Here is an 81,240-nt window from a genome sequence, read left to right on the forward strand (position 1 = left end):
CCACCGGGCACCGTCGCCCTCCAGGCACGGGGGCTGGTCAAGGACTTTCGGGGCTTCCGCGCCACGAACGACGTGAGCCTGGACATCCGCGAGGGCGAGATTCACGCGATCATCGGGCCGAACGGGGCGGGCAAGACGACGCTCTTCAACCTGCTCTCGGGCTTCCTGCGGCCCACGAGCGGCGAGGTCTCCCTCTTCGGCGAGCGGATCGACACCCTGCCCCCCCATACAATCGTGCGGCGGGGGCTCTCGCGTTCCTTCCAGATCAGCAGCGTCTTTCCCAGCCTGACGGTGCGGGAAAACGTGCTGGTCGCCTTGCAGTCACCGACCAACCTCCCGCGGCAGTTCTGGACGCCCCTCTCGCGGCTGGAGGCCCTCGGGCCGCGTGCCGACCAGATTCTCGCGGACGTGGGGTTAGAAAGTGCCCACGCCCGGCTCGCCGCCGACCTCGGCCACGGGGAGAAGCGGCAGCTCGAAATCGGCATCTCGCTGACGCAGGACCCGCGCGTCCTCCTCCTCGACGAGCCGACGAGCGGCATGGGCTCGGAGGGCATCAACCGCGTGATCGCCCTCGTGCGGCAGGTGGCGCGCGGGCGCACGGTCGTCCTCGTCGAGCACAACATGAGCGTGGTCGCGCAGCTCGCCGACCGCATCACCGTCTTGCAGTACGGGCAGGTGCTCGCCAGCGGCAGCTACGACGAGGTTCGGCAGGACCCGCGCGTGATCGAGGCGTACCTGGGAGAGGAGGCGCACGGATGACGGCCCCGGCCCTCCGCCCCTCCCCTTCCCAGACCGGCGCCGTGCCGCTGCTCGAAGTCCGCGACCTCAACGCCTTCTACGGCCAGAGCCACGTCCTGCACGGCGTGAACCTCCACGTCATGCCCGGCGAGGTCGTCAGCCTGATCGGGCGCAACGGCGCAGGCAAGACGACCACCCTCAAGTCGATCATGGGCGTGCTGCGCAGCCGCACGGGCCGGGTCACCTTCGACGGCCAGGACCTCACCCGGCTGCCCAGCAACCGCGTCGCCGCCCGGGGCCTGGCCTGGGTGCCCGAGGAACGCGCGATCCTGAGCAGCCTGACCGTCCGCGAGAACCTCGAACTGCCCCCCGCCCGGCCCGGCGGCTGGAGTGCCGAGCGCGCGTATCAGGTCTTTCCCGTCCTGCGCGAGCGCGGCCACCACCCCGGCTCCAAGCTCTCGGGCGGCGAACAGCAGATGCTCGCCATCGTGCGGGTGCTGCGCAGCGGCCCGAAACTCCTCCTCCTCGACGAGCCGAGTGAGGGACTCGCGCCCGTCATCGTCGGGCGGATCGGCGACATGCTCTCCGAACTGCGCCGGGAGGGTCTCGCCGTCATTCTCGTCGAGCAAAACCTCAAGTTCGCCACCCGCCTCGCCGACCGCCATTACGTCCTCGTGGACGGGCACGTCGTGGACGAGGTGCGCCGTGAAGAGGTGGAGGCCCGCCGTCAGGACCTCCTGCGTTACCTCAGCGTCTGAAGCCCCTTGCCCCAGTTCCGGAGGAACCCATGCACAAGAAGACCCTGACCGCCCTGCTCTGCGCCGCCCTCACCGCCGCGCCCGCCCTCGCCCAGAGCGTGCGGCTTTCGGACAACGCGGTGAAGGTGGGCGTGCTGACCGACCTCTCCGGCGTGTACTCGGAACTCTCCGGGCAGGGCAGCGTGAAGGCCGCGCAGATGGCCGCCGCCGACTTCATGGCCGCCAATCCCGCCTACCGGAGCCGGGTGCAGGTCGTCGGCGTGGACCACCAGAACAAGGCGGACGTGGCGAGCAACAAGGCCGCCGAGATGATCGACCGCCAGAACGTGGACATGCTGGTCGACATGCCGACCTCCAGCGCAGCGCTCGCGGCCAGCGAGGTCGCCAAGAACAAGAAGGTCGTGGCGATGGTCGTGACGGGCGGCACCACCGCGCTGACGAACGAGAAGTGCAACAAGTACACCTTCCACTACGCCTACGACAACTACATGCTCGCCAACGGCACGGGCACGGCGGTGACCCAGCGCGGCGGGAACTCCTGGTACATCATCTACCCCAACTACGCCTTCGGGCAGGACCTCAACCGCCAGATGCTCGCGGCGATCACCGAGAACAAGGGCAGGGCGGTCGCCCCCAGCGACGCGACGCCCTTCCCGAACACGGACTTCTCCAGCTACCTGCTCAAGGCCCAGAGCCTGAGGCCCAAGGTCTTCGGCACCATGCAGGCGGGGGCCGACCTCGTGAACGTGGTCAAGCAGTACAACGAGTTCGGGCTCAAGAACCAGGGGATCGGGCTCGGCATCGGCCTGCTCTTCGAAACGGACGTGGCGGCCCTCGGCCAGGACGCCTTCGGGGGGGCGCTCGCCACCGTGCCGTGGTTCTGGAACCTCGACGCGCGCAGCCGCCAGTGGTCGGCCAAGTTCGAAAAGGCCTTCGGCAAGAAGCCCACCTGGGCGCAGGCGGGCGTGTACTCCGCCACCATGACCTACCTCCAGGCCGTCGCCCGCGCGAAGACCGACGAGAGCGACGCGGTGGTCAAGGCCCTGGAGGGCTACTCCTTCAACGACTTTTTCGCCCGCAACGCCACCATCCGCCCGCAGGACCACCGGGTGCTCCTCGACGTGCACACCGTGCAGGTCAAGACGAAGGCCCAGGCGAAGGAAAACGGCGACATCTTCACGCGCCTGTCGACCATCCCGGCGGCCCGGGCGTTCATGCCCCTCGCCGAGAGCAAGTGCAAGTTCTGAAAAGGGGCGGGGGGCCGGGGGCCGGGGAGAGGCAGTGGCCCCCGGCGGCCCCGACCTCTGGACGTGATCCATGAACACACAATTGCTGCTCATCCAGGTGTTCAACGGCCTGGTCAACGGTGCGTTTTACGCGCTGCTCTCCCTCGGCCTCGCCGTCATCTTCGGGATGCTGCGGATCGTCAACTTCATGCACGGGGCGCTGTACATGCTGGGCGCCTTCACCGCCTTCGCGCTGGGGCAGGCGTTCGGGCTGGGCTTCTGGCCGTCGCTGATCCTCGCGCCGCTCATCGTGGGGCTGATCGGCGTGGTGCTGGAGTGGTCCTTGCTCTCGCGGCTGTACGGGCTGGAGCCGAGCTACAACCTGCTGCTGACCTTCGGGCTGACGCTGCTCACGCAAGACCTCGTGAAACAGGTCATGCTCTCGCAGTACGCGGTGTCGAGCGCGCCCTACACGCCGCCCGCCGCGCTTTCCGGGGTGGTCAACCTCGGCTTCGTCGTCTTTCCCAAGTACCGCCTCTTCGTGATCGGCCTCGCGCTGGTGGTCTGCCTCGTCACCTGGCTCGTGATCGAGAAGACGCGGGTGGGCGCGATCATCCGCGCGAGCACCGAGAACCCGAACGTCACCCGCGCCTTCGGCATCGACGTGGGCAAGTGGGTGACGGGCGTCTTCGGGGTCGGCGTGGGGCTGGCGGGCCTCGCCGGAGTCCTCGCCGCGCCGATCTATTCCGTTGAGCCGTACATGGGCGCCGAACTGATCATCACGACCTTCGCGGTGGTGGTGATCGGCGGGATGGGGAGCATCCTGGGAAGCGTGGTGACGGGCTTCGCGGTCGGCGTGCTCGCCGCCGTCGGCGCGGCGCTGTATCCCCCCATCGCCAACACGCTCGTCTTCATCCTGATGGCGCTTGTGCTGCTCGTGCGGCCCAGCGGGCTCTTCGGATTGCCGGAGGGGGCGCGATGACGGTCCTCCCCCGCACCGCCGCCCGGACGAGTCGGGAGCGCAACGTCCGCGCGGCGTGGCTGATCGGGCTCGGCATCATCCTCTTGGTCCTGCCCCGGTTGATCTATCCGGTGCTGGCGCTCGACATCCTGGCGTGGGGTCTGTTCGCCGTCGCCTTCGACCTGCTGTTCGGCTTCTCGGGCCTGCTGAGCTTCGGGCACGCGGCCTTCTGGGGCACGAGCGCGTACGTGACGGCCTTCCTGCTCTCGCACGGGCAGAGCGTCCCCGTCGCCATGCTGGGGGGGACGGGGGCCGCGCTCCTCGTCGCCGTGCCCGTCGCCTTTCTCAGCGTGCGCTCGGTGGGCATCTACTTCTCGATGATCACGCTCGCCTTCGCGCAGATGCTCTCCTTCCTCGCGCTGCAATGGACGGACGTGACGGGCGGCGAGAACGGCCTCCAGGGCTTCGCGCGCCCGGGCTTCCTGGGGCTGGACTTCAGCGACTCGGTGACCCGCTACTACTTCGCGCTGGCGGTGTTCGCCGTGGGCTTTTACGTCGCCTACCGCACGGTCCGCAGCCCCTTCGGGCAGGCCCTCCAGGCGGTGCGGGACAACGAGCAGCGGGCGCAGAGCATCGGCTACAACCCCACCCGCTTCAAGTTCACGGCGTTCCTGATCAGCGCGGGGCTCGCCGGGCTGGCCGGGAGCCTCTTCACCTTCGGCCACGGGGTCGTCAGCCTGGAGGTCGTCAACTGGCGCACCTCGGGCGAGGTCGTCATGATGACCCTGCTCGGCGGCACGACCACCCTCTTCGGCCCGGTGATCGGCGCGGGCCTGGTGCTGCTGCTGCGTGACGTGCTGACGACGGCGAACCTGCCGGTGGGGATCGTGACGGGCTTGGTCTTCGTCCTCGTCGTGCTGTTCTTCCGGCGCGGGGTGGTGGGGACGATTCAGGGCTGGCGCCGGAAGTAAAAGAAGCCGTCAGCTTTCAGCCGTCAGCAATCACAAGCTGGCGGCTGAACACGTTCGGGGGTCGCCTCCCGCTCCGCAGGACAGGTCAGGGTGTGGAGAAGAGACCTACCCCTCCCCCTCCCGGTCCTTGAGCCCCCGAATCTCCTCGATGAACCGCTCCAGGCTGTCGAAGTCGCGGTACACGCTGGCGAAGCGGATATAGGCCACGTCGTCGAGCGGGCGCAGGAAGCTCATCGCGCGCTTGCCGATCTCGCCGCTCGGAATCTCTGGCACCTGCACCTCGTCCTCGAAGCCGTAGGCGAAGGCGCGCAGCAGTTCGGCGGGCACCGGGCGCTTCTCGGTGGCGAGGGTCAGGCCGCGCAGCAGCTTGTCGGGGTTGAAGGCTTCCCGCTGGCCGCCGCGCTTGACGACCATCAGCGGTTCGAGCTGGGCCCGCTCGTAGGTGGTGAATCTCCGGGCGCAGCGCAGGCACTCGCGGCGGCGGCGGATGCTCGCCCCGTCGTCGCTGGGGCGCGAATTGACGACCTTGGAGTCGGGTGCCGAGCAGTAGGGGCACCTCACCGGGGCACGCTCACAGGAGCAGGGCGGGGTCGGGGGGACGCACCCTCGGCGCGGGGGGTAGGGGTACCTCCAGCACGGTGCCGCGCAGGTGCAGCAGGGCCGGGGTGGCGAGGGCGAGCACGGCGTCCGCCAGCGGGCGGTCGAGCGCCTCCTCCCCCGTGCTCGCCCGCCCCGGCAACACGAGGTTGATCCGCAATTCCTCGTCCTGAGCGTGTTCGACCAGACCCCGGATTGCGCCGCGCTGCGGGTGGACCTGCAATCCGCGCTCGTCGAGGTGCGGGCCGACGATGGTCAGCCACGTGCCGCCCAGGCGGCGGCGAACGATCTGCGCGATGCCGACGCTGCTCTTCACATTGCAGTTGAACAGCTCCATCCACTCGGCCTCGCTGAGCAGCGTGAAATTGGTGTGCGCCCGCTTGTCGGCGAGGTGCACGATGCCGTGCAGCGCCCCGAAAATCTCCAGGATGCGGGTCTGCGCGCTCAGCCAGTCGAGGGGCACGCCCACGTCCGCCTTGATGGGCACGGCGGTCCCGCCCGCGAGTTCCAGGGTGCTCGCCGCCGCCGCGAGCGTCTCGCTGTTGCCCCCGACGAGCACTACGCTGGCACCCGCCCGCGCCAGCGCCGCGCTGATCGACCGGCCGTAACCCTGGTCGGCGCTCGTCACGGCAATCACCTGGCCGTCCAGCACGGACCCGGCACCGGGGGCAAGAGGGGGAGCAGTCATCTCGCCCAGCATAGCGCCCCGACCCCGCCCCACAGATCGGTCAGCCCGCGTGCGGCAGGGGGCGCAGGGCCCCCAGGGGAAGCTCGCCCGCCCGGTGCCCTTTGCCGCAGGGCTCGCACCAGTACGCCTGGTCCCCATCGCGGGTGTCGTAGAGCAAGAGGGGTTGGCCGCACCACGGGCAGACGTGCATATAACCGCGTCCGCTGGCAGGTTGAAGGTCCTCTTTGAGACGTAACGGACGTTTCATATTCTGATCATAGCAGAAAAGGGAGAGCGGCAAATCTTCTGAGCCTGTCCAGGCCGACCATTTCGGGGGTTGTGTTGTCCCGGAAGGGGGGAGCGGCCGCCCCTCGTCCGCGGCCTACAGGTCGGGTTCCTCACCCACATCGTCGGGGACCTCGGACACGGCCGGACCCACCCCGACCCGGCGCCGTTTGCGCAGCATGGCGGGTTCCTTGTCGAGGTTGAAGACGAAGTGCCGGGGCCGCCGCTCGCGCAGCCACGTCTCCAGCGCGACGAGGCGGGGCCGGAAGCGGATGAACTCGCGCAACTGCCGGATGGGCACGAAGCGGGCCTCCTGCACGTCGCGGTCGGGGTCGCGGGGCTGAAGCGTGCCGCCGACTTCCCGGCCCGTGTAGAAGAACTGGAGGTGATGGCCCCAGGTCTGCGCCTGGAACTCGACGATGAAGGCGAGGTCGCGCAACTCCACGACGAGCCCGGTCTCCTCATAGGTTTCGCGCCGGGCGCCCTCCTGCACGAGTTCGCCCGCCTCCAGCCCGCCCTTGGGCAGCGACCAGCGCCCCCGCTCGCGCACGAGCAAAATCTCGTCTCCCCGCAGCACGATGCAGCCCACCCCGATGCGGGGGTCGGCGAGGGGCCGCTTCTGCCCACGCTTCTGGGGAGCGGCGGGAACGGGCACGGCCGTCGCGGAGGACACCTGCCCGGGGCCCGGCGCCGCCCCTGGCCGCGTGTTCCGCCTGCGCCTTCGTCGCCGCTGGCCCCCGGCGCCGTTCGCGGCGGCCTTCACGTCGTCCGTCATCAGACGCCCTCCGGCGCGAGGTCGTTGAAGCGCACGTGGGCCGAGTGGAACTGCAACTTCACCGTGCCGACGGGCCCGTTGCGCTGCTTCCCGATGATAATTTCCGCGATGCCCTGTTGATCGGTTTCCTTGTTGTAATACTCGTCCCTGTAAATAAACATGACGATATCCGCGTCCTGCTCAATCGCACCCGATTCACGCAAGTCGGAGAGCATCGGTCTATGATTCGGTCTCTGCTCCACCGCACGGCTCAACTGACTGAGGACGATGATCGGCACTTCAAGTTCACGCGCCAGCCCCTTGAGACCGCGTGAGATCGTGCTGATCTCCTGCTGCCGGTTGTCGCTGCCGCCGTTGTTCTTGCCGCCCGACATGAGTTGCAGGTAGTCGATCACGACGAGCCCGAGCTGCCCGTGCTGCGCGGCGATGCGGCGGAGCTTGCTGCGAAGGCCGTTGAGCGTGAGGTCCGGCTCGTCGTCGATGACCATCGGGGCCTCGGCGAGACGGCCCGCGGCGTGGGCCAGCCGCTCGAAGTCGCGCTCGTTGAGCTGGCCGCTGCGGATGCGGTTCATGTCCACCCGCGCCTCGGAGCACAGCATCCGCAGGGCGAGCTGCACGCTGGGCATCTCCAGGCTGAAGACCGCCACCGTCTTCTCGCCGCGCAGGGCGACGTTCTGGGCGATGGAGAGGGCGAACGCGGTCTTTCCCATCGAGGGCCTGGCCGCCAGCACGTTCAGGCTCCCCTTCTGAAGGCCGCTGATCTGCTCGTCGAGGTCGCGAAAGCCGCTGCTCACCCCGTCGGGAATGCCCTTGTTGGCGTGCAGGAGGGTGATGTACTCGAAGGTGTCGTGGACGACCTCACTCATCTCCTGAAAGCCCTCGGCCTTCTTCTGCTCGGCGACCTCAAAGATCAGTTTCTCGGCGCGGTCGAGGAGGTCTTCCAGGGGAAGCTGCGCCTCGTAGGCGAGCTGCATCGCCTTGCCCGACGCGCTGATGAGCTGCCGCAGCGTGTGCTTTTCCTGCACGATCCGCGCGTAGTGCTCGGCGTAGGCGGCGGTGGGCACCTGATCCGCCAGCCCGATCAGGTAGGTCAGTCCGCCTACCTCGTCGAGCTGCCCGCGCACCCGCAGGTCCTCGCTGAGGGTGACCAGATCGACCGGCTCGCCCCGTTCCTGAAGGACGCGCATCGCTGCGAAGATCTTGCGGTGACCCTCCCGGTAAAACATCTCGGGGCCAACCGTGTCGCCCAATTGCGCGAGGGTGTCGTTGTCGAGCAGGATGCTCCCCAGCACGCTGATCTCGGCGTCGTTGCTGTGCGGGGGAACGCGCGGCGTGAGTTCCAAGGGGGGACCTCTTTCAGGCACGTCACGCCGGGCGCGGCGCCCGAAAAAGGCGACGCGCGGCATGTGCCGGGAATGGAGTTGGTGGGGTCGGGGTTCGACCCATTCGCCCGGTCTGAACCCGGCTGAACTGCCGCGCATCATACCACCCCCGCCCGGGCCGCACCGCCTCCCCCCGCCGGGACCCCCGTCCTTAGGCAAGGGGCAGTAAGAGGCCTGTTAGGCCGCCTTTCCTACTCTCTTCTCAAGCAAGGACGGGAGACACCCGCACCTGCAACGCCATCCCCGACCCGAAGGACCATCTCCCAATTCCTTATCCCGACGGTCAACCAGGAGAAGACTATGAAGAACCAGACGCGCACCCAGGGCTTCACCCTCATCGAGCTGCTCATCGTGATCGCCATCATCGGCATCCTGGCGGCGGTGCTGATCCCCAACCTGCTCAGCTCCCGCAACCGCGCCAACGACAGCGCCGTCCAGAGCTTCGTCCGCAACACCGTGACCGCCGTCGAGGCCAACCGTAACACCGTGACCCAGGCGCTGCCCACCGAGACGAACTGCGCCACCCTCCAGGGCGTGACGGCTCCCAACGGCCTGACGAGCTGCGCCATCTCCTACACCCCGGCCAGCGACACCTACACCATCAGGGCTGTCAGCAAGACCGGCAAGATCTTCAACTACAACGGCAAGGAAGTCGTCGAAGGCAGCTAAGACTGAGCATGACGCGCCAACCCTCACCTGACCAGGTGGGGGTTGTTTTTCTATGGTGTCAAAACTATGAAACCGAGACGATCACAACGGAAGGATCGCGGCTTCACCCTGGTTGAACTTCTGACCACGATAGCTATTCTCAGCCTGCTCGCCAGTGCCCTGATTCCCAATCTCCTGTCCGCTCGCCGTCATTCCAACGATGGAGCGGCTATCGCCTACCTGCGGCACTGTGTCACATCGCTAGAATCTGCTCGCAATTCGGTGACTCAGCAACTTCCCGAGGCAAGAAGCTGTGAGGACCCGTCGCTGGGCGATGCACGCCTTCCACGCCCCAGTTCCATCATCAGTACTATCATCAACGTCAATCCGGACAGAGATGATTACACAGTTACAGTCAACAGCGTGACTGAAAAGGTCTTTTACCATAACGGGAGAACAGTTGTTGCTGGGAATTGAGGTTGGCGAGGATGACCCAGACGCACACCCAGGGAGCGACAAGCTCCACGAATAGGGCACCCGAACTCCTGCTGCTGGCACTCTGGACCCTTCCCCTGCTACTCAACCCCGTCCTCGCCATGTCCTTCGACGAGGTTTACCTCGCCCCGAAGGTGTTCTGGATTTACGCCGTCATCCTGCCCTCGGCGCTGCTCGTTCTCTGGCGTCACCGGAACGCGCTTCGTGAAGCCCGGGGTCTGCTCGTTCTCCTGGGAGTCTGGGGCGCCTGGCTTACCCTGTCCACGCTCCTGAACCGGGCGGGCTGGGCGGGCTGGTGGGGCACTCCCGACCGGGCGGACGGCGTGCTCATGCATCTGGTCTACGGCGTGTTGTTGCTGGCGGGCTTCGTCTGGACACGCTCGGAGACGCAGGCATCCCTTCTTTTCGGGCGGGTGGTCCTGCTCGGCGGCTCTCTTCTCGCCCTGACCAACGTCTTGCAACAGGTGGGGTGGCTGGGCGTGCCGGGGGACGGGGCTATTGCAGGGGTCATCGCAACGCCCTACGGCGGGACGATGGGCCACCGGGGATATATGGGAGGCATCCTCGCGCTGCTGCTGCCCGTGGGAGTGGCCGCACTCGGCCAGCGTCCCCGGTGGGCCCTGGGGTGGCTGGCCGTGGTCCTGATCTCCTGGGCGTGGGTGGGCTCGTTCACACGTGGGGCCTGGCTGGCGGGGGCCCTGGGGCTGGTGTGGCTTCTCGTCTGGGCCCGCCCCCGGCCCTCGCTCCGGGCCTGGGGAGCGGTCTTGCTCGGGGCGGTCCTGTGTGTCGCCACGGTGGCCGTGCGGGGGGAGGGGCGAGCCTTCAGTCTCTTCGGCGACCCGTCCGATCAGGCCCTCGCCGACAGCAGCGGGCGGGGTGTGCTGTGGCGATCCGCCCTCCTGGGCATTCCCCGGCAGCCCCTTTTCGGCTGGGGCACGCCGGCCCTGTGGCAGGCCATGAACGAGCGACCGGCGAAAGAACTCCTGGCCGACTTCGGTCACCACGACCTGACCGAAATCAGGCGCCTGAACCCCACCCCCACCGAGTCTCCCCGCTTCATGGTCACCCACGCGAGCGGCAGGCGTGAGGCCGCCGTCGTCGCCATCGGCAAGGTCCACAACGAATATATGGACTATGCCTTGACCTACGGCCTCCCCGCCGCACTTCTGTTCGCGGCCCTGCTGACGGTGGGTCTCTGGTCGGGGCGAACCCTGCTGCCGGGTGTTTCCGCCGCGCTCCTCGCCTACGCCGCCTACCTGATGACCTGGCCCGAGATCATCCGCTTCGCGCCCATCGCCTGGTTCATGCTGGGCATGGCATGGGCATCGTACAGGAGTCGGCAACACGGCGCCCAGGCCTGATCATCGCCGCTGCCCCTCCGGTCACCCCCAACCGCTCGTCCCCGTCCACCCGCTCCGGCACGACCGCCTTGAGCCGTGTCGAGGAAGGGCTGTGACCACGCGCAGGCCGCCGCCTCGCAAGGAAAAGACCACGGACAGGCCCCTCCTCTCCCCCGTTTTGCCGACGACGGCGCCGCGCTGCTCTCCGCCTGGGTCCCGGTCGGCAGGGGCGGGGGCGGTCATCCCGACCTCCCGTCACCCCCTACACTCTCCGCATGACCACCTTTGCCCTCAAGGAATGGGACACCCAGTGTCAGGCGCTCACCTCCGGTCAGTCGGCCCTGCTGATTCGCAAGGGCGGCATCATGGAGACGCACGAGGGCTTCGAGGTCGAGCACCGTTCCTTTCTCCTCTACCCCACCTTCTTGCACCAGAACCCCGCCGAGTTGCGCCCCGAGTTCACGGGTCTGCTGCGGGACGATCCCGAGCCAGGCAGGATCGTGCTGCCGGCCCTGGCCGAGGTGGTGGCCGTCCACAAGGTGGAATCGCTGGAGCAAGCCCTCGCCCTGGAGCCCTGGCAGGCGCTCACGGCGGGAGCCATCGAGCGGCGCTTTCACTACCGCAACCGGCCCTGGGTCCACGCGCTGCTGCTGCGGGTTCGCCCGCTCGCGGCGCCGCGGCGGCTTCCGGAGACCCCCGAGATGCTGGGCTGCGTGAGCTGGGTGCCGCTGGGCGACGTCACCTTCGAGGCGGGCCCCCCCGTACTGAACGAGACGGTGCTGGAGGAGCGGCAGGCGGCCTTGAAGGAGCGACTCACCGTGGGGGCCCGGGGCTGAGCGGCCAGGAGGGAGACCCGTCACGGCGCGGGCTCCTCCTCTCCAGAGCGAAAAAAGGGAAGGGCCCGTGAGCCCTCCCCTCCCTCCTGCCTTTCGGCTTACCGCGCGGCGATGGCGTCGAGGTCGTAATTGTTGAGCAGGGTGGTCTGGACGCTGCCGCTCGCGCTGGTGTAGAGGTTCCAGCCGCGGCGGGTGCCGTTGAAGAACTGATTGTCGCGCTGGGCGTACACGACGAGCTTGCCGTTGTCGCGGCTGAGCACGGTGTCTCCGGTGTTGAAGCGGTTGTCGTTGTTGGCGTCGCGGAAGACGATCACGCGGTAGGTGCCGTAGGGCAGGTTGGTGGGCAGGTCGAGCGCGAAGCCGCCCGTCAGGAACTTGTCGATCACCTGCGACTGGGTGCCGTCGGCGGTGTACTGGCCGTTGTTAAACCCCACGAGCGCGAGGCCGAGGTTCTGGTTGGCGCTGAAGCCGCGCAGTTGTCCGGTCACGTCCTTGCGGACCGGGTTCCCCGCGAGGGTGCAGGAGCTGAGGGCGACGGTACCGAGGACAGCGACAGCAAGCATGTTCTTCATGGCGAAAACCTCCTGGGATGTCGAAACCGAACGCCCCTACCGTAGCGGCCCGATTGAGGGAAGGGCTACAGGCGAACCCTTCCCGCTGGGCTCACGGCCTGTTCATGCTGGCGGCAAAAGGCCCGTGATACCTGACGCGGCGTTGAAAAGATGGGGGCGGTAGAGTACACCCCATGCAGAGTCAGCCGCCCTTCACCGCGCTCGCCGCCGTGTACGACGCGATCATGGCAGACGTGGAGTACGACCACTGGGCCGACTTCGTGCTGACGTACGCGCGCGACGGGGGACTGGAGGTCGGGACAGCCCTCGACCTCGCCTGCGGCACGGGGGGGTTTACCCGCGAACTCGGGGCGGCGGGCCTGCGGGTCCACGGCCTGGACGGCAGCGCCGAGATGCTGCGCGTGGCCCGCGAGCGGCTGGGGCCGGGGGTCCCGCTCTCCGTCGGCGACCTGCGCACGTTCGACCTGGGAGCGACTTTCGATCTCGTGACCTGCGTCTTCGACAGCCTGAATAACCTGCTGACGCCCGACGACCTGGGCGCGGCCCTCCGGCGGGCGCGGGCCCACCTGCGTCCGGGTGGCCTCCTCGCCTGTGACCTGAACACCCGGCTGGGCGTGCGGGAGCTGTGGGAGGGAGGCGCCGTCGAGGGCCTGGCCCGGACACCGGACGGGCGGGAGGTCCACTACCACTGGTCGCACCACCACGACGCGGAGGCGGACCTCGGCGTGGTGCAGGCCTTTTGCCGGGTGCAAGGCGCCGGGGGCGCCTGGGAGGAATTCATGGAGGTCCACCGCGAGCGCGGGTACGATCCCGCCGACCTCGAACCCCTGCTGCGGGAGGCGAATTTTGCGCGCCGGGAGATCGTGGAGTACCCGGACTACGCGCCGCCGTCGCCCGACACGCCGCGCGTCTGGGTTCTCGCGTGGGCGGGGGAGGCATGAGCCGTCCAGTTCCGGTGCTGGGAGCGGGCGGCTGGGGGACGGCGCTGGCGGTCGCGGTGACGCGGGCGGACCGGGAAGCCGTCCTGTGGGCCCGCCGCCCCGACTTCGCCTCCCGCCTCGCCGAGGTGCGCGAGAACCGCGAGTACCTGCCCGGTGTCGCGCTGCCGAACGGGGTGACGGTGACCTCGGACCTGGAGGCCGTCGTGTCGGGTGCCGACTTCGCCCTCGTCGTCGTCCCCAGCGTGGGTGTTCCCGATCTCCTGTCGGGCCTGCCGCGTGAACTCGGGGTGGTCTTGTGCGCCAAGGGCCTCGCGCCGGACGGGGGGCGGCTGACCGACCTCGCGCGGGAGCTGGGCTTCACCCGCGTCGCCGTTCTCAGTGGCCCCAACCACGCCGAGGAGGTGGGGCGCGGTCTGCCCGCCGCGACGGTGGTGGCGAGCGCCGACCCCTCCCTCGCCGGGGCCGTGCAGGCGGCCCTCGTCTCCCCCGCCCTGCGGGTGTACACGAGCACGGACGAGCTGGGGGTGGAACTCGGCGGGGTGCTGAAAAACGTCATCGCCCTCGCCGCCGGGATGGGGGACGGGCTGCGGCTGGGGGACAACGCGAAGGCCACCCTGATCACCCGGGGCCTGCGCGAGATGGGGCGCTACCTTCAGGCCCTCGGCGCCCACGAGGACACCGTGTACGGCCTGAGCGGGCTGGGTGACCTCGTGGCGACCGCGACGAGCCGCCACAGCCGCAACCGCGCCGCCGGGGAGGCCATCGCCCGCGGCGAGAGCCCGGCCCAGGGCGGCAAGGTGGTCGAGGGCCTGCGCACGGCGGGTCTCCTCGACGCCTGGGCCACCGCCCACGGCCACGACCTCCCCATCGTCCGCGCGGTGGCGAAGGTGACGGGCGGGGAGTGGACGCCCGCGAGGGGGCTCGCGCACCTGATGGAGCGGGACGCCAAGCCGGAACTGGAGGGGTAGGGTGGGCTGGGCAAGCCCGACCCTCACCTGACCTCTCCCCGGTATAAGAGTGTGAGTATGGAAACGTTTGAAGCCAGGGCCCTGCAACTCGCCTACCAGATGACCGAGCCCAACACCTACGAGGGCAAGGTGGGGCAGGGGTACGTGGAGGCCCGCGCCGCCGACATCCGCCGCACCTACAACATCCTGTGCGGTCTCGACCCCGACCACCAGCCCGCTGTCGCCGCCGTCCCCGCCCGCAAGGCACCGCCCAGACGCAAGACGCCGGACCTCGCGGACTCCACCGAGTTGTAAGTCCCGGAAACGCTATGGGGCAGCGTGAACTCCTGCTGGCCGCCGAGGCGTTCGCCCTGCCCTTTTACACCGAGCCCCACCGCGCCTATCACAACGCGGACCACGTGCGGGCCATGCTGGACGCCCTGGCCTCGCGCGGCCTCCTGACCCCCGTGCTCAGCCTTGCCGCCTGGGGTCACGACCTCGTGTACGACCCACGGGCGGAGGGCAACGAGGAACGGAGCGCGGAAGTGTTCGGCGGCTGGCTGCGGGAGCAGGGCGCCCCTCCTGAGTTGGAGGCGGACGTTCGGACGCTGATCCTCGCCACCCGACATGTGGCACCTCCGACCACGCGAAACGAGGCGCTGCTGGTCGATGCAGACCTGAGCATCCTGGGCGCGGATTCCCAGACCTTCGCCGCCTACGACGCCGCGATTCGCCAGGAGTACAGTTTCGTTCCCGAGGAGGCATACCGGTCCGGGCGAGCGCGGGTCCTCCGGAGCTTCCTCGACCGCGAGCGCATCTTCTCCACGTCCGAGTTCGCCGGGTTGGAGCTTCAAGCCCGAACGAATCTCACGGCGACGCTCGAACACCTGCAAGAGAAAAACCGCCCCACTTGAGGGCGGCTTCTCGCGTCTGCTCGGCGCTCAGTCGGCGGCGGTGCCGTGCTGACCGGCCTGGACGTTCTTCTCTTCCTTGTCGCGCTCCAGCTTCGCCTTGATCTTCTTGAGGCGGAAGCTCTCCTCGCGCTCGCGCTGGTCGAGCACGCCGCGGATAAAACGGATGTCGTCCTGGATGCCGGGAATCACGACCTGCTCCAGCGCGTTCACGCGGCGGCTGGTCTTCTTGATCTCCTCGCCGATCCGGCGCAGCTTCGTCTCGGTCGCGGCGACCTTGACGATGGCCTCCATCACCCCGCCGAAGTCGGTCGCGGCCTGGATGGTCCGGGCGCCGACGTTGATCGGGCTGAAGTTCACCTGCGTGTTGCGCTCGGGCACGTTGATGCGGGGCACCTTCACGCCGTAGATGCTCTCGATCTGCATGTCCACGGCGTAGTCCCCGCTCCCCGCGAGGCTCAGGCTCTCCACCGCCTCCGGGCTGTCCCACGCCTTCGCGCCGAACAGGCTGGTATACGCCCCCTTGCTCACGCCCCCGAGCTGCTCCCGTGCGGCGAGCGCGTCCTTCACCAGCGCGAAGAACTCGCCGATCAGGGCGTCCCGCTTGCGCTTGAGGAGGTCGGCGCCGCCCGTCGCGGTCTTGAGGCTGGCCTTGCTCGCCAGGAGGGCCGAGCGGGTGGGGCTGATCTGTCCTGCCATGATTCCACCTCCTTCATCGGTGGGGTATTAGGGATGAGGGGTTAGGAATTAGGAACATCCCGTCCTAACCCCTAAATCCTAACTCCTAAATCCGGTTCCCCCGCCACATCTCGTCCACCTTCGTCCCGTAGAACTTGTCGATGGAGTCGCGCGAGAGGCGGGTGAGCTGGCTCTGGGGCAGCTTGGAGAGGATCGCCCAGGCCACCGTCAGCGAGTCGTCGATGGAGCGGTCCTGGTCGCCCTGGCCGATGAAGTAATTCTCGAAGTCGTCGGCGAAGCGCAGGTACAGCTTGTCGGTCTCGGTCAGCGCGTCCTCACCCGTGATCGCCACGAGCTTGCGCAGGTCGAGGCCGTTCGCGTAGGCGGCGAAGAGCTGGTCGGAGACGTTCTTGTGGTCCGCCCGCGTCTTGCCCTTGCCGATGCCGTTGCCCTGGAGACGGCTGAGGCTCGGCAGCGGGTTGATCGGCGGGAACACGCCCTTGGCGTTCAGGCCACGGTCCACCACGATCTGCCCCTCGGTGATGTACCCGGTCAGGTCGGGGATGGGGTGGGTGATGTCGTCGTCGGGCATCGAGAGGATCGGAATCTGGGTGACCGACCCGGGCTTGCCCTGCACCACGCCCGCGCGCTCGTAGAGGGACGCCAGGTCGGTGTACATGTAGCCGGGGAAGCCGCGCCGACCGGGAATCTCCTCACGCGCGCCGCCGATCTCGCGCAGCGCCTCGCAGTAGTTCGTCAGGTCGGTCAGGATCACGAGGACGTGATAGCCCTGCTCGAACGCCAGGTATTCGGCGGTCGTCAGCGCCATGCGGGGGGTGAGCAGACGCTCGACGGCGGGGTCGTCCGCGCGGTTGAGGAAGAGGACCGAGCGGGCCAGCGCCCCGGTGCGCTCGAACTCCTGCGTGAAGAACGAGACCTCACGCTGGGTCAGGCCCATCGCCGCGAACACCACCGCGAAGTCGCCCTCGTGGCCGGGCACCTTAGCCTGGCGGGCGATCTGCGCCGCGAGTTCGTTGTGGGGCAGACCCGAGCCCGAGAAGATCGGGAGCTTCTGCCCGCGAATCAGCGACGTGTTCACGTCGATGGTCGAGATGCCCGTCTGGATGAACTCCTCGGGCTTGGCGCGGGCCGCCGGGTTCATGGGCTGCCCGTTGATCGAGAGGCGCTGCTCGGCGACCACGGCGGGCAGCCCGTCGATGGGGCGGCCCAGGCCGTCGAAGCGGCGACCGATCATCTCCCTGGACACGCCCAGGCGGGCCACGTCCTCCACCAGGCTCACGGAGGCGGTGGCGAGATCCAATCCGCGCGTCTCCTCGAACACCTGGATGACGGCGTTCTCGTCGGAGACCGAGATGACCTGCCCGCCGCGCGTGCGGCCCGAGCCGTCCTTGATGTCCACGATGGCGCCGTACGCGAGGTCGGAGGCCGCGTTCACGAAGAGCAGCGGGCCCGAGATGTACGCGACGTCGTTGTATTCCTTCTTCAGGAGGGTGGTCACGCTCTCACTCCTTGGGCGGTGCGCTTGAAGGTCCGGTCGAGTTCGTCCATCACGCCCTCGCCGTAGGCGACGAACTCCCCCTCGGGCACGTAGCGGGCGCGCGACAGCTTCTCGATCACCGGGTTCTGGATGATCTCGTCGATGGTGGCACCGTTCCGCAGCGCGGCTTCCGCCTCGTCGTAGAACTTCAGCATCATCTTCATCAGGCCGTAGTTCTTGGGCATGGAGGCCGAGGCGTCCACCGGGTCGAAGCCGTTCTGCTGGAGGAAGTCCTGCCGCAGCATCCGCCCCGCCTCGATCACCAGCCGCTCCTGGTCCTGAAGCGCGTCGGGGCCGACGAGCTGCACGACCTCCTGAAGGCTGGCCTCCTGCTGGAGGATGTTGCTGATGCGCTGGCGCAATTCGGGGAAGTCCCGGCCCACGTTCTCGCGGTACCACGAGTCGAGGATGGGCGTGAACAGCGAGTACGAGCCGTTCCAGTTGATCGCCGGGAAGTGACGGCGACGGGCCAGGCCCGCGTCCAGACGCCAGAAGGCGCCGGTGATGCGCAGGGTCGCCTGGGTCACGGGCTCGGACATGTCGCCGCCCGCGGGAGAAACCGCGCCGATCACGGACACCGCGCCGTCCTCCCCCGCGAGGGTCTTCACGGCGCCGGAGCGCTCGTAGAAGGCGGCCAGCTTGGCGCCCAGGTAGGGCGGGTAGCCTTCTTCGGCGGGCATCTCCTCCAGGCGGGAGGAAATCTCGCGCAGCGCCTCGGCCCAGCGGGAGGTCGAGTCGGCCATCAGGGACACGCTGTAACCCTGGTCGCGGAAGTACTCGGCGAGGGTGATGCCCGTGTACACCGACGCCTCACGCGCGGCCACCGGCATGTTCGAGGTGTTGGCGATCAGGATGGTGCGCTGCATCAGCGGGTTGCCGGTCTTGGGGTCTTCCAGTTCCGGGAACTCGACCAGCACGTCGGTCATCTCGTTGCCGCGCTCGCCGCAGCCCACGTACACCACGATGTCGGCGTTGCCGTACTTGGCGACCGACTGCTGGGTGACCGTCTTGCCCGAGCCGAAGGGCCCCGGGATCGCCGCCGCCCCACCCATCACCAGAGGGAACAGCACGTCGAGAATCCGCATCCCCGTGAGGAACGGCAGGCTGGGGTCGAGCTTGCGGGCGACCGGGCGCGGCGCGCGGACGGGCCAGTAGTGCGCCATCCGCAACTTCGTGCCGTCCTCTAGCTCGGCGATGGTGTCGTCGATGGTGTACTCCCCGGCAGGCACGACCATCCGCAGACGGCCCTGGACCTCCGGCGGCACGAGAATCTTGTGCGTGAAGGAGAACTCCGGCACCGTGCCCAGGATCGAGCTGCCGCTCACCGTGTCGCCCACCTGCACGCTCGGCGTGAAGCTCCACTTCTTCGTCCGGTCGAGGCTGGAGACCTCGATGCCGCGCGCGATGAAGTCGCCCGACGCCTCCCGGATCTTGTCGAGGGGGCGCTGGATGCCGTCGTAGATGCCGTTGAGCATCCCCGGCCCGAGCTCCACGGACAGCGGGAGGTTGGTGGTCACGACGGGCTCGCCCACGGTGAGGCCCGAGGTGTCCTCGTACACCTGCACGAAGGCGGTGTCGCCGTCGAGGCGGATGATCTCGCCCACGAGGCGTTCCTTGCCCACGCGCACGATGTCGTACATCTTCGCGCCGTACATGCCGTCGGCGATCACGGCGGGTCCGGCGATGTTCTGCACGACGCCCTGCTTGTTCTGCGTCATCTGCTCTCCTTGAAAGAGGTCGAGAGGTCTACCTGTCTGACGGTCGAACAGTCTAGGAGATGCCCAGGACGGCATTTGTGCCTTGAGACAGTTGGACGGCCAGACCGTTAGACCCTTGAAGCTCAAAGCTTGATGTCAAACCCGATGGTGTCCCGCACGAGCTTGCCCATGTACGCCTTCGCGTCCACCGTCTCGGTCGAGAAGGCGTCTCTCAGGCTGGGAATGGGCAACAGGATGGGAAGGTCACGCCCGCGCATCACCCGGGCGGTGGCGGTCGCCGGGTCGGGGATCAGCCCGGTATCGACCGCGACGAGGCCGTAGCGCCCCTCCACGATCACCCGTTCGAGTTCGCGCACGGCGTTTTCGGGGGTCGCCTCGACGACCTCCGCGCCCGCGAGGCGGTAGCCCGTGGCGGTCTCGGCGTCGGCGAGGACGGCGACCCGCTGGGTCTGGCTGCCTGCTCCGGCTTTGGCGGTCATGCCTGCACCTCCCGGCGAATCTGGTCGGTGGCGAGGTTGTAGAACTTCCCACGCCCGATCAGCCGCAGCTTGGCGATCTCGATCTCCTTGCGGCGCAGGAAGTCGAGGATCACGCCCACGCCCTCGGGATCGCTCATCGACGTGTTGCGCGCGGCGGTGTCGAGCGCCGCGCGGGCCGCGACCTCGGCGTCCTCCAGGGTGGAAGCCTCCAGGATGGCCGCCGCGTCGGGAAGCCCGCCCGCGTCCCCGCCCGCGAGCCGGGTGTAGCCGCCCGCGTCGAGGTGCCCGCCCGGCACGAAGAGGTTGGGGTCGAGCGCCTGACCGCGCGTGCTCCGGGCGATCAGCGCGTTGCGCACGTCGATCTCCCGGCCCAAGTAACGGCGCAGGCTGGTGTTCCGCGACACCGCGAGGGCGTGGCGGTAGTACCCCTGGTCGAGCGCCACTTCGAGGTCGAGCAGGCGGTTACTCGCCCCGTAGGCGGCGGCCCCGTCGCGCATCGCCCGGGCGAGCGGGTGCCCGCTGACGGCGATGGCGGTCGCGGCGCTCGCCAGGTCGGTGCTCCCCGCGGCGGTCTGGAGGGCGGCGGGCTTGATGGTGCCGCCCGGGATCAGGCTCTCCAGGATCGCGTCGGCGCCCCGCCCGTTGACGATGCCGCGCGCGACCGTCTTGAGATTCACGAGGTCCCAGCGCATCAGCAGCACTTCGATCTCCCGCCGCGCCTGCCCGTCCGCGAAGTTCAGGACCTTGCGGGAGGTGGCGAAGAGGTTTTGCGAGAGGGCCCGGTCGAGTTCGGGCAGGCCCGCGCCCTCGGCGGTCGTCTCGCGCAGTTGGGGCGCGAGTTCGGTCTCGGTGAGCACGCGCAGGAACTCCTGGTAGCTGCCCGAGGCGAGCGCCGAGTCAAGGGCGCGCCCGTCGAGCAGTTTGGTCCGCATCACGCGGACGCGCGTGTTGATGTAAGCGTAGTCGTCGGGCATGGACGTTCCTATTCCCCGGCGAGCAGGCGGCTGATCTGCGGGGCGAGGTCGCCCTTCACCCGGTCGAGGCGGCCCCCCAGCGTGTTCGTGATCCCGCTCTTACCGCCGCGCGCCACGACCCGCACGCCGCCGTTGATGGCCGGGTTCTCCCGCACGGGCAGGTCGGTCACGAGTTCGCGCGCGAGCGCGGCCTCGGCGGGATTCACCTCGACGGCCTCCGCGTCGGGGATGGCCTGGCGGGCTTCCGTGATCAGGCGGCCCAGAATCTCGCGGTACTCGGGGGCCTGCGTGATGCCCTGGAGGTACTGCTCGACCATCCCGTACACCTGGCCCAGGCCCTGTTCGCCCGCGTTCAGGCGCGAGGCGCTGAGTTCGAGGTCGGCGGCGGAGCGGGCGCGCACGAGGCCCGACTGGCGCTGCGTCTCCAGGGCGCGGGTGCGGCTGTCGAGCAGGCTCTGGGCACTCTCCCGGGCGTCCGCAAGGATGCGGGCGGCGCGGTCACGGGCCTCGGCGCGGATGCGCTCGATCTCCGACTGCGCTTCGTTCTCGAGGAGCTTGTCGAGCGCCATCTCAGTTGAGGATGAACAGCGCGAGGAAGCCGAAGATCACGAGCGTTTCGGGAATCAGGAAGTACAGCAGCAGGCTGCCCGCCTTGCTGGCGTCCTCGGCCACCGCGCCCACCAGGCTGGAGCCGATGCGCGCCTGCGCCACACCCGTGCCGAGCGCGCCGAGGCCGAGCGCCAGACCCGCGCCCAGGGCGCGCAGCCCACGGTAGAGCTCGTCGGTCGAGGCGCTGGCGCCGCCCGTCTCCTGGGCGAACCCGCTCGTGGCGAGGGCGAGGACGAGGGACGCGAGGACGATCTTGTTGTATTTGGTCATGGTTTGGCTCCCGAAACTGAAGTTATTTGGCCTGCCCGCTCGCGGGGCTGAGGCGGCGAAGGGGGTTGTAGGCCGGGCTGGTCTCCGCGTTGAAGCCGGTCGGGTTGAGAAACTCGACCATGTGCAGACGCAGCGGCTGGATGATGTGACCGATGAGGGTCAGCGCCAGCACGAAGAAGTGCAGCACCGCCCCCAGGACGATTCCGAGGATCAGCCCCAGGAAGCCGATGCGCTCGAAAAGGCTCCAGCCCACGTCGGTGCACAGCCGCGCCAGAATCGCCGAGACGAGCCCGACGGCGAAGATACGGGCGTAGCTCACGACCGCGCCGCCCTGCGAGAGCAGCTCGATGGGCAGCAGCGGGTAGTGCCGCAGCACCCGCAGGTAGCCGACGATAAACAGGGCGAAGCCCAGGTACATCAGCCACACCAGGGGGTTGGCGAAGTTCGTGAACTGGCCGAAGTCCTGCCCGGCGCGGGTGGCGAAGGCCAGGCAGATCAGCGCGCCCACCCCGCCGAACAGGGCGATGCCCTCCCAGGTGTGGGTCGTGTCGCGGTGCTTGAGGCCCTGCTGGATGCGGATGCCCCAGCCCCACAGCACCTGAAGGACGCCGAAGAGCAGCGCGAACACCAGCGCCACGTTCGAGAAGTAGCTCGTCTCCAGTCGCGGAAAGAGGATCGGGATGAGGCCGGAGTGCGACCCCTCCTCCGGGTAGCGGATGCCCGTCCAGCCCCACAGGTTATTGAGCAACTCGGGGTTGATGTAGAAGAAGTGGAGGTGTTCGAGCAGCGTGCCGAAGAACTCGCCCGTCAGGAAGCCCCACACGATGGACCAAGCCGCCATCACGTTGGTGACGAAGCCCAGGTTCCGCAGGGTCGCGGGCGGCACGTAGGCCCCGAAAAAGCTCAGGTCCCAGCCCTCGTTCCGGCGGGCCTTGCCCAGCAGCCACAGCCCGAACAGGAGGAAGAGCAGCCCGTACCCGATGTCGGCGATGATGATGCCGAAAAACAGCGGGAAGAACACGGCGATCACCCAGGTGGGATCGAAGGTCCCGTACTTCGGCAGGCTCATCAGCCCCATCACGACCTGGAAGGGCCGGACGTAGGAGTTGTTCTTGAGCTGCACGGGCACGCCAGCGTCGTGGTGCTCGTCCACCGGGTGCAGCTCGAAGCTCACCGCGTCGCCGAAGGTGCCGAGCGCCGCCGTCAGCGCGGGCACCCGGTCGGCGGGCACGTAGCCCTGCATGGCGAGGCTGTACTTGCCCCGGGCGGACACGGCGCGCACGTCGTGGATCGCCACCCGGTCTTTCAGCGCGTCGCGCACGGCGAACAGGACCGGGCCGTGCGCCCCCGCGAGGCGGTCGCGGTCCTCGTTCAATCGGCGCTGCCGCTCGGCCCCGCCCTCCCGGATGCGCTCCAGCTCGGCGGCGGCCTCACTGAGGGGCATCCCGTCGAAGCGGCCCGGCAGCCTCAGTTCGCCGAGACGGACCCGGCCCAGGGCGCCCCGGGCGGCGTCGCGGTCGGCGCGCAGGGTGGCGATCAAGCCGACGCGGTTTTGCCCCACCGTCTCCGTCGCCAACGCGTAGCGGTCGGGGAGCGCCGTTCTGAGCGCCGCGTCGAGTTCGCCGAGGTTGTCGCTGGGCTGGAGGAGGAAGGGCACGAGGCTGAGGCGGCGGCTGCGGTCGAGTCCCCCGGCCAGCCTGGACAGGGCCCGCACCGCGTCCCCGTAGGACGCCTCCGCGTCGAGGTCCGCCTGGAGGTCCTGGCGGCTGCGGGCGAGGGCCGAGACCGGGCCCGCCGCGCCCTCGACCACGCTCTCCCACTCGCTTTGGGAAGGCAGGGGCGCGGGGGCGGGGCGGTAGGCGCCGAGTTCGGCGAGGGTGCTCTCCGCGCGGGCGAGGAGGCGCTCGTCCTCGCGGCGGCTCTGGGCGTCCTGCCCGGCGAGGGTGCCGGTGTTCAGGGGTCCGCCCGTGATGGGCTTGAGGTGGAGGACCCCGGCGTCTTGCAGCGCCGTGATGACCGCCTCGCTGCCCCGCTTGCGGGTGGCGATCACGACCTGCTGCATGGGGTTGATCACGGCAGCACCGCCCTCAGAATCTGCTCGGCGGCCTGCTGCACCCGTGCCGACGACCGCTCGCGGGTGGCCTGGGCTTCCCGCTCGGCCTGCACGCGGGCTTCCTCGCGGATGCGCGCAGTCTCGGTTCCAAGCTGGGCTTCGCTCTCGGCCTGCATCGCCTGCGCGCGCGTCTGCGCGTCACGGAGGATGCGGGCCGCCTCGGCCTCGGCGGCTTCCACCTCCCGCCTCGCTTCCTCGCGGGCCGCCTCGATCTGCGCGTCCAGCGCCGCCTCTCGGCTCGCCAGCTCACTCAAGACTCGACTGGAGACGTCCAAATCCCTCCTCCTTTCTTCTTCACACCTTCCCTGCAACATCGTCCGTTCGTGACTCAGCCGCACCCCGCCCCGAACTCCCCGTCCGGAGACGGGGCACGTGGGGGATGCGATGGGCAGTGCGTTGGCCCGACCTTTGAAATGGCGTCAGACTCGTGAAGCATCCTAACACAGCCTCCTTTCCCGTCCCGGAGGGCCAAGCGTCCCGGGCGGGCCGGGACAGCGCGTCACCGCGCGGGCGACACCGCCCCGGGACAGAGGACGGCCCGCCCCCGGGGATGCGGTCGGGGACGGGCAGGACGTGGAGGTTCTGGTGTGTGGGGTGAGGCTCAGGTGGGGCTCAGTCGCCGCCCAGGAAGACGGGGGCGCCGAGGCCGGTCTCGTTTTCGGAGTAGCCCTGCTCGCTGTGGGCGCTGATATCGATCCCGGCGACCTCCTGGCTGGCGGGCACGCGCAGGGGGGTCAGCAGGCCGACGAGCCGGAGCAGGATCAGGGAGCCGAGCCCCGTAAAGACCACGCTGGCGAGCACGCCGAGGGCCTGGATCAGGAGCTGCTCGCCGACGGGCTTGCCTTGAGCGGTCGTCCAGGCGAGGGCCCCGGTCAGCAGGGCACCGACGATTCCGGCGACCCCGTGGCAGGCGAACACGTCGAGCGAGTCGTCGGCGCCCAGTCGCTGTTTGTACTGCACGGCCCAGAAGCTCGCGGTGGCTCCCAGCGCCCCCACGACGAGGGCGGCCCAGGGGCTCACGAAGGCGCAGGCGGGGGTGATGGCGACGAGGCCGACGACCAGCCCGGTGGCGGCGCCGACGGCGGTGGGTTTGCCGTTGCGGCGGCTTTCCCAGGCGAGCCAGGTCAGCAGGGCGGCGGCGGGGGCGATCAGGGTGGTGATGAAGGCGAGCCCGGCGGTCTGCCCGGCGCTCAGGGCACTCCCCGCGTTGAAGCCCATCCAGCCGAACCACAGCAGCCCGGCGCCCAGCAGGACGAAGGGGACGTTGTGCGGCACGTGCGCCGTGCGCGGGTAGCCGATGCGCGGCCCGAGCACGAACGCCGCGACCAGCGCCGAGACGCCCGCCGCGATGTGGATGACCGTGCCGCCCGCGAAGTCCAGAGCCCCGAGCCGGAAGAGCCAGCCGTCCGCGCTCCAGACCCAGTGGGCGAGCGGCGCGTAGATCAAGAGGCTCCAGAGTCCGCCGAAGAGGATGAAGGCCCCGAAGCGCATCCGCTCGACGACCGCGCCGCTGATCAGCGCGAGCGCGATGATGGCGAACATCGCCTGGAAGGCCGCGAAGACGGAGGTGGGGATGGTGCCGGTCAGGCCGTCTCGCAGTCCCTCCAGCCCCAGGTTGCCCAGGCCGCCGATCAAGGCGTTGCCGCCCTCCCCGAAGGCGAGGGTATACCCCGCGAGCATCCACAGGACGCCGACGAGGCCGATGGAGACGACGCTCATCATCATGGTGTTCAACACGCTCTGGGCGCGGGTCAGGCCGCCGTAGAAGAAGGCGAGGCCCGGGGTCATCAGGAGCACGAGGGCCGCCGAGACGAGCATCCAGGCGGTATCGCCGGAGTTCAGCGTGGGGGTCCCGGCCTGGGCGAGGGCCGCGCCGCCGAGGAGCACGAGCAGGGGGAGGGTCTTTCGCATGGGCACGACTCCTTAGACCGGGACGCCCGGCGCGAGCTTCTTCTCGGTGACGGGGGTCAGGGCGGCGTTGTCCTCTTCGCCAGTGCGGATGCGGACCACGCGCTCCAGGGGCTGCACGAAAATTTTGCCGTCGCCCACCTCGCCCGTGCGCGCGCCCTGGCAGATCGCGCGGATGGCGACCTCCACGAAGGGCTCGGACACCGCCATGCGGAACTCCACCTTCTCGCGGAATTCCACCATCACCCGCGTGCCCCGGTAGTGCTCCACGACCTCCTGCTCGCCGCCGTGTCCCGACACCCGGCTGAGGGTGATGCCGCTGATGCCCGCCTGGAAGAGGGCCTCCTTGACCTGCTGCACCCGCTCCGGGCGCACGACCGCCGTGATCAGCCGCATGGCGTCTCCTTTTTGCCGCTCAATTTGCAGTCTTCGCATCCCTGCATGGCCGCAGAGTAGGAGTTGGGGTGCAGGGTGTCAATTGAAGTTTGGACAGATGTCCAGATTTGATACGACGCTTTGCATCCCGGGTGGGGAGGAAGTGCCGCGGAGGGCGACGCGTCGGCGGAACGTCCAAACATTCGACCCCGCCGCGCGGCGAGGCGGGCGGGGTCTGAGGGGGCGGTGGAATCAACCCAGGTAGGCGACGAGCAGGGCGAGGCCCGCGCGCAGGTCGTCCTCGTGAACGGCCTCGACGACGGTGTGGATATAGCGGGTGGGCACGCTGAGGGTGATGCTGGGCACGCCCGCGCGCGAGAGCTGGATGGCGGCGCCGTCCGTGCCCCCCAGCGGCAGCACTTCGAGCTGGTGGGGGATGCCCTCGCGCCCCGCGAGGTCCGCGAACTCGTCCACCAGGCGCCGGGTCGAGATCATGGAGGAGTCGAAGACCTTGATGCCGATGCCCTCGCCCAGCCGGGTCACGGCTTCTTCCGTGGGCACGCCGGGGGTGTCCACCGCCAGCGTCACGTCCAGGCCGATGCCCAGCGTCGGTTCCGCCCCGTAGGCGGCCACGCCCGCGCCGCGCAGCCCCACCTCTTCCTGCACGCTGAAGACGGCCACCACGTCGTGCCGGGGGCGGGTGCCCTGGAAGGAACGCAGCAGCTCCAGTTGCAGGAAGACGCAGGCGCGGTCGTCCATCGCCTTGCCCACCGTGAGCTTGCCCATCTGCCGGGCCGTCTGGTCGAGCGTCACCATGTCGCCGACGCGGACCTGGCGCCGCACCTCGTCCGCATCCAGCCCGAGGTCCACGAAGAACTCGGCGATCTCGGGCACCTTCTTGCGGTCCTCCGGCGAGGAGATGTGGATGGGTTTGCCGCCGGGCGTCAGAATCCCGGGCAGGGCGCCGCCGCGCGTCTGCACCGTCACGTTGCGGGCGAAGAGGTTGCGGTTGTCGAAGCCGCCGACCGGCTGCACCCGCAGAAAGCCGCGGTCGTCCACGAAGCGCACCAGGAAGCCGATCTCGTCCATGTGGGCGCTGAGCATCACCCGCTCGCGGCCCTCGGCGGCGTCCTCCCGCCCCCGGCGCAGGGCGATCACGTTGCCCAGCGGGTCCACCCGCACCTCGTCGGTCAGGCCCTCCAGCTCGCGCAATACGAAGTCGCGCACGGCGTCCTCGTACCCGGGCACGCCGTTCAGGTTCGAGAGCTGACGGAGGACGTCCAGCCGCAGTTCGGTTGTGGTCATGCGGGTCAGGATACGCCGGGCCCTACACGCTGCGTTCCGGTTCGGGGGACGGCTCCGGCTTCGGGCGCAGGTCGGTGCCGTTGAAGCGGCCCTGCGCCTCCACCAGCCCGTGCCCGGCCCAGGTTTCCACCGCGTCCGCCCCCAGCCGCACGAGTTGGGCGAGGGTGCCCGCCTCCTCCTCGCGCCACCGGCTCAGCACCCAGTCCGCCGGGTCCCACCCCGCCGGGGGGCGCGAGATGCCGACCTTCAGGCGCGGGAAGGCGTCGGTGCCCAGGACCCGGATGATGTCGCGCACCCCGTTCTGCCCGCCGTGCCGTCCGCCCAGCCGGAACTTCAGCAGGCCGAAGGGGCTATCCAAATCGTCCTGCACGACGAGCATCGCGTCCGGCTCCAGCCTGTAAAAGGAGACGAGCGGCCCCACCGCCTTGCCCGACGTGTTCATAAAGGTCTGCGGCTTGACGAGCAGGACGCGGGCGCCGGGGGCCGGACCGACGCGAACCTCGGCGACCTCGGCGTCTTTCTCCTTGCGCCATACCGCTCCCCAGCGGCGGGCCACCTCGTCCACGACGAGCCAGCCGACGTTGTGGCGGGTGCGGGCGTAGTTCGGCCCCGGATTGCCCAGGCCCACGACGAGGCGCACCTCAGGCCTCCAGGCTGCTGAGGGCCTCGCGCCAGCGGGCCTCGGTCTCGCGGACGCGGGCCTCCCCACGGGCGCGGGCGTACCCGGCGCGGAAGTCGGCGAAGCGGGTGTCGGCCTCGGCGAACAGGAGCCCAAGGGCCTGGCGCACGTCCTGCACGTTGCGCTCGGTGAGGGTGGTGTCCTTGGCGTCCAACACCTCGTCAAGGGTCGCCATCAGGCCGGAGAGGGGCCGCAGCCACTGGAAGGAGGGGTCGTTCATCACGAGCGAGTAGAGGGCGAAGGGGCCCTTCACCGGCCCATGCAGGAACTCGTACTCCCCCTTGGCGAAGTCGAGGAGCGCCGAGTGGAAGTGCCGCAAGCCCTGCGCCAGGGCGGTGAGCCGTGAGCGCACGCGAGTGTCCGAAGAAGGCCCTGAACCCGTCATGACGGCAGGGTAGCAAGGGCGGCGGGGTCCACCCTGTTTTGCTCTCGCACTTCCGGCCCGAAGAAGGCTACCAGCCCAGCGTTCCCGGCTCCCCCTTGAACGGCCCCACCACGTTGGGCGTGATCCACCCGCCGTAGAAGCCGCCCGGCTGCGGCGTCACGCGCTCGCCGTCCACCCGGCACTCGTCCACCCGCCCCGCGTAGACGGCCACGTACCCGGCCATCGGCGCGAAGGCGGGAGTGGGCCGCCCGTAACTCCACGCCGCGCCTTCCGCCGTCTTCCCTCCCGCCCGCAGAGTCCAGTATGTCGCCTCCCCCTTCCACTCGCAGACGCTGCCGCCGCCCGCCGGGGTCAGCACGCCGGGGAGGAAGGCCCCGGGCGGCAGGTAATAGGTCGGTGGGTGGCTCGTCTCCAGCACCCGGTAGCCATCGGTCGTGTCGGCAACCTTCACCCCGCCGAGCCAGAGTTCGAGCCGGGCGGGCGTGCGCTCCAGCCGGGGCGGGCGCGGGTAGTCCCAGACGCTTTCCTGGCCGGGACCGGGGGGAATGGGGTGGGGGCGCAGCATAGGGACAGTGTGGGGGGGGGAGGGGAGGCGTGCCGTCAGCGTTCCCATTCATAAAGATATTATGAATACTATGCGACCTTTTGTGAGAGCTATTTGGGGTAATGTTTTCTTACCGAATTGAATCTCAAAGTATTACAACCTCCGCCTTCAATCTAGGAGTGACGTATGCTCGTGAAATATCGATTTTATTCTGACGCCGATGCCCTCTTTGGAACAGTGTACATTTTTAAGGATGAGGATGAAGCTACGTTGTTTTTGAAAGCATTGGAATTCTGCTTACCCGGGATACATTCAGTAAGAAGTTACGTTTCTTGTGCAACACCCTTTTCTATAGAACATGCTCAAGAATGGCTACGATCTTCGCAAAGGGAGAGGATGGAGCTCAAAGATAGCGGAGACAACAGGCGCTACCCCATTGCTCCTCAGAAAAAGCAGCCCAAGAAAGAGGGTCGAGATAAAACACTACGAAGAGATGACTCCAGTTCTGGAGCTTGGTGTGGACAAGTTTTTATACATGACAGACTGCTCGGCGGGCGACCAATTCGTTTTATTAACGAGCAGCAATGCCAGTATCTATTGGAAGTTTTATTGATAGGTTTTGAACGGAGGTTCATCAAAATTCGTACTCTAGATGGTGCGACATGGGGTCAAGCAATCCCTTATAGTCCGAAAAAGTTGTGGGCTTGGCTTGATGAACAAACCTATTTTCCAGTCAGCGGGGGAGTGTTACTAGAATTATACAAGTTAGCTTCATTACAAGCAGCTTCACACGTCAAATCGGAGCAGGTTGCCTATCGTATATCGGTGGGAGGCAGATTGATCTGCAATATACCTTTGATATTTGAACGTCGTGAGACCTACGTCGCCACACTAGCTCTTATAAAAAAGTCTACTTCGTCACTAGTTTTATGCGAGCGTGTTGCGGTGAAGACTGGAAAAATTCTTACCCGTGAGATGCTTTACTGCGCCTTAAAAGCGATCCCTGACGTTGATTTCAAGTACATTGGAGAGCAATTAGGTATCCCGTCCGCATTACAACCGTCCTCCCCAAACAAAATTACACCACAGTTGAAAAACGAGGAATCAAAAACGCCCATACCAAGCTGTGTTGGTCCAGGGGCTCATCCTCGCCCTTGGGAGTGGGCTCGGGACGATGGCGTAACATGCTTCAATCCATTTGATTACAAGTAAATATAGATGGGAGACGTACAAAACTTTCTTAGCCCTTAAAAGATATGGTAGAAGGCTTGACGTGAAGAATTAGGCTGCTGCCTGCTCCTTCCTCCTCCGCCTCGTCCTCGGCGTCCTCAAGGTCTTCTCGCTCTCCAGCATCCGCTTCAGGGCGGCCCCGGTGCGGCCCGCCTTCGGTTTCGCAACCTCGCAGGTCCCGACCTCCTCACCAGGGGAGGAGCAACAGCAGGCGGTGGTACCCTACCTGCCCTGATCCTGACGCCGCCCCGGCCACGCCCCGGTGGACCACAGCGCCCACACCACCAGCAGCGGCTGGAAGAAGAGGCGGGTCAGCCGCGCCCCATCGGAGTTCAGCCCGAAGGCGTCGGTGCGCGTGAGGTACTGCGAGACGTTGCCGGGAAAGACGGCGACGAAAAAGGCGGCCACCACCCAGCCCACGGCCACCCGCTGGCGCGGCAGGGCGAGCAGGGACGTGCCCAGCACGATCTCCACGACGCCGGAGGCCAGCACCACGAAGTCAGGGTCCAGCGGCAGCCACGTCGGCACCTGGGCCCGAAACTCCTGCCGAAGGGTCGTCAGGTGCCCCACGCCCGCCAGGATCAGCCCCCCACCCAGCAGGAGGCGGGCCAGCGTGCGGGCCCAGGAGGTCGGGGGCCGGGCGCTTCTCAAGCCGCCTCCGCCTGCTCCTTCCTCCGCCGCCTCGTCCTCGGCGTCCTGAGGGTCTTCTCGCTCTCCAGCATCCGCTTCAGGGCGGCCTCGGCGCGGGTCAGGCCCTCCAGGTCGGGCTCGGTGCGGCCTGCCCGCGGCTCGTAGTCGTCGAGGACCTTGCCCTCCTGGTAACGGTCGAAGATGACGGGGCAGATGTAGCTGCCGCGCGTGACGGCGGGCGTGTTCCCCAGGTCCTCGGCGACGAACTTCACGCACTCCACCAGCGTCTTGCGGGCCTGGCGCTCGCTCTCCGGCGCTCCCGCCTCGGCCAGGAATTCGGCGGCGACGAGGGTGCCGCCCCAGGTGCGGAAGTCCTTGGCGGTGAAGGGGCCGACCACCTCGCGCAGATAGGCGTTGAGGTCGGGGGCCCTCACGCGCAGGCGGGTGCCGTCCTCCTCCACGCTCTGAAAGAGCCAGGGGCCGGGCAGTTCGAGGAGCCGCGCGATGTTGGCGGCCAGGGTGCGGTCGCGGATGACCCGGTGCTGGTGAACCCCGTGCTTGCCCCGGAAGGTGAAGGTCACGGTTCCGCCCTCCACCTTGACGTGGCGCTGGCGCAGGGTGGAGAGGCCGTAGGTCTTGTGCGCCCGCGCGTAGGCGTCGCTCCCCACCCGGAAGTGGGCGACGTGCAGCAGGCGGGTCATCAGCGCCAGCACTTTGCGCCGGGGCAGGCCGGAGAGGCGCAGGTCCGAGGCCGTCACCATCCGCAGGGTCGGCAGCGCGTCGGCGAAGCGCGTGAGCCGCTGCCACTTCTTGAGCGCCCCCGCCTGCATGAAATCGGGGTGGTAGCGGTACTGGAGCCGCCCAGCGGCGTCCCGCCCAAACGCCTGCAACTCGGCGTCGGGGTCAGGGGAGACGAACACGCCCTCGTAGGCGGGGGGCACGGCGAGGGCGGCGATGCGAAGGGTGCCCTCCTCGTCCGTGTACTCTTCCCCGTCGGGCCAGAAGTAGCGGAAGGCTTTGGGGTCGTTCCCCTCGCGGCGCAGGTACTCGTCTTGGAGGAGTTCGGTGCGGGAGGGCATTACTCGGCCTCCGCTTCAAGGCCGTGATAAAGAGTCACGTATCCTTCTGCCCAATGGTCATTGCCCAGCTCGTAAGCATCTATGAAGCCCTCCAGGCGATCCCGAAAGCCTGGCTGGAGGGAAAGTCTTCCCACGGCGGCTTCTGCTGAGGCGTGATCAGGGTAAACACCAATCATCTTGACGTCTTCACTACCATCTTCATGCTCGTTTACATGCTGCACGACGAAAACTTCCGTCATTCCTCCGCCTTCTCCGGGAGTTGCCAGTCAATCGGCGTTTCCCCCGCCTCCTCCAGCGCGGCGTTTACCTTGGAAAAGGGCTTGGTGCCCAGGAACTTCGCCACGCTCAGGGGGCTGGGGTGCGCCGACTCGATGATGACATGCTGCTTGCCCGTGATGAGCTTCGCCTTCTTGCGGGCGTAGGCACCCCACAGGACGAAGACCACCCGCTGCGGCTTGGCGTTCACGGCGCGGATCACGGCGTCGGTGAAACTTTCCCACCCCTTCCCCGCGTGGCTGTTGGGCTCAGCCTGCCGCACGGTGAGGACGGCGTTGAGGAGCAACACGCCCTGGCGCGCCCACGGCACGAGGTAACCGTGCTTGGGTGGCTTGAAGCCCACATCGTCGCGCAGCTCCTTGTAGATGTTCTGGAGGCTGGGCGGCGGGCGCACCCCGGGCCGCACGCTGAAGCTCAGGCCGTGCGCCTGCCCCGCCCCGTGGTAGGGGTCCTGGCCGAGGATGAGGACCTTGACCCCGTCGTAGGGCGTGTAGGCGAGCGCGTTGAACACGTCCCCTTCCGCCGGGTAGACGGGCCCCGCCTCACGCTCACGGGCCACGAAGGCGAGGAGGTCACGGAAGAAGGGCTTGGCGGTCTCTCCGGCAAGCACCTCGTCCCAGCCGCCGGGGAGGTAGATGGTGGGGGCGGCGTCCGGCTGTGGCGGCGGGTCGAACAGGCTGGGCTGGTCGGTCATGGGGTCCTCTCCTTCGGGCGGCTGGGCGCTCCACTCACCCCGCAAGTCTCCCCTACCTGCCGGGCGCGGACGGTACGAACCTGCCCGTCTTCAAGAAAAGGTGAAGCGGGCCACCCGGGAGGCAGGCGGCCCGCGTCGTGCTGTAAGACCTACTTCACCCGCACCCGAAAGGCGAACTTCAGGGTCTCGCCCCGCCGCAACTCGCCCACCGTCCAGCGGACGTGGGTGTAGGTGGAGACCAGAGCCACCGCCTCGCGCGTGACGGTCTGGCCGTTCTCGCTGATCGTCACGGCCCGCCTGGGGGCGGCGCTGAAGGTCCGGCCGCCGTCGATGCTGTACTCCACCCGCCAGCGGTTCGTGTTCGCGGTGACCTCACCCATGAACTCGGTGCCGCGCGGCACGGGCACGCCCACGAAGACGCGCCGCACACGCTCGCCGCCGACATTGCTCACGCTGACCTGCTCGCGCAGCAGGTCGCCCGGCACGACCGTCTTCACGTTCGGCACCATCTGTTCGACCGCCTGCCCGCCCTGCTGGACCCGCCGCACGAGGTCCTGGGTGAGCGTGAACTGGACGCGGGGCCGGGCCGTGGGCGCCGGGCTCGTCTCCGCCCGGGCAGCGGGGGCCGGAAGCAGACAGGCGAGCGCGAGGACAAGTGGGGCGGCGTGCTTCAAAGAACAACCTCCGGGAAAAAGACCCGACGACCCGAAGAGGATTCCAAGTCGTCGGTCACACGTCAGCGACGTGAAGCACTCGGCACGTCAGACGCCCAGCCGCCCCGAGGTCGCCTTCTCGACCGGCGTGCCGCTCGTCCCGTCGAAGGCGTCGATCTCCTCGATGAAGCGGTCGAAGAGGTAGCGGCTGTCGTGCGGCCCCGGGCTCGCCTCCGGGTGGTACTGCACCGAGAAGACGGGGTAACGGCTGTGCGCCATGCCCTCCAGCGTGCCGTCGTTGAGGTTGACGTGCGTGGCGACGAAGGCGCCATTCGGGATCGACGCGATGTCCACCGCGTACCCGTGGTTCTGGGAGGTGATCTCCACGTTCCCGGTCAGCAGGTTCTTGACGGGCTGGTTCCCCCCCCGGTGCCCGAACTTCATCTTGAAGGTCTGTCCGCCCGCCGCCAGCCCCAGAATCTGGTGCCCCAGGCAGATGCCGAAGGTAGGCAGCAGGCCCATCAACTCCCAGGCGGTCTTGTGCGCGTACTCCAGCGGGGCCGGGTCGCCGGGGCCGTTGCTGAGGAAGAGGCCGTGCGGTTGCAGGGCCATGATCTGCGCCGGGGTGGTGTGCGCGGGCACGACAATGGGCTCGATGCCCACCTCCGCCAGCCGCTCGATGATGGTGTGCTTGATCCCGAAGTCCATCAGCACGACGCGCTTGCCGTGCCGCAGGGTCGGGAAGGCGTAGGGCAGGGAGGTCGTGACCTCGCGGGTCATGTCGTGCCCGTCGATGTCCTGGTGGTCACGCGCCCGCCCCACATAGACCTGCTCCTCGGCGGGCGAGAACTCGCCGTAGGGGTCCTCCGGGTGGGTGTACGAGCGGTGCGCGATCACGCCCTTGACCACGCCGCCCGACCGCAACCGCCGCACGAGCGCGCGGGTGTCGATGCCCTGGATGCTCACCACGCCGTACTGCTGCATGAAGGCTTCCAGCGACTGCTGGGCGCGGTGGTTGGAATACTCGCCGGAGAACTCGCGGGAGATGAAGCCGCGCACGTAGGGCTTGTTGCTCTCCATGTCGTAGATCGCCACCCCGTAGTTCCCGACGTGCGGGTAGGTGATGGTCACGATCTGCCCGTTGTACGAGGGATCGGTCATGATCTCCTGGTACCCCGTCATGGAGGTGTTGAACACCACCTCGCCGACCGTCTCACCGCGGTGCCCGAAGGCGTAGCCGCGGTACACGGTGCCGTCTTCGAGGGCAAGGATGGCGCGTTCTTTTCTGATCATAGGGGGCCTCCATACCGGCTCACGGGCCGGGTTTCATGGTGGGTGGTCTGTCAGCCGTCAGCTTTCAGTGGCAGAGGGTAGCAGGGCGGGTGTGGACCGAATGTCAGTCCTGCCGGAACACCTCTGCTCAAGCGAACGCCTCAAGCGGCTGCCCCTCGCAAAAAAGCACAGGAACTCCATGCTCGGGGTCAAGCTCCGTCGCATACGTCATGCGGACGCAGCGTGGGTCCTGGCCCTCAACTAACAGCGATTCGAGGCGAAAATCGTCGAAATACTCAGCCTCGCTCATCCGGAAGTAAGGCGCGACCCACGGAGCGGGGCGACCGTCCTCCTCCAACAGGCCGTAACGGTCCGGTCGGGTCAGCACCTCGTTTCGCACGAACGCCACAGCCAGCCGCTTCAGCTTTTCGGCATCTCTGACCGCCGTACGCATGAGGTCGAGTTGGGCAGACGACGGGATTTGACCTTCCATCCCTCGGAAGTAACCCCGAACAACACCATCCGCGGTGACGGTTTCAAAGGAGAAACTTTCAGACGACTGCCGGACGGTCCCCAGCACATCGTCGAGGAACTGCCTCACCCCAGCTCCTTGTACATCGCTATCTCATTGCAATTCTCGAAGAACGCGCACCGCTGGCACTCGCTCCAGACCTTCGGGTGCAGGTTCGTCTTCTCGATCCGCGCGAAGCCGCACTTCTCGAAAAAGCCCTGCTGGTACGTCCACGCGAAAAGGGCGGGCAGGGCGATCTCGCGCGCCTCCCGCTCACAGGCCTCGACGAGTTGTTTGCCCAGCCCCCGCCCCTGCATGTTGGGATGGATGGCGAGGCCGCGCACCTCCGCGAGGTCGGGCGCGAGCATGTGCAGGCCGCAGACGCCCGCGAGCCCGCCCGGCCTGCCCCCGTGAGGCTCGGCGAGGACGAGGTGGAAGTCGCGGATAGTCTCGGCGAGGAGAGCTTTGGAGCGCACCAACATCAGCCCGCGCGCCGCCCAGTAGCCGATCAGCTCGTGGATGGCGTCGATGTCCGAGAGGCGGGCTTTCCGTGTGCTCAGCGGCGCCTGCGGGTGCAGGTCGGGAACGGCGATGGAGTCGAGGGAAAGGAGGGTCATGGGTGACCCCCGGGTGTGGGCTGTGGGCCGTGGGTTGTGGGAACGGCTTGCCCTACGACCCACAACCTACGTCCCACCCCCCCCCCTACGCCTTGCTCGCCGCCCGGTCCAGCGGCCGCATCCAGGTCGTGCCGCCGGGGCGCTCGCTGCGGGCGCGGTAGGCGCGAATCTGGGGCGCGTTCGGCAACTCGCCCATCACCACGGCGAGGGGCACTTGCTGGAAGCCGAAGGAGGCCCAGTCGCCCCCCTTGCTGAACATGTAGATCGCCCGGTCGCCCCGGCCCTGGGCGTACTGCACGGCGCCCATCACCAGTCGGCGGCCCAGCCCGCTGCCCCGCGCACTCGGCAAGACTGCCGCGCCCCGCAGCAGCGAGGCCCCGTCCCCGTGTTCCAGGCCGATGGCGCCCACGGGCTGAGCGCCGCGCGTGGCGATCCAGTAGGTCGTGCCCTCGGCGAGGGCCGCTTCCGTCTCCAGCCCGGCCTCCTGCATCACGCGGGTGACGGTCTCCTTGTCCTCGGGGCCAGCGAGCCGAATCTGCACATTCTGGTCGGTCATGGGAACTTCCTCCGTGGGGGGTGTCCTCCCGGAAACCCACGCGGGCGTCCGGAAGGGCGGAATTGTGCGTGGGGGAAGCATAGCGCAGGTCGGTCACCATGACTTCAGGCTCCCTCCGGCCAGGAAGGCACGCCCAGGGTCCGCATCCAGCCCACCTCGTCTTTCAGCCACCCCCGGCCCTCGCCGCTGATCACCTGCGGCGTGTCCGGCAGGGCGGCGGCCACCGTCTCGGGCGGCACCCGCGTGAAGCCGAACTGCTCCCAGAAAGGTCCCGCGTCGCTGGAAAAGAGATATACCGCCCGGTCGCCGCGCAGGGTCGCCTGGGTCAGCGCGCTCGTCGCCAGGGCCCGCCCGAGTCCCTGCCGCCGCGCGTGGGGCAGCACGGTCGCCGAGCGGATCAGACTTGCCCCCTCCCCGTGCTCCAGACCGATGCACCCGGCGGGCCGCCCGTCGAGGTCGGCGATCCAGTACGTCGAGCCCTCAAACGTCGCCGTGATCGCGCCGCGCTCGTGGCTCAGGCCCACCGCCAGGATCAGGTCACGCAGGGTGTCGAGGTCGGTTGCCGTCGTGGCCTGGCGGAGCTTGACGTGGGTGCCTTGGTCCAGGGTCATAGGAACCCTCCCGTGGGGTGAGGCGGTGACTGCCGTGCCGCCTTGAGGAAATAGCGGAGACCCGCCCCCGCCGAGGCGTCCGTGTTCCAGCGGGGGATGACGTGCAGGTGAACGTGGGGGATGTGCTGACCCCCCGCCGGAAAAACGTTCCAGCCCACCGTGTACCCGTCGGGTCTCACGGTCGAGTCGAGGTGCGCCCGGACTTCGGCGAGCAGGGCGTGGGTCGCGGCGGCCTCCCCGGGGGTGAGGTCGAAGACGGTGGCGCAGGGCCGTTTGGTGACGATCAGGCCGGAGTGGGGCAGGCCTTCCGCGTAACGGCTGTCCTGGGTGTAGACGCAAAGGTCGTTTTCGAGGGTCACTTCACCGCCCGCAAAGTCGGCCTGGGTCGAGAGCGGGTTCTCGTCGGGACGGGTCAGCCAGTGCGCCCACTCCGCCTCCCGCCGCGCGAGCAGGGTGCCGTCCAGGTCCACGACGACCTTCATCCCAGCGCCGCCTTCGCCGCCTCGACGGCTTCTCGCACCCGTTCGGGCGCCGTGCCGCCGTAGCTCTGCCGGCCCCGCACGCTCTCCTCCACGGTCAGGCGACGGGCGACTTCCGCGCTCAGCAGGGGGTGGGCCGCCCGCAGCTCGGCGTCGGTGAGGTCCCACAGTGGCCGACCCGAGCGGCTGGCGAGGCCCACCAGCCCGCCCACGACCTCGTGCGCCTCGCGGAAGGGGACGCCCTGGCGGGCCAGGAAGTCCGCCACGTCCGTCGCGGTCGAGAAGCCGCGCGCCGCCGCCTTCTTTGTCACGTCCGGGTGCCAGACGCTCTTGGGCAGCATGTCGGCGTACAGGCGCAAGATGATGCTGAGGGTGTCGTAGGAGTCGAACACGCCCTCCTTGTCCTCCTGAAGGTCCTTGTTGTAGGCGAGCGGCGTGCCCTTCACCACCGTCAGCAGGCCCATCAGGTTCCCGAAGACGCGGCCCGCCTTGCCCCGCGCGAGTTCGGAGACGTCGGGGTTCTTCTTCTGCGGCATGATCGAGGAGCCGGTCGTGTGCGAGTCGGGCAGGGTCAGAAAGCCGAACTCGAAGGTCGAGGAGAGGATGAGTTCTTCCGACAGGCGCGAGAGGTGCGCGGCGAGGATCGCGCAGGCCGACAGGAATTCGAGCGCGAAGTCCCGGCTCCCCACCCCGTCGAGGGAGTTGGCGGTCGGGCGGGCGAAGCCGAGGGCGGCGGCGGTCGCGTGGCGGTCGATGGGCCAGGGCGTTCCAGCGAGTGCGGATGAACCCAGCGGCGACTCGTCCATCCGCTCGGCGGCGTCGCGGAAACGGCCCTCGTCGCGCTCCAGCATAGCGGCGTAGGCCATGAACCAGTGAGAGAGGAGGATGGGCTGGGCGACTTGAAGGTGGGTGTAGCCGGGGAGGATGACCGGCTCTCCCCCATCCGAGGTGAGATGCTTCTCGGCCTCCGCCACCATGACGGCCCGCAGCGCCCGCGTCTTCCCCGCCAGATCGAGCGCCGCCTCCTTCGTAAAGAGCCGGAAGTCCACCGCCACCTGATCGTTGCGGCTTCTCGCCGTGTGGAGCTTGCCCGCCACCGGCCCGATCCGGTCACGCAGCGCGGCCTCGACGTTCATGTGCACGTCCTCGCGGTCGAGCCTCCACTCGAAGGCCCCGGCGCGGATATCGGTGAGCACATCGCTCAGCCCGTCACCTATCTGCGTCACCTCGTCTGGGGTCAGGATGCCGACCTGCCCGAGCATCGCCACGTGCGCGAGCGAGCCGCGGATGTCCTGCTCGGCGAGGCGCTGGTCGAAGGGCACGGAGGCGTTGAAGAGTTCCACCAGGCCGTCGGTGGCTTCGGCAAAGCGTCCGCCCCAGAGTTTTTTGTCTTGCGTGGATTGGGTCATGTGTGGAGTTCCTTGGGAGCGGTCAGCTTTCAGCCTGCCCCAGCTCTGGCACCGCTCCGCTGACGGCTTTCACCAGCACCACCGGCGGCGGGCTGTGCGGGTTCGCGTGCGCGTACACCGCCCCCGCGTCCACCCGGTAGCCCAGGCGCTCGTAGAAGGGGAGGACGGCGAGGTTGTACCGGCTGACGGCGAGGAGGACGCGGGCATACCCGCCCCGCGCGGCCACCTCCTCCACCGCGCGCACGAGGGCGGCGCCGATGCCCTGACCGCGCCTCTCGGGAAGGGTGGCGAGTTTGTTGAGGGTCAGGGTCTCCCGCCCGTCGGGCCGCCAGCCGACACAACCGACGGCCTCTTCCCCGAGGAAGGCGAGGAAGCCGCCCCCCTGCCCCAGGCTCCAGCGCACGTCGTCCACGGTGGTGCGGCTCCAACTGGAGCGCGGGTCCATGCCCGCCGCCATCATCACGGGGTGGAAGACGGGGGCGTCGGCGGGGCGGGCGGGGCGGAGGGTCAAGGTCACGGTGTTTCCCCAAGCGTCAGCCGCATCTCGTTCGTGGGGGTGAAGCCCAGCCGGTCGTAAACGGGTCGCCCGGCCTCGGAGGCGTGCAGCGAGACCGTTTCCACCCCGCGCCGGGCACATTCGGCCAGGAGCTGTTGCAGCATCCGGCGGGCCAGCCCCTGCCCACGGGCGAACGGCCGCACGTACACGTTCAGGAGGTAGGCGCGCGTCACCGGCAGGCTGCGGGGACTGAGTGGGAGGCTCTGCCAGATCACGCCCGCGCCCCCCACGACCTGCCCGCCCTGTTCGGCCAGCACGCCGCTGAAGGAGCCGTCCGCGAGCGCCGCCCGGAACCAGCCCAGGCTCGCGGCGTGGGCCTGGGCCACCCGCTCGGCACCGGACCCCATGTCGAGAAACATCGCGTCCCGCTGTGCCTGGATGGTCTCTGCGTCGGCGGGGAGGGCGGGTCGGAATGTGGTGCCTGTGGGTGAGTTCATCACGCACCCACCCGCTCCCGAATCTGCGCGAGATGGTGGTGAAGGTGCCGGTCGTAGTGCTCCAGCAGTTCCGCCAGCGTCATGGGTTGCCCGCCGTTCAGCCGCCCGACCGTAGCGCAGGCCGAGTGCAACCGATCAGCGGGCAGAAGCGAGGCGAAGCGGGCCAAGTGGAGGTTGTAGGCGTGCCAGAGACTCAGAATTTCGGCCCAGGGGCAGCCCTGCCAGTCCTGCGCGAGGTCCCAGGCGTCCTGGTCCCATAGCGGGAACACGGGGGCGTCTTCCGTCACCATGCGAGCCCAGCGCGCGTGGTTGTTGCAGGCGGAGTCCACCAGATGCCCGAGCACCTGCTTAGGGCTCCAGACGCCGGGGGCAGGCACACGGCTCACCGTCTCCTCGCCCAGGGTCCCGAGCCAGTCATAAATGGCCCCGATCTCCTCCCGCCTCATGCCTCAGACCTTCTCGACTTCCTTCTTGTCCGCCTTCGCCTCCACCCGCGCCTGCACCCGCATCCTGAGGGCGCTCAGCTTGATGAAGGCCCCCGCGTCGTGCTGGTTGTAGTCGCCCCCCGCCTCGAAGGACACGAGGTCCTTGTCGTACAGGCTGCGCGGCGCCTTGCGGCCCACGACGGTGCAGTTGCCCTTGTAGAGCTTCAGCCGGGCCGTGCCCGTCACGCTGTGGGCCACGTGGTCGATGTACACCTGAAGCGCCTCGCGCTCGGGGGCGAACCAGAAGCCGTTGTAGACGAGTTCGGCGTACTTGGGGGCGAGGGCGTCGCGCTGGTGCAGCACCTCGCGGTCCAGGGTCAGGCTCTCCACGGCGCGGCGGGCGTGGTAGAGCAGGGTGCCGCCCGGCGTCTCGTACACGCCGCGCGACTTCATGCCGACGAAGCGGTTCTCCACGAGGTCGATGCGCCCCACGCCGTTGCGCCCTCCGATCTCGTTGGCCCGTTGTAGCAGGGCGGCGGGCGTCAGCCGCTCCCCGTTGATCGCCACCGGGTCGCCGTTCTCGAACTCGACCTCCACGTATTCGGGCTCCTCGGGCGCCTCCTCGGGACTCACCGTCAGCTTGAACATGTGGGCGGGCGGCTCGGCCCAGGGGTCTTCGAGGATGCCGCCCTCGTAGGAGATGTGCAACAGGTTCGCGTCGGTGCTCCAGGGGTCCTTCTGGGTGGTCGGGACGGGGATGCCGTGCTCGCGGGCGAACTGTTCGAGGTCGGCGCGGCCCTGGAACTCCCACTCGCGCCAGGGGGCGACCGTCACCACGTCGGGCTTGAGCGCGTAGGCGGTCATCTCGAAGCGCACCTGATCGTTGCCCTTGCCCGTGGCCCCGTGCGAGACGGCGACGGCGCCCTCCCTCTCGGCAATCTCGACCATCTTCTTGGCGATCAGGGGCCGCGCGATGGAGGTGCCCAGGAGGTAATACCCCTCGTACAGCGCCGAGGAGCGGAACATCGGGAACACGTAGTCGCGGACGAACTCCTCGCGCAGATCCAGCGCGTAAGCGGCCACGGCCCCGGTGTTGAGCGCCTTGACCCGCGCCTCCTCCACCTCGTCGCCCTGGCCGAGGTCGGCGGTAAAGGCCACCACGTCGTAGTCGCGCCCTAGCTGGAGCCACTTGAGGATGATCGAGGTATCAAGGCCGCCGGAGTAGGCGAGGACGATCTTGGGGTTGCTCATGGTTCAATCTTCTCCCAGAAGGGCGAGGGGGCGGCTGAGAAGGCAGCACAAGTCCCCCGGCGTGACACACCCGGCCTCTTTCCGCGAAGGGAGCAGGCCGGGGCGTCAGCGTCGGGGGGAGAGGGTCTGCATGGCTGTATGGATATACGCCGGAGCGTATCTCTATGCAGCGAGGGTAGCAGCCGGGATGGGGGGGGTCAAGGCCGGGTCTGGACAGGCGGGACGGGGCGGCCCGACAAAAACCGCCCCATGACCGCAAGGGGCCGGGGGCGGTGTGGGGAGGAGGGCTCAGCGGAAGGTGTAGTTGAGACCGAGGCGGGCGCTGTAGCCGAGACCGAGGTCGAGTCCACCATCCGCGAGACCGAGGTAAGGGCCGACCGAACCTTCCACAAAGACGCTGATGGGCGTGGTGATCTGGTACTCCAGGCCGAGCAGGCCGTGGGGGTAGACGTACAACTGATTGTTGCTGCCCAACGAGATGTCCGCGCCCAGGCCGAGACCATAGTAGGGGTTGAAGCCCGCCAGCGCCTGACCACCCGGAAACTGGCCCAGGTAGGCCACGTCGCCGCCCAGGCCCAGCGAGCCGCCCCGGAAGAGGTTCACGGCGTTCAGGTTCAAGCTGTACCGCACGCTGGAATTCACGGTGAGGTCGTTGCGGTAGTACACCCCGGAGCTGGTCCCCAGGAACCCACCCACCGAATCAGCGGCGGCGGTCGAGACGGCGGAGAGAGCCAGAAGTCCGAGCAGCGCCTTTTTCATGCAAAAAGCGTACGCCATCCCCCAGGGCCCATGTTCCTGCCTAAACGAACCATCTAGGCCCCGACCCGCGCCGCCCGCTCCAGCCGCTCCAGCGCCCGCCCCAGTTCCTCACGCGACTTGCAGAAGGCGAGCCGGAACAGCCCCTCCGGCGCCGGGTGAGCCACGTAGAAGGCGTCTCCGGGAATCACGGCGACCCCTGCCTCCTCCACCAGCGCCTCGGCGGTCCAGCCCGGATGGCGTGCGTTCAGGAAATAGGTGCCGCTCGGCTCGAACACGGTGGCCCCCACGCTCCGCAGCCCCCCCGCGAGCAACCCCACGCGCTCCCCGTACTCGGCGCGCAGAGCCTCGTAGAAGCCCTCCCGCCGGGCGACGGGCAGGGCCGCGGCGACCGCCACCTGAAAGGGCGTGGGCGCGCAGAAAGACCCCACCTGCCGGATCGCGGCGATGTTGGGCGCCAGCCCCGGCGGGCAGGCGATCCACCCGACCCGCCACCCGGTCGCCTCCAGCCGCTTGCCCGCACTCCCCACCGTGAAGGTGCGTTCGGGGGCGAGGTCGCGCAGGGAGGTGGGCCGCTCCCCGAAGTACAGCTCGTCGTACACCTCGTCGCTGACGATCCACAGGTCGTGCTGACGGGCGAGGGCGACGAGGGCCTCCAGCTCGGCGCGGGTGAACACGGTGCCCGTCGGGTTGTAGGGACTGTTGAGGAGCAGGGCCCGGGTACGCGGGGTGATGGCCGAGCGCACCGCTTCCAGGTCGAGCGTCCAGCCTTCCGAATCGGTCAGCCGCATGGGCACGGTGACGGGCGTGGCCCCGGCCAGCCGCGCCTGGGGCACGTACACGTCGAACACGGGTTCGAGCATCAGCACCTCGTCGCCGGGGCCGTACAGGGCGAGCGCGAGGACGCCCAGCGCCTCGGTCGCCCCGGAGGTCACCACCACGTCCGCTCCGTCCACCCCCAGGTCCGCGCCGATGGCATCCCGGAGCGCGGGCAGCCCCGCCGGGGGCGCGTACTGGTCCGCGGTGCCGACCGCCCGCCGAGCCGCGTCCAGCAAGAAGGCGGGCGGCGGGTCGGAGGGAAAGCCCTGCCCCAGGTTGACGGCCCCGTGCCTGAGCGCGAGGCGGCTCATGTGAGCGAACACGCTCTCCTGGGACGACCGGGCACGCGGCAGGAGTTCAGGCATGGGGGCAGTCTGGGCGCTCACGGACGGGAGCGTGGGCCGTGGGTCAGACAGGGAAGCTCTCGGCCCGTCGCCCAGTGGGACCGCCCGCCCGCCGGGCCCGCCCACGGGACGAAGAGCCGGCATGGGGACAGCGCTGCCGGAATCCCCCTTCACTCCACAGGCCACCCGCCTATCCTCTCCCCGTGCCCCCCTTCCTGCGCGGCCTGACGCTGGGCCTCTCGCTGATTGTCGCCATCGGGCCGCAGAACGCCTTCGTGCTGAGGCAGGGGTTGACGCGGCGGTACGGCTTGCTGGCGGCGCTGGTGTGCTCGCTGGCGGATACGGTGCTGATCGCCTTCGGGGTCCTCGGCGTCGGGGCACTCCTCGCGCGGTCTCCGGCGCTCGTCACCCTCGGGACGCTGGCGGGTGCCGCCTTTCTGCTCTGGTACGGGGGACGCTCCTTCCGGTCGGCCCGCCATCCAGGGACGCTCCAGACCGAGGGGCAGGCCGCTCAGACACCGGCCACTGTGATCGCCACCGCTGCGGCCTTCAGCCTCCTCAACCTGCACGCGATCCTTGACACCGTGGTCCTGATCGGTGGGGCGAGCGCGGGGCTGAACAGCACAGGCCGCACCGCCTTCCTCCTCGGCACGGTCCTCGCCTCATGGACATGGTTTTTCGCCCTTGCCCTGCTCGCGGGCCGCCTCGCGCCGCTGATGCGCTCGCCCCGGGCGTGGCAGGTGCTGGACGTGCTGATCGGGGTGGTGATGTGGGCGATTGCGGGGGGGTTGGTGGGAAGCATGGTTTCAGGAGGTTGAGGCGGCCAGGTCGTCGAGGTGGGCGTACAGAACATACGTGCGCCACACGGGCAGACCACAGCCGAAGAAATCCTGATCCTCCGTCCATACGTCCGCGTTCAGGGCGAGCGCGAGGGCGACGGTGGGCCAGTCGTCGGGGTCTTGGGGGATGCGAAGGAGGGCCTGGGGCTCGAAGGCCTCGTATTGAATGGGGCGGACGACGGTGACGTTGCTCTCGTAAGCGTAGATCGCCTCTTCGCGCAGGGCTTGAAGGGCGCCGTCGGAAAGGTTTGAATGGCCCGATAAATGGGTCAGGCGGCGGCTCAGTTCGTACCTGAACTCGTCGTCTACCCGCGCCGTCACAAAGAGGTCGAACGCAGGTGAAGCGAGACGCGGACGCCCCCGCGAGCGCAAACATTCGCTCACGAGCACATTCGTGTCTGTGACGAGCAGCATCAGTGGGGGGCTTCGAGGAGGATGTTTTCAAGTTCCTCTACAGTGAGGCCCGCCTCACGCGCCGTCCGCTCTACTGCCGCGTCCAGACGTGCCATAGCTTCACGCCGCTTCTCAGGGTCCTTGCGAACGACCGGCGTGTAGAAACCGATGGGTTTTCCATGCCGCTCAATGACCAACGGCTCCCCACGCGCCAGAAGCTGCGTCGCCTTGTCCTTGAACTCCTTGATCCCCACCCGCTTGACGGCCATACCGGACCTCCTGGGAAGTGGACACTAGTATAGCCAGAATTAGGAGGGCCGTTGGCGCAAGCCGTCAACGTACCGCGCCGCCCACACCAGCACCGCGTCAACGTCCTCCCGCTCCAAATCCGGGTAGTCCACCAGAATCTCGTCCACGCCCACCCCCGCCCCCAGCAACTCCAGCACGTCGCTCACCCGAATCCGCATCCCGCGAATGCAGGGGCGCCCGCCGCACTGGGAGGGGTTGATGGTGATGCGGTCGAGAAGGGTCATACCTGCCGTTTAACCGATCTACAACGGTCCAGCTAGGGCGAAAGCGGGGCGTAGGCTGAACTGCTCAGGCAATTTCTCTTGCAAAGCTGCATTATGGGAGCAGTATGGATGCAAACGTATTTCTCGCGGATATTCAGGAGTGGACAGATACAGATTTAGTCTTCTCCAGTATCAAGAACCAAGAAGCAAGGGGCAATCTCTGCTGTATCTCGATAAGCTATGACTTGGCACAACAAATTTCTACTTCCGCACTCGCTGGCACTTTGTCCATTATCCGAGACAGTTGGCAAAAGCGACTGGCTGAGTATGGCAAGAGCACAGGGAACTTTTACGCCTACCTTGACGAGCAGGCCTCTCAACTTCGGTTCAGCTTAATTTCCGGTGTCGAGAGTTCATTGCCCTTTGGATGTCCGGTTGACGATTCAGCTACCCTAGAAGAAATCGTGGCGAACTTTCTGAACTGGCCGTATCTGGAAGGAATTCCATTTTCAGAGTTGCGCGAAGCTCACGAGGACGCTGGGCGAGAGGAGGCACTTCCAATGGTGCGCGTCTACAGAGCGGTCCTGGAGGCCCCACTCAACTGAGCGTGCATACTCATACACACCACTCAGCCCCCTCCTCCCCTCCCCGTGCCATACTCCCTTTCTGGAATGCCCAAGCGCACTGACCTCCAGACCATCCTGATCCTCGGCAGCGGCCCCATCCAGATCGGGCAGGCGGCCGAGTTCGACTATTCGGGCACGCAGGCGCTCAAGGCGCTGAAAAAAGAAGGCTACCGGCTGGTGCTGGTGAACTCCAACCCGGCGACGATCATGACCGACCCCGACCTCGCCGACGCCACCTACCTGGAGCCGCTGACGCCCGAGTTCGTCCGCAAGGTGATCGAGAAGGAGCGCCCCGACGCCCTACTCCCCACCCTGGGCGGCCAGACGGCCCTGAACCTGGCGATGGACCTCAACGCCAACGGCACCCTCGCCGAGTTCGGGGTGGAACTCATCGGTGCCAACGCCGAGGCCATCCACAAGGGCGAGGACCGCGAGGCGTTCCAGGCCGCGATGAAGAAGATCGGCGTGGAGACGGCGCGCGGGAAGATGGTGCACTCGATGGAAGAGGCCGCCCTGTACCAGAAGGAGATCGGCCTCCCCATCGTCATCCGGCCCTCCTTCACCCTCGGCGGCACGGGCGGCGGCATCGCGCACACCTACGAGGACTTCCTGAAGATCACCGAGGGCGGCCTGCGCGACTCGCCGGTCCATTCGGTGCTGCTCGAAGAGAGCATCCTGGGGTGGAAGGAGTACGAGCTGGAGGTCATGCGCGACCACGCCGACACGGTGGTCATCATCACCTCCATCGAGAACTTCGACCCGATGGGCGTGCACACCGGGGACTCGATCACGGTGGCCCCGGCGCAGACCCTGAGCGACGTGGAGTACCAGCGGCTGCGGGACCAGTCCCTCGCCATCATCCGCGAGATCGGGGTGGACACGGGCGGCTCCAACATCCAGTTCGCGGTGAACCCCGACAACGGGCGCGTCATCGTGATCGAGATGAACCCGCGCGTCAGCCGCTCCTCGGCGCTGGCGAGCAAGGCGACCGGCTTCCCCATCGCCAAGATCGCCGCCCTGCTCGCGGTGGGCTACCACCTTGACGAGCTGCCGAACGACATCACCCGCGTGACCCCCGCCGCCTTCGAGCCCACCATCGACTACGTGGTGACGAAGATTCCGCGCTTCGCCTTCGAGAAGTTCCCCGGCACGCCCGACGCCCTGGGCACCCAGATGCGGAGCGTGGGCGAGGTCATGGCGATTGGCCGCACCTTCAAGGAGAGCGTGCAGAAGGCGCTGCGGAGTATCGAGGCGGACGTGCGCGGAACGTTCGCGGCCATGTCCGACGACGAGCTGCGCGGCCTGCTGTACGGCAACCCGCGCCGTCTGGAGGCCGTGCTGGAACTGCTGCGGCGGGGCGAGGGCGTGGCGGCCCTCCACGACGCGACGAAGATCGACCGCTGGTTCCTGGGGCAGCTTCAGGAGATCGTGGACGCCGAGAAGGAGATCGCGGACCTCGGCCCCATCCAGAGCTGGAAGTACGAAATCTGGCGCGAGGTCAAGCGGCTGGGCTTCTCCGACGCGCGGCTGGGCGAACTCGTGGGGCTGAGCGAGCTGGAGGTGCGCGGGCTTCGCAAGGCCGCCAAAGCCACCCCGGTCTACAAGACGGTGGACACCTGCGCCGCCGAGTTCGAGGCGTACACGCCCTACCACTACTCGACCTACGAGTGGGAGGACGAGGTGACGCCGACCGACAAGCCCAAGGTGGTGATCCTGGGCAGCGGCCCCAACCGCATCGGGCAGGGGGTGGAGTTCGACTACGCGACCGTCCACGCCGTCTGGGCGCTTCAGGAGGCGGGCTATGAGACGATCATGGTCAACTCCAACCCGGAGACGGTCAGCACCGACTACGACACCGCCGACCGCTTGTACTTCGAGCCGCTGACCTTCGAAGACGTGATGAACATCGTCGAGCACGAGAAGCCCGTCGGCGTGATCGTGCAGCTCGGCGGGCAGACGCCCCTCAAGCTGGCGCGGCGGCTGGCGGACGCGGGCGCCCCGATCATCGGCACCCCCCCGGCCACAATCCACGAGGCGGAGGACCGCGCCTCCTTCAACGCCCTGTGCGAGCGGCTGGGGCTGCCGCAGCCGAGGGGCAAGGTGGCCGAGACGCCCGCGCAGGCCCGCGAACTCGCCGCCGAACTCGGCTTCCCGCTGATGGCCCGGCCCTCCTACGTGCTGGGGGGCCGCGCGATGCGGACGGTGCGGAGCATGGAGGAACTGACGACCTACCTGGACGAGGTGTACGCCGCCGTCGAGGGGCAGCCGTCCATCCTGCTCGACCAGTTTCTGGAGGGCGCCCTGGAACTCGACGTGGACACCCTCTGCGACGGAGAGCGGGCGGTCGTGGCGGGCATCATGGAGCACGTCGAGGCCGCCGGGGTCCACTCGGGCGACTCCGCGTGCGTGCTGCCCCCGGTGAACCTCTCCCCCGAACTGACGGCGCGCGTGAAGGCCGACACGGAACGCCTCGCCCTGGAGCTGGGCGTGCGGGGCCTGATGAACGTGCAGTGGGCGGTGAAGGACGGCACCGCGTACATCCTGGAGGCCAACCCGCGTGCCAGCCGCACCGTGCCCTTCGTCTCCAAGGCCGTGAACCACCCGCTCGCCAAGAGTGCCGCGCGAATCGCCGTGGGGCAGACGCTGGAGCAGATCGGCTTCACGGAGACGCCCACGCCCCCCATGTACTCGGTCAAGGAGGTCCACCTGCCCTTCCTGAAGTTTGGGGGGGTGCTGCCCGTCCTCGGCCCGGAGATGAAGAGCACGGGCGAGAGCATGGGCATCGACACGGACCCGTACCTCGCCTTCTACCGCGCGGAGCTGGGGGCCAAGAGCAACCTGCCAACCCAAGGCACGGCGCTCCTCCTCGGGGACGGGCTGGAGGGGGTGGCCGCCACGCTGGAGGGCGCGGGGCTGCGGGTCATCCGCGAGCAGGAAGGCGATACACTGCCCGACCTCCTCATCGACGTGACCGCCTCGCCGCTCCTCCGCACCGCCCTGGAACGCGGCAAGCCCATCGTCAGCACCCGCGAAGGCGCCGAGTGGACGGCCAGGGCGATAGAGGCGGCGAAGGGGGAGAAACTTGGGGTGAAGAGCCTTCAGGAGTGGGTTACCACGTAAGCTGAGGGATGAAGAAAATTGGCGACTACATCGTTGGCCCTGCCTCCGAACTCAAGGCTTACCTTGACGACGAGTCGGGGCTACCTGTCCCCTTCAACGACGACGACATACCGTCCCAATTCCGCCCGCTCATCCCACTTATCCGGATATGGGGCATTGGGGACGACGTTTTGCGTGACAGCAGGGTGGAAACTGCCCCCGTAGAAGAGCGGCGGGAGCTGGTTCAAGGTATGGAACACCTCTACCCTGGGTTGGTGAACTGGCTCGGCGGTGACGAGGCTCAGAAGGTACAACAGACAGACGCCTACCATGCCCTGAGCTGCCTGTCCTACGCCTTTGAACTTGCTGCCGTCATCGAATCAGAAAGCGGAGCGTAGCCGACCTTGCCCGGCCAGGGCGATAGCCACGGCGAATGGGAGGGAGTTGGGGGTGCGGAGCTTGCAGGAGTGGGTTGAAGGCTATTTTAAATGATGCGAAGACAATCAATAAAAATTATAGATGGATACACCAACAAGGAGGGTTTGCTAGTCTCCTACGACGTAATCAATATTTCAAGCCACTACGAAAAATCTTTCAACAGTTGGCACCCAGACACCCCTATACAAGAGATAATTACAAAGATAGAGACTATTTGTAAAGATGTTTGCGAAGAGTACCACCCTTTAGATGATATTTCTCTTCGTGTCATTGTAATGAATGATCTGGAGAGGCGAGAGCACTCCAATGGGGTTTGGGCAGAATTTTACCCTCAAGGGGAGTCTAGTGGATATATAGTCCTCAGAATACACAAAACGGGGATTGAGCATATAGAAGCGGCAACTACACATGAACTCTTACACTTTATCCTACAATCTAGAAATTTTCAACGTCTTGCCGAGGGTGACAACAAAATCACACTACTTCAATTTGCGTTGGAAGAGGGTATGGCCGAGTATTTTGTTGCTCAGAGGATTGGTGAGGCCTTCCTTTCAAATGGAAGAACGTTTATAGACTATCCGGAGGACTTCCTGATTTTACAAAAAAATCGGGATCAAGATTATCGGGCTGAAACCCTTAGGAACTATATTTTAAGTCATAAACCTTATGCGGTAGGCTATCAAATAATTAAGGAGGTGTATGAGCAGAAATATAAGAACTTTCTCGTCATGATTGGTTTGGACGAGGAGCAAATTTGGCTCGATTTTGTGGACATACATCCAGAACTTAAGGGGAAAGTGTAATTCGTTTCGAGTCGGAAACAACTTTGTATTTCCACGTATTCAGGCTAACTTATCTGCCCCAGCACAGGCCGCAGCCCCGGACGGTGGGGTTGGGCGGGGCGGGGTGGGGTGGGCAGGTCAAATCTTCTCCGCCCACACCTGCAACTTCTCCGCGAAGCTTGGCACCTCGGCGCGTTTCAGGCCGTCCAACAATTCCTGCGTTGTGATAGGCGGCCTGCTCAGGGCGGCGCGAAGCTCCTGCAAAGCTTCCAAGACACTCGCCGTCTGTCCCTCCAGGCAGCCTTGCAGGAAGGGATCGGGGTGGACGGCTTGCAGGTGAGGGGGAAGTGCGCGGCTTGGGAAGTCGGCAAGATTGAAGGTGAGTAGGACGCTGGCACCGCTGGCAAGAGCGGCATTCAAAACGTGCTGGTCATCCGGGTCGGGCAGAGTGTGGTCGCTCCTGGCCTGGGCCGTCACCAGGGACTCGGGGACAGCTCTATTCATCATGTCGCGGGTGCGCTCCAACCTCACGCGGCTCAGGTCCGGTCGGTGGGCCAGCAGGTTCCCGATCCATTCCTCGTGTATTTCATTCGTCCAGCGAGGCCGGATGACACCCTGAATGCCTAAACGCACGATCAGGTCACGCACCAGGCTCTTGTAAAGGACGTTCGCGTCACATAGGACGACCGCGCCATGCAGGACGGGCATCAATAGAGGCCCATTTCCTGTGCCTCTGCGGTGATCTGATCGGCCAGGGCCTTCCGCTCCCGGAGGTCTTTCTGCTGATACGCGAGCAGATCACTCAAGCGGATGCGACGGTGACTCCCCACCTTGCGGTAGGGAATCCTCCCCTGATTCAGCACCTGCTCGATCAGGTAGGGGCGGCTGACACCGAGCAGGTCAGCGGCCTGCTGGGTGCTCAGTTCCTCCTGCTGGCTCAGGATCGTGACGCTCTCGCCGTTCCCCAGGCGCTCCAAAAGACCCCGGAGCAGTTCAGCGAGAGCAGGGGTGAGGGGCAGGCTGGTCGAGCCTGTACTGAGCCGCACGTCGTTCTGGCTCAGGAGTTGTTGGGCGTCCTTGGCGAGGGTCTGTTCCTTCAAGTCGGGAGTGTGATGCAATGTCATCCTTCACCTCGACCCCATTATTCGCAATAGTCGAAGCATTCGCAACACTTGTGCCGCAGCAACAGACAGGGGTTGGGTTAGGCATGGTGGGTAGAGCGAAAGAATCAATAGGGGTCTACCTCCTGCCCAATTTCTGTGACCTCCTGGGCAAGGGCTTTGCGCTCGGCCAAGTCCTGCTGCTGGGCGCTCACTCCCACTTCCTCATCTGCAAGCGATGGCCCCAGCAGATCGGGCAACAGCTCCTCAATGGGAGGCCCACTTACAGGAGCGAGCGTGGCCGAACCCTTCACTTTTAATCCCAGCGGACTTCCACCCAGCAGCCGCAGGGCACGCTCAACGGCCGGACGATCCGCCTCGTTAGCCCTCTCCACAAGCTCTTTCTCTTGGAGTCCCCTCACAGCGTGGGCCACAGCTTCGCTCCGGCTGGCGAGGGCGTGGGTCTGCCGGTACTCATCGAGGTAGGCGACGAGCGCGGCGGGGAGGGTCACCGTCACTCGCCTGGCCTCATCGCCGGTCATGCCCCCATCCTACGAGGGCCCGGCGGGTGCTTTCTCGTCCAACCACTCCAACGCCTCCTCCAGCACCTCGCGCGGGACCGTGTGCCCCCCGTGGAACTCGCGGTAGGTCACGTCGTACCCGGCCCGCTGAAGCTGCGGCACGATCACGCGGCTACAGCGGTCGATGGGGAGAACGCGGTCCCCGTCGCCGTGCGCGACGAAGATGCGGGGGGCGCCGACCTGCGCGGCGGGGGCCATGAAACCGGGGGCAAAGGCCATCAGGTGCGTGAACAGGTCGCCGTTGCCCAGCCCCAGGGACAGGGCGTAGGAGGCGCCGTCCGAGAAGCCGTCGAGCACGACCCGGGCCGGGTCCACCGGATACCGCGCGAAGACGTGGGCGAGGGCACGGTCGATGAACGCCACGTCGGGACCGTAGCCGCCCCGGATCACGTCCCAGGTGCCGCCGCGCGAGTCGGGCGCGAGGAGGAGCAGCCCGCGCTCCTCGGCAGCGGCGGTGAAGGGGGCGATGCTGTGGCTGGCCTCACTGCCCGCACCGTGCAGCAGGACCAGCAGCGGGCGCGGGCCGGGGAGCGGGTGGGAGGTGGGCACGTAGAGCAGGCCGTCGCGGCGGTCTCCCAGGCCCAGCGGTTGCAGGCCGCGCTCCTGGGGCATCTGGACGACCTCGCCCGGGCGCGCGGTCAGGCGGCTGGCCTCTTCGCTCCTTCGTCTTCCCGTCATGTCCCGGCATTGTGTCCTCCCGCCCGGGAGGAATGGGTGAAGGCGGAGTTGGGAGGCCGCACACCTCGCCCGGGGAGCCGCCTCCTACGCTCGGCACATGGACGACCAGAACGAGGCCGAACAGATGCAGGACGCCTACGCCCGGCGCCAGGAGCACGAGCGGGAGACGGGCAAGACGAGCGCCGGGGGAGCGGGCAGCACCGGCACGCCGGGCAACGCCGAGACGGGCGCGCAGACGACGGACGGGGCCGACGGCGGCGCACGCTCCGGGGTGACGGAGAGCTGAGACCGTCTTCGACCCCGGGAGGGGGCCGCAGAAACGTTCAGGGGGTGACCTTTCTGCCCGGTCACCCCGCCTGCTATGCTCCGCCAATGCGCCATCTCGCTTTGCTGCTGGCCCTCTCCGTCACGCTGCTCGGGATGTCCGAGGCGGCGACCGCGCTGACGACCACGCCCGTCAACCTGCGCCGGGCGCCGAGCGAGGCGGGAAGAATTCTGGGCGTCGTTCCCGGCAACACGCTGCTGCTCGTGGCCTGCCAGGGTCAGTGGTGCCGGACCACCTACGCGGGGCAGGCGGGGTACGTGGCACGCTCCTTCGTGCGGCCCGTCACCGGAAGCGCGCGGCTGACCGGGCCGGGGGCCGTGTACTACCGCTCGTGCGCGGCGATGCGGGCGGCGAACGCAGCTCCGGTGCGGCTGGGCAAGCCCGGCTACCGCACCGCCCTCGACCGCAACGGAAACGGCGTGGCCTGCGAGAACGGCGAGTAACGCCACAAGGTCAGGAGGCCGCCCCGAACGTGTGGGCGGCCTCCTTCTCTTTCGCGCTTACTTCTGGAACAGGCCCAGGTAGTCCCCGTACCCTTCCTCCTCCAGCCGCCCCACAGGCACGAACCTCAGCGCCGCCGAGTTGATGCAGTAGCGCAGGCCGCCGTGCTCCCGCGGGCCGTCGGGGAAGACGTGCCCGAGGTGCGAGTCGGCCCCTGCCGAGCGGACCTCGGTGCGCGCGTAGCCGATCTTGTGGTCGGTGTTCTCGGTCAGGCGGACCTCGGGGATGGGCCGGGTAAAGGACGGCCAGCCGCACCCCGCGTCGTACTTGTCGAGCGAGCTGAACAGGGGCTCGCCGGACACCACGTCCACGTAGAGGCCGTCTTCCGTGTGGTCCCAGTATTCGCCGGTAAAGGCGCGCTCGGTGCCCTCCTGCTGGGTGACGCGGTACTGCTGGGGCGTCAGGCGCTCGCGCAACTCGGCGTCGCTGGGCTTCTCGTAGGGGGTGGAGGGGGGCGGGGTCATGGGGCGAGTGTAGAGGACGGGGCCGGGCCGGAAGAGGAGGATGACCGGGGTGGAGCCCCCACGCCGCCCTGTCCCGGCACGGGTCCGGCCAGTTGTCCGGCGGGGCTGCGCCAAGCGCCTCCAAACCCCGGCCCCTCCACCCGGCCTTCAGCCGTGGGCCGTAGGATGGGGAATGACGCGCCTGGTGCTGGCCCTTCTGCTCGTGACCCTGCTGGGCGCGGCCCGCGCGGCGGCCGACCCGGCGCGGGCGGCGGCCTTTGCGGCGAATGCCCGGCTGGCGCGCACGGTCAACTTCGGGGACATGCTGGAGTCCCCCCGGGAGGGCGACTGGGGCCTGCGGCTGGAAGACCGCTTCTTCGACCTGGCGCGGGCGGCGGGCTTCACGGCGGTGCGGCTCCCGGTGCGCTGGACCACCCGGGCGGGCAGGGCGGCGCCCTACACGGTGGACCCGGCCTTCCTCCGGCGGGTGGACGGGGCGGTGGCGGGGGCGCGGCGGCGCGGGCTGGCGATCATCCTCGACTTCCACCACAATACCGAGCTGGAGGAGGACCCGGCCGGGCAGCGGGAGCGCTTCCTGGCGATCTGGCGCCAGATTGCCGAGCACGAGCGCAAGCAGCCAGGCGACGTGCTCTTCGAGGTGCTGAACGAGCCGAGCGGCGCGCTGGACGCCGTGTGGAACGACCTTCAGGCGCGGGCGCTGCGGGTGATCCGCGCGTCCAACCCGCGCCGGGTGGTGATCGTGGGGGCGGGCGGCTGGAACGGCGCCGAGACCCTGGCGGGGCTGCGGTTGCCGGACGACCCCCACCTGATCGTCACCTTCCACGCCTATACCCCCCTCACCTTCACCCACCAGGGCGCCGACTGGGTGACGCCGACGCCGCCCACCGGGGTCACGTGGCCGGGGGAGGGGCTGCACCCCGTTCGCGGCTGGCAGAACTGGTCGTGGGACCTGGAGACCCAGGGCACCTCCTCCGGCCTGCGTCTCACGCCCCGCCGTCCCTGGGGCGCCCTCTACCTGCACCGCGACACGCCGCTGCGGGGCGTGCGGGAGGTCGCCTTCACCACCGACCGCCGGGCCGAGGTCCGGGTGGTGTGCCAGGAGCGGAACGTGTCCGGGAGTGACCCGCCGGGCGTGAACGTGGTGGCGCAGCCCGGACGGCGAACGCGCGTGACGGCGACGGGCTGCGGCGGGGGCGCCACCCTGCGCGACCTGTGGCTGATGCCCATCGGGGACACGGTGCAGCCGCCCCTCACGGTGAGCGGGCTGGAGGTGGTCACGCCCGCGGGAACCCTGCCCCTGCTGGGCACCGCCGCGGACGAGGCCGCGTGGCCGCTGCGGGTCGCCGCCGCCTGGGCGCGGGCGCACGGCCGTCCGCTCTTCCTGGGCGAGTTCGGCGCCTACGGGCGGGCCGACCCGGCCTCCCGCGTGCGCTGGGCCGCCTTCGTGCGCGCGGAGGCCGAGCGGCTGGGCATGTCGTGGGGCTGGTGGGAGCTGGCCTCCGGCTTCGGGGTGTACGACCCGAAGCAAAACGTCTGGAATCGCCCCCTGCTGCGCGCGTTGTTGCCGACCTCCCCGCTGGCCCGCCCCTGAGCCCCGGCCCGGAGGGTGGGCCCACCCCCCTTGCTTTGTTTTTTAAAGCGGTTTAATATGGACCCATGACCCTCTTCACTTCCTCCTCCCCGGACAGGCTGCGCGTCGATATCTGGTCGGACATCGCCTGCCCGTGGTGCTACGTCGGCAAGCGGCGCTTCGAGACGGCCCTGGCGGACTTTCCCCACCGTGATGGGGTGGAGGTCGTGTGGCACTCCTTCGAGCTGGACCCCTCGGCCTCCTCGCAGCCGGGGCAGTCCATGAAGGCGATCCTGGCGGGCAAGTACGGGGGCGGCGAGGCCCGGGCGCAGGGAATGCTCGACTCCATGACCCGGACGGCGGCGGGCGAGGGGCTGGAGTACCACTTCGAGAAGGTGCAGCCCGCGAACACCTCCCCGGCCCATCAGCTCATCCACCTCGCCGCCGAGCACGGGCTCCAGGACGCCATGAAAGAGCGGCTGCTCGCCGCCTTCTTCACGGAGGGCGAGTTCCTGGGCGACCGGGAGGTCCTCGTGCGGCTGGGGGCAGAGGTCGGCCTGGACGCGCAGGAGGTGCGAGCGGCGCTCGGGGACGGGCGATTCGTCCAGGCCGTGCGGCAGGACGAGGCGCAGGCGCAGGCGCTCGGCATCAGCGGTGTGCCCTTCTTCGTGCTGGGTGGCAGGTACGGGGTGAGCGGCGCCCAGTCGCCCGAGGTGCTGCGCGGGGCGCTGGAGCAGGTGTGGGCCGAGACGCACCCCGCCCCCCTGACCCTGCTCGGCACGGACACTCCGGCGCAGGCCTGTGAGGACGGCCAGTGCGCGGTGCCCGAGCGCGATGCGGAGGTCACGCGGGGCTGAGGCAGATTCGGGTGAATGCCTGCCCGACCATCCAACTCAACGGCCCGCCGGCGACCACCCCAGGTCGGGCGGGCCGCGTCCTTGTCTTTGCGCGCAACCTGAGTGGGGCAAACGGCTCAGCGGCTCCACAGGTCGCAGCGGTGCTCCTGCCGGAAGCCGGTGCTCTCGGCCACGCGGCCCGGCGCGAAGGTGAGGAGGTTGTTCCGGGCCAGGTCGAGCGGACGCCACGCGGGGAGACCGGGCCGGGCGGGCGAGGACGGATCGCCGCTGCGGGCGAAGTTCGCCCAGTAGGTGCGCATCAACCGGGCGAGGTCGGCCTGGACGGGGGTGAAACGGGCGGGGTCGGCGAGGCCCGTCAGCGGCGTGCCGAAGACGCTGATGATCTCGGCGGCGTGGTAGGCGCCGTAGCTCGGGACACCGGCGGTGGGCGGGAAGGCGATGGGCGCCGTGCGGTCGCGGAATTCGTAGGCGTACACGGGCGTCACGCGGGCGAGGGCGCGGGCGATGTCGTTGACCGGACAGGCGAAGAGCCCGTCGGTCACGAGGGCGGCGGCGGCCAGCCCCACCGTCGGGTAGTCGCGGGCCGCGTACTGGGCGAGGACGCGCGGCGCGTTCCAGCCCTCCAGCACGCCGACGAGGGCCCAGTACTGCCACACGGGAATGTCCGCCCGGGCCCCCAGCGGGGCCACGAAGAGCGTCCCCTCGTCGAGGTTGCTGCCGATCAATACGGGCACGCGGTTTATGCTCCCGTCCGCGAACACGTCCGCCGGGGCGCGGGGCACCGTGCCGTCACCGTACACGGGCGGCAGGTCGACCGCGCCGGGGGCCCGCTGCCCCGGGACGGGCGTGCCGAGCAGCCGCCCCACCGGCACCCCGCGCAGGCAGGCGGCGTCTCCCTCCGGGCAGCCGAGCGCGCGGGCGTACTCCCGGCCCGTGTTCAGCGCCTGGGTCACGGGCACCATGTTGATCTCGGGGGTGCAGGGCCCGCTCTGGAGGACCGCCTTGTCGAACAGGCCCGCCGCCCCCGGCGAGGCGAGCTGCGCGCACACGCTCATGCCGCCCGCCGATTCACCGAAGACGGTGACGTTGGCGGGGTCGCCCCCGAAGGCGGCGGCGTTCGCCCGCACCCAGCGCAGCGCGGCCTGCTGGTCGAGAAGGCCGTAGTTCCCCAGCGTCCGCCCCTCCAGCAAGCTGGGCGCGGCGAGGAAGCCCAGGGGCCCCAGGCGGTAGTTCACGGTGACGACGACGACCCCCTGCTCGCGGGCCAGCACCCGGGCGTCGTAATCGTTTCCCGCCCCATTCTCAAAGGAGCCGCCGTGAATCCACACCATCACGGGGGCGCGCAGGGCCCCGGCGGGAGCCGTCACGTTCAGGAAGAGGCAATCCTCCGACCCGCGCAACCCGCCGCCGATCTGCCGGGGCCGCGTCTGCGCGCACGCCTGCCCGGGGAGGGAGGCGTCACGCTCCCCCGTCCAGGCGGCGGCGGGTCGAGCCGCGCGCCAGCGCAGCTCCCCGACAGGCGGCGCGGCGTAGGGCACCCCCTGGAAGACCCGCACGCCCGCCTGCTCGCGGCCCACGAGCGTGCCCTGGGCCACCCGCGCCCGAACCGGAGCCCCCTGCGCGGCGGTGGGTGCCGCCTGCACGGGCGGCAGGGGCGTCTCCTGGGCCGACGTGGTGATGGATTCCTGGGCGCCCGCCCCGCCCACGAGCAGGGCCGCGAGAAGCAGCGAACGTGTACAACGTGCCATACGGCAGCGTATAGCGGTGACGCCAGACCGGGAAACAGGAGGGTCTTTGCCGAAGACCAATGCGTGACGCGGCCGACAATGGGAACCCGCCGCCGAACGTGGGGGGTCCGGGGCGGGGTCGGGAAGTGGGCTCAGGCGGGGTCGGGGGTCAGGCCGGGGTGGGCGGCGGGGCCGTCGGGGTCGCCCGCCGCCCTGGGGGGGCTCACGTCCGGCAGCGTGCCCCCCGCGAGGACGGTCCGCACGTCGTCCCCGGTCAGGAATTCGCGGACCATCAGGGCGTCGGTGAGGCGGTGGAGGACGTGGGCGTGCTCGGTCAGGAGGCTCAGCGCGCGGTCGTACTGCCCGTTGAGAATCTCGCCGAGCGCCCCGTCGATGCGCTCGGCGGTGTGGTCGCTGTAGACCCCCTGTTGCGGCCCGTAGCCGAGGTATCCCTCGCTCTCCTGCGCGAAGGCGATCTGCCCCACGCCCGACATCCCCCACTCGGTCACCATGCGCCGGGCGAGGTTCGTCGCCTGCTGGAAGTCGTTCGCCGCGCCCGTCGTCACCTGACCGGTGGCGACCTGCTCCGCCGCGTGCCCGGCGAGCGCCACGCAGATGCGGTCGAGGAGCGCGGCCCGCGTGTGGTGCATCCGGTCCTCCGGCGTATAGAGCGCCGAGCCCAGCGAGCGCCCCCGCGGCACGATGGTCAGCTTGTGCGCCTTGTCCGCGTGCGGGAGGAGTTGGGCGGCGAGGGCGTGACCGACCTCGTGATACGCCGTGACCTTGCGGTCGGCTTCCCGGACGACGAGGCTGCGACGTTCCGGGCCCATCAACACCCGGTCTCTGGCCTCGTCCACATCCCGCCCCGTGATCCGACTCCGCCCCGCCCGCGCGGCCTGCAACGCCGCCTCGTTGAGCAGATTCTCCAGGTCCGCCCCCACCATCCCCGCCGTCCGTCTCGCCACCACGCCGAGGTCCACGCTGGGATCAAGGGGCTTGGTGCGGGCGTGGATCCGCAGAATCTGTTCTCTGCCCCGCACGTCGGGGGCATCGACGACGACCTGACGGTCAAAGCGTCCGGGACGCAGCAACGCTGCGTCCAGCACGTCGGGTCGGTTGGTCGCCGCCAGGATGATCACCTCCTGCCCGCTGCCGAAGCCGTCCATCTCCACCAGCAGTTGGTTCAGCGTCTGTTCGCGTTCGTCGTTGCCGCCTTGCAGGTTCACGCCGCGCTTGCGGCCCACGGCATCGATCTCGTCGATGAAGACAATGCAGGGCGCACTCTTGCGCGCCTGCTCGAACAGGTCGCGCACCCGCGCGGCCCCGACGCCGACGAACATCTCCACGAAGTCCGAGCCGCTGATCGAGAAGTAGGGCACCTTGGCTTCCCCGGCCACCGCCTTTGCCAGGAGCGTCTTGCCAGAGCCGGGGGGACCGACGAGGAGCACGCCGTGAGGAATCCTCGCGCCGAGCTGGTGGTAGCGCTCGGGCTGGCGCAGGAAGTCGACGACTTCCTGCAAGTCCTGCTTGGCCTCGTCGCAGCCCGCGACGTCGGCGAAGGTGAGCTTGATCTGCCCCTCGGCGATCACCGCCGCCTTCGACTTTCCGAAGGTACTCGCGGCGTCGGTTCCCCCGCTCTGGCGACCGCGCAGCAGGAGGACGACCAGGCCGATGATGAGCAGCAGGGTGAGCAGGCCGCTCAGCACGGCGAGGGGGCTCAGGCGGGTGTTGGAAGCGAGGGAGACGTTGACCCCGGCGGCCTGAAGGCGGGCCAGGGTGATCGCCGGGTCGGCGGCGAGCGTGCGGGTCCGGTAGTCGCGGCCGTCTTCCAGGCGGCCGGTCAGCAGGGCGGTGTTGTTCTGGTACTGCACGGTGGCCGTCTCCACCTGCCCGGTACGCAGCGCGGCGGTGAAGTCTTCGAGCGGCAGCTCCCCGGGACGCCCGCGTGGGGCGACCACGCTGATCAGCAGCAGCAGCGCGATCACGGCGGCGGCCAGTCCCCACCCCCAAGAGGCTCGTTTCATCCGCTGGCCCTGCTCCCCTGGCTGCATTGTCCGGGCGTCATGCCTCAGTGTAGGGCGTGGGCCCCGGGAAACTCTGGAACCGAAATGGCGATGTTCGGCGGCCGGGTCCGGCCCGGCAGGACCCACCCCCTCCTTGACCCAGCCTTGAAGCTTGAGCGCACTGCACTCAACTCTATTGACTGCTGGCAACTGTGGGCTTATGCTGTGGTCAGTTTCAGAACTGCTCCTCCCGCAGGCGCAGCATCCCCCATAGCCAAGGAGTCAAACATGCCGAAAGCCGTAGGAATCGACCTCGGGACCACCAACAGCGTCATCGCCGTGATGGAGGGCGGACGCCCCGAAGTCATCGTGAACGCGGAGGGCGCGCGCACCACGCCCAGCGTCGTGGCCTTTAAGGGCGACGAGCGCCTCGTGGGCCAGATCGCCCGCCGCCAGGCCGCGCTCAACCCCCAGGCCACCCTCTTCGAGGTCAAGCGCTTCATCGGTCGCCGCTGGGACGAGGTGCGCGAGGAAGCCGCGCGCAGCCCCTTCAAGGTCAAGGAGGGCCCGGGCGGCTCGGTCCGCATCGAGGTCGCGGGCAAGGACTACGCCCCCGAGCAGGTCAGCGCGGAAGTGCTGCGCAAGCTCGTGCAGGACGCCTCCGCCAAGCTCGGCGAGAAGATCAAGGACGTGGTGATCACCGTCCCCGCCTACTTCGACAACTCGCAGCGCGAGGCCACCAAGCAGGCCGGTGAGATCGCAGGCCTGAACGTGCTGCGCGTGATCAACGAGCCCACCGCCGCCGCGCTCGCCTACGGGCTGGAGCGCAAGGGCAACGAGACGGTCCTCGTCTTCGACCTGGGCGGCGGTACCTTCGACGTGACGATTCTGGAGCTGGGTGACGGCGTGTTCGAGGTGAAGTCCACCTCCGGCGACACGCACCTCGGCGGCGCGGACTTCGACCAGCGGATCGTGAACTGGCTCGCCACCGAGTTCCAGAAGGAGCACAACTTCGACCTGCGCAAGGACCCCCAGGCCCTCCAGCGCCTGATCGAGGCCGCCGAAAAGGCGAAGATCGAGCTCTCGAACGCCTCCGAGACCACCATCAGCCTGCCCTTCATCACCTTCGACCCCGAGACGCGTACCCCGCAGCACCTGGAGCGCAACCTCACCCGGGCGAAGTTCGAGGAGCTGACCGCCGACCTGCTGCGCCGTGTGCGCCAGCCCGTCGAGCAGGCCCTGTCGGACGCCAAGCTCAGCGCGAGCCAGATCGACGAGATCATCCTGGTCGGGGGCTCGACCCGCATCCCGGCCGTCAAGCGCATCGTGCAGGAGCTGACGGGCAAGACGCCCAACGAGTCGGTCAACCCCGACGAGGCCGTGGCGCTCGGCGCCGCCGTGCAGGCGGGCATCATCCAGGGCGACTCGTCCTTGGGTGACATCGTGCTCGTGGACGTGACGCCGCTCACGCTGGGGGTGGAGGTCAAGGGCGGCATGGTCGCGCCGATGATCACCCGCAACACCACCGTCCCCGCCAAGAAGACCGAGATCTACACCACCGCCGAGAACAACCAGCCCGGCGTGGAGATCGTGGTGCTGCAAGGCGAGCGCCCGATGGCCGCCGACAACAAGTCTCTCGGCCGTTTCAAGCTCGAGGGGATTCCGCCCATGCCCGCCGGTCGCCCGCAGATCGAGGTGACCTTCGACATCGACGCGAACGGCATCCTGCACGTCAACGCGAAGGAGAAGACGAGCGGCAAGGAGGCCTCGATCCGCATCGAGAACACCACCACCCTCGACAAGGGCGACGTGGACCGGATGGTGCGCGAGGCCGAGCAAAACGCCGAGGCCGACCGCCAGCGCCGCGAACGGGTCGAGAAGCGCAACAACCTCGACTCGCTGCGGGTGCAGGCCCTCGGGCAGATCGAGGAGAACCAGGGCGCCTCCCAGGACGCCAAGGACAAGCTCAAGGCCGCCGCCGACGAGGCCGAGGAGGCCGTGCGCGTGGACGACGACGCCCGCATCGAAGCGGCCCAGAAGCGGCTGGAGGAAGAACTCCGCACCTTCATGACCGCCAGCCAGAACGGGGGCGGCCAGGGTGGCGGGCAGGACGGCCCCCAGGGCGGCGCGGGCCGGACGCAGGACGACGACGTGATCGACGCGGACTTCAAGCCCGCCGAGTAACGTCCGCTCCGTCAACAGACTTCAGGGGGAGAGGACGGCCAGCGTGCCCCTCTCCCCTCTCCTCTAGCCCCTATCTTCAAGGGCATGTTCAGAAGGCGAGACACCCCCATGACCAACAACGACGATCCCAAGAACACGAACGAGCCGGCGGCCACCCAGACCCAGGACGCCCGCCGCGACAAGACCATCGACGCCGACCTCCCGGAGACCGAGACGGACAACATGGACGAGGACGCCGATCTCGGCTTTCCCGACATGGACGCTGGCATGTTCGGGCAGGTGCAGGAGATGATGGCGAAGCTGGGGCGCGCCGACGAGCTGGAACGCGAGAACGCCGACCTGAGAAACCGTCTGGGCCGTCTCGCCGCCGACTTCGAGAGCTACCGCCGCCGCACCCAGGAGGACGTGGGGGCCGCCCAGGGCCAGGGCGTCGCCAGGGCCGCCGAGGCGCTGATGCCCGTGTACGACGACCTCGACCGCGCGGTGAGCATGGGCGGCGGCGACCCGGCCAAGCTGATCCCCGGCGTGCAGGCCGTGCAGGCGACCGTGCTGCGTGTCTTCGGCACCCTCGGTCTGGAAGCGACGGGCGAGGAGGGCGAGCCCTTCGATCCCCGCTGGCACGAGGCGCTGCAAGTCGTGCCGGGCGACGAGGACGACGTGATCGTGCAGGTCTACCAGCTCGGCTTCCGGATGGGAGACCGTCTGGTGCGACCGGCGCGGGTGGTGGTGAGCCGGAAGGGCTAGGAGGGTGATCCACGGTGGCTGACCGGAAGAAGACGCCAACTCCAGAGCGCGCGGCCCCGTCAGCCGTCAACGACCCGCTGCACGGCGTGACGCTGGAGCGCATCGTCACCCACCTGCGCGACGAGTACGGCTGGGCGGAGCTGGGGCGGCGGGTGCCGGTGCGCTGCTTTCAGCAAGACCCCAGCGTGACGAGCAGCCTGAAGTTCCTGCGGCGGGTGCCGTGGGCACGGGAGGCGGTGGAGCGTGAGTATCTGCGCCTGCGGCAACAGGAAGAGGTCAACCCCTTCGTTCGGTTGGTTCGGCAGGGCGCGCACCAGGAGCTTCTGGCCCTCATCGCCTCCGGTGACCCTTCCGCCTCCCAGGCCAAAGCCCACCTCGCGCTCGGGTGGATGCTGCGGCACCTCCCGGGGCAGGACGAGAAGACGCTGCGCCACGTTCTCCTCCCCGTCCTGGGCTTCGTGCAGGACGTGAACTTCCGGCCGGAGGGTGCGCCCATGCCGCTGCTGAGCCTCGCCATCGACCGGGAGGCGCCCGCCGCCTTCATCCGCGAACTCCTGAACCGGGGCGCGGACGCGAACGACGCCCGCTTCTGGCTCCCCCTCCTCCACACGACCGACGTGGAGGGGATGGCCTACCGGGAGAGCCGCCGCGCGCCGCGCACGGACGTTCTGGACCTGCTGCTCGCGCATGGGGCCGACCCGAACCGGGCGGACGAGCGGGGGTACACGGCGCTGGAGATCGCACGGGCCTACGGGCTGAAAGCGGTCCTCAACAAACTCTCCCCTCTTCTCTAGCTTCCCCGCTTCACCCACAGACGACAGAAAGGAGGTGGATATGGCCTACAAGGACTACTACGACGTTCTCGGCGTCTCACGCGGCGCCTCGGACGCCGACATCAAGAGCGCGTACCGCAAGCTCGCCAAGCAGTACCACCCCGACAAGAACCAGGGCGACGAGAAGGCGGCCGAACGCTTCAAGGAAATCGGCGAGGCGTACGCGGTGCTCTCCGACCCGGAGAAGCGGCAGGTCTACGACCAGTTCGGGCACACCGGGCAGGTGCCGCCGGGCTACGGCGGGGCGGGCGGAGGCTTCCAGGGCGGCGACTTCGCGGGCTTCGACCCCTCGCAGTTCAGCGACTTCTTCCAGGGCTTATTCGGCATGGGCGGACGGCGCGGCGGGGGCGGTGGGTTCCAGGGGGGCGGCTCCCCGGGCGGGCAGGTGAACCTCGAAGACCTGCTCGGCGGCATTGGCGGCACCCAGGGGCGAAGATTCGTGCAGAACGTGGAGGGCGAACTCCAGGTCACCCTGGAAGAAGCGTTCAACGGCTCGGACGAGGTGATCAACGTGGACGGCAAACGCCTGAGCCTGCGCGTTCCGGCGGGCACGCGCGACGGCAGCCGCCTGCGCCTCGCCGGGCAGGCCCCGGGGGGCGGCGACGTGCTGCTCACCATCCGGGTGCTTGAGGACGCCCGCTTCGACCTCGACGGCGACGACCTGATCACGGCGGTGGACGTGCCCGCGCCCGTGGCCGCGCTCGGCGGGGACGTGACGGTGCAGACGCTCGGCGGCGGCGGCCACCTCAGGATTCCCGCCGGAAGCAGCGGCGGGCGCCGGATGCGGCTGCGCGGCCAGGGCTGGCCGAAGAAGGACGGCACGCGCGGGGACCTCTACGTGCGGTTGAACCTCACCATCCCGAAGGACCTCGGCGAAGAGGAGCGGGAACTGTACCGCCGGTTGCGCGAGCTGCGGGAGTAGGGAGGGCGCCCGGTCGAGAGCGTTCGGCGGTCGGCAGACTGCTTCACCAGGAAAACGGGCCTCCTGAGCAGAACCGTTTCCTCTTCCGGGGACGGTTTCTTTGCTTGCGGGCTCGACGACCCGGACGCGGCCACCGAGGGCGGTCGGGGCAGCCTTATTGGCAGGTGGAGTGGCCGAGTACCATGAGAGGGCATGAAAAGACACCTCGCTCTGCTGGCCGCCTGCCTTCCCCTGCTGTGCGCGTGCAGCCAGGCCAGCGTGCCCGAACAGCTCACCCTTTACACGGATTCGGTCCTGGTGGAGTGCGGCGGCTTCACGGTCCCCGGCTCCATAGCCTGCTTCCAGACGTACCGCCTGCCGGAAAACACCCCCTACCATCGCTTCTTCAGGAACGAAATCCAGGGGTTCACCTTCGAAGCAGGCTCCGAGTACACCCTGCTCGTCTCCGTGAAGCGCATCGAAAACCCACCTGCGGACGGGTCGAGCCTGGAGTACACCCTGATTGGTGTGCTGGATCAGCGTCGCCCCTAGCCAGCTTCGCTCGCGCTCAGGACGACAATTCTTCTTTCGTCAAACGCTCCAGGGAACGGACGCACCGGGCACGTCATCCCCCAGCGTCCTCTGGTAAGGCTGGGCGTGCTGAGCCTGCCGCGCTGTCACCGAGCGGAAAGACGAGGGCTCCCTCCAGACTCGGAAGGGAGCCCTTCGCACTTGCCCGCCCTTAGCTGTTGTTGTTCTCGCTCGGCACGCTCACGCCCTGGAGGGCCTGCTCGTCGGCGTTGCCAATGGCGCGCACGGCGAGGTCACCGAGGCTGACCATCCCCACGACCCGCCCGTTCTCGGTCACGGGAATGCGGCGCAGTTGCTGGCGGCCCATCTCGTCGGCGGCGTCCTCCACGCTGGTGTCCGCGTCCATCGTGAACACGTCGCCGGTCGTGTAGTCGGTGACCGCCGTGCCGTAGTCGTGCCCGTAGGCGACCGCCCGGATCACGATGTCGCGGTCGGTGATGATGCCGGTGGGTCGGTCGCCCTCCATGACCAGCACGGCGCCGATGTCCTGTTCCAGCATCAGGGTGGCGACCTCCTTGAGCGTCGCCTGCGGGTCCACGGCGATGGGGTTGGGCGTCATGATGTCTCGAAGTGTCGGCATAGGTGAACCGTAAGCCCCGGGGCGCCGTCCTCTCGTGGGAACTTGCTAAAGAAGGCCACGAAAAGGGGAAGGCGCCCACTCCGGCGCCTTCCCCTGCTGACTGCTGATCGCTGACGGCTGACCGCCTACCTCATCAGCCAGTCGAAGCTCGTCTTCATCAGGGCACTGCGGCTCTGGGGCGAGAGCCCTTCCAGCCCGAAGCCCATGTTCACGGTGCGGTACTTGCCCGCGTCGTTCACCACGATGGCTCCGGCGTTCTCGCCCGCGTTCTGGGCCGTGACGCGGGGGCGCGCCGAAGGCTGCTGGCCCTGGAAGACCTGGCGCAGGATGGTGCCGACCACGTTGGCGGCGAGGCGCTCGACGAGTCCGCGCGGGTCCTGGACCTTCTGCTGGGCGCGGCTGCGGTTGGCGTCCACCCGGATGCTCTGGGCGGTGATCGTGCCCGCATTCGCGTTCGCGCTGCCCCAGCCCGCGACGACCGCGCTGCCGCCGAGGTCGGCGATCACGTCGGGGTAATACTGGTTCTTCGCGCTGCCGTCGGCGTTCAGGGTGAAGGCCGTGTTGCCGAAGGCCCCGCGCGTCACGAGTTTCGGCGTGCCGCCGCTGTCGGCCACGAAGCGCGTCTTGAGCACGTCCCGGTAGAAGTCGCCCGCGCCGATGTCGTAGCCGATGTCCTGCCCGGTGACAAGGAGGCGACCGCCGCCCGCGAGGTACTGGCGCAACGTGTTCTGGTCCTGCGCGGTGAGCGTGTTCTGGTACTGCTCGCCCGTCGCCCAGACCACGAGGTCGGCCTGCCGCAGCTCGCTCAGGGGCACGGGGCCCTGCGCCTGCACGTTCCACACGAAGGCCCCGCCGGACGCGGCGTTCGCCTTGACGGCATCGCGCAGCGCCCCCGTCACGTCGGCGCCCTGCCCCATGTCGTCGTCCACGAGGAGGACGCTGGGTTTCTTGCCCGCGCTCGGGGCGGGGGTCGGCGCGGGAGCCGGGGCCGGGGCCGGAGCGGGCGCGGGAGCCGGAGCCGAGGCTCCCGGCTGCACGTCGCGGATGAAGCAGGCCTTTTTCACGTTGACGATGGGGTCCACGCCCCACTCCTCGACTGTGCACTTGAAGCCGTCCGTGCCGATGCCGGTGGCGAACTTGCCCTGCGCCCCGAAGGCGGCCTCCTTCTTGCCCTGGAACTTGCAGTCCTCGAACTCCATCGAGCAGTACTCGAAGCCCGCCGGACCCGTGGGCCGCCCTGCCGAGGGAGCGGGAGCGGGCTGGGGCTGAGGTTGGGGTTGCGGCTGCGGCTGCGGCTGGGGTTGGGGCTGCGGCGCGGGCCGGTTGCCCTCCAGGTTCACCCCGAGCTTCCCGAGGGCGCCGGGCACGTTGATCACCCCGTAGCCGACGTTGTTGTTCTTGCTGCCCGCGTTGCTCGCGCTGGAGTAGAGGGCCTGCTTCACTGCGTCCACGCCCGTGCCCGGCTTGGCGCCCAGCATCAGGGCGACCGCGCCCGCCGCGATGGGGCTCGCCTGGCTGCTGCCGCTCAGGGCCCCGTACTGCCCGTTCGGGAAGGAACTCGTGATCTCCACCCCGGGGGCGGCGACATCCGGCTTCACGAAGACGCCGTTGATCTGGCCCTGCCACGCGACCGGGCCCCGGCTGCTGAAGCTGGCGACCTGCCCGCTTCGGTCCACCGCGCCCACCCCCACCACGTCGGGGATGTTGCCGGGGCTGCCGGTGGTCGAGCTGTTCGGGCCGAAGTTGCCGATGGCGAACACGGGCACCACGCCCGCCTTGAGCATGTTCTGGACCGGGGTGATGAACTCGTCGTAGGTGCCCGGAATGCCGAGGCTCATGTTCACCACGTCGGCGCCGTCGTCGGTGTCCGCGTTGTTGTCGGGGTCGAGGACGTACTGCATTCCCGCGATGACCTGCGCGAAGGTGCCCTCGCCGTTCGGCAGCACCAGGGCGCTGATCAGCCGCGCGTCGGGCGCCACGCCCACGCTCTTGCCGACGAGCAGGCCCGCCGTGTGGGTGCCGTGGTTGGTGGAGTCGCGCGGTCCGGCATTCGTGCGGTCGCCGTTGGCGTCGAACTCGGCGAAGGCGGCGAGCTTCCCGGCGAGCTCGGGGTGGTTCGGGTCGATCCCGGTGTCGAGGTGCCCGATGCGGACGTTCTGGCCCCGGAAGCCCGCCGCCCACGCCTGGGGCGCCCCGATGCTCTGGAGGTGCCACGGCGTGCCGCTGGGGGCCGAGGACTGGCTGAGCGCCACGGCGCGCGGCACCTGCACCCGGAAGTTCTCGAATACGGTGTCCACGAAGGGCAGCGTGGCGAGCACCCGGGCCTGCACGGGCGTCATGGGAAGGTACACGCTCTGGTCGAGCCACAGTTGGGTGGCCCGGCCCGAACTGAGCGCCTGGGCCACGAACCCGGCGGCGGGCCCGAGCTGGTTGATGCGGTTCTGGAGCTGCTGGCGGGCGTTCTTGAACAGCCCCCGGCCCCGCGCGTCGTTGGCGAACTTGAAGCGCACGATCACGCCGACCGTACTCTGGTCACCGCGCTTGGCCCGCTCCAGCAGGGTCGGCGAGAGGGACCCGGCGCTCGCCGTCGCCCCGCCGCCCAGGGCCAGGGCCGCCCCGAGCAGGAGAATGGCTTTCTTGGTTCTCATGCCACCCAAGCTAGCGGGGGGCCGGTGACGCGCCCTGAAGCCCCGGTGAGGAGTTCTTGAAGTGGGGTCAGGGGCGCGTCATCTTGGGCTCAGGAAGGCCCCGGGCGCCCACCCTTAGCGGGTGTAGCCGAAGATCACGCCGCCCTCGTGGATCGTGCCGTGCATCATGCTCAGACGGTAGTAGCTGAAGACGACCTGCCCCCCGGCGAGTTGCAGGAGTTGCAGTTGCCCGTTGACCCCGTTTTGCGTGACCGGGCTGTTGCCCTTGACCACCCACTCGTAGCCGCCGCGAATGTCGAGCGTGCGGTCGGGGGCGGCGCTCACCGGGATGGGCCGGGGCCGGGTGGCGAAACCCTCCGGGGTCCGCAACTCGCCCGTCGTGAGGTCGAGGACCAGCCCGCGCAGGACACCGCCCAGGCCGGGGGCGTCCCCGAACCTCAGGCGGTTGCCCTCCCGGCTCAGCGGCAGCTTGAGCACCTTGCCCGTCGCGGTCAGCACGGGCTGGAACACCAGATACCGCTCGAACTCGGTGCGGGTGATGCCCAGCCGCTCGTCGTAGGCGGGTTTTTGCCCCTTGGCCGCGCTCACCATCACGGCGCGCAGGGCGTCGGGGCTGCCGCCCGCCCGGGTGACCTGCTGCTGCAACGCCACCAGGGTCAGCCGGGGTTGCTGCTCCATGAACTGCACGATCTGCCCCGGCTGCGGCAACAGCGCCCCGAGCCTGGCCGCCCAGCCGCCCGGAGAGGGGAGCGAGGCCGTTCCCGCCAGCGCGAGCGCGCCCGTCACCGTGACGGCGAGGGCAAGCAGCGGTTGCAGGGGAAGACGGGCGGCTCTCATGCCGAAGGCGAGCATACGGCCCCCGGGTGAGAATTCCCCGTCCCCAGGCTCATCCCGCCTCACCCCGGCGTCAGGTGCCCGTCACCTTCGCGGCGGGCACCTGACGGGGCGGGCAGCGGGGGGCTCTACGCCTTGCCCACGCTCCCGAGCACGCCCATCTTGTGCTCGACAATCTGGCTCATCACCTCGCGGGCGGGCCCGAAGACCTTGCGCGGGTCGAACTCCTTGGGGGTCTTCTTCAGCACCTCGCGCACGCCCACCGTCATGGCGAGCCGCAGGTCCGTGTCCACGTTCACCTTGGCGATGCCGTGCTGGCACGCGAGGCGCAGGTCCTCGTCCGCGATCCCGGCGGCCTCGCCGATCTCGCCGCCGGAGTCGCGGAAGCGCAGGACGATCTCGGCGGGCACCCCGCTCGACCCGTGGGCGACGAGGGGGATACCGACGAGGCCGCCGATCCGCTCGATCCGCTGCTGGTCGATGTACGGGCGGCCCTTGCCCTTGTACGCCCCGTGCGAGGTGCCGATGGCGATGGCGAGGTAGTCGGTGCCCGTCTCCTCCACGAACCGCACGGCCTCCTCGGGGTCGGTCAGGAAGGCGTCTTTCTCGTCCACGACGACGTGTTCCTCGATGCCGCCGAGCCGCCCGAGTTCGGACTCGACCGAGATGCCCATCGCGTGCGCGGCCTCGACCACCCGCCGGGTCTCGCGCACGTTCTCCTCGAAGGAGTGGTGCGAGGCGTCGATCATGACCGAGGTGAAACCCATCCTGATCGCCCTCAGCGCGTTCTCGTACGAGGAGCCGTGGTCGAGGTGCAGGGCGACGGGCACGGTGGCGCGGGTGGCGATGTCGATGACGATGTTGGCGAGGTCCTGGCCGCCGTACTTGATGGCCCCCTCGGACATCTGGACGATCACCGGGGAGCGCAGTTTCTCCGCGGTGTGGATGATCGCCTGGGTGATCTCCATGTTGTTGGTGTTGAACGCTCCGACGCCGTACTTTTCGGCGCGGGCAGGAACCAGGATGTCGTTTCCGGTCACGAGCATGGGGGCCTCCTTTGGCGGGTTCCACTCTACCCGCCGTGAACGGGAGGGGGAACGAATCGGCTATCCCGGACGGGGGCGGTGCCCCAGCCCCGGGCGGTAGGATAGGTCCATGACGACCTCCACTCTCCCCGTGCCCGACTTCGCGGCGCGGATGGCCGAGCGGGCCCGGCGCATGAACGCGAGCGCCATCCGCGAGATCCTCAAGATCACCCAGGAACCCGACGTGATCAGTTTCGCGGGCGGCCTCCCCGCCCCCGAACTCTTCCCCATCGAGGACGTGCGCCAGGCGACGGACGCCGTGCTCACCCGCTACGGGTCGGCGGCGCTGCAATACTCCACGACGGAGGGGCACCCGCCGCTGCGCCGCTGGATCGCACAGCGGGCCGGAATCGAGCCGCACCACGTCCAGATCGTGACCGGCAGCCAGCAGGGGCTCGACCTCCTGGGCAAGGTCCTGATCGACGAGGGGGACGTGGTGCTCGTGGAGTCGCCGACCTACCTGGGCGCCCTCCAGTCCTTCCAGCCGTACGGGCCGCGCTACGTGCAGCTTCCCACCGACGACCACGGCATCGACACGGACGCGCTGGAAGCGGTGCTGAGGGCCCAGCCCGCCAAGCTGCTGTACGCCATCCCCAACTTCCAGAACCCGACGGGCCGCACGCTGAGCCTGGAGCGCCGCCGCCGCCTCGTCGAGCTGACGGCGCGGTACGGGGTGCTGGTGATCGAGGACGACCCCTACGGCAAGCTGCGCTTCACGGGCGAGGAGCTGCCGAGCCTCTACGACCTCGCGCTGGAGCTGGCGGGGGGGCCCGAGCGCAGCCACGTCATCTATTGCAGCTCCTTTTCCAAGACGCTCGTGCCGGGCCTGCGCGACGCCTGGCTCCAGGCCGCCACGCCCATCATCGGCAAGGTGGTGCAGGCCAAGCAGGGGGCGGACCTCCACACGCCCACCCTCAACCAGATGATCGTCACCGAACTCGTGGACGACGTGATGCCGCGCCAGATCGAACTCGTGAAGCGGGCCTACGGGGAGCGGGCGCGGAACATGGTGGCGAAGATCGGGGAGCACCTGCCCGCAGGCATCCACCACACCACGCCCGAGGGGGGGATGTTCCTGTGGGTCACGCTGCCGGAGGGGATCGACACCCAGCCCATGCTGGCGCGGGCGGTGGCGCGCAAGGTCGCATACGTGCCCGGCAATCCCTTCTTCGCGCTGGGCGGCGGGCACAACACCATGCGCCTGAGCTATTCGAGCGCGACGCCGGAGCAGATCGACACCGGGCTGAGAGCGCTGGGGGAGACGATCCGGGAGGCGCTGGACTGAGGGGAGGCAGAGAGTGGGGCGCGGGACGCGGGAGGTTCGTTCTTTCCCCGCTTCCCGCGCACTATCATCCTCCCCGATGAGCCCTGACCGCCCCCTCGGCGTCTTCGACAGCGGCGTCGGCGGCCTGAGCGTCCTCGCCGAGCTGCGGCGGGCGCTGCCGGGCGAGGACTTCCTGTACCTGGCGGACACAGCCCACGTCCCCTACGGCGCGCGGACGGACGAGGACATCCGCGACCTCACCGCGCGAGCGGTGGCGGCCCTGCACGCGCGGGGCGCCAAGGGCGTGGTCGTCGCGTGCAACACGGCCTCGGCCTTCAGCCTGACGCACCTGCGGGAGCGGTACGGGTCGGGCGAGGGGCCCTTCCCGGTGATCGGCCTCGTGCCCGCCGTCAAGCCTGCGGTCGCGGCCACGAGGTCGGGTGTGGTCGGCGTGCTGGCGACTCCGGGCACCCTACGCGGCTCGCTCTTGCAGGACGTGATCCGGCAGTGGGCCGAGCCTGCGGGCGTGCGGGTCCTGACCGCCGTGAGCGCCGACCTCGTGCCGCTGGTGGAATCGGGGCGGGCGGAGAGCGACGAGGCGCGGGCCGTGCTGCGGGAGGTGCTGACGCCGCTGAGGGACGCCGGGGCGGATCAACTCGTCCTCGGCTGCACCCATTACCCCTTCCTGGCGGGCAGCGTCCGCGCCGAGTTCGGGGAGACCTTCGCGCTGGTGGACAGCGGGGCGGCGGTGGCGCGGCATACCCGCAACGTGCTGTGCGGGGCCGGGCTGCTGCGGGAGGGCGGGGCGGGCGGGAGCGTCACCTACCTCGTGACGGGGGACCCGGAGCGGGCGCGGCCCGTCATCACCACGCTGGTGGGCGGGGCGGGGCAGAATACACAGGTTATGCAGGTGAGCACTTGACCGTTTCCCTCCCCGCCCGCGTGGGCCGTGACGCCCTGACCCCCCGCCCGCTGAGCGTCGAGCGCGGGGTGAACCCGCACGCCCCCGGCAGCGCCCACCTCAAGCTGGGGCGCACCGAGATTCTCGCCACCGTCAGTGTGGACGACAAACCCGCCCCGCACATGCGCGGCAAGAAGGAGGGCTGGCTGACCGCCGAGTACGCCATGCTGCCGCGCGCGACCACCGACCGACAGGCCCGTGAGCGCAACCTCCAGAACGGGCGGCGGCACGAGATTCAGCGGCTGCTGGGCCGGGCGCTGCGGGCCTCGGTGGACCTGCGGCACTTCCGCAACCAGACCCTCTACGTGGACTGCGACGTGCTGGTGGCCGACGGCGGCACCCGGGTCGCCAGCGTGCTCGCCGGGTACGCGGCCCTGCACGACCTCGCCGACCGGCTGATCCACTCGGGCAGGCTCTCCGAGTGGCCCCTCACGCACGTCGTGGGGGCGGCGAGCGTGGGGCTCGTCGGCGACGAGCTGCGGGTGGACCTCGACTACGCCGAGGACAAGGTGGCGCGCGCCGACCTGAACGTGGTCGCCACCGACGCGGGCCTGCTGATCGAGGCGCAGGGGGGAGCGGAGGAGGGGCCGATCACGCCGGAGGAGTACGTGCGGCTGCTCCGGGTGGGGGTGGAGGCGGTCGGGGGGCTCCTGCGCGAGTTGCACCGGCAGTTGTAGACCTCTCCCCCTGCGTGCTGCCGGGCTCCCGGGAGCGGGGTGCGCTAGACTCCCCGCGAGACCAAAGGAGGATGGGCATGGGTGTGACAGGATTTATCGGACGGGCGCTGCTGGCGAGCATCTTCATCAAAAACGGCCTCGATCACCTGCAAAATCCGGGGCCCATCGTGCGCGCGGCCAAGGGGGCCGAGATTCCCCAGCCCGAACTCGCCGTCAAGGCCAACAGCGCCGTGATGCTCGGCGCGGGGGCCCTGCTCGCCCTGGGCATCGCCCCCCGCGCCGCGAGCACGGCCCTCGCCGCCAGCCTGATCCCCACCACCGTGATCGGTCACCCCTTCTGGGACAAGAACGGCGCCGAGCGCTTCCACCAGCAGACCCACTTCATGAAAAACCTCGCCCTCTTCGGGGCGCTGCTGGCGGTGGGGAGCCGGAAGTAGGGGGAAGCGGTCAGCTCTCAGCCGTCAGCAGGGGGCTCCCGGTGGGGGCCTCTTCTTCTGGGTAAAGGGAGCTTGGGGTCAGGCCGCCGCCGGGCTCACGAAGGGCCGGGAGGATGGACGGCATGACCGACTACAAGAGCCGGGAGCTGAACGACCCCAGCGACATCGACCTGCAAGACACCATCGACGAGGGGATGCAGGGGGCCTCCGGCGACATGAACGCGAACGGGCTGGAGGGCGGGGCGGACTCCGAGCAGAAGCTCGAAGAACTGGGCGAAAACCTCCAGGGCCTCACGGGAGCGGGCGGGGGCGCCCTGCCGGGGCCGAGCGACACCGAGTAGGCGGAAGAAATTCGCGGGGCGGCACAGGTCCCGAGTGGGGCCGGTGCCGCCCTTTTCCTGTGACCCGCCTACAGCTCCAGTCCGTGCGGCGTCGGCACGCCCGAGGGAATCGCCGTCACCAGCACCTCGTACTTCCCGGTCACGAAGACCTTGAAGCCGTGCTTCTGAAGCTGGCGCCGGGCGGCGGCCACGTCGGCGAGGAGCAGGCTGAGGTCGGGCCGGGCGAAGTTACGCGTGCGGGCGCCGTAGCTCAGGAAGCCGTCCCGGTAACGGGCGTTCGGGAAGCCGAGGATCAGGCCCCCCGTGGGGGTCAGGTGCTCCCGCCGCAGGGCGCGGAGGACGCTTTCCAGCCCCACACCGGGGCTTTGCAGCAGGCTCAGCGCCAGCACGAGGTCGAAGCGGCCTAAGCCGGGGTCGGGGAGCGTGTTCACGTCGAGAGGCCGGAAGGTCGCGCGGGAGTGCCGGGCTCGGGCGAGCGCGAGGGCCGACTCGTCGAGGTCCACCCCGAGCACGTCGAAGCTCCGCTCCGGGAAGGCGAGGGGCAGCGCGTCCAGTTCCCGCCCCGCATTCACCCCCAGGGCGAGCACGCGCCCGCGGGCTGGCGGATTCACCCGCCTCAAGGCCTCCACCAGCGTGAACAGGAACATGGGGTCTTCGAGCTTGTCCACCCGGGCCCACTCGCCGCCCGCGCCGTAGCCCCCCGCGTCGGGGGCGGGCACGCTGGCATAGGTCCTCAGCCGCACCCGGACCCTCCCCGCCCCCGCCCGCTCGGGGGTGAGCAGATGCGCGCCCAGCAGCTCGGCGAGGTCGGCCCAGGTCTGCCAGGGGCGGTGCAGCCCGTACGGGCTGGGTTCGCCCGCGTAGAGACCCAGGCCCACGTCGGGATCGGGAACCGTCAACGTCACCTCCCCCCGCGCCGCCAGGGCCGCGCGCACGGCGGGCAGGATGACGGACAGGGGTTCGCGGGTGAACGTCAGGTCGGCAGCGGGGAGCACAGCTCGCAGGCTAGAGCGTGGGGACAAGAAAAGCCCCCGCCGGGCGTGAACCGGGCGGGGGGAGGAGGAGGGCTCAGCCCTGGAGCGCGGCGGCGAGCTGGCGCAGGCCGTCCTGGTCCTCGGCGGGGGCGGCGCTGGCGAGCCGCTCGGTCTCGCGGCCCAGGCCCGGCAGCAGGCCGGCGGCCTGATCCAGGTCACCCGAGGACAGGGCCCCTTGCAGCTCGGCGAGCTGGTCCACGAGCGTCTCGGCGCCCGGAACTCCGCTCAGGGTCTGGTGCCAGTCCATCACGACGCTCGCGGCGGCGCTGGGGTCCACGTCCGTGATCCCGCCCTGAAGAGCCTGCAAGGTCTGCTGAAGCTGTTCGTTCATGCCCTACCTCCTTTGAACTGGTCTTGCCCGGCCATCAGACCCCCCCGGGGGGCGGCAATATGTACAGGGTCCTACCATCTGCGCCCCGGCCGAACAGACATAGCGCCCCAGCCCACAAAGCTCTGGCCCCCCTTCCCGGAGATACTGCCCCATGAGCCCCTACCGCGACGCCGCGCACCTTCAGGCCCTCCTCGACCGGGTGCTGCGGCAGGGCTACGCGGCCCCCGAGGCGGGCCTGATCCTGCGCCAGCGGTTGGCCGTGGCCTTCGTGCTCACGGCGCCCGAGTTACGTGCCCGGGTGGACGGCCGCGACGGGCAGGAGGCCCACGTCACCTTCGGGGAGGAGGCTGCCGGGCCCGCCGACCTGACCTTCCAGATGGACGGCAGCGCGGCGCACGCCTTCTGGATGGGCGAGCTGAACCCGGTCGCGGCGATGTCGTCGGGGCGGATGCGCATCGGGGGTGGCCTGCTGCGCGCCCTGGCCCTCGCGCCGGGGCTGCCGCATCTCCAGCGGGCGTACCGGGAGGCGTACGCGGCGGACCCGGGGGAGGCTGGGCCCTTCTCTGAAACGGTGCGCTAGCGGGGGGCCGCCCGGGTCGCCCGCACGTTCAAGCCGTGCAGTTCCCGGTAGAAGTCGGCGTTCGGCACGTCCGCCAGGCCCAGGTCGGCGAGCGCCTCCTCGAAGGTGGTGTCGGGGTGGGCGGCCAGGCGGGCGAAGGAGGCGAGGTTGCGCTCGATCAGGGACGCGTCGTGCCCGCCGCCGTGGCAGGGCAGGATCACCGCCGGGTCCAGCGCCCGGAGACCCCGCATGGTGGCGAGCAGCACGGGCAGGTCGGCGTCCCTTTCGGCGTAGGGGAAGGGAAATTCCAGGGCGTCCGCCGCGAGCAGGAGGCGAGGTTCGGGAAGCCACACGACGAGTTGATCCGCGCTGTGCCCGGGGGCGGGTCGCAGTTCCAGCGTCAGGTCTCCCCCGTCGATGGTGAGGGAGCCGTCAAAGGTCACCGTCGGCGGGTGCAGGACCACTCCGGCGAAGCGGGCGTCCTCGGCCTGCTTGCGGGCCAGCTTGTCGCGTGCGGCCTGCGAGCGCAGGACTTCCCCCGCGAGGCGGCTCGCCAGGATGGGCGCGGGGTGCGGGCCGCCCGGCGCGAACAGCGCGTTGCCCCAGGCGTGATCGAAGTGGCTGTGCGTGTTGACGACCAGCAGGGAGCGCCCCGCCAGATCGCCCTGCAAGAGCGCCAGCATCTGCGCGGCCTCCCCCGGGGTGCCGAAGGTGTCCACGACGACCACGTGCCGCCGCGTGACCACGGCGAAGCAGTCCACCTCGGTGCCTGACCGGAACATCCGCCGGCCGCTCCGTGATCACGGGAAGCACGCTAGTACCCCCGGTGCGTGACCACCGCACCCCGCTCCTCCAGCCAGCCCGTCACCGTGCCGACCGCCGCCTTCACCCCCGGCGTGATGATGGGCCCCCCGAAGCGGGCGAGCCGGACGAGGTGGGTGCCGTCCCCCCGCCCGGTCACGCCGACGAGGACCTCCTGCGTCAGCTCCCCCTCGACGACGTGGGCGAGGCACACCCAGCCGTCCTTGCCCAGGCTGCGGTACAGGTCGAGGAGGACGACGGTCCAGCCGGACGGGTCCTCGCGGGTCTGCCCGCCGCGCGCCGTGTGTTTGCCGAACTCGCGGGGGCCGAACTCTGGCGGCAGGGTCAGGATGGCGTGGGGCACGTCGGGGGACTCCTCCTTAACGGGATAGCGGGTGACGGCCCCGTGGGGCACGTGCGGGTGAGCGGTCGGCGTGAAGCGGGCGTGATGGGCGCCCAGGCCCAGGTCGCGCCACTTCAGGGCGTACTTCGTCTCCAGGGCGGCGGGCGGCGCACCCGTGAGGTCCACCCGCATCACCCCGCTTTCCTCCGCCTCACGGCAGGCGAACTCGAAATACTCGTCGTGGTCGGTGGTGAGCAGGACCGCTCCGCCTGGCTTCAGGCGGCTGGCGGCGAGCCGGAAGAAGGGGGCGCGCAGCAGGCGGTGGTCGGTGTGCCCCGCCTTGGGCCAGGGGTCGGGAAAGTTGACGACGATGGCGTCGAGTGCGCCCTCCGGCACCACTTCCCGGACGAGGACGCTGGCGGGCAGTTTGGTGAGGACGGCGTTTTGCAGCCCCGCCGCCCGCAACCGCCGCTCCGCCTTGAGCAGGCTGACCCCGCTGAGTTCGACGCCGAGGTAATTGGGCGCCTCGGGGAAGGTGGCGGCGTGGTGCGGCCAGAACCGCCCGTCGCCGAAGCCCACCTCCAGCACCCAGGGGCGATCCGGGGTGTCCGGGTAGAGACGCGCGGCCGCGTCGGGGAAGTGGAAGTCGGAGAGGCGGGAGATCACGGCGTTTCCCCCCCTCCCAGCCTCCCCCACGAGGGGGGAGGAGTGAAGAGGAGTTCCCCCGCCAGCCGCGCCGCGTCCTCCAGCACCGAGGCGTAGGTGTGTTCGCCCGGCGTGCAGCGGCCCACCGCGTACACCCGCTCGAAGCGCCCCAGGCGGAAGCCGTCGAGTTCAGTTGGGGCCGGGGTCAGGAAGCGCACGTCGTAGGGCGGCGCCCCCTCCACCCCGGCGGCGGTCTGCTCGCCCCCGATCAGCCACACCCCGCTCCGGGCGAGGTCGTCGGCCAGGAAGTCGTAGGCGACCTCGGAAAGGCGCCCGGCTTCCTCCATCGTCTCGCCGATCAGGAGGCGGCCCTTGAGAAACGAACCGACCGCCAGGACGACGAGGCGGGCGCGCAGGGCCGGGCCCTCCCAGGTGGAGAGCGTGACCTCCCCCTCCCCCTCGTCCAGCTCGGTCACCGTGCTTTGCAGGAGGTGGATGCCCGCCGTGCCCTCGATCTCGGCCTTCAGGTGGCGGTGGAAGGTCCAGCCGTCCGTCTCGGGGGCGATCCGCCCGGCGACGAGGGCGAAGACGCTGCCCGGTGGAAAGCCCGCGCCCTCCACGGTCGGCTGATACAGGTTCCCGAGGTGGTCGAGGGCCTGCGAGACGAGGAGTACGTCGGCGCCCGAACGCGCGAGACGCCAGGCGAGTTCCGTGCCCGCGAGGCCCGCGCCGACCACGGCCACGTCGTAGAGGTGCCCCGGCTGCGGCTGGCTGCGGGGGTGAAGGGGTCCGAACATCAGGGGGGAGTGTAGAGCAGGCGGGGGGGAGACGGTCAGCTTGGATAAGCCTCACGCGCTCCCGAGAGCCACAGGAGATGGCGGGCCACCCCTTCGACGTGCTCGTCCCAGTGCGTCTGTGCGGTGAACTTCAGTAGCGAGACCGCCCCCAGGGGGTCCTGCCCTGCCAGCCGCAGGGCGCTCTCGAACTCTACAGCGATATCAGCCAGATCATCGGCAGCGTCGCCAATGTGGGTGGAAACATCATGGGTGAAGCCCTGTTCAGTCTCGCCGTCATAAAACCCAAGTTCGGGCCAGGAGTCGGAAATACGTGCCCGAAAGTCTCGGTAGAAAGAGCGCGGCTCGAAGTCGTCAGACCAACTCCAATCGTCGGGCAAACCCTGGACCTGCTGGAGCACCTCCAGAAGACGCTTCCTCAGTTCCAGAACTGACGCCGAGTTCCGCTTCAGAATCAGGAGTTGAGTAGGCTGCACGACTCCAGACAGGAATGCGGCGGCTTCCCGTTCCCTCACCGCTCCGTCTTCACCTGATACGACCCGTCTCCCTCGCCCGTGAAGGTCACGGTGCCCTGCTGGTCGGTGCGGTAGATGCGGACGTTGTTTTCCCTGTAGAGGTCGAGCGCCGTCTTCGTCGGATGGCCGTAATTGTTCTCGCCCACGCCGATGACGACGTTCTCGGGACGGACGGCGGCGAGCCAGGCCGGGTGGTCGCCGTTCGCCGCGCCGTGGTGGATGCTCTTGTAGAGCTGGAAGGGGCCCTGGATGTCGGCCCGGTCCTCTTTCAGCCAGGCTTCCGTCTCCGGCTTCTCGCTGTCTCCCGTCATCAGGGCGCGGAACTTGCCGAACTCGATGCGCACGCCGACGCTGTTGTCGTTCTGGTCGTCGCCCATCCCGGCGGGCGGGGCGATCACGCGGACCTTGACGGAGCCGAGGTTGACGACTTGATTGTTCGCCTTCTGGAAAGTGGTTCCCGCCCCCTCCAGCGCCGCGACGAGGCGTTCCCACGTCTGGGTCGTGCCCGCGATGCCGTTGTTGATAAAGAGGGTGGGTTTGGCCGCCTGCGCGGCGGGCACCAGCCCCGCGATATGGTCGGCGTCGGCGTGGCTGGCGACCATCAGGTCAATCTTGGTGACCCCGTAGGTCGCCAGATGCTCCCGCAACCGAACGGCGCTGCGCCCGCCGTCGTAGAGCATGGTCTTGCCCTCGGGGCTGGTCACGAGCACCGCGTCCCCCTGCCCCACGTCGAGGAAGCGGAGGGTGACCTGCCCGGTGGGGGTACCCGTCCCACCCTTCTCCTTCCCGCCGCCCCCCGCGCACGCCGCGAGGCTGACGATCAGGCCGAGCACGAGCACGCCCGCGAGGTCGCTGGTGCTGGGGCCGTGGTGGCCGACCCTGCCGTTCTTGGCCTTAGCAGCCCTCTTGCGGATGGGGGCTTTGGAGGTTGCCTTCTTGCCGCTCACAGGGTGATCTCCCCTTCCCCCTCGCGGGGCGTCGCCGCGTTCAGGCGGTCAAGGTCGCGCTGGGCGGCCTCACGGCGCGCCCTGGTTTCCAGCGGCAGGAGGCGGACGGTCACGCCGTCGGGGCCGTCCTGCACGGCGAGGAGGTCGCCCTCACGCACCCCGTCCGGCAGGGCGGAGAGGGGCAGGTCGAAGGTGCGGCCGTCCCCCCGTTCTATCCGGGCGACAGGGCCACGCGGGCCGTCCTCGATGCCGTCCACCGTCCAGCGTTCGGGGCCGTGGAAGTCGCGGCGTTCTTCGTCCTTCACCTGTACAGCGTAGCGCGGCGAACGGCCGAGCTGGGGGACGTGCCACACTGCCCCATGCACCACGGCCTGACGCTGAGAGACGGCGACCTGAACCTGCGGCCCCTGACGGAGGGGGACACTTCGGCGCTGTGCGTGCTGGCGGTGGACTGCGGCGGCGAGTTGCGGTGGATGGGGTCGCCTCCGATCCTACCCGCCTACTACCGGGCCGCGCTGGACGCCCCCGACCAGATGCCCTTCGTGGTGGAGGTCGGCCACGAGCTGGCCGGGAGCACCCGTTACGGCGACATCCGCACCGCGAATTCTGGCCTGGAGATCGGGTGGACGTGGCTCCACCCCCGCTGGCACGGCACGGGCACAAATCGCCGCATGAAGCGCCTGCTGCTCGCCCACGCCTTCGAGGAGATGGGGATGGAGCGGGTGCAGCTCAAGACGGACCTTCTGAACACCCGCAGCCAGCGGGCCATCGAGGGACTTGGGGCCGTGCGTGAGGGCGTGCTGCGGCGGCACATGCGCAGGCCGGACGGGACGATGCGGGACACGGTGATGTACTCGGTGACGCGGGAGGAGTGGCCCGCTGTGGCCCGGCGACTCGCCGAACAGACCTAGCCTCCCCGAGCGACAGGGGCGGCCCCCTTCTTCCCGGTCGGCCGCCCCTCTTCCCGCTCAGCCCTCCTCGTACTCCAGATACGTGTAGCCCAGCAGCTCCTCGCCGTAGTCCTCCAGCAGTTCGTTCTCCTGCTCGGGGGTCAGCGTCCCTGCCCCCAGGGCGGCGTCGGCCTGATCCTCGATGGAGTCGCGCAGCATGGGTTCCTCGTAGCCCATCGACTCGATCATGCGCCGCGCCTTCTGGCCGCGCACGAAGAGGTCGAGGTGGAACTTCCCGCCGGGCCGCACCGTCACGTGCGCCTCGTTCACCTTGCCGAAGAGGTTGTGCGCGCTGCCCAGCACGTCCTGATACGCGCCCATCAGGAACACGCCCAGGTAGTAGGGCTCGTGGCCGGGCTCGTGCAGCGGCAGGGTCGCCTTCACGTCGCGCAGGTCGATGAACTTCTCGATCTTGCCGTCACTGTCGCAGGTGATGTCCACGATGGTGCCCTGGCGGGTGGGCTTCTGGTCCAGGCGGTCCACCGGCACGATGGGA

97 protein-coding genes (2 of these 97 cut by a window edge) are annotated in these 81,240 nt (G+C 68.7%); 35 read left to right on the forward strand and 62 right to left on the reverse strand.

Features of this window, described 5'->3' with window-relative positions; all coding sequences use genetic code 11:
* From IC605_RS07480 to IC605_RS07500, 5 genes are all read left to right on the forward strand, one after another.
* Positions 1-759, forward strand: partial view of an ABC transporter ATP-binding protein gene (locus IC605_RS07480; RefSeq protein WP_216321166.1) — the 3' portion only. It extends 39 nt beyond the left edge of the window; 759 of the gene's 798 nt are visible here — the last part of the coding sequence; the start codon falls outside the window, past its left edge; its stop codon occupies positions 757-759.
* Complete coding sequence (locus IC605_RS07485; RefSeq protein WP_216321169.1) at positions 756-1,496, forward strand: ABC transporter ATP-binding protein; 741 nt, start codon at positions 756-758, stop codon at positions 1,494-1,496. Before IC605_RS07480 ends, IC605_RS07485 begins: the two co-directional genes overlap by 4 nt.
* A gap of 29 nt (positions 1,497-1,525) precedes the next feature.
* Complete coding sequence (locus IC605_RS07490) at positions 1,526-2,743, forward strand: ABC transporter substrate-binding protein (RefSeq protein ID WP_216321172.1); 1,218 nt, start codon at positions 1,526-1,528, stop codon at positions 2,741-2,743.
* 70 nt (positions 2,744-2,813) lie between these two features.
* Positions 2,814-3,704: a branched-chain amino acid ABC transporter permease gene (locus IC605_RS07495; protein WP_216321175.1), complete on the forward strand. Its 891-nt coding sequence runs from the start codon at positions 2,814-2,816 to the stop codon at positions 3,702-3,704.
* Complete coding sequence (locus tag IC605_RS07500; RefSeq protein WP_216321178.1) at positions 3,701-4,654, forward strand: branched-chain amino acid ABC transporter permease; 954 nt, start codon at positions 3,701-3,703, stop codon at positions 4,652-4,654. Before IC605_RS07495 ends, IC605_RS07500 begins: the two co-directional genes overlap by 4 nt.
* Before the next feature lie 105 nt (positions 4,655-4,759).
* On the opposite strand, the gene nrdR is transcribed toward IC605_RS07500, so the two are convergent.
* The 5 genes from nrdR to dnaB all read right to left on the reverse strand — a co-directional run bounded on the left by nrdR (position 4,760) and on the right by dnaB (position 8,321).
* Positions 4,760-5,215: a transcriptional regulator NrdR gene (nrdR, locus tag IC605_RS07505; RefSeq protein ID WP_216321181.1), complete on the reverse strand. Its 456-nt coding sequence runs from the start codon at positions 5,213-5,215 to the stop codon at positions 4,760-4,762.
* 10 nt (positions 5,216-5,225) lie between these two features.
* Positions 5,226-5,939, reverse strand: coding sequence for an SDR family NAD(P)-dependent oxidoreductase (locus IC605_RS07510; RefSeq protein WP_216321184.1), 714 nt, complete (start codon positions 5,937-5,939; stop codon positions 5,226-5,228).
* Positions 5,940-5,979: 40 nt separating this feature from the next.
* The gene (locus tag IC605_RS07515; protein WP_216321187.1) at positions 5,980-6,186 is read right to left on the reverse strand and encodes a hypothetical protein; all 207 of its coding nucleotides are present in this window, start codon (positions 6,184-6,186) and stop codon (positions 5,980-5,982) included.
* Between the two features lie 114 nt (positions 6,187-6,300).
* The gene (locus IC605_RS07520; RefSeq protein ID WP_216321192.1) at positions 6,301-6,978 is read right to left on the reverse strand and encodes an NUDIX hydrolase; all 678 of its coding nucleotides are present in this window, start codon (positions 6,976-6,978) and stop codon (positions 6,301-6,303) included.
* Complete coding sequence (gene dnaB / locus IC605_RS07525) at positions 6,978-8,321, reverse strand: replicative DNA helicase (RefSeq protein ID WP_216321798.1); 1,344 nt, start codon at positions 8,319-8,321, stop codon at positions 6,978-6,980. Before dnaB ends, IC605_RS07520 begins: the two co-directional genes overlap by 1 nt.
* Before the next feature lie 339 nt (positions 8,322-8,660).
* Between dnaB and IC605_RS07530 the strand changes: the two genes are divergently transcribed.
* From IC605_RS07530 to IC605_RS07545, 4 genes are all read left to right on the forward strand, one after another.
* On the forward strand, positions 8,661-9,029 hold the full coding sequence (locus IC605_RS07530; protein ID WP_216321194.1) for a prepilin-type N-terminal cleavage/methylation domain-containing protein: 369 nt from the start codon (positions 8,661-8,663) through the stop codon (positions 9,027-9,029).
* A gap of 66 nt (positions 9,030-9,095) precedes the next feature.
* Positions 9,096-9,485: a prepilin-type N-terminal cleavage/methylation domain-containing protein gene (locus IC605_RS07535; RefSeq protein WP_216321197.1), complete on the forward strand. Its 390-nt coding sequence runs from the start codon at positions 9,096-9,098 to the stop codon at positions 9,483-9,485.
* A gap of 11 nt (positions 9,486-9,496) precedes the next feature.
* On the forward strand, positions 9,497-10,864 hold the full coding sequence (locus IC605_RS07540) for an O-antigen ligase family protein (protein WP_216321200.1): 1,368 nt from the start codon (positions 9,497-9,499) through the stop codon (positions 10,862-10,864).
* A gap of 254 nt (positions 10,865-11,118) precedes the next feature.
* Positions 11,119-11,679: a DUF1802 family protein gene (locus IC605_RS07545; RefSeq protein WP_216321202.1), complete on the forward strand. Its 561-nt coding sequence runs from the start codon at positions 11,119-11,121 to the stop codon at positions 11,677-11,679.
* Positions 11,680-11,777: 98 nt separating this feature from the next.
* On the opposite strand, the gene IC605_RS07550 is transcribed toward IC605_RS07545, so the two are convergent.
* Positions 11,778-12,251, reverse strand: coding sequence for a DUF2141 domain-containing protein (locus IC605_RS07550; RefSeq protein WP_216321205.1), 474 nt, complete (start codon positions 12,249-12,251; stop codon positions 11,778-11,780).
* 173 nt (positions 12,252-12,424) lie between these two features.
* Between IC605_RS07550 and IC605_RS07555 the strand changes: the two genes are divergently transcribed.
* From IC605_RS07555 to IC605_RS07570, 4 genes are read left to right on the forward strand one after another with little or no spacing between them, the layout of a single operon-like run.
* Positions 12,425-13,192 carry a class I SAM-dependent DNA methyltransferase gene (locus IC605_RS07555; protein ID WP_216321208.1) on the forward strand — a complete coding sequence of 256 codons (768 nt, stop codon included), beginning with the start codon at positions 12,425-12,427 and terminating at the stop codon, positions 13,190-13,192.
* Entirely contained in the window at positions 13,189-14,160 is a 972-nt protein-coding gene (locus IC605_RS07560; protein WP_216321211.1) for an NAD(P)H-dependent glycerol-3-phosphate dehydrogenase, read from the forward strand. The genes IC605_RS07555 and IC605_RS07560 overlap by 4 nt, the downstream gene beginning before the upstream one ends.
* A gap of 57 nt (positions 14,161-14,217) precedes the next feature.
* On the forward strand, positions 14,218-14,454 hold the full coding sequence (locus IC605_RS07565) for a hypothetical protein (protein WP_216321215.1): 237 nt from the start codon (positions 14,218-14,220) through the stop codon (positions 14,452-14,454).
* Positions 14,455-14,468: 14 nt separating this feature from the next.
* On the forward strand, positions 14,469-15,053 hold the full coding sequence (locus IC605_RS07570; RefSeq protein WP_216321220.1) for an HD domain-containing protein: 585 nt from the start codon (positions 14,469-14,471) through the stop codon (positions 15,051-15,053).
* 27 nt (positions 15,054-15,080) lie between these two features.
* On the opposite strand, the gene IC605_RS07575 is transcribed toward IC605_RS07570, so the two are convergent.
* From IC605_RS07575 to IC605_RS07645, 15 genes are all read right to left on the reverse strand, one after another.
* Positions 15,081-15,749, reverse strand: a complete 669-nt coding sequence (locus IC605_RS07575; protein ID WP_216321223.1) for a V-type ATP synthase subunit D — start codon at positions 15,747-15,749, stop codon at positions 15,081-15,083.
* A gap of 85 nt (positions 15,750-15,834) precedes the next feature.
* The gene (locus tag IC605_RS07580) at positions 15,835-17,247 is read right to left on the reverse strand and encodes a V-type ATP synthase subunit B (RefSeq protein WP_343216539.1); all 1,413 of its coding nucleotides are present in this window, start codon (positions 17,245-17,247) and stop codon (positions 15,835-15,837) included.
* Positions 17,244-19,004, reverse strand: a complete 1,761-nt coding sequence (locus tag IC605_RS07585; protein WP_216321226.1) for a V-type ATP synthase subunit A — start codon at positions 19,002-19,004, stop codon at positions 17,244-17,246. The genes IC605_RS07580 and IC605_RS07585 overlap by 4 nt, the downstream gene beginning before the upstream one ends.
* A 122-nt stretch (positions 19,005-19,126) precedes the next feature.
* Entirely contained in the window at positions 19,127-19,483 is a 357-nt protein-coding gene (locus tag IC605_RS07590; protein WP_216321230.1) for a V-type ATP synthase subunit F, read from the reverse strand.
* Positions 19,480-20,457 (reverse strand): V0D/AC39 family V-type ATPase subunit, encoded by a 978-nt coding sequence (locus IC605_RS07595; protein ID WP_216321233.1) that lies wholly within the window; start codon positions 20,455-20,457, stop codon positions 19,480-19,482. Before IC605_RS07595 ends, IC605_RS07590 begins: the two co-directional genes overlap by 4 nt.
* An 8-nt stretch (positions 20,458-20,465) precedes the next feature.
* Positions 20,466-21,026 (reverse strand): V-type ATP synthase subunit E, encoded by a 561-nt coding sequence (locus IC605_RS07600; RefSeq protein ID WP_216321236.1) that lies wholly within the window; start codon positions 21,024-21,026, stop codon positions 20,466-20,468.
* Between the two features lies 1 nt (position 21,027).
* Complete coding sequence (locus IC605_RS07605; protein WP_102126414.1) at positions 21,028-21,336, reverse strand: V-type ATP synthase subunit K; 309 nt, start codon at positions 21,334-21,336, stop codon at positions 21,028-21,030.
* Between the two features lie 22 nt (positions 21,337-21,358).
* Positions 21,359-23,410 (reverse strand): V-type ATP synthase subunit I, encoded by a 2,052-nt coding sequence (locus IC605_RS07610; protein WP_216321241.1) that lies wholly within the window; start codon positions 23,408-23,410, stop codon positions 21,359-21,361.
* A complete protein-coding gene (locus IC605_RS07615) occupies positions 23,407-23,724 on the reverse strand; it encodes a V-type ATPase subunit subunit G family protein (protein ID WP_246580560.1) in 318 nt (105 codons plus the stop codon). The genes IC605_RS07610 and IC605_RS07615 overlap by 4 nt, the downstream gene beginning before the upstream one ends.
* Positions 23,725-24,061: 337 nt before the next feature.
* Entirely contained in the window at positions 24,062-25,360 is a 1,299-nt protein-coding gene (locus tag IC605_RS07620; RefSeq protein WP_216321243.1) for an ammonium transporter, read from the reverse strand.
* Between the two features lie 12 nt (positions 25,361-25,372).
* Complete coding sequence (locus tag IC605_RS07625; protein ID WP_216321804.1) at positions 25,373-25,753, reverse strand: P-II family nitrogen regulator; 381 nt, start codon at positions 25,751-25,753, stop codon at positions 25,373-25,375.
* Positions 25,754-25,984: 231 nt separating this feature from the next.
* A complete protein-coding gene (locus IC605_RS07630) occupies positions 25,985-27,037 on the reverse strand; it encodes a M42 family metallopeptidase (protein ID WP_216321246.1) in 1,053 nt (350 codons plus the stop codon).
* Between the two features lie 22 nt (positions 27,038-27,059).
* Positions 27,060-27,677 carry an aminoacyl-tRNA hydrolase gene (gene pth / locus IC605_RS07635; RefSeq protein ID WP_216321250.1) on the reverse strand — a complete coding sequence of 206 codons (618 nt, stop codon included), beginning with the start codon at positions 27,675-27,677 and terminating at the stop codon, positions 27,060-27,062.
* 1 nt (position 27,678) lies between these two features.
* Entirely contained in the window at positions 27,679-28,101 is a 423-nt protein-coding gene (locus tag IC605_RS07640) for a hypothetical protein (RefSeq protein ID WP_216321252.1), read from the reverse strand.
* A gap of 67 nt (positions 28,102-28,168) precedes the next feature.
* Positions 28,169-28,666, reverse strand: a complete 498-nt coding sequence (locus IC605_RS07645; protein WP_216321255.1) for a DUF427 domain-containing protein — start codon at positions 28,664-28,666, stop codon at positions 28,169-28,171.
* Between the two features lie 165 nt (positions 28,667-28,831).
* Between IC605_RS07645 and IC605_RS07650 the strand changes: the two genes are divergently transcribed.
* Positions 28,832-29,857: a hypothetical protein gene (locus tag IC605_RS07650; RefSeq protein WP_216321258.1), complete on the forward strand. Its 1,026-nt coding sequence runs from the start codon at positions 28,832-28,834 to the stop codon at positions 29,855-29,857.
* Between the two features lie 240 nt (positions 29,858-30,097).
* Here the strand turns inward: IC605_RS07650 and IC605_RS07655 are convergent, their stop codons facing one another.
* The 18 genes from IC605_RS07655 to IC605_RS07740 form a co-directional block, all read right to left on the reverse strand.
* Positions 30,098-30,526 carry a DoxX family protein gene (locus IC605_RS07655; RefSeq protein ID WP_216321261.1) on the reverse strand — a complete coding sequence of 143 codons (429 nt, stop codon included), beginning with the start codon at positions 30,524-30,526 and terminating at the stop codon, positions 30,098-30,100.
* Positions 30,523-31,584: a DNA topoisomerase IB gene (locus IC605_RS07660; RefSeq protein WP_216321263.1), complete on the reverse strand. Its 1,062-nt coding sequence runs from the start codon at positions 31,582-31,584 to the stop codon at positions 30,523-30,525. Before IC605_RS07660 ends, IC605_RS07655 begins: the two co-directional genes overlap by 4 nt.
* Positions 31,584-31,823, reverse strand: a complete 240-nt coding sequence (locus IC605_RS07665; RefSeq protein ID WP_216321266.1) for a DUF7336 domain-containing protein — start codon at positions 31,821-31,823, stop codon at positions 31,584-31,586. The genes IC605_RS07660 and IC605_RS07665 overlap by 1 nt, the downstream gene beginning before the upstream one ends.
* Positions 31,820-32,554: a uracil-DNA glycosylase gene (locus IC605_RS07670; RefSeq protein ID WP_216321268.1), complete on the reverse strand. Its 735-nt coding sequence runs from the start codon at positions 32,552-32,554 to the stop codon at positions 31,820-31,822. The genes IC605_RS07665 and IC605_RS07670 overlap by 4 nt, the downstream gene beginning before the upstream one ends.
* A gap of 149 nt (positions 32,555-32,703) precedes the next feature.
* Entirely contained in the window at positions 32,704-33,228 is a 525-nt protein-coding gene (locus IC605_RS07675; protein ID WP_216321270.1) for a hypothetical protein, read from the reverse strand.
* A gap of 87 nt (positions 33,229-33,315) precedes the next feature.
* Complete coding sequence (gene carA, locus IC605_RS07680; RefSeq protein ID WP_216321275.1) at positions 33,316-34,500, reverse strand: glutamine-hydrolyzing carbamoyl-phosphate synthase small subunit; 1,185 nt, start codon at positions 34,498-34,500, stop codon at positions 33,316-33,318.
* Between the two features lie 127 nt (positions 34,501-34,627).
* Positions 34,628-35,080, reverse strand: a complete 453-nt coding sequence (locus tag IC605_RS07685; RefSeq protein WP_216321278.1) for a hypothetical protein — start codon at positions 35,078-35,080, stop codon at positions 34,628-34,630.
* Positions 35,077-35,607, reverse strand: coding sequence for an N-acetyltransferase (locus tag IC605_RS07690; protein ID WP_216321282.1), 531 nt, complete (start codon positions 35,605-35,607; stop codon positions 35,077-35,079). The genes IC605_RS07685 and IC605_RS07690 overlap by 4 nt, the downstream gene beginning before the upstream one ends.
* Before the next feature lie 85 nt (positions 35,608-35,692).
* On the reverse strand, positions 35,693-36,163 hold the full coding sequence (locus IC605_RS07695) for a GNAT family N-acetyltransferase (RefSeq protein ID WP_216321285.1): 471 nt from the start codon (positions 36,161-36,163) through the stop codon (positions 35,693-35,695).
* A 104-nt stretch (positions 36,164-36,267) separates the two neighbouring features.
* Positions 36,268-36,774, reverse strand: coding sequence for a GNAT family N-acetyltransferase (locus IC605_RS07700; protein ID WP_216321288.1), 507 nt, complete (start codon positions 36,772-36,774; stop codon positions 36,268-36,270).
* Complete coding sequence (locus IC605_RS07705; protein WP_216321290.1) at positions 36,771-37,256, reverse strand: HIT family protein; 486 nt, start codon at positions 37,254-37,256, stop codon at positions 36,771-36,773. Before IC605_RS07705 ends, IC605_RS07700 begins: the two co-directional genes overlap by 4 nt.
* Positions 37,253-38,662 carry an argininosuccinate lyase gene (argH, locus tag IC605_RS07710; RefSeq protein WP_216321293.1) on the reverse strand — a complete coding sequence of 470 codons (1,410 nt, stop codon included), beginning with the start codon at positions 38,660-38,662 and terminating at the stop codon, positions 37,253-37,255. Before argH ends, IC605_RS07705 begins: the two co-directional genes overlap by 4 nt.
* Positions 38,663-38,684: 22 nt before the next feature.
* Positions 38,685-39,179: a GNAT family N-acetyltransferase gene (locus IC605_RS07715; RefSeq protein WP_216321295.1), complete on the reverse strand. Its 495-nt coding sequence runs from the start codon at positions 39,177-39,179 to the stop codon at positions 38,685-38,687.
* Complete coding sequence (locus IC605_RS07720) at positions 39,176-39,655, reverse strand: GNAT family N-acetyltransferase (protein WP_246580561.1); 480 nt, start codon at positions 39,653-39,655, stop codon at positions 39,176-39,178. The genes IC605_RS07715 and IC605_RS07720 overlap by 4 nt, the downstream gene beginning before the upstream one ends.
* The gene (locus tag IC605_RS07725; RefSeq protein WP_216321298.1) at positions 39,655-40,101 is read right to left on the reverse strand and encodes a DinB family protein; all 447 of its coding nucleotides are present in this window, start codon (positions 40,099-40,101) and stop codon (positions 39,655-39,657) included. The genes IC605_RS07720 and IC605_RS07725 overlap by 1 nt, the downstream gene beginning before the upstream one ends.
* A gap of 3 nt (positions 40,102-40,104) precedes the next feature.
* Positions 40,105-41,331, reverse strand: a complete 1,227-nt coding sequence (locus tag IC605_RS07730) for an argininosuccinate synthase (protein ID WP_216321301.1) — start codon at positions 41,329-41,331, stop codon at positions 40,105-40,107.
* A gap of 288 nt (positions 41,332-41,619) precedes the next feature.
* Complete coding sequence (locus IC605_RS07735; RefSeq protein ID WP_216321304.1) at positions 41,620-42,090, reverse strand: hypothetical protein; 471 nt, start codon at positions 42,088-42,090, stop codon at positions 41,620-41,622.
* Positions 42,091-42,143: 53 nt separating this feature from the next.
* The gene (locus IC605_RS07740) at positions 42,144-43,271 is read right to left on the reverse strand and encodes a pyridoxal phosphate-dependent aminotransferase (RefSeq protein WP_216321307.1); all 1,128 of its coding nucleotides are present in this window, start codon (positions 43,269-43,271) and stop codon (positions 42,144-42,146) included.
* 182 nt (positions 43,272-43,453) lie between these two features.
* Between IC605_RS07740 and IC605_RS07745 the strand changes: the two genes are divergently transcribed.
* A complete protein-coding gene (locus tag IC605_RS07745; RefSeq protein ID WP_216321309.1) occupies positions 43,454-44,068 on the forward strand; it encodes a LysE/ArgO family amino acid transporter in 615 nt (204 codons plus the stop codon).
* On the opposite strand, the gene IC605_RS07750 is transcribed toward IC605_RS07745, so the two are convergent.
* The 3 genes from IC605_RS07750 to IC605_RS07760 are packed head-to-tail and all read right to left on the reverse strand — an operon-like array spanning position 44,057 to position 45,015.
* A complete protein-coding gene (locus IC605_RS07750; protein ID WP_216321311.1) occupies positions 44,057-44,503 on the reverse strand; it encodes a PIN domain-containing protein in 447 nt (148 codons plus the stop codon). The two genes, IC605_RS07745 and IC605_RS07750, sit on opposite strands and share 12 nt — an antisense overlap.
* The gene (locus IC605_RS07755) at positions 44,503-44,751 is read right to left on the reverse strand and encodes a hypothetical protein (RefSeq protein WP_216321313.1); all 249 of its coding nucleotides are present in this window, start codon (positions 44,749-44,751) and stop codon (positions 44,503-44,505) included. Before IC605_RS07755 ends, IC605_RS07750 begins: the two co-directional genes overlap by 1 nt.
* A gap of 39 nt (positions 44,752-44,790) precedes the next feature.
* The gene (locus IC605_RS07760; RefSeq protein ID WP_216321315.1) at positions 44,791-45,015 is read right to left on the reverse strand and encodes a DUF433 domain-containing protein; all 225 of its coding nucleotides are present in this window, start codon (positions 45,013-45,015) and stop codon (positions 44,791-44,793) included.
* Between the two features lie 104 nt (positions 45,016-45,119).
* On the opposite strand from IC605_RS07760, the gene IC605_RS07765 reads away from it, so the two are divergent.
* From IC605_RS07765 to IC605_RS07780, 4 genes are all read left to right on the forward strand, one after another.
* Positions 45,120-45,599 carry a hypothetical protein gene (locus IC605_RS07765; protein WP_216321318.1) on the forward strand — a complete coding sequence of 160 codons (480 nt, stop codon included), beginning with the start codon at positions 45,120-45,122 and terminating at the stop codon, positions 45,597-45,599.
* 66 nt (positions 45,600-45,665) lie between these two features.
* Positions 45,666-48,740, forward strand: coding sequence for a carbamoyl-phosphate synthase large subunit (gene carB, locus IC605_RS07770; RefSeq protein WP_216321320.1), 3,075 nt, complete (start codon positions 45,666-45,668; stop codon positions 48,738-48,740).
* Positions 48,741-48,748: 8 nt separating this feature from the next.
* Positions 48,749-49,117: a hypothetical protein gene (locus IC605_RS07775; protein WP_216321323.1), complete on the forward strand. Its 369-nt coding sequence runs from the start codon at positions 48,749-48,751 to the stop codon at positions 49,115-49,117.
* A gap of 90 nt (positions 49,118-49,207) precedes the next feature.
* Positions 49,208-49,960 carry a DUF2268 domain-containing putative Zn-dependent protease gene (locus tag IC605_RS07780; protein WP_216321326.1) on the forward strand — a complete coding sequence of 251 codons (753 nt, stop codon included), beginning with the start codon at positions 49,208-49,210 and terminating at the stop codon, positions 49,958-49,960.
* A gap of 117 nt (positions 49,961-50,077) precedes the next feature.
* Here the strand turns inward: IC605_RS07780 and IC605_RS07785 are convergent, their stop codons facing one another.
* From IC605_RS07785 to IC605_RS07800, 4 genes are all read right to left on the reverse strand, one after another.
* Positions 50,078-50,647, reverse strand: a complete 570-nt coding sequence (locus IC605_RS07785) for a VapC50 family PIN domain-containing toxin (protein WP_281416233.1) — start codon at positions 50,645-50,647, stop codon at positions 50,078-50,080.
* Positions 50,647-51,039, reverse strand: a complete 393-nt coding sequence (locus IC605_RS07790) for a helix-turn-helix domain-containing protein (RefSeq protein ID WP_216321332.1) — start codon at positions 51,037-51,039, stop codon at positions 50,647-50,649. Before IC605_RS07790 ends, IC605_RS07785 begins: the two co-directional genes overlap by 1 nt.
* Before the next feature lie 128 nt (positions 51,040-51,167).
* Positions 51,168-51,581 (reverse strand): ribbon-helix-helix domain-containing protein, encoded by a 414-nt coding sequence (locus IC605_RS07795; RefSeq protein ID WP_216321335.1) that lies wholly within the window; start codon positions 51,579-51,581, stop codon positions 51,168-51,170.
* 9 nt (positions 51,582-51,590) lie between these two features.
* Positions 51,591-52,298 (reverse strand): alpha/beta hydrolase, encoded by a 708-nt coding sequence (locus IC605_RS07800; protein ID WP_246580562.1) that lies wholly within the window; start codon positions 52,296-52,298, stop codon positions 51,591-51,593.
* Positions 52,299-52,395: 97 nt separating this feature from the next.
* Between IC605_RS07800 and IC605_RS07805 the strand changes: the two genes are divergently transcribed.
* Both IC605_RS07805 and IC605_RS07810 read left to right on the forward strand, forming a co-directional pair.
* Positions 52,396-52,584: a hypothetical protein gene (locus tag IC605_RS07805; RefSeq protein ID WP_216321338.1), complete on the forward strand. Its 189-nt coding sequence runs from the start codon at positions 52,396-52,398 to the stop codon at positions 52,582-52,584.
* Positions 52,585-52,670: 86 nt separating this feature from the next.
* Entirely contained in the window at positions 52,671-53,066 is a 396-nt protein-coding gene (locus IC605_RS07810) for an excalibur calcium-binding domain-containing protein (protein ID WP_216321341.1), read from the forward strand.
* Between the two features lie 57 nt (positions 53,067-53,123).
* Here the strand turns inward: IC605_RS07810 and msrB are convergent, their stop codons facing one another.
* A complete protein-coding gene (msrB, locus tag IC605_RS07815; protein ID WP_216321343.1) occupies positions 53,124-53,588 on the reverse strand; it encodes a peptide-methionine (R)-S-oxide reductase MsrB in 465 nt (154 codons plus the stop codon).
* 172 nt (positions 53,589-53,760) lie between these two features.
* On the opposite strand from msrB, the gene IC605_RS07820 reads away from it, so the two are divergent.
* A complete protein-coding gene (locus tag IC605_RS07820; protein ID WP_216321346.1) occupies positions 53,761-55,179 on the forward strand; it encodes a glycoside hydrolase family 5 protein in 1,419 nt (472 codons plus the stop codon).
* A 65-nt stretch (positions 55,180-55,244) separates the two neighbouring features.
* Entirely contained in the window at positions 55,245-56,015 is a 771-nt protein-coding gene (locus IC605_RS07825) for a DsbA family oxidoreductase (protein ID WP_216321349.1), read from the forward strand.
* Positions 56,016-56,131: 116 nt separating this feature from the next.
* Here IC605_RS07825 and IC605_RS07830 read toward each other — a convergent pair whose 3' ends face one another.
* A complete protein-coding gene (locus tag IC605_RS07830; RefSeq protein WP_216321351.1) occupies positions 56,132-57,763 on the reverse strand; it encodes a carboxylesterase/lipase family protein in 1,632 nt (543 codons plus the stop codon).
* A gap of 131 nt (positions 57,764-57,894) precedes the next feature.
* The gene (gene ftsH / locus IC605_RS07835) at positions 57,895-59,766 is read right to left on the reverse strand and encodes an ATP-dependent zinc metalloprotease FtsH (protein WP_216321354.1); all 1,872 of its coding nucleotides are present in this window, start codon (positions 59,764-59,766) and stop codon (positions 57,895-57,897) included.
* Positions 59,767-60,033: 267 nt separating this feature from the next.
* Between ftsH and dnaK the strand changes: the two genes are divergently transcribed.
* The 5 genes from dnaK (at position 60,034) to IC605_RS07860 (ending at position 64,959) form a co-directional block, all read left to right on the forward strand.
* Entirely contained in the window at positions 60,034-61,929 is a 1,896-nt protein-coding gene (dnaK, locus tag IC605_RS07840) for a molecular chaperone DnaK (RefSeq protein ID WP_216321357.1), read from the forward strand.
* A 108-nt stretch (positions 61,930-62,037) separates the two neighbouring features.
* Positions 62,038-62,673 carry a nucleotide exchange factor GrpE gene (locus IC605_RS07845; protein ID WP_216321812.1) on the forward strand — a complete coding sequence of 212 codons (636 nt, stop codon included), beginning with the start codon at positions 62,038-62,040 and terminating at the stop codon, positions 62,671-62,673.
* A gap of 14 nt (positions 62,674-62,687) precedes the next feature.
* Positions 62,688-63,467, forward strand: coding sequence for a VF530 family DNA-binding protein (locus IC605_RS07850; protein ID WP_216321360.1), 780 nt, complete (start codon positions 62,688-62,690; stop codon positions 63,465-63,467).
* 40 nt (positions 63,468-63,507) lie between these two features.
* Complete coding sequence (locus tag IC605_RS07855; protein ID WP_216321363.1) at positions 63,508-64,428, forward strand: DnaJ C-terminal domain-containing protein; 921 nt, start codon at positions 63,508-63,510, stop codon at positions 64,426-64,428.
* Between the two features lie 192 nt (positions 64,429-64,620).
* Positions 64,621-64,959 carry a DUF4377 domain-containing protein gene (locus tag IC605_RS07860; protein ID WP_216321366.1) on the forward strand — a complete coding sequence of 113 codons (339 nt, stop codon included), beginning with the start codon at positions 64,621-64,623 and terminating at the stop codon, positions 64,957-64,959.
* A gap of 190 nt (positions 64,960-65,149) precedes the next feature.
* Here IC605_RS07860 and IC605_RS07865 read toward each other — a convergent pair whose 3' ends face one another.
* The 4 genes from IC605_RS07865 to fba all read right to left on the reverse strand — a co-directional run bounded on the left by IC605_RS07865 (position 65,150) and on the right by fba (position 70,106).
* On the reverse strand, positions 65,150-65,578 hold the full coding sequence (locus IC605_RS07865; protein ID WP_216321368.1) for a CBS domain-containing protein: 429 nt from the start codon (positions 65,576-65,578) through the stop codon (positions 65,150-65,152).
* Positions 65,579-65,703: 125 nt separating this feature from the next.
* A complete protein-coding gene (locus IC605_RS07870; protein WP_216321371.1) occupies positions 65,704-68,226 on the reverse strand; it encodes a S8 family peptidase in 2,523 nt (840 codons plus the stop codon).
* A 114-nt stretch (positions 68,227-68,340) separates the two neighbouring features.
* Complete coding sequence (locus IC605_RS07875) at positions 68,341-69,063, reverse strand: hypothetical protein (RefSeq protein WP_246580563.1); 723 nt, start codon at positions 69,061-69,063, stop codon at positions 68,341-68,343.
* A gap of 125 nt (positions 69,064-69,188) precedes the next feature.
* Positions 69,189-70,106, reverse strand: a complete 918-nt coding sequence (gene fba, locus IC605_RS07880) for a class II fructose-1,6-bisphosphate aldolase (protein ID WP_216321376.1) — start codon at positions 70,104-70,106, stop codon at positions 69,189-69,191.
* Between the two features lie 109 nt (positions 70,107-70,215).
* On the opposite strand from fba, the gene IC605_RS07885 reads away from it, so the two are divergent.
* The 5 genes from IC605_RS07885 to IC605_RS07905 all read left to right on the forward strand — a co-directional run bounded on the left by IC605_RS07885 (position 70,216) and on the right by IC605_RS07905 (position 73,825).
* Positions 70,216-71,430 carry an aminotransferase-like domain-containing protein gene (locus IC605_RS07885; protein WP_216321379.1) on the forward strand — a complete coding sequence of 405 codons (1,215 nt, stop codon included), beginning with the start codon at positions 70,216-70,218 and terminating at the stop codon, positions 71,428-71,430.
* A gap of 76 nt (positions 71,431-71,506) precedes the next feature.
* A complete protein-coding gene (murI, locus tag IC605_RS07890) occupies positions 71,507-72,331 on the forward strand; it encodes a glutamate racemase (RefSeq protein ID WP_216321382.1) in 825 nt (274 codons plus the stop codon).
* On the forward strand, positions 72,328-73,047 hold the full coding sequence (gene rph, locus IC605_RS07895; RefSeq protein ID WP_216321386.1) for a ribonuclease PH: 720 nt from the start codon (positions 72,328-72,330) through the stop codon (positions 73,045-73,047). The genes murI and rph overlap by 4 nt, the downstream gene beginning before the upstream one ends.
* A gap of 77 nt (positions 73,048-73,124) precedes the next feature.
* Positions 73,125-73,484, forward strand: coding sequence for a DoxX family membrane protein (locus IC605_RS07900; RefSeq protein ID WP_216321388.1), 360 nt, complete (start codon positions 73,125-73,127; stop codon positions 73,482-73,484).
* Positions 73,485-73,606: 122 nt separating this feature from the next.
* Complete coding sequence (locus tag IC605_RS07905; protein WP_216321391.1) at positions 73,607-73,825, forward strand: hypothetical protein; 219 nt, start codon at positions 73,607-73,609, stop codon at positions 73,823-73,825.
* Between the two features lie 68 nt (positions 73,826-73,893).
* On the opposite strand, the gene IC605_RS07910 is transcribed toward IC605_RS07905, so the two are convergent.
* A complete protein-coding gene (locus IC605_RS07910) occupies positions 73,894-74,820 on the reverse strand; it encodes a class I SAM-dependent methyltransferase (protein ID WP_343216540.1) in 927 nt (308 codons plus the stop codon).
* 73 nt (positions 74,821-74,893) lie between these two features.
* The gene (locus tag IC605_RS07915; RefSeq protein WP_216321394.1) at positions 74,894-75,190 is read right to left on the reverse strand and encodes a hypothetical protein; all 297 of its coding nucleotides are present in this window, start codon (positions 75,188-75,190) and stop codon (positions 74,894-74,896) included.
* A 151-nt stretch (positions 75,191-75,341) separates the two neighbouring features.
* Between IC605_RS07915 and IC605_RS07920 the strand changes: the two genes are divergently transcribed.
* The gene (locus IC605_RS07920) at positions 75,342-75,770 is read left to right on the forward strand and encodes a hypothetical protein (RefSeq protein WP_216321397.1); all 429 of its coding nucleotides are present in this window, start codon (positions 75,342-75,344) and stop codon (positions 75,768-75,770) included.
* On the opposite strand, the gene IC605_RS07925 is transcribed toward IC605_RS07920, so the two are convergent.
* From IC605_RS07925 to IC605_RS07950, 6 genes are read right to left on the reverse strand one after another with little or no spacing between them, the layout of a single operon-like run.
* Complete coding sequence (locus tag IC605_RS07925; protein WP_216321400.1) at positions 75,767-76,531, reverse strand: MBL fold metallo-hydrolase; 765 nt, start codon at positions 76,529-76,531, stop codon at positions 75,767-75,769. The two genes, IC605_RS07920 and IC605_RS07925, sit on opposite strands and share 4 nt — an antisense overlap.
* A 32-nt stretch (positions 76,532-76,563) precedes the next feature.
* Positions 76,564-77,559, reverse strand: coding sequence for a tRNA (guanine(46)-N(7))-methyltransferase TrmB (trmB, locus tag IC605_RS07930; protein ID WP_216321403.1), 996 nt, complete (start codon positions 77,557-77,559; stop codon positions 76,564-76,566).
* Positions 77,556-78,335 carry an FAD-dependent oxidoreductase gene (locus tag IC605_RS07935; RefSeq protein ID WP_216321405.1) on the reverse strand — a complete coding sequence of 260 codons (780 nt, stop codon included), beginning with the start codon at positions 78,333-78,335 and terminating at the stop codon, positions 77,556-77,558. Before IC605_RS07935 ends, trmB begins: the two co-directional genes overlap by 4 nt.
* Before the next feature lie 35 nt (positions 78,336-78,370).
* On the reverse strand, positions 78,371-78,847 hold the full coding sequence (locus IC605_RS07940) for a hypothetical protein (RefSeq protein ID WP_216321408.1): 477 nt from the start codon (positions 78,845-78,847) through the stop codon (positions 78,371-78,373).
* Positions 78,844-79,794 carry a ComEC/Rec2 family competence protein gene (locus IC605_RS07945; protein ID WP_216321412.1) on the reverse strand — a complete coding sequence of 317 codons (951 nt, stop codon included), beginning with the start codon at positions 79,792-79,794 and terminating at the stop codon, positions 78,844-78,846. Before IC605_RS07945 ends, IC605_RS07940 begins: the two co-directional genes overlap by 4 nt.
* A complete protein-coding gene (locus IC605_RS07950) occupies positions 79,791-80,099 on the reverse strand; it encodes a DUF3006 domain-containing protein (protein WP_216321414.1) in 309 nt (102 codons plus the stop codon). The genes IC605_RS07945 and IC605_RS07950 overlap by 4 nt, the downstream gene beginning before the upstream one ends.
* Before the next feature lie 54 nt (positions 80,100-80,153).
* Between IC605_RS07950 and IC605_RS07955 the strand changes: the two genes are divergently transcribed.
* Positions 80,154-80,705, forward strand: a complete 552-nt coding sequence (locus tag IC605_RS07955; RefSeq protein ID WP_216321416.1) for a GNAT family N-acetyltransferase — start codon at positions 80,154-80,156, stop codon at positions 80,703-80,705.
* Between the two features lie 57 nt (positions 80,706-80,762).
* Here IC605_RS07955 and speA read toward each other — a convergent pair whose 3' ends face one another.
* Positions 80,763-81,240, reverse strand: partial view of a biosynthetic arginine decarboxylase gene (gene speA / locus IC605_RS07960; protein WP_216321419.1) — the 3' end only. 1,433 nt of this gene lie beyond the right edge of the window; the window shows 478 of its 1,911 coding nt (coding positions 1,434-1,911); its start codon lies beyond the right edge, outside the window; the stop codon is at positions 80,763-80,765.

Source organism: Deinococcus aestuarii (genome assembly GCF_018863415.1).
Lineage (GTDB): Bacteria > Deinococcota > Deinococci > Deinococcales > Deinococcaceae > Deinococcus > Deinococcus aestuarii.

Bases quoted from the DNA above. Each gene is read 5' to 3' on its own strand.
- IC605_RS07495 (WP_216321175.1), top strand. From the start codon at position 2,814: ATGAACACACAATTGCTGCTCATCCAGGTGTTCAACGGCCTGGTCAAC.
- IC605_RS07585 (WP_216321226.1), bottom strand. From the start codon at position 19,004: ATGACGCAGAACAAGCAGGGCGTCGTGCAGAACATCGCCGGACCCGCC.
- IC605_RS07725 (WP_216321298.1), bottom strand. From the start codon at position 40,101: ATGAGGCGGGAGGAGATCGGGGCCATTTATGACTGGCTCGGGACCCTG.
- IC605_RS07705 (WP_216321290.1), bottom strand. From the start codon at position 37,256: ATGAAGGTCGTCGTGGACCTGGACGGCACCCTGCTCGCGCGGCGGGAG.
- IC605_RS07650 (WP_216321258.1), top strand. From the start codon at position 28,832: ATGCTCGTGAAATATCGATTTTATTCTGACGCCGATGCCCTCTTTGGA.
- IC605_RS07935 (WP_216321405.1), bottom strand. From the start codon at position 78,335: ATGTTCGGACCCCTTCACCCCCGCAGCCAGCCGCAGCCGGGGCACCTC.
- murI (WP_216321382.1), top strand. From the start codon at position 71,507: ATGAGCCCTGACCGCCCCCTCGGCGTCTTCGACAGCGGCGTCGGCGGC.
- IC605_RS07845 (WP_216321812.1), top strand. From the start codon at position 62,038: ATGACCAACAACGACGATCCCAAGAACACGAACGAGCCGGCGGCCACC.
- IC605_RS07560 (WP_216321211.1), top strand. From the start codon at position 13,189: ATGAGCCGTCCAGTTCCGGTGCTGGGAGCGGGCGGCTGGGGGACGGCG.
- IC605_RS07810 (WP_216321341.1), top strand. From the start codon at position 52,671: ATGCGCCATCTCGCTTTGCTGCTGGCCCTCTCCGTCACGCTGCTCGGG.
- IC605_RS07885 (WP_216321379.1), top strand. From the start codon at position 70,216: ATGACGACCTCCACTCTCCCCGTGCCCGACTTCGCGGCGCGGATGGCC.
- IC605_RS07780 (WP_216321326.1), top strand. From the start codon at position 49,208: ATGATGCGAAGACAATCAATAAAAATTATAGATGGATACACCAACAAG.
- IC605_RS07825 (WP_216321349.1), top strand. From the start codon at position 55,245: ATGACCCTCTTCACTTCCTCCTCCCCGGACAGGCTGCGCGTCGATATC.
- IC605_RS07490 (WP_216321172.1), top strand. From the start codon at position 1,526: ATGCACAAGAAGACCCTGACCGCCCTGCTCTGCGCCGCCCTCACCGCC.
- IC605_RS07660 (WP_216321263.1), bottom strand. From the start codon at position 31,584: ATGCCCTCCCGCACCGAACTCCTCCAAGACGAGTACCTGCGCCGCGAG.
- IC605_RS07755 (WP_216321313.1), bottom strand. From the start codon at position 44,751: ATGGCCGTCAAGCGGGTGGGGATCAAGGAGTTCAAGGACAAGGCGACG.
- IC605_RS07800 (WP_246580562.1), bottom strand. From the start codon at position 52,298: ATGACGGGAAGACGAAGGAGCGAAGAGGCCAGCCGCCTGACCGCGCGC.
- IC605_RS07955 (WP_216321416.1), top strand. From the start codon at position 80,154: ATGCACCACGGCCTGACGCTGAGAGACGGCGACCTGAACCTGCGGCCC.
- IC605_RS07510 (WP_216321184.1), bottom strand. From the start codon at position 5,939: ATGACTGCTCCCCCTCTTGCCCCCGGTGCCGGGTCCGTGCTGGACGGC.
- IC605_RS07690 (WP_216321282.1), bottom strand. From the start codon at position 35,607: ATGACCCTCCTTTCCCTCGACTCCATCGCCGTTCCCGACCTGCACCCG.
- IC605_RS07515 (WP_216321187.1), bottom strand. From the start codon at position 6,186: ATGAAACGTCCGTTACGTCTCAAAGAGGACCTTCAACCTGCCAGCGGA.
- IC605_RS07720 (WP_246580561.1), bottom strand. From the start codon at position 39,655: ATGAACTCACCCACAGGCACCACATTCCGACCCGCCCTCCCCGCCGAC.
- IC605_RS07645 (WP_216321255.1), bottom strand. From the start codon at position 28,666: ATGCTGCGCCCCCACCCCATTCCCCCCGGTCCCGGCCAGGAAAGCGTC.
- IC605_RS07555 (WP_216321208.1), top strand. From the start codon at position 12,425: ATGCAGAGTCAGCCGCCCTTCACCGCGCTCGCCGCCGTGTACGACGCG.
- IC605_RS07750 (WP_216321311.1), bottom strand. From the start codon at position 44,503: ATGCTGCTCGTCACAGACACGAATGTGCTCGTGAGCGAATGTTTGCGC.
- IC605_RS07695 (WP_216321285.1), bottom strand. From the start codon at position 36,163: ATGACCGACCAGAATGTGCAGATTCGGCTCGCTGGCCCCGAGGACAAG.
- IC605_RS07820 (WP_216321346.1), top strand. From the start codon at position 53,761: ATGACGCGCCTGGTGCTGGCCCTTCTGCTCGTGACCCTGCTGGGCGCG.
- carB (WP_216321320.1), top strand. From the start codon at position 45,666: ATGCCCAAGCGCACTGACCTCCAGACCATCCTGATCCTCGGCAGCGGC.
- IC605_RS07620 (WP_216321243.1), bottom strand. From the start codon at position 25,360: ATGCGAAAGACCCTCCCCCTGCTCGTGCTCCTCGGCGGCGCGGCCCTC.
- IC605_RS07590 (WP_216321230.1), bottom strand. From the start codon at position 19,483: ATGACCGCCAAAGCCGGAGCAGGCAGCCAGACCCAGCGGGTCGCCGTC.
- IC605_RS07805 (WP_216321338.1), top strand. From the start codon at position 52,396: ATGGACGACCAGAACGAGGCCGAACAGATGCAGGACGCCTACGCCCGG.
- argH (WP_216321293.1), bottom strand. From the start codon at position 38,662: ATGACCCAATCCACGCAAGACAAAAAACTCTGGGGCGGACGCTTTGCC.
- IC605_RS07550 (WP_216321205.1), bottom strand. From the start codon at position 12,251: ATGAAGAACATGCTTGCTGTCGCTGTCCTCGGTACCGTCGCCCTCAGC.
- IC605_RS07920 (WP_216321397.1), top strand. From the start codon at position 75,342: ATGAGCCCCTACCGCGACGCCGCGCACCTTCAGGCCCTCCTCGACCGG.
- IC605_RS07520 (WP_216321192.1), bottom strand. From the start codon at position 6,978: ATGACGGACGACGTGAAGGCCGCCGCGAACGGCGCCGGGGGCCAGCGG.
- IC605_RS07595 (WP_216321233.1), bottom strand. From the start codon at position 20,457: ATGCCCGACGACTACGCTTACATCAACACGCGCGTCCGCGTGATGCGG.
- IC605_RS07565 (WP_216321215.1), top strand. From the start codon at position 14,218: ATGGAAACGTTTGAAGCCAGGGCCCTGCAACTCGCCTACCAGATGACC.
- ftsH (WP_216321354.1), bottom strand. From the start codon at position 59,766: ATGAAACGAGCCTCTTGGGGGTGGGGACTGGCCGCCGCCGTGATCGCG.
- IC605_RS07775 (WP_216321323.1), top strand. From the start codon at position 48,749: ATGAAGAAAATTGGCGACTACATCGTTGGCCCTGCCTCCGAACTCAAG.
- IC605_RS07500 (WP_216321178.1), top strand. From the start codon at position 3,701: ATGACGGTCCTCCCCCGCACCGCCGCCCGGACGAGTCGGGAGCGCAAC.
- IC605_RS07570 (WP_216321220.1), top strand. From the start codon at position 14,469: ATGGGGCAGCGTGAACTCCTGCTGGCCGCCGAGGCGTTCGCCCTGCCC.
- IC605_RS07700 (WP_216321288.1), bottom strand. From the start codon at position 36,774: ATGACCCTGGACCAAGGCACCCACGTCAAGCTCCGCCAGGCCACGACG.
- IC605_RS07855 (WP_216321363.1), top strand. From the start codon at position 63,508: ATGGCCTACAAGGACTACTACGACGTTCTCGGCGTCTCACGCGGCGCC.
- IC605_RS07830 (WP_216321351.1), bottom strand. From the start codon at position 57,763: ATGGCACGTTGTACACGTTCGCTGCTTCTCGCGGCCCTGCTCGTGGGC.
- IC605_RS07865 (WP_216321368.1), bottom strand. From the start codon at position 65,578: ATGCCGACACTTCGAGACATCATGACGCCCAACCCCATCGCCGTGGAC.
- IC605_RS07605 (WP_102126414.1), bottom strand. From the start codon at position 21,336: ATGACCAAATACAACAAGATCGTCCTCGCGTCCCTCGTCCTCGCCCTC.
- IC605_RS07735 (WP_216321304.1), bottom strand. From the start codon at position 42,090: ATGAAAAAGGCGCTGCTCGGACTTCTGGCTCTCTCCGCCGTCTCGACC.
- IC605_RS07905 (WP_216321391.1), top strand. From the start codon at position 73,607: ATGACCGACTACAAGAGCCGGGAGCTGAACGACCCCAGCGACATCGAC.
- IC605_RS07535 (WP_216321197.1), top strand. From the start codon at position 9,096: ATGAAACCGAGACGATCACAACGGAAGGATCGCGGCTTCACCCTGGTT.
- carA (WP_216321275.1), bottom strand. From the start codon at position 34,500: ATGATCAGAAAAGAACGCGCCATCCTTGCCCTCGAAGACGGCACCGTG.
- IC605_RS07875 (WP_246580563.1), bottom strand. From the start codon at position 69,063: ATGAGAGCCGCCCGTCTTCCCCTGCAACCGCTGCTTGCCCTCGCCGTC.
- IC605_RS07545 (WP_216321202.1), top strand. From the start codon at position 11,119: ATGACCACCTTTGCCCTCAAGGAATGGGACACCCAGTGTCAGGCGCTC.
- IC605_RS07915 (WP_216321394.1), bottom strand. From the start codon at position 75,190: ATGAACGAACAGCTTCAGCAGACCTTGCAGGCTCTTCAGGGCGGGATC.
- IC605_RS07760 (WP_216321315.1), bottom strand. From the start codon at position 45,015: ATGACCCTTCTCGACCGCATCACCATCAACCCCTCCCAGTGCGGCGGG.
- IC605_RS07665 (WP_216321266.1), bottom strand. From the start codon at position 31,823: ATGACGGAAGTTTTCGTCGTGCAGCATGTAAACGAGCATGAAGATGGT.
- IC605_RS07870 (WP_216321371.1), bottom strand. From the start codon at position 68,226: ATGAGAACCAAGAAAGCCATTCTCCTGCTCGGGGCGGCCCTGGCCCTG.
- IC605_RS07925 (WP_216321400.1), bottom strand. From the start codon at position 76,531: ATGTTCCGGTCAGGCACCGAGGTGGACTGCTTCGCCGTGGTCACGCGG.
- IC605_RS07630 (WP_216321246.1), bottom strand. From the start codon at position 27,037: ATGACCACAACCGAACTGCGGCTGGACGTCCTCCGTCAGCTCTCGAAC.
- dnaK (WP_216321357.1), top strand. From the start codon at position 60,034: ATGCCGAAAGCCGTAGGAATCGACCTCGGGACCACCAACAGCGTCATC.
- IC605_RS07530 (WP_216321194.1), top strand. From the start codon at position 8,661: ATGAAGAACCAGACGCGCACCCAGGGCTTCACCCTCATCGAGCTGCTC.
- IC605_RS07765 (WP_216321318.1), top strand. From the start codon at position 45,120: ATGGATGCAAACGTATTTCTCGCGGATATTCAGGAGTGGACAGATACA.
- IC605_RS07730 (WP_216321301.1), bottom strand. From the start codon at position 41,331: ATGAGCAACCCCAAGATCGTCCTCGCCTACTCCGGCGGCCTTGATACC.
- IC605_RS07900 (WP_216321388.1), top strand. From the start codon at position 73,125: ATGGGTGTGACAGGATTTATCGGACGGGCGCTGCTGGCGAGCATCTTC.
- IC605_RS07785 (WP_281416233.1), bottom strand. From the start codon at position 50,647: ATGCCCGTCCTGCATGGCGCGGTCGTCCTATGTGACGCGAACGTCCTT.
- msrB (WP_216321343.1), bottom strand. From the start codon at position 53,588: ATGACCCCGCCCCCCTCCACCCCCTACGAGAAGCCCAGCGACGCCGAG.
- IC605_RS07860 (WP_216321366.1), top strand. From the start codon at position 64,621: ATGAAAAGACACCTCGCTCTGCTGGCCGCCTGCCTTCCCCTGCTGTGC.
- IC605_RS07640 (WP_216321252.1), bottom strand. From the start codon at position 28,101: ATGACGGGTTCAGGGCCTTCTTCGGACACTCGCGTGCGCTCACGGCTC.
- IC605_RS07575 (WP_216321223.1), bottom strand. From the start codon at position 15,749: ATGGCAGGACAGATCAGCCCCACCCGCTCGGCCCTCCTGGCGAGCAAG.
- IC605_RS07600 (WP_216321236.1), bottom strand. From the start codon at position 21,026: ATGGCGCTCGACAAGCTCCTCGAGAACGAAGCGCAGTCGGAGATCGAG.
- IC605_RS07540 (WP_216321200.1), top strand. From the start codon at position 9,497: ATGACCCAGACGCACACCCAGGGAGCGACAAGCTCCACGAATAGGGCA.
- fba (WP_216321376.1), bottom strand. From the start codon at position 70,106: ATGCTCGTGACCGGAAACGACATCCTGGTTCCTGCCCGCGCCGAAAAG.
- IC605_RS07625 (WP_216321804.1), bottom strand. From the start codon at position 25,753: ATGCGGCTGATCACGGCGGTCGTGCGCCCGGAGCGGGTGCAGCAGGTC.
- IC605_RS07670 (WP_216321268.1), bottom strand. From the start codon at position 32,554: ATGACCGACCAGCCCAGCCTGTTCGACCCGCCGCCACAGCCGGACGCC.
- IC605_RS07740 (WP_216321307.1), bottom strand. From the start codon at position 43,271: ATGCCTGAACTCCTGCCGCGTGCCCGGTCGTCCCAGGAGAGCGTGTTC.
- IC605_RS07795 (WP_216321335.1), bottom strand. From the start codon at position 51,581: ATGACCGGCGATGAGGCCAGGCGAGTGACGGTGACCCTCCCCGCCGCG.
- IC605_RS07485 (WP_216321169.1), top strand. From the start codon at position 756: ATGACGGCCCCGGCCCTCCGCCCCTCCCCTTCCCAGACCGGCGCCGTG.